Source organism: Thalassospira lucentensis, from assembly GCF_001613805.1.
Classification (GTDB): domain Bacteria; phylum Pseudomonadota; class Alphaproteobacteria; order Rhodospirillales; family Thalassospiraceae; genus Thalassospira; species Thalassospira lucentensis_A.
In genome coordinates this window covers 286,767-402,109 of record NZ_LPVY01000003.1, presented here as the reverse complement: position 1 = coordinate 402,109, position 115,343 = coordinate 286,767, and the positions used below count along the sequence as shown (strand labels likewise).

108 protein-coding genes and 1 tRNA gene (2 of these 109 cut by a window edge) are annotated in these 115,343 nt (G+C 53.8%); 53 read left to right on the top strand and 56 right to left on the bottom strand.

Annotated features, from left to right (window positions below):
- On the bottom strand, positions 1-259 hold the 5' end (the start) of the coding sequence (gene dusA, locus AUP42_RS04200) for a tRNA dihydrouridine(20/20a) synthase DusA (RefSeq protein WP_062949400.1). 740 nt of this gene lie to the left of the window's left edge; the window shows 259 of its 999 coding nt (coding positions 1-259); the start codon lies at positions 257-259; its stop codon lies off the left edge, out of view.
- A gap of 142 nt (positions 260-401) precedes the next feature.
- Between dusA and AUP42_RS04195 the strand changes: the two genes are divergently transcribed.
- Positions 402-755 carry an ArsC/Spx/MgsR family protein gene (locus tag AUP42_RS04195; RefSeq protein WP_062949398.1) on the top strand — a complete coding sequence of 118 codons (354 nt, stop codon included), beginning with the start codon at positions 402-404 and terminating at the stop codon, positions 753-755.
- Positions 756-778: 23 nt separating this feature from the next.
- On the top strand, positions 779-1,447 hold the full coding sequence (locus AUP42_RS04190; RefSeq protein WP_231858152.1) for an HAD family hydrolase: 669 nt from the start codon (positions 779-781) through the stop codon (positions 1,445-1,447).
- Positions 1,448-1,537: 90 nt separating this feature from the next.
- Here the strand turns inward: AUP42_RS04190 and ggt are convergent, their stop codons facing one another.
- The gene (ggt, locus tag AUP42_RS04185) at positions 1,538-3,313 is read right to left on the bottom strand and encodes a gamma-glutamyltransferase (protein ID WP_231858151.1); all 1,776 of its coding nucleotides are present in this window, start codon (positions 3,311-3,313) and stop codon (positions 1,538-1,540) included.
- A gap of 149 nt (positions 3,314-3,462) precedes the next feature.
- The gene (locus AUP42_RS04180; protein ID WP_062949159.1) at positions 3,463-4,299 is read right to left on the bottom strand and encodes an alpha/beta hydrolase; all 837 of its coding nucleotides are present in this window, start codon (positions 4,297-4,299) and stop codon (positions 3,463-3,465) included.
- Positions 4,300-4,567: 268 nt separating this feature from the next.
- Here AUP42_RS04180 and AUP42_RS04175 point away from each other — a divergent pair, with 268 nt between their 5' ends.
- Positions 4,568-5,248: a Crp/Fnr family transcriptional regulator gene (locus tag AUP42_RS04175; RefSeq protein WP_062949157.1), complete on the top strand. Its 681-nt coding sequence runs from the start codon at positions 4,568-4,570 to the stop codon at positions 5,246-5,248.
- 268 nt (positions 5,249-5,516) lie between these two features.
- Positions 5,517-5,894, top strand: coding sequence for a DUF423 domain-containing protein (locus AUP42_RS04170; RefSeq protein WP_062949392.1), 378 nt, complete (start codon positions 5,517-5,519; stop codon positions 5,892-5,894).
- Between the two features lie 98 nt (positions 5,895-5,992).
- On the opposite strand, the gene rpmG is transcribed toward AUP42_RS04170, so the two are convergent.
- The 3 genes from rpmG to AUP42_RS04155 form a co-directional block, all read right to left on the bottom strand.
- Entirely contained in the window at positions 5,993-6,160 is a 168-nt protein-coding gene (rpmG, locus tag AUP42_RS04165; protein WP_007089918.1) for a 50S ribosomal protein L33, read from the bottom strand.
- Positions 6,161-6,255: 95 nt separating this feature from the next.
- Positions 6,256-7,872, bottom strand: a complete 1,617-nt coding sequence (locus tag AUP42_RS04160; protein WP_231858150.1) for a S41 family peptidase — start codon at positions 7,870-7,872, stop codon at positions 6,256-6,258.
- Positions 7,873-7,946: 74 nt separating this feature from the next.
- Positions 7,947-8,384, bottom strand: a complete 438-nt coding sequence (locus tag AUP42_RS04155) for a DUF983 domain-containing protein (RefSeq protein ID WP_062949155.1) — start codon at positions 8,382-8,384, stop codon at positions 7,947-7,949.
- 137 nt (positions 8,385-8,521) lie between these two features.
- On the opposite strand from AUP42_RS04155, the gene AUP42_RS04150 reads away from it, so the two are divergent.
- On the top strand, positions 8,522-9,304 hold the full coding sequence (locus tag AUP42_RS04150) for an Hpt domain-containing protein (protein WP_062949153.1): 783 nt from the start codon (positions 8,522-8,524) through the stop codon (positions 9,302-9,304).
- A gap of 53 nt (positions 9,305-9,357) precedes the next feature.
- Here the strand turns inward: AUP42_RS04150 and rnr are convergent, their stop codons facing one another.
- The 7 genes from rnr to AUP42_RS04115 all read right to left on the bottom strand — a co-directional run bounded on the left by rnr (position 9,358) and on the right by AUP42_RS04115 (position 19,992).
- Positions 9,358-11,787, bottom strand: coding sequence for a ribonuclease R (rnr, locus tag AUP42_RS04145; RefSeq protein ID WP_082824662.1), 2,430 nt, complete (start codon positions 11,785-11,787; stop codon positions 9,358-9,360).
- Between the two features lie 48 nt (positions 11,788-11,835).
- The gene (topA, locus tag AUP42_RS04140; RefSeq protein WP_062949149.1) at positions 11,836-14,487 is read right to left on the bottom strand and encodes a type I DNA topoisomerase; all 2,652 of its coding nucleotides are present in this window, start codon (positions 14,485-14,487) and stop codon (positions 11,836-11,838) included.
- Between the two features lie 166 nt (positions 14,488-14,653).
- Complete coding sequence (dprA, locus tag AUP42_RS04135; protein WP_231858149.1) at positions 14,654-15,967, bottom strand: DNA-processing protein DprA; 1,314 nt, start codon at positions 15,965-15,967, stop codon at positions 14,654-14,656.
- Between the two features lie 17 nt (positions 15,968-15,984).
- Positions 15,985-16,632 carry a glycerol-3-phosphate 1-O-acyltransferase PlsY gene (gene plsY, locus AUP42_RS04130; RefSeq protein ID WP_170954087.1) on the bottom strand — a complete coding sequence of 216 codons (648 nt, stop codon included), beginning with the start codon at positions 16,630-16,632 and terminating at the stop codon, positions 15,985-15,987.
- A gap of 2 nt (positions 16,633-16,634) precedes the next feature.
- Positions 16,635-17,972, bottom strand: a complete 1,338-nt coding sequence (locus AUP42_RS04125) for a dihydroorotase (protein ID WP_156484563.1) — start codon at positions 17,970-17,972, stop codon at positions 16,635-16,637.
- A complete protein-coding gene (locus AUP42_RS04120) occupies positions 17,969-18,928 on the bottom strand; it encodes an aspartate carbamoyltransferase catalytic subunit (protein ID WP_097051432.1) in 960 nt (319 codons plus the stop codon). Before AUP42_RS04120 ends, AUP42_RS04125 begins: the two co-directional genes overlap by 4 nt.
- Positions 18,929-19,068: 140 nt before the next feature.
- The gene (locus tag AUP42_RS04115; protein WP_062949143.1) at positions 19,069-19,992 is read right to left on the bottom strand and encodes an AEC family transporter; all 924 of its coding nucleotides are present in this window, start codon (positions 19,990-19,992) and stop codon (positions 19,069-19,071) included.
- A 251-nt stretch (positions 19,993-20,243) separates the two neighbouring features.
- On the opposite strand from AUP42_RS04115, the gene AUP42_RS04110 reads away from it, so the two are divergent.
- A complete protein-coding gene (locus AUP42_RS04110; protein WP_062949142.1) occupies positions 20,244-21,071 on the top strand; it encodes a VOC family protein in 828 nt (275 codons plus the stop codon).
- A 57-nt stretch (positions 21,072-21,128) separates the two neighbouring features.
- Here AUP42_RS04110 and ruvX read toward each other — a convergent pair whose 3' ends face one another.
- Positions 21,129-21,656 carry a Holliday junction resolvase RuvX gene (ruvX, locus tag AUP42_RS04105; RefSeq protein WP_062949140.1) on the bottom strand — a complete coding sequence of 176 codons (528 nt, stop codon included), beginning with the start codon at positions 21,654-21,656 and terminating at the stop codon, positions 21,129-21,131.
- Positions 21,657-21,938: 282 nt separating this feature from the next.
- On the opposite strand from ruvX, the gene gatC reads away from it, so the two are divergent.
- From gatC to gatB, 3 genes are read left to right on the top strand one after another with little or no spacing between them, the layout of a single operon-like run.
- Complete coding sequence (gene gatC / locus AUP42_RS04100) at positions 21,939-22,229, top strand: Asp-tRNA(Asn)/Glu-tRNA(Gln) amidotransferase subunit GatC (RefSeq protein WP_007089905.1); 291 nt, start codon at positions 21,939-21,941, stop codon at positions 22,227-22,229.
- Complete coding sequence (gene gatA / locus AUP42_RS04095) at positions 22,229-23,707, top strand: Asp-tRNA(Asn)/Glu-tRNA(Gln) amidotransferase subunit GatA (protein ID WP_062949138.1); 1,479 nt, start codon at positions 22,229-22,231, stop codon at positions 23,705-23,707. The genes gatC and gatA overlap by 1 nt, the downstream gene beginning before the upstream one ends.
- A gap of 3 nt (positions 23,708-23,710) precedes the next feature.
- Entirely contained in the window at positions 23,711-25,165 is a 1,455-nt protein-coding gene (gene gatB / locus AUP42_RS04090; protein WP_062949136.1) for an Asp-tRNA(Asn)/Glu-tRNA(Gln) amidotransferase subunit GatB, read from the top strand.
- A gap of 175 nt (positions 25,166-25,340) precedes the next feature.
- Here the strand turns inward: gatB and AUP42_RS04085 are convergent, their stop codons facing one another.
- The gene (locus tag AUP42_RS04085; RefSeq protein ID WP_062949134.1) at positions 25,341-25,775 is read right to left on the bottom strand and encodes a helix-turn-helix domain-containing protein; all 435 of its coding nucleotides are present in this window, start codon (positions 25,773-25,775) and stop codon (positions 25,341-25,343) included.
- Between the two features lie 651 nt (positions 25,776-26,426).
- Between AUP42_RS04085 and AUP42_RS04080 the strand changes: the two genes are divergently transcribed.
- Positions 26,427-28,091, top strand: a complete 1,665-nt coding sequence (locus tag AUP42_RS04080) for a methyl-accepting chemotaxis protein (RefSeq protein WP_062949132.1) — start codon at positions 26,427-26,429, stop codon at positions 28,089-28,091.
- Positions 28,092-28,289: 198 nt separating this feature from the next.
- On the opposite strand, the gene AUP42_RS04075 is transcribed toward AUP42_RS04080, so the two are convergent.
- Complete coding sequence (locus AUP42_RS04075; protein ID WP_062949130.1) at positions 28,290-29,048, bottom strand: AraC family transcriptional regulator; 759 nt, start codon at positions 29,046-29,048, stop codon at positions 28,290-28,292.
- A 135-nt stretch (positions 29,049-29,183) separates the two neighbouring features.
- On the opposite strand from AUP42_RS04075, the gene AUP42_RS04070 reads away from it, so the two are divergent.
- Positions 29,184-30,389: an MFS transporter gene (locus AUP42_RS04070; RefSeq protein WP_062949128.1), complete on the top strand. Its 1,206-nt coding sequence runs from the start codon at positions 29,184-29,186 to the stop codon at positions 30,387-30,389.
- Positions 30,390-30,454: 65 nt separating this feature from the next.
- Here AUP42_RS04070 and AUP42_RS04065 read toward each other — a convergent pair whose 3' ends face one another.
- Positions 30,455-30,655: a heavy-metal-associated domain-containing protein gene (locus AUP42_RS04065; RefSeq protein ID WP_062949126.1), complete on the bottom strand. Its 201-nt coding sequence runs from the start codon at positions 30,653-30,655 to the stop codon at positions 30,455-30,457.
- A 70-nt stretch (positions 30,656-30,725) separates the two neighbouring features.
- The gene (locus AUP42_RS04060) at positions 30,726-31,406 is read right to left on the bottom strand and encodes a type 1 glutamine amidotransferase domain-containing protein (protein WP_062949124.1); all 681 of its coding nucleotides are present in this window, start codon (positions 31,404-31,406) and stop codon (positions 30,726-30,728) included.
- 110 nt (positions 31,407-31,516) lie between these two features.
- On the opposite strand from AUP42_RS04060, the gene AUP42_RS04055 reads away from it, so the two are divergent.
- Together AUP42_RS04055 and AUP42_RS04050 are read left to right on the top strand one after the other, a co-directional pair.
- A complete protein-coding gene (locus AUP42_RS04055; protein ID WP_062949122.1) occupies positions 31,517-32,428 on the top strand; it encodes a LysR family transcriptional regulator in 912 nt (303 codons plus the stop codon).
- A 78-nt stretch (positions 32,429-32,506) separates the two neighbouring features.
- Positions 32,507-33,085 carry a thymidine kinase gene (locus AUP42_RS04050; protein ID WP_007089895.1) on the top strand — a complete coding sequence of 193 codons (579 nt, stop codon included), beginning with the start codon at positions 32,507-32,509 and terminating at the stop codon, positions 33,083-33,085.
- Between the two features lie 60 nt (positions 33,086-33,145).
- Here AUP42_RS04050 and AUP42_RS04045 read toward each other — a convergent pair whose 3' ends face one another.
- Positions 33,146-33,772 carry a LysE/ArgO family amino acid transporter gene (locus AUP42_RS04045; RefSeq protein ID WP_062949120.1) on the bottom strand — a complete coding sequence of 209 codons (627 nt, stop codon included), beginning with the start codon at positions 33,770-33,772 and terminating at the stop codon, positions 33,146-33,148.
- Between the two features lie 321 nt (positions 33,773-34,093).
- On the opposite strand from AUP42_RS04045, the gene AUP42_RS04040 reads away from it, so the two are divergent.
- The 7 genes from AUP42_RS04040 (at position 34,094) to AUP42_RS04010 (ending at position 43,120) form a co-directional block, all read left to right on the top strand.
- Complete coding sequence (locus AUP42_RS04040) at positions 34,094-34,993, top strand: LysR family transcriptional regulator ArgP (protein ID WP_062949118.1); 900 nt, start codon at positions 34,094-34,096, stop codon at positions 34,991-34,993.
- 150 nt (positions 34,994-35,143) lie between these two features.
- Positions 35,144-36,430, top strand: a complete 1,287-nt coding sequence (locus AUP42_RS04035) for a paraquat-inducible protein A (protein ID WP_062949116.1) — start codon at positions 35,144-35,146, stop codon at positions 36,428-36,430.
- On the top strand, positions 36,427-38,112 hold the full coding sequence (locus AUP42_RS04030) for an intermembrane transport protein PqiB (protein WP_062949114.1): 1,686 nt from the start codon (positions 36,427-36,429) through the stop codon (positions 38,110-38,112). The genes AUP42_RS04035 and AUP42_RS04030 overlap by 4 nt, the downstream gene beginning before the upstream one ends.
- Before the next feature lie 14 nt (positions 38,113-38,126).
- Positions 38,127-38,729 carry a PqiC family protein gene (locus AUP42_RS04025; RefSeq protein WP_170954030.1) on the top strand — a complete coding sequence of 201 codons (603 nt, stop codon included), beginning with the start codon at positions 38,127-38,129 and terminating at the stop codon, positions 38,727-38,729.
- 279 nt (positions 38,730-39,008) lie between these two features.
- Complete coding sequence (locus AUP42_RS04020) at positions 39,009-40,697, top strand: hypothetical protein (RefSeq protein ID WP_062949110.1); 1,689 nt, start codon at positions 39,009-39,011, stop codon at positions 40,695-40,697.
- Positions 40,698-40,860: 163 nt separating this feature from the next.
- Entirely contained in the window at positions 40,861-41,892 is a 1,032-nt protein-coding gene (locus tag AUP42_RS04015; protein WP_062949108.1) for a GlxA family transcriptional regulator, read from the top strand.
- 52 nt (positions 41,893-41,944) lie between these two features.
- Positions 41,945-43,120 carry an MFS transporter gene (locus tag AUP42_RS04010; protein WP_062949106.1) on the top strand — a complete coding sequence of 392 codons (1,176 nt, stop codon included), beginning with the start codon at positions 41,945-41,947 and terminating at the stop codon, positions 43,118-43,120.
- Between the two features lie 143 nt (positions 43,121-43,263).
- Here the strand turns inward: AUP42_RS04010 and AUP42_RS04005 are convergent, their stop codons facing one another.
- Positions 43,264-43,485: a hypothetical protein gene (locus AUP42_RS04005; protein ID WP_062949104.1), complete on the bottom strand. Its 222-nt coding sequence runs from the start codon at positions 43,483-43,485 to the stop codon at positions 43,264-43,266.
- Between the two features lie 143 nt (positions 43,486-43,628).
- Between AUP42_RS04005 and AUP42_RS21340 the strand changes: the two genes are divergently transcribed.
- Both AUP42_RS21340 and AUP42_RS04000 read left to right on the top strand, forming a co-directional pair.
- Positions 43,629-43,772, top strand: a complete 144-nt coding sequence (locus AUP42_RS21340) for a hypothetical protein (protein WP_156484562.1) — start codon at positions 43,629-43,631, stop codon at positions 43,770-43,772.
- Positions 43,773-43,865, top strand: a tRNA-Ser gene (locus AUP42_RS04000).
- 101 nt (positions 43,866-43,966) lie between these two features.
- On the opposite strand, the gene AUP42_RS03995 is transcribed toward AUP42_RS04000, so the two are convergent.
- The gene (locus AUP42_RS03995; RefSeq protein ID WP_062949102.1) at positions 43,967-44,209 is read right to left on the bottom strand and encodes an Lrp/AsnC ligand binding domain-containing protein; all 243 of its coding nucleotides are present in this window, start codon (positions 44,207-44,209) and stop codon (positions 43,967-43,969) included.
- A 97-nt stretch (positions 44,210-44,306) separates the two neighbouring features.
- The gene (locus tag AUP42_RS03990) at positions 44,307-45,188 is read right to left on the bottom strand and encodes a MurR/RpiR family transcriptional regulator (RefSeq protein ID WP_062949100.1); all 882 of its coding nucleotides are present in this window, start codon (positions 45,186-45,188) and stop codon (positions 44,307-44,309) included.
- A 503-nt stretch (positions 45,189-45,691) separates the two neighbouring features.
- Here AUP42_RS03990 and AUP42_RS03985 point away from each other — a divergent pair.
- From AUP42_RS03985 to AUP42_RS03955, 7 genes are all read left to right on the top strand, one after another.
- Positions 45,692-46,201, top strand: a complete 510-nt coding sequence (locus AUP42_RS03985; protein WP_037987544.1) for a TRAP transporter small permease subunit — start codon at positions 45,692-45,694, stop codon at positions 46,199-46,201.
- Complete coding sequence (locus AUP42_RS03980) at positions 46,198-47,523, top strand: TRAP transporter large permease (RefSeq protein ID WP_062949098.1); 1,326 nt, start codon at positions 46,198-46,200, stop codon at positions 47,521-47,523. The genes AUP42_RS03985 and AUP42_RS03980 overlap by 4 nt, the downstream gene beginning before the upstream one ends.
- Before the next feature lie 167 nt (positions 47,524-47,690).
- The gene (locus AUP42_RS03975; RefSeq protein WP_062949096.1) at positions 47,691-48,743 is read left to right on the top strand and encodes a TRAP transporter substrate-binding protein; all 1,053 of its coding nucleotides are present in this window, start codon (positions 47,691-47,693) and stop codon (positions 48,741-48,743) included.
- 261 nt (positions 48,744-49,004) lie between these two features.
- Positions 49,005-50,372, top strand: a complete 1,368-nt coding sequence (locus tag AUP42_RS03970) for a glutamine synthetase family protein (RefSeq protein ID WP_062949094.1) — start codon at positions 49,005-49,007, stop codon at positions 50,370-50,372.
- An 84-nt stretch (positions 50,373-50,456) separates the two neighbouring features.
- Positions 50,457-51,848, top strand: coding sequence for an aldehyde dehydrogenase family protein (locus AUP42_RS03965; protein WP_062949092.1), 1,392 nt, complete (start codon positions 50,457-50,459; stop codon positions 51,846-51,848).
- Between the two features lie 29 nt (positions 51,849-51,877).
- Entirely contained in the window at positions 51,878-53,047 is a 1,170-nt protein-coding gene (locus AUP42_RS03960) for an iron-containing alcohol dehydrogenase (RefSeq protein ID WP_062949090.1), read from the top strand.
- Positions 53,048-53,093: 46 nt separating this feature from the next.
- Entirely contained in the window at positions 53,094-53,951 is an 858-nt protein-coding gene (locus AUP42_RS03955; protein ID WP_062949088.1) for a type 1 glutamine amidotransferase, read from the top strand.
- Here the strand turns inward: AUP42_RS03955 and AUP42_RS03950 are convergent.
- Together AUP42_RS03950 and AUP42_RS03945 are read right to left on the bottom strand one after the other, a co-directional pair.
- A complete protein-coding gene (locus AUP42_RS03950) occupies positions 53,948-54,898 on the bottom strand; it encodes a carbohydrate kinase family protein (RefSeq protein WP_062949086.1) in 951 nt (316 codons plus the stop codon). The two genes, AUP42_RS03955 and AUP42_RS03950, sit on opposite strands and share 4 nt — an antisense overlap.
- Before the next feature lie 146 nt (positions 54,899-55,044).
- Positions 55,045-56,640, bottom strand: coding sequence for a bifunctional metallophosphatase/5'-nucleotidase (locus tag AUP42_RS03945; RefSeq protein ID WP_062949084.1), 1,596 nt, complete (start codon positions 56,638-56,640; stop codon positions 55,045-55,047).
- Between the two features lie 597 nt (positions 56,641-57,237).
- Here AUP42_RS03945 and AUP42_RS03940 point away from each other — a divergent pair.
- Genes AUP42_RS03940 through deoA form a run of 8 tightly spaced genes read left to right on the top strand, consistent with a single transcriptional unit; the run spans position 57,238 to position 65,654 of the window.
- Positions 57,238-58,233: a BMP family lipoprotein gene (locus AUP42_RS03940; RefSeq protein WP_062949082.1), complete on the top strand. Its 996-nt coding sequence runs from the start codon at positions 57,238-57,240 to the stop codon at positions 58,231-58,233.
- Positions 58,234-58,282: 49 nt separating this feature from the next.
- On the top strand, positions 58,283-59,857 hold the full coding sequence (locus AUP42_RS03935) for an ABC transporter ATP-binding protein (protein WP_062949384.1): 1,575 nt from the start codon (positions 58,283-58,285) through the stop codon (positions 59,855-59,857).
- The gene (locus AUP42_RS03930; protein ID WP_062949080.1) at positions 59,854-60,972 is read left to right on the top strand and encodes an ABC transporter permease; all 1,119 of its coding nucleotides are present in this window, start codon (positions 59,854-59,856) and stop codon (positions 60,970-60,972) included. Before AUP42_RS03935 ends, AUP42_RS03930 begins: the two co-directional genes overlap by 4 nt.
- On the top strand, positions 60,972-61,943 hold the full coding sequence (locus AUP42_RS03925; protein ID WP_062949078.1) for an ABC transporter permease: 972 nt from the start codon (positions 60,972-60,974) through the stop codon (positions 61,941-61,943). Before AUP42_RS03930 ends, AUP42_RS03925 begins: the two co-directional genes overlap by 1 nt.
- A gap of 51 nt (positions 61,944-61,994) precedes the next feature.
- Positions 61,995-63,005: a BMP family lipoprotein gene (locus AUP42_RS03920; protein ID WP_082824661.1), complete on the top strand. Its 1,011-nt coding sequence runs from the start codon at positions 61,995-61,997 to the stop codon at positions 63,003-63,005.
- A gap of 27 nt (positions 63,006-63,032) precedes the next feature.
- The gene (gene cdd, locus AUP42_RS03915) at positions 63,033-63,452 is read left to right on the top strand and encodes a cytidine deaminase (RefSeq protein ID WP_062949076.1); all 420 of its coding nucleotides are present in this window, start codon (positions 63,033-63,035) and stop codon (positions 63,450-63,452) included.
- Complete coding sequence (locus AUP42_RS03910) at positions 63,449-64,255, top strand: purine-nucleoside phosphorylase (RefSeq protein ID WP_062949074.1); 807 nt, start codon at positions 63,449-63,451, stop codon at positions 64,253-64,255. Before cdd ends, AUP42_RS03910 begins: the two co-directional genes overlap by 4 nt.
- 58 nt (positions 64,256-64,313) lie before the next feature.
- Positions 64,314-65,654, top strand: a complete 1,341-nt coding sequence (gene deoA / locus AUP42_RS03905; protein WP_062949072.1) for a thymidine phosphorylase — start codon at positions 64,314-64,316, stop codon at positions 65,652-65,654.
- Between the two features lie 67 nt (positions 65,655-65,721).
- Here deoA and AUP42_RS03900 read toward each other — a convergent pair whose 3' ends face one another.
- The 6 genes from AUP42_RS03900 to AUP42_RS03875 are packed head-to-tail and all read right to left on the bottom strand — an operon-like array spanning position 65,722 to position 71,932.
- Positions 65,722-67,326, bottom strand: a complete 1,605-nt coding sequence (locus tag AUP42_RS03900; RefSeq protein ID WP_062949070.1) for a GMC family oxidoreductase — start codon at positions 67,324-67,326, stop codon at positions 65,722-65,724.
- A gap of 9 nt (positions 67,327-67,335) precedes the next feature.
- On the bottom strand, positions 67,336-68,319 hold the full coding sequence (locus tag AUP42_RS03895; RefSeq protein ID WP_062949068.1) for a branched-chain amino acid ABC transporter permease: 984 nt from the start codon (positions 68,317-68,319) through the stop codon (positions 67,336-67,338).
- A 1-nt stretch (position 68,320) separates the two neighbouring features.
- Entirely contained in the window at positions 68,321-69,202 is an 882-nt protein-coding gene (locus tag AUP42_RS03890) for a branched-chain amino acid ABC transporter permease (protein WP_197467395.1), read from the bottom strand.
- 10 nt (positions 69,203-69,212) lie between these two features.
- Positions 69,213-69,923, bottom strand: a complete 711-nt coding sequence (locus AUP42_RS03885; RefSeq protein ID WP_062949066.1) for an ABC transporter ATP-binding protein — start codon at positions 69,921-69,923, stop codon at positions 69,213-69,215.
- The gene (locus tag AUP42_RS03880) at positions 69,916-70,719 is read right to left on the bottom strand and encodes an ABC transporter ATP-binding protein (RefSeq protein ID WP_062949064.1); all 804 of its coding nucleotides are present in this window, start codon (positions 70,717-70,719) and stop codon (positions 69,916-69,918) included. The genes AUP42_RS03885 and AUP42_RS03880 overlap by 8 nt, the downstream gene beginning before the upstream one ends.
- Positions 70,720-70,723: 4 nt before the next feature.
- Entirely contained in the window at positions 70,724-71,932 is a 1,209-nt protein-coding gene (locus AUP42_RS03875) for an ABC transporter substrate-binding protein (protein WP_062949062.1), read from the bottom strand.
- Positions 71,933-72,232: 300 nt separating this feature from the next.
- Between AUP42_RS03875 and AUP42_RS03870 the strand changes: the two genes are divergently transcribed.
- Together AUP42_RS03870 and AUP42_RS03865 are read left to right on the top strand one after the other, a co-directional pair.
- Positions 72,233-73,147, top strand: coding sequence for a LysR family transcriptional regulator (locus AUP42_RS03870; RefSeq protein WP_062949060.1), 915 nt, complete (start codon positions 72,233-72,235; stop codon positions 73,145-73,147).
- Positions 73,148-73,278: 131 nt separating this feature from the next.
- Entirely contained in the window at positions 73,279-74,043 is a 765-nt protein-coding gene (locus AUP42_RS03865; RefSeq protein ID WP_062949058.1) for a DeoR/GlpR family DNA-binding transcription regulator, read from the top strand.
- Positions 74,044-74,060: 17 nt separating this feature from the next.
- Here AUP42_RS03865 and AUP42_RS03860 read toward each other — a convergent pair whose 3' ends face one another.
- The 6 genes from AUP42_RS03860 to AUP42_RS03835 form a co-directional block, all read right to left on the bottom strand.
- Positions 74,061-74,885, bottom strand: a complete 825-nt coding sequence (locus AUP42_RS03860; RefSeq protein WP_062949056.1) for an ABC transporter ATP-binding protein — start codon at positions 74,883-74,885, stop codon at positions 74,061-74,063.
- Between the two features lie 144 nt (positions 74,886-75,029).
- Positions 75,030-75,818 (bottom strand): amino acid ABC transporter ATP-binding protein, encoded by a 789-nt coding sequence (locus AUP42_RS03855; protein WP_062949054.1) that lies wholly within the window; start codon positions 75,816-75,818, stop codon positions 75,030-75,032.
- Positions 75,819-75,835: 17 nt separating this feature from the next.
- A complete protein-coding gene (locus tag AUP42_RS03850) occupies positions 75,836-76,939 on the bottom strand; it encodes an amino acid ABC transporter permease (RefSeq protein ID WP_062949052.1) in 1,104 nt (367 codons plus the stop codon).
- 1 nt (position 76,940) lies between these two features.
- Positions 76,941-78,137: an amino acid ABC transporter permease gene (locus AUP42_RS03845; protein ID WP_062949050.1), complete on the bottom strand. Its 1,197-nt coding sequence runs from the start codon at positions 78,135-78,137 to the stop codon at positions 76,941-76,943.
- Positions 78,138-78,253: 116 nt separating this feature from the next.
- Positions 78,254-79,273, bottom strand: coding sequence for an amino acid ABC transporter substrate-binding protein (locus AUP42_RS03840; RefSeq protein ID WP_082824660.1), 1,020 nt, complete (start codon positions 79,271-79,273; stop codon positions 78,254-78,256).
- Positions 79,274-79,807: 534 nt separating this feature from the next.
- Positions 79,808-81,760 carry an acetoacetate--CoA ligase gene (locus AUP42_RS03835; protein ID WP_062949048.1) on the bottom strand — a complete coding sequence of 651 codons (1,953 nt, stop codon included), beginning with the start codon at positions 81,758-81,760 and terminating at the stop codon, positions 79,808-79,810.
- 417 nt (positions 81,761-82,177) lie between these two features.
- Here AUP42_RS03835 and moaB point away from each other — a divergent pair, with 417 nt between their 5' ends.
- The 5 genes from moaB to AUP42_RS03810 all read left to right on the top strand — a co-directional run bounded on the left by moaB (position 82,178) and on the right by AUP42_RS03810 (position 86,671).
- Positions 82,178-82,708: a molybdenum cofactor biosynthesis protein B gene (moaB, locus tag AUP42_RS03830; protein ID WP_062949378.1), complete on the top strand. Its 531-nt coding sequence runs from the start codon at positions 82,178-82,180 to the stop codon at positions 82,706-82,708.
- A gap of 52 nt (positions 82,709-82,760) precedes the next feature.
- Complete coding sequence (locus tag AUP42_RS03825) at positions 82,761-83,531, top strand: sulfite exporter TauE/SafE family protein (RefSeq protein WP_062949046.1); 771 nt, start codon at positions 82,761-82,763, stop codon at positions 83,529-83,531.
- Positions 83,532-83,764: 233 nt separating this feature from the next.
- Positions 83,765-84,826, top strand: a complete 1,062-nt coding sequence (locus AUP42_RS21960) for a methyl-accepting chemotaxis protein (protein WP_062949044.1) — start codon at positions 83,765-83,767, stop codon at positions 84,824-84,826.
- Between the two features lie 205 nt (positions 84,827-85,031).
- Positions 85,032-85,838, top strand: coding sequence for a hypothetical protein (locus AUP42_RS03815; RefSeq protein WP_062949043.1), 807 nt, complete (start codon positions 85,032-85,034; stop codon positions 85,836-85,838).
- A 71-nt stretch (positions 85,839-85,909) separates the two neighbouring features.
- A complete protein-coding gene (locus AUP42_RS03810) occupies positions 85,910-86,671 on the top strand; it encodes an IclR family transcriptional regulator (RefSeq protein WP_062949041.1) in 762 nt (253 codons plus the stop codon).
- Between the two features lie 5 nt (positions 86,672-86,676).
- Here the strand turns inward: AUP42_RS03810 and AUP42_RS03805 are convergent, their stop codons facing one another.
- The 7 genes from AUP42_RS03805 to thrS all read right to left on the bottom strand — a co-directional run bounded on the left by AUP42_RS03805 (position 86,677) and on the right by thrS (position 94,129).
- The gene (locus AUP42_RS03805; RefSeq protein ID WP_062949039.1) at positions 86,677-88,164 is read right to left on the bottom strand and encodes a diguanylate cyclase; all 1,488 of its coding nucleotides are present in this window, start codon (positions 88,162-88,164) and stop codon (positions 86,677-86,679) included.
- A 119-nt stretch (positions 88,165-88,283) separates the two neighbouring features.
- Positions 88,284-88,928 carry a peptide-methionine (S)-S-oxide reductase MsrA gene (gene msrA, locus AUP42_RS03800; RefSeq protein ID WP_062949038.1) on the bottom strand — a complete coding sequence of 215 codons (645 nt, stop codon included), beginning with the start codon at positions 88,926-88,928 and terminating at the stop codon, positions 88,284-88,286.
- A 109-nt stretch (positions 88,929-89,037) separates the two neighbouring features.
- Complete coding sequence (locus tag AUP42_RS21830; protein WP_062949037.1) at positions 89,038-89,262, bottom strand: hypothetical protein; 225 nt, start codon at positions 89,260-89,262, stop codon at positions 89,038-89,040.
- Positions 89,263-89,475: 213 nt separating this feature from the next.
- Positions 89,476-90,897, bottom strand: a complete 1,422-nt coding sequence (locus AUP42_RS03790) for an SPOR domain-containing protein (RefSeq protein ID WP_082824659.1) — start codon at positions 90,895-90,897, stop codon at positions 89,476-89,478.
- A gap of 93 nt (positions 90,898-90,990) precedes the next feature.
- On the bottom strand, positions 90,991-91,377 hold the full coding sequence (locus tag AUP42_RS03785) for a hypothetical protein (RefSeq protein ID WP_231858148.1): 387 nt from the start codon (positions 91,375-91,377) through the stop codon (positions 90,991-90,993).
- 113 nt (positions 91,378-91,490) lie between these two features.
- The gene (locus tag AUP42_RS03780; RefSeq protein WP_062949031.1) at positions 91,491-91,952 is read right to left on the bottom strand and encodes a tetratricopeptide repeat protein; all 462 of its coding nucleotides are present in this window, start codon (positions 91,950-91,952) and stop codon (positions 91,491-91,493) included.
- Positions 91,953-92,191: 239 nt separating this feature from the next.
- Positions 92,192-94,129 (bottom strand): threonine--tRNA ligase, encoded by a 1,938-nt coding sequence (thrS, locus tag AUP42_RS03775; RefSeq protein WP_062949029.1) that lies wholly within the window; start codon positions 94,127-94,129, stop codon positions 92,192-92,194.
- A gap of 385 nt (positions 94,130-94,514) precedes the next feature.
- Here thrS and AUP42_RS03770 point away from each other — a divergent pair, with 385 nt between their 5' ends.
- Positions 94,515-95,702 (top strand): MFS transporter, encoded by a 1,188-nt coding sequence (locus AUP42_RS03770; protein WP_062949027.1) that lies wholly within the window; start codon positions 94,515-94,517, stop codon positions 95,700-95,702.
- A 50-nt stretch (positions 95,703-95,752) separates the two neighbouring features.
- Here the strand turns inward: AUP42_RS03770 and AUP42_RS03765 are convergent, their stop codons facing one another.
- On the bottom strand, positions 95,753-96,430 hold the full coding sequence (locus AUP42_RS03765; RefSeq protein WP_062949376.1) for a DUF599 domain-containing protein: 678 nt from the start codon (positions 96,428-96,430) through the stop codon (positions 95,753-95,755).
- Positions 96,431-96,646: 216 nt separating this feature from the next.
- On the opposite strand from AUP42_RS03765, the gene AUP42_RS03760 reads away from it, so the two are divergent.
- The 3 genes from AUP42_RS03760 (at position 96,647) to AUP42_RS03750 (ending at position 98,365) form a co-directional block, all read left to right on the top strand.
- Positions 96,647-97,132: a hypothetical protein gene (locus AUP42_RS03760; protein WP_062949025.1), complete on the top strand. Its 486-nt coding sequence runs from the start codon at positions 96,647-96,649 to the stop codon at positions 97,130-97,132.
- Positions 97,133-97,220: 88 nt separating this feature from the next.
- Positions 97,221-98,015 (top strand): peptidoglycan DD-metalloendopeptidase family protein, encoded by a 795-nt coding sequence (locus AUP42_RS03755; RefSeq protein ID WP_062949023.1) that lies wholly within the window; start codon positions 97,221-97,223, stop codon positions 98,013-98,015.
- Complete coding sequence (locus AUP42_RS03750; RefSeq protein ID WP_062949021.1) at positions 98,015-98,365, top strand: DUF1491 family protein; 351 nt, start codon at positions 98,015-98,017, stop codon at positions 98,363-98,365. The genes AUP42_RS03755 and AUP42_RS03750 overlap by 1 nt, the downstream gene beginning before the upstream one ends.
- A 79-nt stretch (positions 98,366-98,444) precedes the next feature.
- Here the strand turns inward: AUP42_RS03750 and AUP42_RS03745 are convergent, their stop codons facing one another.
- A complete protein-coding gene (locus AUP42_RS03745) occupies positions 98,445-98,765 on the bottom strand; it encodes a peptidylprolyl isomerase (protein ID WP_062949019.1) in 321 nt (106 codons plus the stop codon).
- A 197-nt stretch (positions 98,766-98,962) separates the two neighbouring features.
- On the opposite strand from AUP42_RS03745, the gene yaaA reads away from it, so the two are divergent.
- Complete coding sequence (gene yaaA / locus AUP42_RS03740; protein WP_062949017.1) at positions 98,963-99,736, top strand: peroxide stress protein YaaA; 774 nt, start codon at positions 98,963-98,965, stop codon at positions 99,734-99,736.
- A 21-nt stretch (positions 99,737-99,757) separates the two neighbouring features.
- Positions 99,758-100,822, top strand: a complete 1,065-nt coding sequence (locus AUP42_RS03735; protein ID WP_062949015.1) for a glycosyl transferase family protein — start codon at positions 99,758-99,760, stop codon at positions 100,820-100,822.
- 68 nt (positions 100,823-100,890) lie between these two features.
- Here the strand turns inward: AUP42_RS03735 and AUP42_RS03730 are convergent, their stop codons facing one another.
- From AUP42_RS03730 to AUP42_RS03695, 8 genes are all read right to left on the bottom strand, one after another.
- A complete protein-coding gene (locus AUP42_RS03730; RefSeq protein WP_062949013.1) occupies positions 100,891-101,433 on the bottom strand; it encodes a DUF924 family protein in 543 nt (180 codons plus the stop codon).
- A gap of 59 nt (positions 101,434-101,492) precedes the next feature.
- Positions 101,493-102,152 carry an energy-coupling factor ABC transporter ATP-binding protein gene (locus AUP42_RS03725; RefSeq protein ID WP_062949011.1) on the bottom strand — a complete coding sequence of 220 codons (660 nt, stop codon included), beginning with the start codon at positions 102,150-102,152 and terminating at the stop codon, positions 101,493-101,495.
- Entirely contained in the window at positions 102,134-102,910 is a 777-nt protein-coding gene (gene cbiQ, locus AUP42_RS03720; RefSeq protein ID WP_062949009.1) for a cobalt ECF transporter T component CbiQ, read from the bottom strand. Before cbiQ ends, AUP42_RS03725 begins: the two co-directional genes overlap by 19 nt.
- Positions 102,907-103,575: a hypothetical protein gene (locus AUP42_RS03715; protein WP_062949007.1), complete on the bottom strand. Its 669-nt coding sequence runs from the start codon at positions 103,573-103,575 to the stop codon at positions 102,907-102,909. The genes cbiQ and AUP42_RS03715 overlap by 4 nt, the downstream gene beginning before the upstream one ends.
- Positions 103,576-103,578: 3 nt before the next feature.
- Entirely contained in the window at positions 103,579-104,202 is a 624-nt protein-coding gene (cbiM, locus tag AUP42_RS03710; RefSeq protein WP_062949005.1) for a cobalt transporter CbiM, read from the bottom strand.
- Between the two features lie 208 nt (positions 104,203-104,410).
- Complete coding sequence (locus tag AUP42_RS03705; RefSeq protein WP_062949003.1) at positions 104,411-105,196, bottom strand: DUF4198 domain-containing protein; 786 nt, start codon at positions 105,194-105,196, stop codon at positions 104,411-104,413.
- 159 nt (positions 105,197-105,355) lie between these two features.
- The gene (gene secD / locus AUP42_RS03700) at positions 105,356-107,932 is read right to left on the bottom strand and encodes a protein translocase subunit SecD (RefSeq protein WP_062949001.1); all 2,577 of its coding nucleotides are present in this window, start codon (positions 107,930-107,932) and stop codon (positions 105,356-105,358) included.
- 115 nt (positions 107,933-108,047) lie between these two features.
- Positions 108,048-108,491 carry a hypothetical protein gene (locus tag AUP42_RS03695; protein ID WP_062948999.1) on the bottom strand — a complete coding sequence of 148 codons (444 nt, stop codon included), beginning with the start codon at positions 108,489-108,491 and terminating at the stop codon, positions 108,048-108,050.
- A 112-nt stretch (positions 108,492-108,603) separates the two neighbouring features.
- Between AUP42_RS03695 and AUP42_RS03690 the strand changes: the two genes are divergently transcribed.
- Both AUP42_RS03690 and AUP42_RS03685 read left to right on the top strand, forming a co-directional pair.
- A complete protein-coding gene (locus AUP42_RS03690) occupies positions 108,604-110,085 on the top strand; it encodes a right-handed parallel beta-helix repeat-containing protein (protein ID WP_062948997.1) in 1,482 nt (493 codons plus the stop codon).
- A gap of 142 nt (positions 110,086-110,227) precedes the next feature.
- Positions 110,228-110,665, top strand: a complete 438-nt coding sequence (locus tag AUP42_RS03685) for a MerR family transcriptional regulator (protein WP_062948995.1) — start codon at positions 110,228-110,230, stop codon at positions 110,663-110,665.
- A gap of 74 nt (positions 110,666-110,739) precedes the next feature.
- Here the strand turns inward: AUP42_RS03685 and AUP42_RS03680 are convergent, their stop codons facing one another.
- From AUP42_RS03680 to AUP42_RS03670, 3 genes are all read right to left on the bottom strand, one after another.
- Positions 110,740-113,430: a bifunctional acetate--CoA ligase family protein/GNAT family N-acetyltransferase gene (locus AUP42_RS03680; RefSeq protein WP_062948993.1), complete on the bottom strand. Its 2,691-nt coding sequence runs from the start codon at positions 113,428-113,430 to the stop codon at positions 110,740-110,742.
- Positions 113,431-113,644: 214 nt separating this feature from the next.
- A complete protein-coding gene (locus AUP42_RS03675; protein ID WP_156484561.1) occupies positions 113,645-113,947 on the bottom strand; it encodes a hypothetical protein in 303 nt (100 codons plus the stop codon).
- Between the two features lie 23 nt (positions 113,948-113,970).
- A complete protein-coding gene (locus AUP42_RS03670) occupies positions 113,971-114,786 on the bottom strand; it encodes a DUF899 domain-containing protein (protein WP_231858146.1) in 816 nt (271 codons plus the stop codon).
- 97 nt (positions 114,787-114,883) lie between these two features.
- Between AUP42_RS03670 and AUP42_RS03665 the strand changes: the two genes are divergently transcribed.
- Positions 114,884-115,343: the start of a helix-turn-helix domain-containing protein gene (locus tag AUP42_RS03665; RefSeq protein ID WP_231858145.1), read on the top strand. 779 nt of this gene lie beyond the right edge of the window; only the first 460 of its 1,239 coding nucleotides appear in the window; the start codon lies at positions 114,884-114,886; the stop codon falls past the right edge of the window.

Below are 115,343 nucleotides of genomic sequence, written 5' to 3'. Positions count from 1 at the left end.
CGTCATAGGCATAATCATTGGCAATCTCGCAGGCGCGCGCCAGATCATCGGGGTTGCTGCCGCCAAGCTGCAGGGCAACGGGATGTTCGACCACGTCATAACGCAAATGCCGGTCCGCGCCGCCATGGATGATGGCCCCTGTGGTGACCATTTCGGTATAAAGCAACGTATGACGACTGATCTGCCGCAAGAAATAGCGATCATGCCGATCCGTCCAATCCATCATCGGGGCGACGGAAATACGCCGATTGACAGTCATACCGAGTTGTTCCTGATCCTGCATATCTGATTGGGGTTGCCGTTTTCCGGGCGCGGTCTTTATATATGTTCCGGGATTTAGGGTCAAAACTCATTCGGCGATGCATGGCTGCATCGCGCATTGCGAAATACAGGAAGAATTCATGATCACCGTCTATGGCATCAAAAACTGCGACACAGTCAAAAAGTCCCTGAAATGGTTCGACGCCAAGGGATTTGAACACAAGTTCCATGATTTCCGCGTTGACGGAATTGATGCCAGAACCATCGAAGGCTGGCTTGCCGAAGTCGGCGGCAAGACCCTGATCAATAAACGCGGTCCAAGCTATCGCAATCTTTCCGATGACGACAAGGCAGTGCTTGAAAATGGCGATGCGGCTGCGGCCGAAATCCTTGCTGCCAATCCGACCGTGATCAAACGTCCGGTTGTCGATTTCGGTACAACCCGAACCGTGGCCTATGACGAAGGGCGCTGGTCCGAACTGGCCGGAGCATGAGCAGGGAAATGATGGATGCTATCGTGACGAAACCGGTTGTGCACGGCGTGATCTTTGATTGCGATGGTGTGCTGGTCGATACCGAAAATCTTGCCAACAGGGTCCTGACCGATCTGCTGTGCGAATATGGCTGTGACATGACCCCGGCGCAAAGTCACGAATTCTTTATCGGTGGTACGCTGGCGGCCGTTGCCCCCAAAATGGCAGAATCTTTTGGTGTTACGCTTCCTGACGGCTGGATTAAGGAATGTTATGCCAGAACCTTCAAATCATTTGAAAAAGACCTGAAGCCATACGCCGATCTTGGTGCGGTTCTTGACCTTCTGGACCGCAATGCCATCCCGATGGCGGTTGGTAGCAACGGTCCGCATGACAAGATGGATGTGTCACTTGGCAAGGTCGGATTGCTGGATCGTTTTCGCGGGCGGATCTGTTCGGCCCATGACGTTGCACATGCCAAACCCGCACCGGATGTTTATCTGCTGGCAGCCGAAAAAATCGGTGTCGATATTACCCAATGCGTTGTGATCGATGACAGCATCAGTGGTGTTCGTGCCGGTGTGGCTTCGGGGGCGACAACAATTGGTCTGGTTGACCTGACACCGGGTGACGCGCTTCGCGATGCGGGGGCGCATTACACCGCTGAAAACCATCTGGCTCTGCGCGATATGCTGGCAAGCTGGTTACGCTAATTACAGGTATCGGGCGGCACTGTGGTCAGGACCGCCCGTCTATTGTCCGGCAAGAAAAATTCTTACAATATGCGGTTGGTAAGGTTTTTCTTACTCTCCGATTACAATCCCTTCGCGCCGCGGGTCAGCGCCGCCGATTAATCCCTGATCGGTGATCTGAATAATATGCAGTCCCGAATTCAGATCCCTGATGCTGGTTTCATAACCAAGGGCTTCAAGGGCAGGGGCAAGCCTTTCGGCTGTTGTCCCGGATTCAATGTCATAAGTTCCGAACCGGTTGACCAGATGAGGCATGCTGACTGCACCCTGCGGGCTTTTTTTCCAGTCGATAAGCGCGATCAACGATTGCGCGACATAGCCGATAATCCGTGATCCACCGGGTGATCCGGTAACGATCACCGGTTTGCCGTCCTGCATCACAATCGTCGGTGCCATCGAAGATCTTGGCCGTTTGCCAGGTTCCAGCCGATTGGCAATCGGAACGCCGTCGCTGTGGGTGGCAAACGAGAAATCAGTCAGTTCGTTATTTAACATGAAGCCCCGAACCATCAGGCGTGACCCAAAGCCGTTTTCAATCGTGGTTGTCATCGACACCGCATTCCCCATCGCATCGACAATGGAAAAATGGCTGGTGCTGGGGAATTCGATTGCTTCATCATCGGCAAGCCGCATGGCATGGCTGAATGCGGGCATACCCGGTTCGACACTTTCCAGCGCCTGGTTGCTTTCCAGAAGTTTCGATCTTTGCGCCAGATATTCTTTATCCAGCAATCCGGTCAACGGCATCGGCACAAAATCGATGTCGGCCATGTAACGCCCACGGTCGGCAAATGCCAGTCGCGATGCATCGCCGATCAGGCGCCAGCTTTCCGGCGATTCCGCGCCAAGGGCCCCAATATCAAACGGCTCGATCAGGCCCAGAATCTGCCCGACGGTCAAAGCCCCGGACGATGGTGGTCCCATGCCACAGATTTCGTACCCGCGATAATCGCTGCAAACCGGATCGCGTTCCTTGACCGTGTAGTTGGCAAGGTCTTTCAACGATAGAACGCCAGGGTTCCAGCTTGCACCCTGAACCTTGGCCACAATGTCATTGGCGATGGGGCCAAAATAAAACCCGTCCGTACCATTTTGCGCCAAACTCTTAAGAGTATTGGCATATTCCGGGTTTTTCAGAAGGGCACCTTCTTCAAGAGGCTCTCCACTGGCATCAAAGAAATATCCCTTTGCCGTATCATCACGCGAAAGCTTTTCACGATCTTCGGCAATCAGTGCGGCAAGACGTTGCGAAACGTTAAAGCCGATTTCAGCGCGTTCAATGGCTGGGGAAAGCAATGTCGGCCATTCAAGCTGTCCCCATTTCTCATGGGCGGCTTTCAGCAATGCAGGTGTCCCCGGTGTCCCAACGGAACGGCCGCCGACAACGGCATCATAGAATTCCATCGGTTGGCCGTTTGTATCCTGAAACAGGGTCGGGGTTGCTGCCATCGGCGCGGTTTCACGACCGTCAATCGTTGTCAGCTTGCCACTGCGCGCATCGTAATAAACCAGAAACGCACCGCCACCCAGACCCGATGATTGCGGTTCGACCAGTCCCAGCATGGTTTGGACGGCGACCATGGCGTCAATTGCATTGCCGCCGCGTCGTAAAACATTGGCACCAGCCTCGACCGCCAGCGGGTTGGCGGCACTGACCATCCAGTTTTCCGATTGTATCGAACTGCGCAATCCGATCCGCATCGTTGAACTTTCCGGGGCGATGGCATCTGTTGCCTGCTGTGCCGTTGCCGGCAGGGCAAGAAGGGCCGTGATCCCGAATGTGACGATTGATGTTTTGAGCCGGAAGCATCCTGTCATACGTACCATGTCACCAACCTTTTTGTTGTGGCTTTGTAAGATCATGCTTCCAGAAATTGCAGAGATTGAAAAGAAAACAGTTCCTTAGCACTCAAAAAACAAAAGGCAGGATGCGCTAACATCCTGCCTCTAAACCTGTATTTCGTTTTTGCGATCAATCAGGCCGCAGACTTCTTTGTCGTATTGTCCTGTTTTTCGATCACGTGCTTTTCAAGCCATTCGACAATGCTGCTTGCGGCCTTTTCCCAATTCGCATCCAGCATCATCGCGTGTGCGATATTATAAAGCAGCACGCAATCCGCCCTAAGACGTCGGGCGGTGTGATTGACCACCTCGCTTTGAATGATTTCATCATTGCGTGCCCCAATTGCCAGCATCGGCGGCAGATCGGTTTGCGACAGAAACACCGGATTGCCCCCCATCATGTCCATAAGTGCCCGGTGACTTTCGGTTTCAAGCCGGCCGAAATAGATCATGCCTTCGTCTTCGGCAATATCGGGTGACAGCATGGCGCGTCCCAGCCGGTCACGCAGCAGCGTGTGGGGGCCGATCGCCTGAAGCCAGAACATCTGAAGATAAAGATCGGGCTGTGCCATTGCCATCATGGTATTACTGGCAAGAAGTCCCTCGGGCGGGACAGATGCCATCAGGACAGCGGCGGTTGCCTTGTGCTTTTCAAGATATTTCTGAATGATGTAGCCGCCCATCGAATGACCGATCAGGATCGGCTTCTGGCACAGCGTATCGACAACCGTTTCGAGGTCTTCGACATAATCGTCAATCGATGCCAGGCTGCGCAGCTCGCGCCCGCCGCTGCCACCATGGCCGCGCAGCGAAAATGAAATGGTTTCAAACCCCTGATCGGCAAACCAGGTCAGAAAATGTTCGTTCCAGCACCATGCGCCTGTAAATGCACCATGGACGAAAACGACCGGCGTTTTGCATTTGGGTTTGTCGCTTGGGCTGCGGCGAAAAATCTCCAATTCGGGACTCATGGCAGGCCTCCTGCATGCGAACTGTGTGGGGATCACTATAACGTAACATGAAAATCCGGACTTCGCATCCGCAGCATTCGTTTGGATGCTGTATAGTCATACAATTGTATTGTAAATTGCCTTGGGGACTTGGTCGCGGATGATTGTCAGTGTTGTCTGCTTTGCATATGATCTTTACGGGACAGCATTCAAAAGCAGTGCATGGTGTTAAGTCTGACCATCGCATTGACGCGAAAATGATAGCGAAAGCATAGAAAAGCTGGGGTAGATGGTAGAATTATCGGTGGTCGGTATTCTCGCGGGGCTTGATCAGGTCGCACTCGCAGATGTCGAGCGGCACATCAACCGGAAAACATTTTCGGCTGGGGCGCAGATTATTGAACCCGAATCCGACAGTTCGGATGTTTATCTGATTTTGTCGGGTAAGGTCCGAATTGTGAATTATTCTTTGTCCGGTCGCGAGATCACGCTGGAAGAAATCGGGGCAGGCGGTTGTGTCGGGCAACTTTCGGCAATAGATGGCGAGCCGCGTTCAGCCTGTGTCCTGGCTGTTACAAATACGGATGTCGCGATTGTAAGCCCCGCCAATTTCGAAAAAATCGTCAAAAACCATCCTTCTGTTGCCTGGAGTGTCATCAGGGAACTGGCAAGGATCGTCAGAACATCGACCCGACGCATTGTCGACGTCAGCACACTTGGTGCAAATGAACGGGTTGTTGCGGAAATCCTGCGTTGCTCGCAGATCGAGATCGCAGAAGACGGATCCGCGATGTTAAGTCCTGTGCCCGTCCATTCAGAAATTGCCAGCAGGGTCAGTACATCTCGCGAGACCGTTGCCCGTGTCATGGGAACGCTTGCCCGAAATGGTTTGATCGCCAAAGTCGAGCTGGGTCTGTATGTGCCCAATGTACAGCGTCTTGAAGAATTCCTCAGTGAATCGATCCATTAGATCAAAATTGAGGGCAAAGTGATGAATTATCGGCAGAAAATTGAAAATGTTTCACAAATTGTGACGAATGTCACAGAGCCGATTGATTATTCAGGATAGAAAAACAGGGTGACGGGCATTTAATTGGTCCGGCACATCTCCCCCAAGAGAGTTTACTGGCCGTACATTTTTGTACGGCCATTTTTTTTGTGTTTGATCATAGCGTGGTTGTCTGCGGGGCGATAAAGTGTCGCCAGTGCAAAGCATCATGAAATCGGAAAACAACTTCATGCGGTTATCTGTTGTTATGGCGGGGTTGAACGGGGCAATCGCGGTTGGGCTGGGTGCATTTGCATCCCACGGCATGGCGGGCGAGGAAATGAACCGTGCGCGCGAGCTTGTGGAAACCGGTGCGCATTATCAACTGGTGCATGCCGTGGGTTTGGCTGCCATCGCGGCTCTTGCCCATCAGGTGCCCGATGAACGGCTTCTGCGCTGGGCGGCTTATGCAATGCTGGCGGGCATTCTGTTCTTTTGCGGGGCGCTTTACGTCATCGCCTTTGCCGGGATCAGCACCTTTGGCATGATCGCCCCGATTGGTGGGCTGTCATTCATAAGCGGTTGGCTGATGCTGGCCGGGGCAGGGTGGAAACGGTTTTCCGCCTGACGCGATTTATTCGATCCAGTCAGGCAATAAAAAAAGACGCGACCCGAAGGGCACGTCTTTTTTTAATTCCGATAATCCAGTCAGCGTTAGCTGAAAGATTACTTCATTTTCGCTTCTTTGAACTCGACGTGCTTGCGCACGACCGGGTCGTACTTGCGAAACGAGAATTTCTCGGTGGTATTCCGCGGGTTCTTCTTAACGACATAGAAGTAACCGGTATCAGCGGTGCTTACCAACTTTACGAGGATCGAAGCGGGCTTCGCCATATCTCAGCTTCCTGTGTTCAGGTGTATCTCAGGCCGCGGAACATAAAGGTTATGCGCCGGGTGTCAAGCCATTTTGGCAAAAAAGAATGCCATTTTTATTGTGAGGCAAAGGTATCGGCAATTTCATTGATTGGTAATTGAGCCAGATCCTTGTAACCCGGAAGGTTTTTGATCAATTCAAGAGCGATATCAATGTCGTTTTCATCAATGCCCTGACGGGCCGGACACACATTTCGAAGGTCCTGTCGCGCTTTTTCATTCTGATAATCAAGCTTGCGCCATTTGGCCATGACGGCAACCATATCATTACGATGGGCAAGGGCAGATCTGATCTGGTCATTCGGCGCAATTCCGCCAGACGTCGTGCAGATCGACGGGAAAAGTCCAATGCGATCGAACGTATAACCCGACGGAGCTGTCATCTGCGACCAGGTAAAGGTCAGCGTGCCTTTATTCGACAGATCATTGATAGCCTGAACCGATCCCTTGCCAAAGCTTGTCGAACCGATCAGGACCGCCCTGTTGCGATCCTGAAGGGCCGCCGCCACCAGTTCGGCCGAGGACGCCGTCCTGCCATCAATCAGCACAACCAGCGGCGCCCCTCGGGTCAGGTCTTCGGGATTTGCCTTGAAGATATGCCGTGCAGCCATCACGCGTGACCGCGTATTGGCGATCGGGCCGCCTGCGATAAACAGATCGGCAACCTCGACCCCCTGCTGTAAAAGCCCGCCGCGATTACCGCGAAGGTCAAGGATTACGCCGCGCAAGCCGCCGGGGAAAAGGTCAGCCTTGAGGATTTCATCGCCAAGGGACTGTGCGGTCGCGCTGTTGAAGCTGGCAATTCGGGCAATCAGGACATTATCGCGAATTTCGGTAAATACGGTCCGGCTGATCACCCGTTCGCGCATGATTTCAATGGGGGTGATGACCTGGCTGTCGGCACCATTGATTTCGATTGTAACACGCGTGCCTTCCTCACCATGCAGAAGATCGCTGGCATAGGCCGCCGTTCGGTTATAAAGGTTGACCCCGTTCACAGAAATCAACTGGTCACCAATATCCAGTCCTGCCTTGGCCGCCGGGCTGTCTTCGTGCACCTTTTTGATCACTGGATAGCCATCGCCGCCAATCAGCCGCACACCAACCCCGATATAGCCATCGCGCCGTGTCCGTGCCGTTTCGGCCTGATTGGGCCCCTCATAACGGCTGTAACGGTCAAGGTTCTTGATCGATCCGCTGACCAGTGCCGATTGTACCGAAAGCGCATCCGCATGCCGCAAATCGGGCGAATAAACCCGGTAAATACCAACACCCTTAAGGGTCAGTTCGGTCCATAAAAGCGTGTCCTGTTCTTCGCTGTCGGCGTCGGGCAGGGCAAGGTTGCGAACAGTTTTGCCATTATAGCCAAGGATAATCTCGTCCGGCGTCATGCCGATACGGATATTCGGATCAATTGCCGAAAGTCCGTCCAGCGCATTGACAACAATCTGTTCGCGTCCCACAGGATCAATATAGCGTGTCGCCACCAGTTCGATCGCCTGCGACATCACATCGCGGGTTTGCTGATCATCATTTGAAATGATCGCGTCACCACGCTGGGTGGCACAGCCCGCCAGCAAAAGGCAAATACCAACCATTCCCGCAACGCGCATGATCGGGCGCGACGCCGGGCGGGAGAGAACAGGACCGATATCTCGTGTGGCTGATGCCAAAATGTGCTCAATCCGAAAGGAGATAGCTCAACGTAAAAGTCATTCTACTGCGAATGGCGCGCAGTCGACAATGACTATCCCTTGATCTTCATCGCCCATTGGGTGCCAAGCACCGCCCCCTTGATGAAGGGCAGGAAGGCAAGGCAGAGCAAGACGGTTGTTGGAAGCCAGACAGACAATTGCAGTGGGATTGATGGCTGCATGGATTGCTCCATCGAAAGCGCACCACCAACAACGATATGACCGACAATGAAAATCGTGAAATAGGGCGGGGCGTCATCACAGCGATATTCGCCGATCGGATGCGCGCAGCAATCACATTCATCGCGCAGTTTCAGGTACCCGCCAAAGGCAAAGCCATGTCCGCAATTGGGGCATTTGCGCCGAAATCCGCGGCTAAGACCGGTCAGCAGGCGCGATCCGCTGCTTTGTTCGCTATATTCTGGCTGCATGGTGGCATTCGTTCCTGTTTCTTGATCCAGCCCCTTGATCAGGCCGGAAAAAAGGGGCATTGAAACGGTTCGCTATCATCATGAAGTTGAAGTGATCGGGCAAGTGCTTTTCCGGCATGGCTGAAAACTGTGCTGAAAACCGTTATAATGACGATCCTTTGATACTGATGTCTTCAACCCGGTACAGGAGCGCCCAGATGGGGAATGCAGACGATATCGTCGCCCGACTGAAACAGGATTTCATTGAAGACACCCTTGAACGCACCGATCGTATTGAAACAACCATTGATCGTGTCGCCGGTGGCATGGACAAGGCCGATGTCGGTATTGCCGAACTAAGGCGCGAGGCGCACACTGTCAAAGGTCTTGCCGGTTCATTCGGTTTCCCGCTGGTTGGTGCGATTGCACACCGCATGGAAGACTATATTGCCGAACTGACCGAGATCGACGATCTCGAAGCCGCGTCGCTTGTCGATTTCACGACATGGATCCGCGAAATCATCGAAAGCGGTACCAATCCCCCGGCGGAGGAAGAAACCCGCATCCTCCGGTCACTTCCGACGCGAAGTGCCAAAAAGGATGAAGAAGGCGCGGCCGCAGACACACCGGCAGCGCACGATAAAGAAGTCCTGATCGTTACCGCAACCACGGTGCAGGCCCATTTCCTGCAACGTGAATTGCGTGAAAAAGGCTTCCGGACCATTACCGCACGCACCGCAGTCGAGGCGTTTCAAACCGTCGTTCAATCGCGCCCGGATGCAATCATCACTGCCGCGGTCCTTGATGGTTTGAGCGGTATCGAACTGATCCGTGCTCTTGCCGCTATGAAAACACTGAAAGGCAAGGCACTTGGCCTTTTGACCAGCTTCGATGCATCCCACCCTGATCTCGAAGGGCTGCCGTCAAATGTCGCGATCATTTCCAACCGGGGCAAGCAAACGGCGGAACATCTGGCGAAGTTCATCGAAACGCTGGACTGATTGATAAATCCGATACCAATGAAAAGGGCGACCATCGTGGTCGCCCTTTTTGTTTAACTATCGCGTTTGATCGTGTTTCGTGCGACCCGGCTTGATGCCACCAGCTTGCGCTGTTTTTTCGGTGTGGTTTTCTTCTTGCTCGCGGCCTTGGTACCAGGCTTGCCACCCGGTTTTCCACCGCGGGGACCACCACCAGATGCGCCGCTTTTATCCTTTGGATTGGCGCGAAATCCCGGTTTTGTCCCATGGCGATGGCTGCGGTCGCCTGGGCTGCCACGGCGTTTGCCGCGCCCGCGTGGCCGTTCGATCAGATCACGGTCGGTAATATCGGCATGTCCCGCCAGACGAAGCGCAAGCGACCCTGTTGCCGCGTCTGCCTCGGCAATGCGAACAACGACATCATCGCCCAGGCGGAATGTCTTGCCGCGATTTTGCCCGACCAGCGCATGACCGATGGCGTCATGCACATAATAATCATCGGGCAGGGTGGATATCGGGATCAAACCATCCGCGCCGGTCTCGTTGAGCGACACGAACAGGCCAAAATGCGTGACCCCCGAAACACGACCGGGGAATTCCGCACCGACCTTGTCGGCCATATAGGCCGCAACATAACGATCAACCGCATCGCGTTCGGCCATCGCCGCCCGGCGTTCGGTGCCGGAAATGTCTTCGCCGATCTGTTCGAACCGTTCGCCATCTTCGGGCGGCAATCCGCCTTCGCCAAGTTTCAGGCCCGCGATCAGGGCACGATGCACCAGAAGATCGGCATAACGCCGGATCGGGGATGTGAAATGGGCGTATTTCTTAAGCGCGAGACCAAAGTGCCCGATATTGTCCGGGCTATACATCGCCTGTGACTGGCTGCGCAGCACAACCGTATTGATCAGCTCTGCCTCGGGGGTGTCCTTGGCCTGTTCAAGGATGCGGTTGAAATCACGCGGGCGCAGGACCGCCCCCTTGTTTAGCTTGTAACCAGCACCCTCAAGGAATTCATAAAGCGCCTCAAGCTTCTCCTCGCTTGGGGCATCGTGAATACGATACATGCAGGGCTGCTTGATCCGTTCAAGTTCCTCGGCCGCACAGACATTGGCCGCGACCATGAATTCCTCGATCAGCTTGTGGCTGTCAAAGCGTGCCCGCGGGGCAATGGCAATAATCTGGCCCTTGTCATTCAGCTCGATCTTGCGTTCCGGAAGGTCAAGTTCCAGAACACCACGTCCTTTGCGCGCTTCAAGAAATGCTTCATATGCCCCGTAAAGCGGCTTGATAATGGTGTCAAGCAACGGGCCGGTGGTGTCGTCAGGATAACCATCCATCGCGCGCTGAACCTGATCATAGGTCAGGCGCGCTGCTGATCGCATCATCCCGCGACAGAATTTGTGCCGCAACTTGGTTCCATGCTTGTTCAGCCACATCTCGACGGCCATACAGCCGCGATCTTCGTGCGGAACCAGCGAACACCAGCCGTTGGACAGTTCAAACGGCAACATTGGCACAACCCGGTCCGGGAAATAGCAACTGTTGCCGCGTTTTACCGCTTCACGGTCGAGCGCGTCATGCGGGCGCACATACCAGGACACATCGGCAATCGCGACCATGATGTGCCAGCCGCCCTCGTTTTCTGGATCAGGATCGGGTTCGGCCCAGACGGCATCGTCAAAGTCGCGCGCATCGGCTCCGTCAATCGTCACCAGCGGAATGTCGCGCAGATCGGTGCGCTTGCCCATTGGCGTCGCCTTGGACTCACGCGCCTGCAATTCGACTTCCGGCGGGAATTCAAACGGAATACCGCGCGCATGGATCGATACCAGACTGATCGATTTCGGTTCGTTGATATTGCCAAGGACCTCGGTAATCCGGCCCTTGCGCAGGCCGAAATGCTTGCCCGGCAGAATTTCAGTCAGAACCAGTGCCCCGCCTTCAAGATCGGGATGATCATCCAGCGGTACGGCAATCTCGCCTGCATCCTTGCGGTCGGTGGGGACAACCCGGCCTTCGCGTTCATTGGGGCGGAAAATGCCCAGAACCCGTTGCGGGCCGCTGCCCAGAACCCGCATGATGCTGGCTTCATAGGTCTGCTTGCCGGTATAGCGCAGTTTGGCAAGGATCTTGTCGCCAATGCCCGGTGCGCTTGGTCCGCCGCGCCGGATCATTTTCACGTAAATTACCGGCGGTTCATAATCTTCTTTCCAGACATTGGGACGGGCAATCACTTCGCCTTCGTCATCAATGCCGGTGATTTCCAGTACCTCGACAGGCGGCAGGCGGTCGGGTTTGTCAAACCGTCTGCGACCCTTGACCACGTCGCCACCGATTTTCAGATCCTTCAGGATCTTTTTAAGCTCGATCTTTGCTGCACCCTTGATGTTAAAGGCGCGCGCAATTTCGCGCTTGCCCACCGGGGTGGGGCTCATATCGATGAATTCCATGATCTGTTCCCGTGTTGGGAACGGGGTTTTATTTTCTGTGTCGTTCGCCAACTTCGCGGCGTCCTTTCAGTTGTATCGTCAAGAAAAGGAAGGCGGCGATTAGTTCGCCGCCTCTTTCTTCGTTGTTTTCTTGGCTGCGGGTTTTTTTGCAGCGGTCTTTTTGGCGGCCGGTTTCTTCGCGGCCACCTTTTTTGTTGTTGTCTTTTTGGCGGCGGCTTTGGTTGCCTTGGCCGGTTTGCCGGATTTGGCTTCCTTTTCCTTCAGCGCCGCAATGGCCATTTCCAGCGTGACATCTTCCTTGTTGGTGTCACGCGGCAGGTTGGCATTGGTTTTCTTGTGTTTGACAAACGGTCCCCAACGGCCATCAGCCAGGAATATCGGCTCGCCGTCATCCGGATGTTTGCCGATTTCCTTGCCGGCCTTTTCGCGTTTGTCCGCAATAAGTGCAATCGCACGGTTTTCACCAACCGTCAGAACGTCATCCTCGGCCTTAAGCGATGCAAAGATGCTGCCGGCCTGAACATAGGGGCCAAACCGACCGACATTGGCCTTGATTTCCTCGCCGGTGTCGGGGAATACGCCGACCAGACGTGGCAATGTCAGCAATTCTTCCGCCTTGGTCAGATCGACAACCGATGGCTCCAGCCCTTTTGGAAGGGATGTCCGCTTCGGCTTGACCTTTTTGGGTTTGCCGTTCTTGCCTTCGACTTCCTCTTCTTCACCCAACTGCACATAAACACCATACGGGCCTTTGCGCAGGGTGATTTCCTTACCGGTTTCCTTATCGATGCCAAGCACCTTGGGCCCGGCATCAAGTTCGGAATCACCGCCATTTTCATTGGCAACCAGCGGACGGGTAAAGTTGCATTCCGGATAATTCGAACAGCCGAGGAACGCACCGAATTTACCGAGTTTGAGGCTCAGCGTGCCATCGGCACATTTCGGGCATTTATGCGGGTCTGTGCCGTCTTCGCGCGCCGGGAACAGGTAATTTTCAAGCATCACCTGAAGCGCATCAAGCACATCGGTGATCTTCAGTTCCTTGGCTTCGTCGACATTGCCCTTGAAGGCCGACCAGAACTGGTTCAGGACATCGCGCCAGGCAAGACTGCCGTTTGAAACGTCATCAAGCTGGTTTTCCAGATCGGCAGTAAAGTTGTACTGCACATAACGTTCAAAGAATTTCGACAGGAATGCCGTGACCAGACGGCCGCGATCCTGTGCGACAAAGCGGCGCTTGTCCAGCGTCACATAATCGCGATCCTGCAACACCGAAATGATCGACGCATAGGTCGACGGACGGCCAATGCCCAGCTCTTCCATCTTCTTGACCAGGCTTGCCTCGGTATAGCGGGGCGGGGGCTGGGTGAAATGCTGGTCGATACTGACTTTGCCAAGATCAGGCTTCTGGCCTTCTTTTAACGGCGGCAGACGGCGATCATTTTCGTCCTCGGTCTCGTCATCCTTGCCTTCCTGATACAGTTTCAGGAAACCGTCGAATTTGACGACCGAACCATTGGCACGCAGAACCACGTGATTGTCATTCGATGACAGATCAACCGCAACCTGATCGAATTTGGCGTCTTCCATCTGGCAGGCGACGGTACGTTTCCAGATCAGGGTATAAAGGTTCAACTGATCCTTATCAAGATGACGGGCAACCTGATCGGGACGACGGAACAGGTCGGTCGGACGGATGGCCTCGTGGGCTTCCTGTGCGTTCTTGGCCTTGTTGGCAAAGCTGCGTGCGCTTGGCGGCAGGTAATTTTCGCCGTAATCCTTTGAAATCAGGCGGCGTGCTGCGGCCAGTGCCTCGCCAGAAAGAACCACGGCGTCGGTACGCATATAGGTGATCAGACCAACCGTCTCGCCACCGATATCAACCCCTTCATAAAGGCGCTGCGCAAGTTGCATGGTGCGTTTTGCACCAAAACCAAGCTTGCGCGATGCTTCCTGTTGCAGGGTCGATGTGGTGAAAGGCGGCTGCGGACGGCGTTTGACGTCCTTGCGTTCGACCTTTGAAACCGTATAGCTGCGGCTTTCGACCTTTTCCTTGGCAATCGTTGCCGCACCCTCGTTGCCCAGTGCCAGCTTGTCCAGCTTCTCACCGTTCAGATGGGTTAGGCGCGCGGTGAAGTTGCCCTCAGGCACCTTGAAACCGGCTTCCAGCGACCAGTATTCGTCGGGGCGGAATGCTTCGATCTCGATCTCGCGTTCGCAGATCAGACGAAGGGCGACGGACTGCACGCGACCTGCAGACCGCGAACCGGGTAATTTGCGCCACAGGACAGGCGACAGGTTAAAGCCCACCAGATAATCAAGGGCACGGCGCGCCAGATAGGCATCGACCAGTTCCTGATTAAGCTCGCGCGGATTGGCAATCGCGTCCGTTACGGCCTTTTTGGTGATCTCGTGGAACACGACACGATGAACGTCGCGACCGCGCAAAAGCTTTTTCTGTTCCAGAACTTCCAGAATATGCCAAGAAATCGCTTCCCCTTCGCGATCCGGGTCAGTCGCGAGATAGATGGTGTCGGCATCGCGTGCGGCCGATGCGATCTCGCGGATCTGTTTTTCCGAACGGCCATCGGTTTCCCAGACCATCGAAAAATCATTGTCGGGATCAACCGATCCATCTTTCGACGGAAGATCGCGGATGTGACCAAAAGAGGCCAGCACCTTGTAATCGTCACCGAGATATTTATTGATCGTCTTGGCTTTGGCCGGGGATTCGACGATGACAAGATTCATTACGTTTTTCGTGTCCGGTTCTTGCGCCCTGGGGCGATAATGTATGTCGTGCTGCGAATGATCCGAATGTCCGACACTTATATATAGTGTGACCGTCTTTCAGATCAGATTGCGCAAATTGCGGCAAATCACAACAATATTGTCGCAGCACGGATGTCTGCGACACTCATTCGGCGATACGCGATACCCTATTTCCGGGGTGACGTTCAACCCTTCCTGCAAGCTCAAGCTCAATCAGCATGGTCGAAATCACATCGGCAGGCATGCCCGATGCCCGGATAAGCTGATCAATCAGTAGCGGGCTGGTCGACAATAGCTCGAGAACATCTTCTGTTCCGCGACCCTCATTTCGTGATCGGTCATTTACCCCGGTTTCTTCTTGGTTATCAACGCTTTCAGAGCTGTCATCAATGGTGCCGGTTCTGGCATCGCGTTCGATGGATTTGGTGATGTCGCTGAAATCATCTGACTGGCCGTTTACGATTGTCGCACGGCTGTCGATGGCAAAATGATGAATTCCTTCACGCAGATGGTTGTTTTGCAGCGAAACATGCAAGGCATCCAAAATCACGTCAACGGAGTCGCATAGGATCGCACCATCCCGGATCAGGCTGTTGGGACCTGCCGCGCGGGGATCGGTCGGACTGCCTGGAACTGCAAAAACATCGCGACCCTGTTCACCGGCAAAACGCGCGGTGATCAGCGATCCCGAATTGCGCCCGGCCTCGACCACGACGATGCCGTGCGAAAGTCCGGAAATGATCCGGTTGCGCCTTGGAAAATGCCGTGCCTGCGGATTTAATCCCGGCGGCATTTCCGAAATCACACAGCCATTTTCACAAAGCTTGCGATACAGATCGGCATGTTCCTGCGGATAAACCACATCAACACCGCCGCCCAGAACCGCAACGGTGCCACCAACAGTATTGGCGACCTGCAGGCAGGCATCGTGAACCGCGCCATCAATCCCGCGCGCCATACCCGATGCCACGACATATCCAGCCTCGCACAGGGCGGCTGATAAACGCCGGGCAAACCCGCATCCATTGGCCGATGCATTACGGGCTCCGACGATCCCGATGGTTGGTCTGGTTAAAAGTTCAACGCGTCCGAGTGCATAAAAATAGGGTGGGGCATCCTCGATCGCGGCCAGCATCGCCGGATATTCAGGATCGCCGATAATTACCGGCTTGGCATCGCAGGCCCGCGCCTGATCAATTTCGGCAATCGTGTCTTCACGCGTCGCCAGAACAATCTGCCGCTTGCCACCGGTGCGTGCGATAATATCGGGCAGGGCGTCAATTGCGTTGCGTGCTGATCCGAACCGCTCGATCAGCTTGCGGAAGGTGACCGGTCCGACATTGGCACTGCGCGCCAGTCGCATGCGTGCGAGGCGTTCGGATTGCGCTAATCGTATGGGTTGTTGTGTGTCTGAAACCATAACGCCCGGATTGTGATCATCCGGGCGTTGTTTCGTCAAGCTATTCGAATTGCGGCCTATTCTTCGCTGGCAGCCGCGGCTTCTTTTTTCTTCTGGCCGATTTTGGGTTCTTCGCCTTTGATCAGGCGGCGGATATTGCTGTGATGAGCACCCCAGACAATCACGGCAAGGAAGATCGCAAGCCATCCGGCACCGGGATCATTGGCGATCAGGAAGGCCGCAATCGGGGCGGCGATCATCGCGATAAGCGCCGAAAGCGACGAAATGCGGAAAATCAGCGCCATCACAAGCCACGTCGCTGCCGCGACAAGCCCCATGATCCAGTTTACCGCGACAAGGGTGCCAAGGGTGGTGGCAACACCTTTACCGCCCTTGAAACGCAGCCAGACGGGGAACATATGCCCGATAACCGCGGCGCCACCGGCAAAAATGCCGGCTTCTGCACTGACGAAGTGGGTAAAAAGCAGGGCTGCCGCTGCACCTTTACCGACATCACCGACAAGGGTCAGGAACGCCAGAAACTTGTTCCCGGTACGCAGCACGTTGGTCGCACCGATATTGCCTGATCCGATCTTGCGGATATCGCCAAGTCCGGCCATCCGCGTCAGAACAAGGCCAAACGGGATCGAGCCCAGCAGATATCCGCAAACAGTTGCAATCTGGAGCGACATCAGGGTTGCCTTGTAAGTGGCATCAAGTTCCATATTCACGCGCCTTCCGCGACAGAGGGATCGGCAAAGACCTCGCGACCATCAATGATGGTGCGAAGGACACGGCCTTGGGTCAGGCGACCGTCAAATGGCGAGTTTTTCGATTTTGACTCGAACTGATAGGGATCAATCTTCCATGGGCGATCCGGATCAAATAGCACCAGATCGGCAGCCGTCCCGATTTCAAGCGTACCGGCACCTTTGATGCGCACCAGTCCCGCCGGAGCCGTCGTCAGCTTGGTAATCACGTCAAGCATCGACATATGCCCGTTGTGATAAAGCTCAAGCGTGATCGGCAGAAGAGTTTCAAAGCCAACGCCACCGGCGGCGGCCTGTGCAAAAGGCAGGCGTTTGGAGTCAACATCCTGCGGATTATGGTCGGATGCGATGGCATCAATCGTGCCATCGGCAAGGCCCGCCACAATCGCCTGACGGTCATCCTCGGATCGAAGCGGTGGCGATAGCTTGGCAAAGGTTCGGTAATCCGAAACCGCATTTTCGTTAAGTGCAAAATAGAACGGCGCGGTATCGCACGTGACCTTAAGGCCACGTTTCTTGGCCTTGCGGACCACCTCGACCGATTCTCCTGTCGAAATATGGGCAAAATGCAAACGTCCGCCCGTCATTTCAACCAGCCGCAAATCGCGCTCTATCTGCATGACTTCGGCAAGGGGGGACACACCGCTAAGGCCAAGACGGGTGGCAAGTTCGCCGCTATTCATTGCCGCACCCTTGGAAAGTTCCGGCTCCTCGGGATGCTGGACGATCATACCGTCAAAGAAGGTTGAATAGGATAATGCCTGCCGCAGCAACCGGGCGCTGGCGATGGTTTTCACGCCATCACAAAACGCGACGGCACCGGCCTGATGCAAAAGGCCCATCTCGGTGATTTCGCCACCTTCGATGCCCTTTGATACTGCGCCATAGGCAAAAACCTTGGCCAGGCCAACCTTGCGGGCGCGACGCGCAATAAACTCGACCCCTGCAACATCGTCAATCACCGGATCGGTGTTGGGCAGGGCGATGATCGTGGTGATCCCACCCGCTGCCGCCGAACGACCGGCGGTTTCAATGGTTTCCTGATGTTCGAACCCCGGATCGCGCAATTGCGCGCGCATATCGACAAGTCCGGGCGCAAGGCATGCACCCGCGGCATCGATGATCTCGCAATCCCTGGGCAGATTGTCGCGCGTGACCTTTGCGCCGCAATCAATGATCTTGCTGTTTTCAATCAGGATGCCGCCCGTGCTGTCGGTTTGTGCGGCCGGGTCAAGCAGGCGGGCATTGATGATGGCCTTGCGGCCCGTGCCCTTTACACGAATGGCTGGGGTCATGCCTGGCCTCCGAGCTGTCTGTGGTTCTGGACCAGCAATTCAAGGGCGGCCATGCGCACCGCAACCCCCATTTCAACCTGTTCGCGGATGACGGATCGTTCGACGTCGTCGGCGACTTCACTGTCGATCTCGACGCCGCGGTTCATCGGGCCGGGATGCATGATCAGCGCATCGGGCTTGGCATTGGCAAGCTTCGCGCGATCAAGGCCGTGGAAATGGAAATATTCGCGGACGGACGGGATAAAGCTTCCTTCCATGCGTTCCAGCTGAAGGCGCAGCATCATGACGATGTCGCAATCCTTGAGGCCTTCTTCCATATCATGGAAAATCTCGACCCCCATCCGGTCGATCTTGGACGGGATCAGGGTCGGTGGGGCAACAAGCCGCACCCGCGATCCCATGGTATTAAGCAGTAGTATGTTCGAACGGGCGACGCGCGAATGCGCGATATCGCCGCAGATCGCAACGTTAAGCCGATGCAGGCGGCCCTTGTGACGGCGAATGGTCAGCGCATCAAGCAATGCCTGTGTCGGGTGCTCGTGTCGGCCATCCCCGGCATTGAGAACTGCGCAATTGACCTTCTCGCTCAGCAGCTTGACCGCGCCGCTGTCGCCATGGCGGACCACAAGTGCATCCGGGTTCATCGCATTGAGCGTCATCGCGGTATCAATCAGGGTTTCACCCTTTTTGACCGAACTGGTGCCGACCGTCATGTTGATCACCATCGCACCAAGCCGCTTGGCGGCCAGCTCAAACGATGTCAGCGTTCGGGTCGAGTTTTCATAGAACAGATTGACGACCGTGGCCCCGGCAAGAATGTTGCTGGTCTTGTCTGCTGTGCGGTTCTTTTCCGCATAATGCTGGGCACGATCAAGAATAAGGGTGATTTCCCCCGGGGTAAGACCTTCGATACCGAGGAGGTGAGGGTGCGGATAGTGATCCGCCGCTGGTCCCATGACACTCATGGCGTTGCACATATTCCTTAAATGGTATGGGCAGAATTTCGCGCGGAGCATACCCAATTGCCCCTGTCACGGAAAGTTAAAATATTGCCCCAAAAAGCTGACCGGATGGTCAGCATTTCATCTGGTTTACATCAGACTACATGCAGCAAAACCGCAAGGATCGGTATGGTGATAATCGCGAAAAGCGTGTGAACCGTAATGATGCTGGCCATCATCGGTGCGTCACCGCCCATCAGGCGGGCCAGTACAAACGCACTGGCCGAACAGGGGAGCCCTGCATAAAGCACAACTGCCGCCAGTTCCACCGGCGGCAGGCCGAGCAAAAGACAAAGCCCCGCTGCAATCGCCGGGCTGATCACAAGCTTGCCAAACGTTGAAAACCCGACCGGCCCCCCGGCGCGTCGTGCCGCCGAAAGGTCAAGCCCCGCACCAACCGCCAGAAGCCCGATTGGCAATGCCGCACGCCCCAGAACTTCCAGAAACGGCCCGATCACTGGCGGCAGGCCAAATCCCGTCATATTGATCGCGATGCCCAAAACACACGCCATCAGCAATGGATTGCGCAGAACATCGCGCAAAAGCGACACCGCACCGGGCGTGCGTTCATTATCCCCCCAATGCGCGCAGGCCAGAACCGAGAGCACATTGACCGTCGGCACGACCAAGGCAACGCAAAGGGCGGTCACCGTCAATCCGGCTTCGCCCAGAAGGGCGGCGGCAACCGCAAGCCCGATATAGGTATTGGGTCGGATCGCTCCCTGAAACAGCGATGAAAAGGCCGGGTTGCTGACTTTCAGAACCGGTTTGGTGATCAGGATAAGAACGGTGCAGATGAAAACCGTGCCCAGCATCGCAGTCGCAATCCCCGCCAGCGGCAGGCTGCCCAGATCGGCCTGCGCAGTATTGGAAAACAGCAATGCCGGGAATGTCACATAATAGGTCAGCTTTTCCGCCCCAGGCCAGAACGCATCAGGCAGGAATTTGCGTTGCCGCAGGATGAAACCAAGCACGATCAGGGCAAAGGTCGGGATCAGGGCGGACAGGATGGCTAACATGGGGCGCTTTCGAAAATATCTTGCGGCACGATGGGCCGGTTATTAATCGGTTGTTATGTGATTTGCTGTGATGGTTTGCATTGCGACGATCCTGTCTGACATCGTATCGACAAGACTGTTTGTTTCATTGCATGTCCATCCTGTGATAATGAGCATGGGTCAGATAATGCGTGCAACGCACTGATTTATCAATTGAAAGAAATTCCTGCGCTGTTAGCACTGCAAACAGGAATGCAATCAGGGGAATGCCCATGAGCCGCTCAATCGATCATCTGGTTTTATGTGTCAATGATCTTGATGCGGCCTGTGATGCCTATCGCAAGCTGGGCTTTACTGCCACCCCGCGCGCCAATCATCCGTTTGGCACCGGCAACGCCCTGATCCAGCTTGATGGCATGTATATCGAATTGCTTGCCGTGATCGAGCCGGAAAAAATCGCCGAAACCGATCTCGCAGCACCGTTTTCCTTCCCGATTTATAATCGCGATTATCTGCGTCAGCGTGAAGGCATGTCGATGCTGGCGCTGCAATCACGCGATGCGGAAAAAGACCGGGAGGCTTTCATTGCTGCCGGTGCCGCCGTTCCGCGTGTCTTCAAGTTCGAACGCGAAGCCACCCGCCCGGATGGTTCTCTGACCGATGTGGCATTCTCGCTTGCCTTTGCCAATCACCCGTTGCTGCGTCACGCCGTAACATTCGTTTGCCAGCATCGCCACCCGCCGCAGAATTTCTATTATCCGGAATATCAGACGCATGCGAACGGGGCCTATGCGATTGGCAAGGTGTTCCTGATGCATTGGGCGGCCGACGCGGTATCGGATTTTGTCGCCGAAATAGGCACCGACAAGATTGTCGAAGCCCTTCACAGCGATGAAATGGTCACCCGTTTTGGCATTGATGATCCGCTTTTCCCGACCGACGGATTTGCCGGGTACGAAATCATCGTTGACCGGATTGATGCCATCGCCGAGGCCGCCCAATCCATGGGGGCAATTCATAAGAAGGGGCGACTGATCCTGCCGCCATCCAAATTCTTCGGGACCCTGATTGTCTTCAAGGCCAAAGAAAAAGCCGCCTGACATATCAGACGGCCTTATCGGAAATCTTGAAATGGCCCGGTTTGATCGGGCGAAAAATCAGGCGTCTTCGTCGCCGATTTCGTCCTCATCGTCATCGTCCGGATTTTCATACGGATCGGTGTGAAGATTAAGGTTATCAAGCGCACCCTGGAGGATATAGGCCGCAGCCGTTTTATCGACAACTTCCGCACGGCGTTTGCGGGTCATGTCGACATCCTCGATCAGGATGCGTTCAACCGCGTTGGTCGAAAGACGTTCATCCCAAAGCAGGATCGGCAGATCGATATAATTCTGCATTTCGTCGACAAAGGCATAAACCCGGTGGCAGGCCTTGCCGATCGTGCCGTCAAGCTCACGCGGAAAACCGATGATGATACCACCGACATTCTGTTTGGTGATGATCGCCGAAAGTTCGGCAATATCCCGCGTGAATTTCTTGCGCGAAATCAGCGAATAGGGGGACGCGATCTGTAGCCCGACATCCGAAAGGGCCACGCCAATGGTCTTGGTGCCGAGATCCAGCCCCAAAACGCGTGCTGCCGGTGTCAAAAACCGCAGCAATTCCTGTGTGTCATTGCAAATCATGGCGCCCTTATAGGTGCGTTGCCCGAAAAACGCCAGCGCATTTCAACCGGCGAAACGCAATACTGACATGCCTGAAACGTCGGTGAAAGCATGGCTTTGCCCCCGATGTCCGCCATGATCAGGTGGCAACTTTCCCAGCTGTTGGAAAAGTTGCCGAAATTGGCTGTCTCCGGCCCTTGCGGCGGGGGCAGCGGGGTGCTAGTTTCCGCGCTGTAATTTCAAGTTCCGGCAGGCTGGCTGCTTGCCGGGTGTTTTGTCATTCCTTAAGAGAGACTTTCATCCATGTCGTCTTTGGATAAGGAAACAGTTCGCAGGATCGCCTTTCTGTCGCGTATCAACGTGTCCGAAGAAGGGCTTGGCGAACTGGCGGGAGATTTGACCCGTATCCTCGATTTCGTCGAGGAACTGCAAGAAGTTGATGTCGAGGGTTGTGATCCCCTGACGTCGGTTGCCGATCTGACCCTGCCGATGCGCAAGGACGAAGTCACCGATGGCAATATCCAGCAAAAAGTGCTGTCAAACGCACCGATGACCGATGCTGGCTGTTTTGTTGTGCCGAAGGTGGTTGAATAATGACTGATCTGACAAATCTGACGCTTGCCGAGGCCCGCGACGGGCTGGCAAAGGGTGATTACACATCGGTCGAACTGACCGAAGCCCACATCAAATCGATGGAAGTGCACCGTAATCTGAACGCTTACATCACCGAAACCCCGGACAAGGCCATCGACATGGCCAAGGCTTCGGATGCCAAGCGCGCCAAGGGTGACGCGGGTAAAATGGAAGGCCTGCCGATTGCGATCAAGGATCTGTTCTGCACCGAAGGTGTCCAGACGACTGCGGCCTCGCACATCCTCGAAGGTTTCAAACCGGAATATGAATCCACCGTCACCACCAACCTGTTTAATAACGGCGCGGTGATGCTGGGCAAGGCCAACCTTGATGAATTTGCCATGGGGTCGTCCAATACGTCGTCCTATTATGGCAATGTCATCAACCCGTGGAAGGGTAAGGATGGCAAGGATCTGGTTCCGGGGGGCTCTTCTGGTGGTTCGGCGGCGGCTGTTGCCGCAGGCATGGCGCTGGCGGCGACCGGTACCGATACCGGTGGCTCGATCCGTCAACCGGCATCCTATTGCGGTATTGTAGGCCTGAAGCCGACCTATGGCCGTTGCTCGCGCTGGGGCATTGTTGCCTTTGCTAGCTCGCTTGATCAGGCAGGTCCGATGACCAAAACCGTTCGCGACGCTGCGATCATGCTGGGCGCAATGGCCGGTCACGATGCCAAGGACAGCACATCCGCCCCGGTTGCGGTTCCTGATTTCGAAGCCGCCCTGACGGGTGACATTCGCGGCATGAAAATCGGTATTCCGAAAGAATACCTCGTCGATAACATGCCCGAAGAAATCAACAGGCTGTGGGATAACGGTATTGCGATGCTGCGCGATGCGGGTGCCGAAGTGGTCGATGTGACCCTGCCGCACACCAAATACGCGCTTGGCACCTATTATATCGTCGCCCCGGCCGAGGCATCCTCGAACCTTGCGCGTTATGACGGCCTGCGTTACGGCCAGCGCGTCATGGATGAAGGTGACAGCCTGGACGACATGTATATGAAGTCCCGTGCGGCTGGTTTCGGCAAGGAAGTCCAGCGCCGCATCATGATCGGCACCTATGTGCTGTCGGCTGGCTACTATGACGCTTACTACAACAAGGCGCTTAAAGTCCGTCGTCGCATTTACGAGGATTTCGCAACCGCATTCGGCACCGTTGATGCCATTCTGGCACCGACTGCACCGTCGGCGGCCTTTGCGATTGGCGAAAACGAAGACGATCCGGTCAAAATGTATCTGAACGATGTCTTTACCGTCCCGGCAAGCCTTGCGGGTCTTCCGGGCTTGTCGCTGCCGACCGGCCTGTCTGCCGATGGTCTGCCGCTTGGTCTGCAGCTGATTGGTAAACCGTTTGACGAAGAAACCGTTCTGCGTGTCGGTGGCGTGCTTGAAACTGCCGCCAACTTTACCGCGAAACCGGCCGGGCAGGAGGGCTGATCCATGACCTATATCATCGAAGGTTCAACCGGCCCTTGGGAAATCGTTGTCGGTCTGGAAGTTCACTGTCAGGTGGTTTCCAAATCCAAACTGTTTTCCGGTGCATCGACCACATTCGGTAACGAACCGAACACCAATGTCAGCCTTGTTGACGCGGCCATGCCTGGCATGTTGCCGGTCATCAACGAGGAATGCGTGCGGCAGGCCGTAAAGACCGGCCTTGGCCTTAAAGCCAGGATCAATCTTGAAAGCGTCTTTGCGCGCAAGAACTACTTCTATGCCGATCTGCCGCAGGGCTATCAGATTTCGCAGTTCGACAAACCGATCGTCGGCGAGGGGACCATTATCCTCGATATGCCTGATGGCTCGACCAAATCGGTTGGCATTGAACGCCTGCATCTTGAACAGGATGCCGGTAAATCGATGCACGATCAGGATCCGAAATATTCGCATATCGATTTGAACCGTTCGGGCGTTGCCCTGATGGAAATCGTGTCCAAGCCTGATATCCGCACTCCGGAAGAAGCTGGTGCATACCTGACCAAGCTGCGCGCAATCGTGCGTTACCTTGGCACGTGTGATGGCAACATGAACGAAGGTTCGATGCGCTGTGATGCCAACGTTTCGGTCCGTCGTCCGGGCGCTGAATTCGGCACGCGTTGCGAAATCAAGAACGTCAACTCCATCCGTTATGTGATGCAGGCGATCGAGATCGAAGCAAAACGTCAGGTCGAAGTCATCGAAGCCGGTGGCGAAATCGTTCAGGAAACCCGTCTTTACGATCCGCGTCTGGGTGAAACCCGTTCGATGCGATCCAAGGAAATGGCACATGATTACCGCTATTTCCCGGATCCGGATCTGCTGCCGCTGGTATTCGATCAGGCATTCGTTTCCGAAATCGAAAAGACCCTGCCGGAACTACCGGACGAGAAAAAAGCCCGCTTCATGCGTGAAAACGGCCTGTCGGCTTATGATGCTGGCGTTCTCGTTGCCGATCAGGAAAAGGCCGCCTATTACGAAGCCGTTGCCAAGGGCCGTGATGGCAAACTTGCCGCGAACTGGGTGATCACCAACCTGTTTGGTGCGCTCAACAAGCTGGAAGTTCCCGTCACCGAAAGCCCGGTCACGGCCGAAAATCTCGGCAAGCTTCTGGACCTGATTTCGGATGACACCATTTCGGGCCGTATCGCCAAGGACGTCTTTGAAATCATGATCGAAACCGGCAATGACCCGGAAAAGATCGTCGAAGAAAAAGGTCTGAAGCAGATCACCGATACCGGTGCGATTGAAACCGCGATTGACGAAGTCATTGCGGCCAACCCGGACAAGGTTCAGGAAATCCGCGACGGCAAGGACCGCATGCTGGGCTGGTTCGTTGGCCAAGTCATGAAATCCACGGGCGGCAAAGCCAACCCGGGCATGGTCAACCAGATGCTCCGCGACAAAATCCTCGGCTGATTTCAATCATCAGACGATGTGCAAAAGCCGCCCGTTTCGATCTGAAACGGGCGGCTTTTTGTTGGGTTCTATGTGTCGCTAATCATCTTCAAAGTTAATGAGCCAAATGCTGCCTGAAGATTTCATAAAACATATTTTTTTAGAATTGGGAGGCGTCGGAACTTTTGTCTTTAAATCACAAATTTGCTGCCTGTAAGAGTAGGCTCAGGTTTCTTGGAGATGGCTCAATACCCCGCTCCCTTTCTGCTTGCAGCATTTCATAGCTTAGAACAATAACGCGAGCCGCCTCCGATATGTCCCATGTCCTATTGTTTTGTGAGCGATAGGATTCAATTTCCTCGAGAATCATGCGTAGTAAATCAGCGTCAATCACGCGCGCTTGATCCTGCACTTCGCTTCTCAGCATGCTGCCTCTTCCTGTCAGCAACCAGCTTGCGTCTATGCCATTATCAACCAGTACAGCCAAAGATGATGCTTTTGGTTCATTTTTGTCCAGCTCGTAACGTTCCCACGATTTGCGTGTAAGTCCGGCAAGGTCTGCTGCTTCCGATGCACTAAGCCCTATATGCTTTCTCGCCTCTCTTATTCGCCCACTAAGGTTGGTTATCATAACTGCTGTTCCTGTATGGAATTGGAGTGTGAAGAATCAAAAAAACATAAACCTTTGGTTTATTTAGATTCTCAAAATTGATACTTTTGGGGTTTTGGTTTAAAAAAATACCATTAAAGGTATTTTTTCTTGATTTTGGTTCATTAATGTACCATTACTTCTCTGTCTTTGATGGTGTGTGCAGAGTGAACTTCAGTGCCAAACTGAAATGATCGCCTGTATCCGTGCATAAGCGATGTTTTGCCCGGGCGATGTTTGGCATTCGCGATCTATCTGCGCTTGACTGTTAACTTTCCGACTGGGGTGTTGGTTAATCTCAAGCAAAGTGTGAGACGTGATTTACGCAGCTTGGCGAAGTGCTCAGGATGATCGTCGCACAGTGTTTATTTCCTGTAAGCATTCTGAACCCTTAGAAAACCTTCGTGATGACTTGAGGCAATTTCGCATATTTCATCTCAAGTTGCGTGCTGGCAGGTCATGTTCATTCAAAGCCATTGATTGCATGGGACAATTTTGCTCAGAGCGAAACAGTTTCCTCTGATTGCTGCGTGAAATGAATTCATTCTTTTGTATCAAGGCTCCCTCTAGATGTGTGGTTCTTTTTTGGGAGGATAATACTAAAGGATAGTTATTGGGGTGTGGGGTAGTAATATGGGGCTTCTAAAGCGAATTAAAATTGCCATCAAAGTTGCTGGCGGTTTTGGCGTGATGTTGGTTTTGATGATCACGGTGTCGGCGATCTGCGTTATTGCATTGATGGATGCAGACAGTAATTTCAACGAGTATCGGCAGATTGCACTGCAATCAAACCAAGCTTCACGTGTTCAGGCCAATATGCTTGAAGCTCGTGTCTCGGTTTTGAGTTTTCAGATGAAGCAGTCTCCTGAAGTTCTTGAAAACGCAAATCAAAGACTAGAAACAACCAAAAAGCTTAACGTCGAATTTTTGTCTCTTGTTAAAGATCCTGACTACCTTGAAAGTGCGAAAGCTGTGGATCAGGATATTGCGGCGTATGCTGCGGCGGTTCGCGCTTTAAGTGCAACCAAGGATCCTGCGGAACAACAACATATCGCTGAATCAATCCTGAACGTTCTGGGGCCAAAGGTTGCAAGCGACATCGAAGAACTCAAACTGTCCTTCAAAGCCAAACAGGATGATATTGGTCCGAAAGCAAAAGCAGAAAACGCTTTTGCCATTTCGCTTGCCACAATCATTTCTGCAATTGCTGTTGTGGTCGGTTTGGCCGCAGCGTGGCTAATCGGTGTTGGTATTTCACGACCGATTGTTACGATCACAAACTCGATGCGAGTTCTCGCAGGTGGTGACAAAACCATCGATATTCCAGGGCAGGATCACAAGGATGAAATCGGTGACATGGCAAAGGCTGTCTTGGTATTTAAAGAAAACATGATCAAGGCAGAGGAACTGGCCGCCCAGGAAGTAGAAGCTCAAAAGCAGCGCGAAGCCCGCGCCAGATTGATCGAAAAGCTAACTGGTGATTTTGAAGATGATGTATCGATCGTTCTGAAAACGGTTGCGGATGCTGCGAGTGAAATGCAGCATACAGCGACATCAATGACGGCGACTGCGGAAGAAACCAGTCGTCAGTCAACGGTGGTTGCCGCGGCGGCCGAGCAGGCATCTAATAACGTTCAAACGGTTGCCAGTGCCTCCGAAGAATTGAGTGCATCGATCTCTGAAATCAGTCATCAGGTTACCCAGTCGTCCCGTGTGGCCGATAAGGCTGTTGCGGAAGCGCAAAGTACGAATGCACAAGTCCGAGGGCTTGCAGAAGCGGCCCAGAAAATTGGTGATGTTGTTGGTTTGATCAGTGATATTGCAGCTCAGACCAATCTTTTGGCACTGAATGCCACGATTGAAGCGGCCCGCGCAGGCGAAGCCGGCAAAGGTTTTGCCGTCGTTGCCGCGGAGGTCAAAAACCTTGCCAACGCCACGTCCAAGGCCACCGAAGAAATCACCAGTCAGATTTCTGCCATCCAGAGCGAAACAGAAGGTGCTGTTGTCGCCATTGATTCCATCGGAACAACCATCACCGAAATCAGCGAAATCGCATCGGCAATTGCCAGTGCGGTTGAGCAGCAAGGTGCCGCAACCGATGAAATCAATCGAAATGTCCAGGAAGCATCAGCTGGAACCGGCGAGGTAACGGTCAATATTCACGGCGTCAACGAAGCAGCGGCATCAACCGGTGCTGCGGCCGAGCAAGTGCTATCTGCCTCAAACAATATGTCTCAGCAAGCTGAAATACTCCTTCAGAAAGTCGAGACTTTCTTGTCGGCGGTAAAGGCAGCTTAAGCTGTCTGCGGCATTTCGCCAAAGTTCAGACCCAGATATGGCTGATGAGCGCTAAACGAACTTCTATCAGCCTTATTTTTCAATGGTTAAGCTCGATTAATTTATGGGCTTAACCATTTTCTATGCGTATTGGCTTGTTGTCTGGTGAATTAATCCAGATGTTCTAGGTTTTTGTAAGCTCACAGGTCAAATATCTTCCTAAGTGTCTGTGGTCCTGTAATCGCGCGGTGATGCACCAAGAATGCGTTTGAACATATTGCTGAACGCGGCGGGATTGTCATAGCCAAGGTCCATCGCAATCGTTGTCACGGCTTCGCCGGCGGCCAGTCTTGGCAGGGCGGCAAGGATGCAGGCCTGTTGACGCCATTCGACAAAGCTTGATCCGGTTTCCTTGCGAAACTGCCGGGTAAAGCTTCGGCGGCTCATACCCAGATGATGGCACCAGTCATCAATGGTTTCATGCGGGGTCGGGGAGGCCAGAAACGCCCGACATTTTTCCCGTAATCCCGCCTGTTCTGGCAACGGAAGCGACAGCGGAAGGACCGGCAACCGTTTGATTTCATGTTCAATCAGCGCCATCAATGCACCATCACGGCCCGCCATGTTATATTCCGGCGGGACGGTAACCGCTTCGATCAGCAAATGGCGCATCAGCGATGAAATGCCGACCACCTTGCATTGGTTGTCTGTATCCCCAAGCCGGTCCGGGCGCAGATAAAGCGACCGCATTTTGACATCGCCAAACAGGCGGACTTCGTGGATCACCCCGGCGGGAATCAGCATGCCGCGCTGTGGCGGCATCATCCATGCGCCTTGCGGGGTTGATGCCATCAAAACCCCGGTCATGCCATACAGCAACTGATCGCGATCATGGCGGTGTGCGGCAATCACGTGACCGTCGGGATAATCCGTACCCAATGCGATAACCGGTCTTGGAACTTCGCGAAATGATGACATTGATGCCTGTCTGCGATGATTGGCCCAGTCTGGTAATAAATTGACCCTAACGCGGTAGTGGGCCGTTTTGCAATTTTTATAATGACGATCAACGCACCAAGGCGTGCGTTTAATGTCATTTCAACGAGGTCAACGATGAACGAAGCCGTTCTTAACCGTCCGCAGGTGGCCCGAACCGTTTTGCCGGTTCTGGGCGCGGCCAGTTTCTGTCATTTGCTGAACGATATGATCCAGTCGCTATTTGTCGCGGCTTATCCGGTGTTCAGGGGCGGCTTTGATCTATCGTTTGCGCAGCTTGGCCTCTTGACTCTGACCTATCAGGTGACGGCATCACTGTTGCAACCCTTTATCGGTCATTTCACCGACCGTCGACCGCAACCTTATTCCCTGCCGTTTGGTATGGGGATGTCGATGGCGGGGCTTCTGGTGCTGTCCTCGGCAACCAGTTATGGAATACTGATTATGGGCAGTGCGATGCTCGGCGTGGGATCATCGATCTTTCACCCGGAATCCTCGCGTCTGGCGCGTCTGGCATCGGGCGGGGCGCATGGCTTTGCGCAGTCGCTGTTTCAGGTGGGCGGCAATGTCGGTTCAGCCATCGGGCCGTTGCTGGTGGTCGCCGTGGTTTTGCCGCACGGACAGGGCAGTCTGGCATGGTTTGCCTTTGCTGCATTGGCCGGTGCTGTGATCCTGACGCTGCTCGGGCGCTGGTATAAACGCAACGGCCATGCCGTGCGCCGCCCGCGTGTTGTTCATCTGGCGGCAAATCTTCCGGCCCGACGCCAGGTGATTGTCGGCTTGTCGGTTCTGTTCTGTCTGATGCTGTCGAAATGGTTCTATCTTGCCAGTTTCACCAGCTATTACGTGTTTTACCTCATGGAAAAATTCCCGCTGTCAGAAGGCGACGCCCAGATTTATCTGTTCATTTTCCTGGCCTCGGTCGCGGTGGGGACGCTGATCGGTGGATCGGTTGGCGACCGGATTGGCCGCAAAAAGGTGATTTGGGGATCGATCCTTGGGGCACTGCCCTTTGCGCTGATCCTGCCCTATGTCGGGTTGGGGGCAACTGTGATGCTCTCGATTGCCATCGGTCTTATCCTGTCATCGGCCTTTTCGGCGATTGTGGTCTATGCGCAGGAACTTGTGCCGGGGCGCATTGGCATGATTTCCGGTCTGTTCTTTGGCCTTGCCTTCGGACTTGGCGGGATTGGCGCGGCCATTCTTGGCGTGATGGCCGATCATTTTGGGCTGGGGCCGGTCTATCAGCTTTGCGCGTGGTTACCAGCCATCGGCTTCCTTGCGATTTTCCTGCCCGATATCGAACACGTCCCTGACGCCTGAATGCCGCATGCCGGAACAAAAAAGGCCGCCCATCGGGGCGGCCTTTTCATTGGTGTGATGTGCGATCAGGCCAGTTCACGGGCTGGGTAACCGGCATCGTCAATGGCGGCGATCAGGGCTGCGACATCGGTATTGCCGGTCACGGTTACTTCGCCCTTGGCCAGGTCGATATCGGCTTTTTCAACGCCCGAAACGCCTTCGACGACTTTGGTAACAGTTGCGGCGCAATGGCCGCAGCTCATTTCATCGACTTTCAGTTTCAGCATTCCGGTGGCTCCGTTCGTTTGGATTCGATGATCCGACTATGGGGCTTCCAGTCGCTGGAAGGTCAAGCGATTATTTACCCAGCAATCTGACAACTGCGTCGGCGGCCGCGTCACTAGATGCCGGGTTCTGGCCGGTCACCAGTTTGCCATCGACAACTGCATGGGACGCCCACATATCACCGCGTTCATAAAGACCGCCCTGTTTGGTGAATTCATCCTCGATAAGAAGCGGCACGACTTTTTCAAGGCCGACGGCCTTTTCCTCGTCATTGGTGAAACCGGTGACTTTTTTGCCCGACACCAGCGGCTTGCCGTCTTTGGTTTTGGCATTAACGAACGCAGCCGGGCCGTGGCAGACGGCGGCAACCGGTTTGTCCTGTGCGACAAATGCCTCGATCAGGGCGATGGATTTGGCGTCAATCGCCAGATCCCAAAGCGGCCCGTGACCGCCGGGATAAAACAGCGCGTCGTAATCATCGGCTTTCAGGCCATCAAGTTTCACGGTGTTGGCGAATGCCTTCTGGGCATCGGCATCACCTTCAAACCGTTTGGTCGCTTCGGTCAGGGCATCGGGAACCTGGCTATTGGGATCAAGCGGCGGCTGACCACCCTTGGGGGATGCCAGCGTGATATCGGCACCGGCATCGCGGAACCGGAAATAGGGGGCGGCAAGTTCTTCCAGCCAGATACCGGTTTTGTGGCCGGTATCGCCCATTTTGTCGTGGGACGTCACAATCATCAGAATACGCATCGTTTTGGTCCTCGATATGTGAATAGGATTTGCACCAAGGATAGGATGCTGATCTAATTTGCGAAAGGTCGAAGAATTGGACAGATTGTCAAATTAAATGAGCGTATGAAATGTCGGCACTGGATGAAGTTCGGGCAATGATAATTTTCGCCCGTGTGGTCGAGGATGGCGGGTTTTCTGCCGCGGCGCGCAAGATGGGGCTGAGCCGTGCTGCGGTATCCCATCAGATCCGGCAGCTTGAAGCCAAACTTGGCGTGCCGCTGCTTCGGCGCAGCACGCGTAATTTCAGCCTGACCGATGCCGGAACGCGTTATTACGACAGTTGCCGGACGATTGCGCTGGAGGCCGAGGCCGCCCGCAAGCGGGTCGAAGTCCTGCGTGACGAGCCGGTCGGCAAGATATCGATCACCTCATCGGTGCATCTGGGCACACTTCGGATCGTGCCGATCCTTGACCGGTTTCGCCAGACCTATCCGGGGGTGGCGATTGATGTTCATCTGTCTGACGAGGTTGTCGATCTGATCGGGCGCGGGATTGATATCGGCATCCGGTCCGGGCCGCTCAAAAGCTCGGACCTTAAAAGTTTCAAGCTCTATCAGACCCACCGTATCATTGCGGCGTCGGCGGGATATGTTGCGCGGGCTGGACTGCCCGGAACCCCCGAACAGCTCGCCGATCATGACTGGGTGATGTATAGCCGGGTTCCTGAAACGCTGCGTCTGACCTGCGATGATCAGGAAAAATCCATTCGGGTCTCGGGCAGTGTCCGGGTTGATAATGCAACCGCCCGCCTGCAATTCCTGCGCGGCGGGCACGGGCTTGCGGTTGTGCCGTTTTGCGATATTGCCGATGAAATTGCGCGTGGTGATCTGGTGCATGTGTTGCCGAACTGCAAACTGCCCGATCTTGAAGTTTTTGCAGTTTTTCCGGCCGGTGTGACGCGCAGTGCCAAAATTCAGTCGCTGCTTGATTTTATGCGGCGCGAACTGCGCGACATCGATATGGGCCGCAATGGCGGATAACCGGTTTTGGCTGCTGTTGTCATATTGATCAATCCTGATTGATCGGCTATTCCCCAATAACGCTCTTCAGGGGGAACCATGGCCAAGCTGTTCTTTTATTATTCGTCGATGAATGCGGGCAAGTCGACGACACTTCTGCAATCAAGCTTCAACTATCAGGAACGCGGCATGCAGACGCTTCTGCTAACCGTGGCGTTTGATGATCGTTTTGGTGTTGGCAAGATCGCATCGCGCATTGGCCTTGAAGCCCCGGCCGTCTTGTTTGACGGCAATACCGACCTGTGCGCCCTGATCGGGGAAAAGCTTGATGAAGGCCGGATTGATTGCGTGCTGGTGGACGAGGCGCAGTTTCTGACCAAGGATCAGGTCTGGCAGCTTTCCGATGTCGCCGACAAGCTTGGCGTACCGGTGCTGTGCTATGGCATCCGTACCGATTTTCAGGGGCAGCTTTTTGAAGGTTCTAAATGGCTTCTGGCCTGGGCCGACAAACTAAGCGAGCTTAAGACAATCTGCCATTGCGGACGCAAGGCCGGGATGGTTCTGCGCGTTGATGAAAACGGCAATACCGTGCGCGAGGGAGCCCAGGTCGAAATCGGCGGCAATGATCGATATGTCTCCGTCTGCCGTCAGCATTTCAAGGAAGCGATGGGCAAATAAGCCGCCCGAATCTCTATTCTTCACAAAAAATGTTTAATCACGTCGATTATTCATTTTCACTCAGGAATAAATCAGGGGCGCGATTTCCGGTGCGATCAGCTTGTAAGCCACCAGCCACATCACCGCACAGGTTACGCCATCAATGATTTTCCAGGTGATTGGCCGTGCGACATAGGGCGCCAGCCACGCCGCGCCAAGGGCGATGGCAAAGAACCAGACAAAGCTCGCACTCATCGCGCCAAGCGCAAAGGTCAACCGTTCCTCGGCGGGGAACTGCCCGCCAATCCCGCCCAGCATGACAACGGTATCAAGATAGACATGCGGGTTCAAAAGGGTTACGGCCAGTGTGGTCGATAGAACCGCCTTCCAGCCCGCCTGCCTGACATCGCTTTCTGACAGGGTTTCGGTTTCAAATACGCGTCTTAGCGCGCCAAACCCGTACCAGATCAGAAAGGCCGCACCGCCCCATGCCGCGGCTTTGGTCAGGATCGGGTAGGTGGCAACCAGCGTTCCCAGACCGGCAACCCCGGCCGCAATCAGCACGGCATCGCACAACGCACAGACAAATGCCACCATCACCGGATGGTTTCGGCGCAATCCTTGTCCCAGTACAAAGGCGTTCTGTGCTCCAATCGCAATGATCAACCCGCCGCCAAGGCCAAATCCGGTCGCAAAGGTCAGAAGCATTTTTCATCCCGCAAAATCGTTGTCGATGCGGCAGGGATAGCAGCTTTGATAAATAAAAAAATAGAATTATCATGATATAGTATTAGGAAATTTTATGTTCTAGGTGGGCAGGGCAGCGTATGACCAGCCCCGGTATCATTTGGTTCGCAAGCTGTTTAAGCAGCAGGGGAGCATGGTTGTGTGGAAGGGTGATGCAGCTCTGATGAGGCGATCCATCCTTGGTGGCAGGCGAGGCTGATTCGTGTCCGTGATGCATTATTGGTGGCGGGTGATCCATTGATGAATATGTGTGTGGCTGGTGGATGAAGTTGGGATAATAAAATGATCGATTACAAGCTGTTGCAGGCCAGTGCCGAGGTGATCCGGCATGGCAGTTTTGAGAAGGCGGCGCGTGATCTTGGCCTGACGCAGTCGGCGATATCCCAGCGGGTCAAGTTGCTGGAAGACCGGTTGGGGCAGCCATTGATCGTCCGGTCCAAACCGATTGCCGCGACCGACGCGGGCAAGCGGCTGTTGCAGCATTATCAGCGGGTCAGCCTGCTTGAGCAGGAATTATATGATGAACTGCCAAAGCTGCATTCTGCCAGCCGTTTCGGCCAGATCGCGATTGCGGTGAATGCCGACAGTCTGGCGACATGGTTTGTCAAAGTTCCCAAAAGGTTATTTCACGAGCTTGACCTGCTGGTGCATCTGACGGTCGATGACGAGGCCCTTAATCACGAGGCGCTTCAGGCTGGCACCGTGCTGGGCGCGGTCAGTTTACGGCCCGATCCGATACAGGGATGCCGGGTGCGGCCATTGGGGGCGATGCGCTATATCATGGTGGTAGCGCCGGAATTCCGGGACCGGTATTTTGCCAATGGGGTGACGGCGGATGTGTTGCGATCCTGTCCGGCGGTGAATTTTTCGCGCCATGACGAATTGCAAAACCAGTTCTTAAACAGGTATTTCGGATTGGTGCCGGGGGAATTTCCGGCCCATACGGTGCCAAGTTCGCAAGGTTTCGTTACCGTGGCCGAGCAGGGTATCGCCTATGCCGTGGTTGAGGAGCATCAGGCGGCGGAAGGTTTACAGAGCGGACGGTTGGTGCAGCCATGCCCGCATGTAATCGAACGGCCGCTTTATTGGCATCACTGGAATATGCAAAGCGGATTGCTGTCGCAGGTCAATGAGATCGTTCTGGGTGAAGCGCGCCATTATTTGCCCCAAATCGGGAACTAAAGGGTTGGGATCGCGTTTATTTTCGGTTTTCGCCATATGGCATAAGGACGATCCGATTTGCCAATCAGATTTGACAGGGGATGAATTCTGCCGCTTACTCACATGACTTCCAGACTGTGCGCTAACGCCTTATGGAAACAGGAAGGTTGAATGTCGCATCGCCTTGTTGCCTGTGAACATTGCGATTACCTGCATGTTGAAGACGACATCCCACCGGGCTTTGTGGCGCGGTGCGTGCGCTGCGGGTCGCCCTTGTATCAGGCGCAGAAGGGCACTGTGGAACGGCCGCTGGCCTTCGCCATTACCGCACTTGTCCTGTTTCTGATTGCCAATTCATTTCCGATCCTGACCTTTGCCATGGAAGGGCGCACCGAAAGCAACACACTGCTAAGCGGAGTTGTGACCTTCTGGCAGGAAGGTTTTCCGTTCCTGGCCTTTATGGTGGCGTTAACGTCGATTGCAGCCCCCCTGATGCTGATCGGGGCATATATCTATGTTTTGATGCCGCTTTATTTCGGCTTTGTCGTGCCGGGCCTGCGGGCGGTCTGGCGGGTTTTGGCGGTGATCCGGCCCTGGTCGATGCTGGATGTGTTCCTGATCGGGCTTCTGGTCGCGCTGACCAAGCTGACGGATTTTGCCGATGTCATCGCCGGGCCTGCCTTTTATGCGGTTTGTCTGCTGATCCCGGCGACATTGCTGATGAGTACGACGCTGGATCCGAGGACCATCTGGCGGCGACTGGCGCCGGAAAATTTGCGTTATGCGACGCTTGAGGATCTGGAAGAGCTGCGTGCCAATGCCGGGCAGACAAAGGCAACTGGCTGGATGACCTGCGAAACATGCGCGTTTGTCGTAACCGATAGTGCTGCACGGGAAACCGGCGGGAAATGTCCACGATGCGGGACGCATCTGCATCATCGCAAGGCAGGAGGCCTGTCGCGGGCGTGGGCGCTTCTGGTGGCGGCGATGGTGCTTTATATCCCGGCCAATATTTTCCCGATCATGACGATCACATATTTGGGACGCGCAGAATCCGATACCATCCTGTCGGGGGTGGCGGTTTTGATGCAATCGGGTGAATGGCCGATTGCGATTGTTGTTTTTACGGCCAGCATCGTGGTGCCGATCCTGAAAATCGTGCTGTTGGGGTGGGTTTATGTTGCAACAGGGTTGGGATTGAGCGGGCCGCTTCGGCAGCGGACGCTGGTCTACCGGATCACGGAACTGATCGGCCGATGGTCGATGGTTGATGTGTTCATGGTTTCGATACTGGCAGCACTTGTGAAATTGGGTAACATTGCAACCGTTGCACCGGGATTTGGTGCTGTGGCCTTCTGTGCCGTGGTTATTTTGACCATGCTGTCGGCAATGGCGTTTGATCCACGGCTGATCTGGGATCGGGCGGGAATGCAAAAGGAACAGGGGATGTCATCATGACGGACGACACCAGCCGGAATGCCGATCAGGGGCAGCCGGGCAGGCCCGAGGTGAAAAAGGCATTTCAGAACCTGCCGGTTATCTGGATCGTGCCGATTGTCGCGTTGATCATTGGCGGCTGGCTGTTATGGCGCGAAGCGTCGGCCAAGGGCCCGGAAATCACCGTAACATTTGAATCGGCCGAAGGACTGACAGCGGGCAAAACCGCGGTGCGGTATCGTGACGTCGATGTCGGACAGGTGACCGAAATCAATTTGAGCAAGGATTTTGATCATGTCGTGCTGACCCTGCGCATGACTTCGGAGTTCGAGCCCTATCTGACTGAGAACACCAAATTCTGGGTGGTGCGCCCGCGTGTTTCTGCACAGGGTATTTCCGGCCTGCAAACCATCGTTTCAGGCGCCTATATCGAGGTTGTACCCGATAAATCGGGGAAGGAAGCGCGCGAATTTACCGGATCGGAAGAACCGGAATATGTGCCCGATGGTACGGATGGAACACGCTTTATCCTGATGGCGGAGGAGCTCGGTTCGGTCGCGTCGGGAACCCCGGTTCTGCTGCGCGGGGTCGAGGTTGGCGAGGTCCTTGATACCAACCTGGATTCCGCCGCCGAAAAGGTGTCTATCCCGATCTATATTCGCAAGCCGTTTGATGCATTGGTCAAGCGCGATACGCGGTTCTGGAATTCAAGCGGCATCAGCCTTGATCTGAATGCGGAAGGTTTTTCGGTGCGTGCACAATCGGTGCGCTCAGTGTTGGCTGGCGGGATCAATTTCTATACGCCGGAAGAAAGCCTTAATTCCGAAACAGCGAAATCCGATACGGTATTCAGGCTTAATGATAATCGCAAACAGGCGGAAATTCTGGCACATGGCATCACCCAGAAATACATGCTGTATTTCGATTCATCCGTTCGCGGACTGACGCCGGGGGCGCCGGTGGAGTTCAATGGCATCCGTGTGGGTACGGTCAACAGCGTCAATCTGGAATATGTTGTGCCGAGCCAGTCATTCCGGGTGCCGGTCGAAGTCACGCTGGAACCGGAACGGGTACAGATGGTTGGTGGGCAGAATCCCGAAAATACCGACTATGCGCAGATCATGGATATTCTGGTCGAGCGCGGCTTGCGGGCGCGACTGAAAACCGGAAGCTTTATTACCGGTCAACTGTTTGTCGATCTTGGCATGTATCCGGTGACACCTGCCCGGTATCTGGGTGACGGGCAGGCGAGAATTCCCGAACTGCCGACATTGCCGCAGAAAATAGACGAGATCAGCAATTCGTTGTCCTCGCTGCTTGAAAAGGTCGAGACATTCCCGATAGAGGAAATCGGTATCCGCCTGCTGGGAACTGTCGAGGGAATGGAGAATATCGTTACATCACCGGCAATCATCGAAGGAATGGATAGCCTGAAACAGGCTGCTGCCGGGGTGAACCAGCTTGTGACGAACCTTGATACCAGCGTATTGCCGGCAACCCAGAAAGCACTGGAAACCGCGCAGGTTGCGCTTGGCGGGGTGCGTGATGTGACCTCGCCCAGTTCGCCGGTCCGCTATAATTTCGAGGAAACCATGAAGGAATTGTCGGCAGCAGCCCGGTCGTTGCGTGATCTTGCCGAATTCCTTGAACAAAATCCGAATGCCCTGATCCTGGGCAAACCGGGCCGCCGGGAGGAAGAATGATGCAGGAATTGCAGATGAAACCGAAAGCAATGGCAAAAATTCGCAATCGTGTGATGGCGGGAATGTTTGTAGCATCGCTGGGAGTTCTGGCAGCATGCAGCACACCGGTTCAGGAACGTTATTTCCTGTTGTCCCCGGATGATGTTTCTGCGCCGTCGGGGGCGGCCAGAACGGCGGTGGTCGGCGTTGGTCCTATCACTATCCCAAGTCATCTGGATCGCAGCCAGATCGTAACACGCAGCAGCGATAACCGGTTGGTGATCAATCAGTTTGATCGCTGGGCCGAGCCGCTGGATGAAAACATTCAGCGTGTCCTGGTGGAAAATCTGGATCATCGACTGAGCCCGCAACGGATCGAGACATTCCCGTGGAATTCACGTGACGGGGTTGTCTGGCAGATCGTGGTGGATCTTGGGCAGTTTGAGCGCCAACCGGACGGTTCCGTGCAGATGGCGGCACGCTGGAAAATCGTCAATTTCAATTCCGGCGAAGTTGCCGTGTCCGAACGGTTTACTGACACCGTGGTTCCGAAAGACACAACCACCGAGGCAACCGTTGCTGCCATGAGTGATCTTTTGGCGCGACTGAGCGATTCCATTGCCCGGTCTTATCGCTGAAATTTGCCGAAAGGATAGGTTTGGTATAGCCGGCCATACCAAGGTATGTGTATTTTCGGTTGTATGATTGTTTTTTGATGTATTCAGAATGGTAGCTGTTTTGCTGGAATACCACGATTTCCGATAACATTTGAAAAGTTCGAATTCGCCCTATTGTTTTCAGAAACAGAATTGCCTTATAAAGAAGTATAAATATAAAAATGATGGGACACGCGCCTGACTGAGTAAGGGCATGCAAATGCCGCCCCCATACAGGAAGTTAGGGAGCCAGTGCGCGTTATGTCGGATACGACCTTTGAAGTAAGGGTTCAGCGTGGGGAACGCTGGATCATTCATTCGACCTTTGATGTCGAAAAAGAGGCGGTTAACGAGGCTGAAAAGCTTTTAAAGACCAAGGTCTCCGCCGTTAGGGTTGTTCGTGATTGGGAACGCGCCGACGGTCGACATATCGAAAAAGTTCTTCTGGAAAAGCAGGGTGCAGGCGAAGACGACGACAAGGATGTTCGTGTCTCGGCGATTGAGGATGCACCGCTTTGTGATTCCGATAACGACCTTTTGCAGTCGGAAAGCCGTGCGACGATCAATCGTCTGCTACGCAAATATTTCGAACAGGAAATCCTGACCCCTTGCGAGGTAATGTATAATTACCAGAATCTGCGCAAGTTGATGTTTCATGATACATTGATGCCGACTGCTGTCGACAAGGTGGCCGGCATTCATGCCAAGGCGACCGATGGCGACCATATCGAGGCCATGAACAAGCTGCATGGCGCGATCGAGCAGTTGGCCGCGCGTGCGCGCGAGGTCGAAAAGGTCGACCTTCCGGCATTTGAAGATGCCACCATTTCCGAAGTCCGTGATGAAATTCGCCGTCTGAATCTTGCGGAGGATACCGACTTTCTGACCATGGTTGCGCTGACGCGGGTGTTGTCGTCAAGCCGAAACTGGGTTGGCAAGCTTGACCTGGCGTTGAAGGTTAAGGGTGACGAGAAAGATGAGGCCGCGCGCAAGCTGCTTGACGATGTTATTGCCGACATTCTGGGATCGCCAGTGGCGTTGAAAGAATTGCTTGGCAGTTCGCGCAGCTTTGGCGATGCCGTAATCCTGCATATCGATCTGGCGTTGGGGCGGGCGCGTGGCAATCGCGGTTCAGCCGATGATATTCTTGAATTGCTGAACCCGCTGTTTGGTTCGGGCTTGCTGGCGACATCGCAGGAAGCCCTGTTTGATTATATTGTTCGCGAGTTGCGTAGTGCGAACAGTCTGACCCGCCATGAAAGCGATCCTGATCCGCTGGTCGGTATTCTGGACCGGTTGGTGAGCGAGAAGGGCGTTGTTTACGGGGCGCCGATGGTATCGGCCCTGGCCGAGCGCGGCGCGCGTCTTCGCAATGTTGGTGGTCCGCGTGCCATGATTGACGGGGTGGCGGAAATCAACGGTCGCATGGGGCCGAATTGCCGCAAGATGGCCTGGCTGCTGGCAGTTATGAATTCCGGGATTGTCGAAGATTTCGGGGACGAAGTTTTCGATATGCTGATGGATACGGTCAAGGATATGCGGGCATTGCGCGCATTTTGCGACAGTGATGCCAAACCACGTGACAAGATGGCGACGGTCACCGTGATGAATGATGCGCTTCAGGCATCGAAACTTTCCGACGAACAGAAACAGCGCATTGGCGACAAGCTTGACGAGGGGCTGGCGGATTATCTGGTGCGTGAAAAAGTGATTGAGCGGATCGACAATCCGTCGCTTCATCTGCGCAAGCGTGCCTATATGCTGGTGCAATTCTGTTCGAGTGGTGTTCTGATTGAGGGGAAATCGGCATCCATGGCCCGAAAAAGGGTCGTCGGCTATCTGAAACAGCCGAATTTTACCGACAAGCTTGTTGATGACATCAAGGATATGACGGCCAAGGAAGGCACGATACGTGATTTCTATGCCCTTTTGCAGCGAAGCGGTTTTTAGGGCGGCCGATCCAGAGTTTGGTGGGGAGACGCAGTAAAGCTGCGAAGAGGCACACCCCGCGAAGATTGTGGCAACAGATGTTGTGGCAAGATTCGTGGGGTGTTTGTCATTGTTGCCAACAGTAACCTGAGGCATGCTGTATTCCTGATGAACGGGGATTGCCATGCCTGACAGCACAACCAGCACGAAAACCGTCGCCTGCCTTGCCTTTGACGATGTCATGAGCCTTGACGTTGTCGGGCCGTTGCAGGTTTTTGCCTCAGCCAATGCCGAACTGGAACGGCAGGGGCGCGAACGGGCCTATGAGTTGCTGGTGATTGCCGATGCCGCCGGGCCGGTGCAGACATCAGGCGGGTTCAGGCTTTATGCCGATCTGGATTGGCGGGACCTTGATCTGGATGAAACCGATACTGTCCTGATTGCTGGTGGCGATGGTGTGAACCGGTTGCGCCAGCGCCAGGATATTCTGGAATGGTTGGCGCGGGCAGAATGCCACGTCGAGCGACTTGGCTCGGTTTGTTCCGGTGCGTTGATCCTGGCCGAGGCAGGGCTTCTGGACAACAGGATGGCCACCACGCATTGGTCACGCTGCGACGAGATGCGCGCGCATTTCCCGAAGGTCAATGTGATCGAGGATCGACTGCATAGCTATGACGCGACCGGTATGGACGGTGATCCGCATATCTTTACATCCGCCGGAGTAACGGCGGGCATTGATCTGGCGCTGGCATTGGTCGAAGCCGATCACGGGCGTGCCATTGCCCTTGCCGTGGCGCGGCGGCTGGTGATGTTTTTGAAACGGCCAGGCGGGCAGGCGCAGTTTTCGGCCTATCTGACGCCTGCCATCGGGGCGACCGCGCAGCTCGCCGGGCTGCTGGAATGGATGCCGGGCCACTTGGACGGTGATTTGTCGCTGGAAGTTCTGGCAAATCGTGCGGGGATGTCGGCCCGGACATTTTCGCGGGTATTCACCCGCGATCTTGGCATGACACCGGCACGTTATGTTGAACGGGTCCGGATTGAAGCCGCACGTGCCCTTTTGCAGGATGATGCGATGACCGTGACGCGCGCAGCGCGGCTGTGCGGCTTTGGTCATCCGGAAACCCTGCGCCGGGCCTTTCAACGCCATCTGTCGGTCAGTCCGCAGGAATATGCCGACCGTTTCGGACGAAGGCCGATGGCCGTTCCGGTGTAGGCGAACGGCGAAGATATTTTCGTAATCATCTGTTTTTATTGGAGTTGGCGACATGCTGTTACTGACCAATGGATCGGTGCGTCTGCTGTTTATTGCCCAGGCGCTTTATTGGTCCTGCTCGCTGATCGGGATCACCCTTACATCCCTGATCGGGATTGATCTGGCCCCTGTGCCGGAGCTGGCGACCCTGCCGCTGGCGTTATTGTTGCTGGGCAACCTTGCCTGTGTGCATCCGCTGGCGATGATCATGCAGCGTTATGGCAGGCGGACCGGATTGTTTCTGGGCGCGGTCAGCGGCGTGCTTGGCGGTGCCGTGGTGGCGGGTGGTGTTTATCAGGCAGAGTTCAGTCTGGTGTGTCTCGGTACATTGCTGATTGGTGGCTATCAGGCATCGGCGATGTATTACCGTTATGCCGCACTAGAAGCGGTGCGTGACGATCAGAAGGGCCGGGCGGCTGCGCTTGTGGTGGGCGGCGGCGTTCTTGCGGCCCTGATTGCGCCGGAAATTGCCAGTCATACCCGCAATATGGTCGCGATCCCCTTTACCGGATCGTATCTGGCACTCGCCGGGCTGGCGGCATTGGCGGCGTTGATCATGTTGATGTTGCGGGATGGCGGGGTTCCGGCAAAAACCAAGACGGGCGGGGCGGTTATGCTGGAACTTCTGAAACGGCCAAGGCTGCGCGGGGCGATTGCAGTCAGTGCCGCAGGGCATGGCATCATGATCCTTGTTATGACGGCAACACCGCTTGCGATGAAGTTTTGCGGGTTTGATGTTGATACGGCGGCGAATGTGATTCGCTGGCACATTATCGGTATGTTTTTACCGGCCTTTGTCGCCGGTCCGATGATTGACCGGTTTGGTGCGCGTTTGATGGCGATGGTTGGCGCGATCGCACTCGTGTTCAGTGTCGCCTTTGCTGTATCGGGGATCAGTTTTTCGGCATTCCTGATCAGTTCGTTCCTGCTGGGGATTGGCTGGAATCTGATGCTGCTGGCGGGGACGACGCTTTTGGGCGAGGGGCATGACGCATCGGAACGCGGCCATGCGCAAAGCCTGATGGAACTTGGCAACAGCATCACCGGGACGGTGGCATCGCTGGTGGCAGGTGCGCTGATTGCCGGGGCGGGATGGAACATCATTAATTTCGGTGTTTTGCCTGTACTGGTGATGGCGATGATCCTGATGTGGCTTGGCGGGCGGCTGGCGGTGACGCAGCGGGCATAAGCCAGATAAAGAAACCGCCGGTCCATGGACCGGCGGTTCGAGTTGCAGGGCGAACGGGGAGTTTCGCCCCGGCGCGATCTCGTTTCGCGTGGTATGGCGGGCGGGATGAACCGGCCGCGATCCGGGCAATAAAAAACCGGCCATCAGGCCGGTTGGGCATTTAATGTCGGGCTGTTGGCCGCGACGAATTCCTTGATCTTCTGCAGAACAAATTCGCGTGATGAATTTTCACGGGTGCGAAACAGGACTTCGCGATCGTGAATTACAAGGCCAAGATAGACCGGATTGTTGTGGCCTTCCTTGCTGAGTTTCAGGGCGCGAAGGGTATGACCAAGGTCATCCGTGCTCTGATAAACGGTACGCATGATGCTTTAACCTGCTTTCTGTCTCGAACGGGCTCAAACGGGAAAAAGAAGCTTACATTGTTCTTATGACAGCCAAGTTTTTCGCTGCGATGACAGCAATATGATGGTTTGGAGACTCTTTTGGTCCTCAACCGGAAAAGGCAATGGCAAAGCCCTTCAAAAAGCTGGTGGTTTCATTCAACGGATTTGATAAAAGAAAACGGGCAGGACGCCTGTTTCCGGCATTGACATGGGCTGATGCGATGTTTAAGAAAGGCGTCGTTCCGCACGGAACACCAAAGAGATAAGGGCAAGTGGCCGAGTGGCTGAAGGCGCTCCCCTGCTAAGGGAGTATGGGGTCAAAAGCCCCATCGAGGGTTCGAATCCCTCCTTGTCCGCCATTGATCAAGGCACCCGAACAGGGTGCCTTTTTCTTTTGCCAAAACCAATAAAACAAAAAACGCGATGAGCCATGTCATCGCGTTTTTGCATTTTCGGTAAATCAGGTGAAGGCGTTAAAGGTAATGATGGTCTGGGTGTCCTTGATATGGGGCAGCAGATGGATTTTTTCGTTCACATAGCGCCCGATATCCTGACCGTCCTCGATATAGACCTTTACCAGCAGCTCGAACGGACCCGAGATCGAATAGACTTCCGATACACCTTCGATTTCCTCGACCAGTGAGGTGGCAACGTCATAGGCTTTGCCCAGATCGCATTTCACGAAAATGAAGAAGGGATGCATCGGTGCGGCTCCGGTATTTGGTGATAAAAATTATGCCCCAAGCTATCGCGGTGCGGCGGTGGTTTCAATCATTACTGCGGCGAATGTACGCGGCGTCTTAAGATTGAGACGGGCGACGCAGAATTTCCAGATGCTTGATGCGCGCACGCACCTGCTCGGGGTTATGTTGACCAACCCCTTCAAGCAGGGTTTCAAGCATTACCATGCTGGCAGCAGAGCTATCCCATGTCGTGCCGGTTTCGATACGGACCGGAAAGACATGCCGGGCGAATTGCGCAATCGGGCTGAGCCACTGGTCCGTGAAAAGAATGATTTTGGCATCCTGCCGTGCGGCGGCTTCGGCAAAGGCAATGACATCAGCCTGATAACGTCGGACATCAAAAACCAGCAGAACATCGCGTTTGCCGATATCCAGAAGGTCTTCGGCCCATTTGGCACTTTGGCCCGAGACGCGCCGAACATGGCTTCGCATGGTGCGCAGATGTTCATAGGCATAAACCGCAAGGGCGGATGTAAACCGCCCGCCCAGCAGATAAACCGATCCCTTGCAATCACCGATCAGTTCAATGGCACTTTGCAGTTCGGCCGGGTTGATGTTGGCAAGGCTTGTGCGAATGTTGCTAATGGTTGCTTCGGTCATTTCATGAAGCAATTCACCCATCGGATGACCGGAATGATTGCGCGAGCGTGGCAGGCTGCTTCGGGTCAAAGGTGATTGCAGGCGAGCTTCGAGTTCACCGCGCAGGCGCGCCTGCATATCGGGATAGCTGTCAAAGCCGATCTTGCTGGCAAAGCGCAGCACCGTCGGGGCGGAAACGCCACACCTTTCGGCAAAGGTTGCCACCGTTTCAAGGCCGGCCATCGGATAGTTGCCAAGCAGCGCCTGGGCCAGTTTGCGTTCCGACGCGGTCAGTGTATCGGCTTTTTGCGTGATCTGTTCGGCGACTGTCGGTTTCGTTGCCTGCTGCTTCGCATCCAAAGGCGATATTTCCCCGGTTATGCCATTCGCACGGAATGGCCAAACACCCGCAAATTGCGCTTATGCATTGTTCGGGCGCGGTTTACCTTGTCTGACCTACAAATACAATGATTGTAACGAATTTTACAATATTTGATATTCTTGTCATCAAAATTGAAATCATGTAACGTTCATTACAGAAGGGATAAAACCCGTACCGCGAAAAGCGGTGCAACAATTCAACGACTTGGCAAGAGTCGGTCGCCTGGGAGGCGGTTCATCACACGGTACGGCCTTGTAAAAGGTGGTGCAGACAAGGGGGATGCAATATGGGTTGTCAGGGCTGCGAATATTTCCATCCAGATTTGGTGTCGATGTTGAACCTGCCGGGTTTTTCCGGGCGGTAAGGCATTTCAGATCACCGTTCGTGTCCTTCGGATGCGAACGGGTGGGATCGTATTTGCAGATGGCAGACCAACCGCTGTTGCGACCGATAAAACAGGGAGATGTTGGGGTGGCGTTAGATGCCTGAATTTATCAAGACCTACGTCAGATGGGTCGATTGTGTGAACCGCATCATCGGCCGGTTTGCGATGTATCTGATTTTTGCGATGCTTGCGGTGCTTTTGTATTCCGCCGCGACCAAGCTGATGGAATTTCCGGCCCTTTGGACACTGGAAACGGCTCAGTTCCTGATGGTGTCCTATTTCCTGCTGGGCGGGGGATATTCCATGCAGCTGGACTCGCACGTTCGGATGGATTTGCTGTATGGCGCATTGTCGCCGCGCAAACAGGCCGGGCTTGATGCGATCACGATCCTGTTTCTGATCTTTTATCTGGCATTTCTGCTGTATGGCGGCGTGTCATCGACCGCCTATGCGTTCGAGTATGGCGAAACCAGCTATTCCGCGTGGTCACCGCCGATGTCGCCGATCAAGGCGATCATGACATTTGGCGTGTTCATGATGCTGCTGCAGGCAATTGCAACCTTCTTTAAAGATGTGGCAGCCGCCCGCGGGGAGAGCCTTTCATGAGTTACGAGATGATCGCTCTTCTGATGTTTTCCACGATGATGCTGATGCTTCTGACCGGGAAACGGGTTTTTGGTGCCATCGGTTTTGTTGCCGTTGTTTTTGCTCTTGGTATGTGGGGGGATGGCGGTTCTGAAATGGCGTTCAGTGCCGCGATGAAGCTGATGAAGTGGTATCCGCTTCTGACGTTGCCGCTGTTTGTCTATATGGGTTACATGCTTTCGGAATCCGGTCTGGCCGATGATCTTTACCGGATGTTCCATGTCTGGATGGGGCCGGTGCGCGGTGGTCTTGCTATCGGGACGATTGTTTTGATGGTGGCGGTTTCGGCCATGAACGGGCTGAGCGTAGCGGGCATGGCAATCGGTGCCAGCATTGCGTTGCCGGAGCTTTTGCGGCGTGGCTATGACAAGGTCATGGTGACCGGCGTGATCCAGGCGGGCAGTTCGCTTGGCATTCTGGTGCCGCCAAGTGTGGTTCTGGTGCTGTATGGCATGATCGCGCGTCAGCCGGTCGGGCAGCTTTGGCTGGCGGGGGTGTTCCCCGGGTTGCTGATGGCGGGCATGTTCATCATTTATATCGCCATTCGCTGCTGGCTGCAGCCCAGCATGGGCCCGGCCTTGAGCAAGGACGAACGCGCGGAAATCACATGGGGCGAGAAGGTCGGCCTGCTGAAAGCCGGGATCGTTCCGCTGTTCATCTTCTTCTCGATGACCGGTCTGTTCCTGATGGGGATTACATCGCTTGTTGAAAGTTCAGCCGTGGGGGCGCTTGCCGCGACCATTGCCGCCTTGTTCAAGCGCCGCCTGACCCGCGTTGTCATGGAAGAAACCCTGCGCAAAACGCTTTCGATCAGCTGCATGTTCATGTGGATCATTCTGGCGGCCCTTGCCTTTGGTGCCGTTTTTGACGGCCTGGGTGCGGTCCGGGCGATTGAAAGCTTCTTTGTCGATCAGATGGGCCTTGGCCCGTGGCAGATACTGATCATGATGCAGATTTCCTTCATCCTGATGGGCATGTTCCTTGATGACACCGCAATGCTGGTGATCGTCGCACCGCTTTATGTGCCGCTGGTTGGTGCACTTGGTTTCGATCTGGTCTGGTATGGCGTGCTTTATACCATCACCTGTCAGATCGCCTATATGACACCGCCGTTTGGTTACAACCTGTTCCTGATGCGAGCCATGGCCCCGCCAGAGGTGACGTTAAAGGACATCTATAAATCCATCACACCGTTTGTGATCATCATGGCGATGGCGCTTGGCATCGTGATGGCGTTCCCGCAGATCGCGCTGTGGCTGCCGGAATGGCATTACGCGCGGTAAGCAAATGAACCCGATACCGGCGGGGTCGCAAGGCCCCGCCGTTCAAAACAAAATCAATTCAGGGGAGGTTCAAATTTCCAACAAGAGGAGGCGCTGCCAGACCCGTAAGGCGGGCAGGGCAGCTAATTAATGCGTTAACGAACTTCATCGATCAGGGAGATGATACAATGACGACGAGACGCGACTTTATGAAGAAAGCCGGTGTTGCAACCGCAGCAGCCGGTACCACGGCGTTTGCCGCACCTTATGTCAAGGCGCAGAACGCCAAGATCACCTGGCGTTTGCAGACCTATGCCGGTCCGGCGCTGGGCGAACATGTGATCAAACCGGCGATTGATGCCTTTAACAAGGTCGCCAATGGCGAAATGGAAATCGAACTTTACTATGCCGATCAGCTGGTTCCGACCGGCGAGTTGTTCCGTGCCATGCAGCGCGGCACTATTGATGCGGTTCAGTCCGATGATGACTCGATTGCGGCTCCGGTGGATATTTCGGTCTTTGGCGGCTATTTCCCGTTCGCGACCCGTTACAGCCTTGACGTTCCGGTCCTGTTTGAAGAATACGGCCTGAACGAAATCTGGGACGAAGCATATAGCGAAGTCGAAGGTGTCAAATGGCTTTCGGCCGGTTCGTGGGACCCGTGCCATTTTGCAACGGTTGATCCGATCAACAGTCTGGAAGACCTTAAAGGCAAGCGTGTCTTTACCTTCCCGACGGCTGGTAAATTCCTGTCGCGCTTTGGCGTTGTTCCGGTCACCCTGCCGTGGGAAGACATCGAGGTTGCCGTTCAGACCGGCGAACTTGACGGGATTGCATGGTCGGGCATCACCGAGGATTACACGGTCGGTTGGGCCGATGTGACCAACTATTTCCTGACCAACAACATTTCTGGTGCATGGTGTGGCTCGTTCTTCGCCAATGAAGAACGCTGGAACGAACTTCCGGAACATCTGAAAGTTCTGTTCAAGCTGTGCATGGACAGCTCGCACTATTATCGCCAGCATTGGTACTGGGGTGGTGAAGCCAAACTTCGTACCCAAGGCACGAAGATGAAGCTGACCTCGATCCCGGATGCGGAATGGGCGACGGTTGAAGCCGAAGCACATAAATTCTGGGACGAGATTGCACAGACCAGCCCGCGTTGCGCGAAGGTCGTGGATATCTTCAAGCAGTATGCTGCGGTGATGGAAAAAGCCGGCAAGCCGTATCGTTACAGCTAAGCCCGTCGGGAACGGTCAATTTTGATTGGGCAGGGCAGCAGATGTTTCATTGGGCACCTGCTGCCCTGTAAACCGGTATTCTTTTGTATTTATGCGAGTTTTGTCCATGTAACAAATAATACAAAATGGCAAAATATTTGTTTAAATGTTCAATGTTGTAATTTACATTACAGACCAAGACGTCACAAGACGCGAAATATAAACGGGCAGGAACCGGTCAATCCGACACAATAACAAAGCCCAAATCACAGGAGGCCGCCGATGCAGGCGAAGGATGTCAAAACCGCCGATGACGCACGAAAACTGATCAAGGAACGAGACATCAAATTCGTCAAAATCGGTATTTTCGACGTCGACGGAATCATGCGCGGCAAATACATGCATCGCGACAAATTCTTGTCGGCACTCGATTCCGGTTTTGCCTTTTGTGATGTGGTTCTGGGCTGGGATTCAAATGACCAGCTTTATGACAAGTCCGAGTTTACTGGCTGGCACACGGCATATCCGGATGCACCGGTGCGCGTGATCCCGGAAAGTTGCCGCGAATTGCCGATGGAGGACGATACAGTCCTGTTCCTTGGTGAGTTCGACGGACGGGCGGAAACGGTTTGCCCGCGTGGCACATTGCGCCGTGTTCTCGAAAAAGCCGATAGCATGGGGTATGACGTTTCGGCCGCCTGCGAATTCGAGTTTTTTCTGTTCGAGGAAGATCCGCATTCTGTGCGCGAGAAGAATTATCGCAATCTTAAGAACATCACGCCGGGCTTTTACGGTTATTCGATGCTGCGTAATTCCGTGCATTCGGAATTCTATCATGACCTGCTTGAACTGGGCGAAAGCATGGATTTCCCGATCGAGGGACTTCATACCGAAACTGGCCCGGGTGTGCTTGAAGCCGCCATCGGTCATGACGATGCATTAAGGGCGGCCGACAAAGCCGCATTGTTCAAGACCTTTACCAAGGTTCTGGCCCAGCGTGCTGGATGGATGGCGACCTTTATGGCGAAATGGTCGCCCGATTGGCCGGGGCAGTCGGGGCATATGCATGTTTCGATAAAGGGCAAGGATGGCCGGGCGGCATTTTATGACGCCAATAAACCGCACAACATGTCCGATGAAATGCGCTGGTTCCTTGGCGGGCAGCAGAAACTTATGCCGGAACTGCTGTCGATGGTGGCCTGTACGGTAAACAGTTATTCGCGACTGATCCCGGGTTTCTGGGCACCGACGACGGCAACATGGGGAGTTGAAAACCGGACCACGGCGCTTCGCGTCATTCCGGGGAGTGCGAAGTCGCAACGCATTGAATATCGCATTGCTGCGGCGGATATTAACCCCTATATCGCGCTTTCGGCTGCCATCGGCTCGGGGCTTTGGGGCATTGAAAACAAGGTGGAGCCGGGCGAAATGGTCGTTGGCAACGCCTATGCGCAGGAATTCCCCGAAGATACGACATTGCCCGCGACCCTTTACGAGGCAGCCGGACGTTTGCGCAAATCCGAGGCGGCAAAATCACTGTTTGGCGAAGAATTTGTGACCCATTACGCCCAATCGCGGGAATGGGAAGAACGCGAATTCCGCAAGGCGATTACCGACTGGGAAATGCAGCGTTACTTCGAAATCATTTGATCTGTTGCACGCGGCGACGCATCGTCGCTTCGCGCCCGATCACATATCTTAGCGCCCTAACTCATTCTCCAATTGTGAGGCATTATGTCCGAGAGTTTACGCACCATCTCGCCCGTTGATGGATCCGTTTATGTCGAGCGTCCGCTTGCCAGTGCTGCCGAGATCAACAAGGCACTTGATGTTGCCCGCGCCGCACAGGCCGAATGGCGAACTGTGTCGGTCGCAACTCGTCAGGAAGTTCTGCGCAAGGCGGTTGCCGCCTTTGTCGCGAAAAAGGATGAAATCGCGACTGAAATCAGCTGGCAGATGGGCCGCCCGATTTCGCAGGCTGGTGGTGAGGTCAACGGTTTCAAGGAACGTGCAGATTACATGATCGATATCGCCCCAGAGGCGATTGGCGATTACAATCCGGGCGAGAAGGCCGGTTTTAACCGTTTCATCCGCCGTGAACCATTGGGCGTTGTTGCGATCATCGCACCGTGGAACTTCCCGTATCTGACGGCCGTGAATGGCGTTGTTCCGGCCCTTATGGCAGGGAATGCGGTGGTGCTGAAACATTCGCACCAGACCCCACTTTGCGCGGAACGCTTTGCCGAGGCCTTTGAAGTCGCCGGTCTGCCCAAGGGATTGTTCCAATATCTGCATCTGAGCCATGCGGATGCGGAAAAACTGATGGGCGATATCCGTGTTGATTTCGTCAATTTCACCGGTTCGGTTCCAGGCGGTCACGCGGTCCAGAAAGCGGTGGGTGGTAAGTTCATCGCGACAGGTATGGAGCTTGGCGGCAAGGACCCGGCCTATCTGCGTTCGGACGTCAATATCGATCATGCGGTGGAAAACGTCATTGATGGTGCGTTCTTTAACAGCGGGCAGTCGTGCTGCGGGATTGAACGTATTTACGCCCATGAAAGCGTATTTGATGCTTTTGTCGAAAAGGCAGCCGACCTTGTGTCGCAATACCGCCTTGGCAGTCCGGTTGATACGGAAACCAACCTTGGCCCTATGGTGCGGGCGTCATCGGCGGCCTTTGTGCGTGGCCAGATTGCCGATGCCATCCGCGACGGGGCAAAGGCATTGATCGATCCGTCGAAATTTGCTGCCAACAAGGAAGGCACCCCGTATCTGGCGCCGCAGGTTTTGATCAATGTCGATCATTCGATGCGCGTCATGAGCGAGGAAAGCTTTGGCCCGGTGGTCGGCGTCATGAAGGTGACGTCCGACGAGGAAGCCATTGCCCTGATGAATGACAGTGAATTCGGCCTGACGGCATCGGTCTGGACGGCGGATGAGGATGCCGCCCTTTCGATTGGTGATCGGCTTCAGACCGGAACGGTTTTCATGAACCGTGCAGATTACCTTGATCCGGCACTGGCCTGGACGGGGGTGAAAAATTCGGGACGTGGATGCACGCTTTCGAAACTGGGTTACGAATCACTGACCCGGCCGAAAAGCTTCCACCTGCGGACCAAGATTTAACGTCGCGTTTGCGCGCAAAGGATACAGAGATGACCAAGAAGATTGTTGGAAACTGGAACTTCCCGACCTCCGTGCGTTTTGGTCCGGGCCGTATTTCAGAACTGGCAGATGCCTGCAAGGCAACCGGCATGAAGAAGCCGTTGTTGATCACCGACGAGGGGCTCAAAGACCTGCCGATGGTGCGCGATGCGATTGCCGCAAACGAAGCCGCAGGACTTCCGACAGGGCTGTTTGCTGGTGTGAAAGGCAATCCGACAGGCAAAAACGTTGAAGACGGTCTGGCGGTCTACCGTGCAGGCGGTCATGACGGTGTGATTGCCTTTGGTGGCGGTTCGGGCCTTGATGCGGCCAAGGCAGTTGCCTTGATGGCGGGGCAGACCCGTCCGATGTGGGATTTCGAAGATATCGGTGACTGGTGGACCCGTGCCGATCCGGCCGGTATCGCGCCGATTGTTGCCGTTCCGACTACATCGGGGACTGGTTCCGAAGTCGGTCGTGCCAGCGTGATCACCAAGGAAGATACGCACGAAAAGAAAATCATCTTCCATCCGAAGATGTTACCAGCCATCGTGATTTCCGATCCGGAACTGACCATTGGCCTGCCGCCGCATGTGACGGCCGCGACCGGTGTCGATGCGTTTGTGCATTGTTTCGAAGCCCATTGTGCGCCGGGTTATCATCCGATGGCGGATGGTGTGGCCCTTGAAGGTATGCGTTTGATTGCTGATGCCCTGCCGCGTGCCTATGACGATGGCAAGGATATCGAGGCGCGCGCTGATATGCTTTCGGCAGCGTCGATGGGGGCAACAGCCTTCCAGAAGGGACTTGGCGGTGTTCATGCACTGGCCCATCCGATCGGGGCGATTTTTGATACCCACCATGGCCTGACCAACGCAATCCTTCTGCCGTATATCATGCGTGCCAACCGCCGCGCGATTGAAGGCAATTGTGAAACGATTTGTCGTTTGCTGGGCCTTGCCGCACCGGGCTTTGATACCCTGTTTGAATGGATTCTGGCGTTCCGTACCCGTCTTGGCATCGTCAATACGCTGGCGGAAATCGGTGTTGACGTAAACCGTGCCGAAGAAGTCGCGACCAAAGCCAAGGGTGATCCGTCCGATGGAGGCAACCCGATTGAACTTTCGGTGGCTGATTATGCCGAAATCTTCCGTCGGGCCTGTGTCGGCGAACTTGGCTAAGTTCAAGAAACGATAACCAGAACAATAACGGGATCAGGGTGTTATCATGGAAAACGTCAGAAAAATCCTGATTGTCGATGGCAATCGCCACGAAGTGAATGAATTGAACCGTTCACTGGGGGGATCGCCATCGGGCGAGGGATATGAAACGGCCCTGCGACGCCTTGATCCTGAACTTGATGTTACGATTGTCCGGCCTGCAGATGATGGGCCGGACTGTCTTCCCGACGGTGTGAAGCTTGGCGATTTTGACGGCATCGCTTGGACCGGTTCGGCGCTTAATGCCTATATCGATGAAGATGCCGTTTTAAACCAATTACCATTGGCCAGGGCGACGGTTGAATCCGGTGTGCCGGTATTTGGCAGTTGCTGGGGCATGCAGATTGTTGCCCGTGCGTTTGGCGGCGAAGTGCGTGCATCGCCCAATGGACGCGAGATCGGCGTGGGCCGCATGATCCGCCTGAATCGGGCAGGGGTTGCGCATCCGATGTATCGCGGGAAATCGATTTGTTTTTCGGCACTGACGGTGCATATGGACGAAGTATCGGTTCCGCCAAAGGGGGCGGTAATCCTTGCGGGGAACGAACACAGCCATATTCAGGCATTGGTGATGGAATATGACGGTCTGAAATTCTGGGGCGTGCAATACCATCCCGAATATACGCTGGCTGAACTTGCCGCGATTTTCCGGCGGTATGGGCAACGGTTGATTGATGCTGGATTGTTTGCCGATCAGGGCGCGCTTGAGACAATGGCGGCCAACTGGATGACATTGCATGAGAACCCGGGCCGACGCGATCTGGCATGGCAATATGGCATTGATAATGATGCGTTGCGCTATGAACGCCGATTGATCGAACTGGGCAACTGGCTGAAATATTCAGTCGGTAAAATTCGCAGTTAGATCGTTTCTTTGTAGGCGTTTAACGCGCGTTCCTGAACCGTTTTGCTATCAAGGTTCCAGACTGTTGTGCCGTGGGTTTCCGCCGTCAGACTTGCCATGGCAAGGCCGGTGCCAATCGCGGCGTCAAAGCTGGTTTCCGGTTTGCTGAAAGCCGACAGAAAGCCTGAATAAAACGCATCACCGGCACCATTGACGTCAACAACCTTGGTGGGCAGGGGGCGCCAGAACGCAATTTCACGGTCATCGGCGGATATGACACCCTTGGCACCCAGTGTGACGACAATATGGGGAATACCATGGTCACGCAGGGATTTGATCGCGTTTACCGCGTCATCGATGTCGTTGATTTCAATACCTGACAGGACTTTTGCTTCAGCGCGGTTGGCAATCAGGACATCAAGTTTGTCCAGAAGCGGCTTGAAACGGGCCGATTTTGACGGGGATACGGTCGCGGCACAAAAACGCGATGTACCTTTCTGGTTAGCCAGCCAGGTCAGCGTTTCGGTCGGCAGATTGGCATCGACCAGCCACCAGGGCCAGTTTTGAATATTTGCCAGTTGATCAGCCAGAAGGTCGCATGTCAGGCGGTCATAGACTTCGGCATCCATCAGGCCAAGGGCCAGTTCACCGGTTTCGTCAAGAATGGCAGTGTAACCCGCGGTATGGCCGCCGGGGATTTTGCGGATTTGCCGTGTATCGATACCGATTTCCGATAAGGAGCGGATGATCTGATCGCCGTCGCCATCGTCGCCGACCGCACCCAGCATGCCGACATTACATCCCTGCAACCGCAGGTGAACCGCGATATTGCGACTGACACCACCCGGTTTGCGATGCAGGGTCCGCACAGGGTTTGACGCCGCAGGCACGAATGTTTCCGTGCATTGCAGTGTTCGGTCAAAATGGGCTGCACCAAGGCAAAGGATATTGCTGGCCGGGTTGATCAAGATGATGCTCTGTTTCTTATTGAATGGGTCGTTGGCGACAGGTGCGAAGTCATAAGCCGCAGGGCCAACGCAACGCAAGCAAAACAAGAAGGGCAGCGCACGGGATCATTGTGCGCTGCCCTTTGGTCAAACCCGTTGGTTCGGGCTTATTTAATCATGATGCGGTCACTGGTTGCCGGGGTCATCGGCGAATTCATGCCGATATATTCCGCAACAGCCTGTTCAAGGTTCGGACCGAAATCATAGACATCAGTTGCGTTGTCGCGGAACAAGGCATAGCCATCCCCGCCATTGCGCATGAAGTCGTTCGATACAACGCCATATGTTTTGGCCGGATCAATCGGGGCGAAAGTACCGCCTTCATTGACCATGACGTTGGATACGCGCGCCCCGACCGGCGCGTTAAGATCCAGATCGAATTTCAGGCCGGAAACCTGCGGGAACTGGCCCTTGCCCTCGGATACCATCGACACGCCATGTTCAAGCGATGCAATGACATCGGCACCTGACAGTTTGAAGGTTGCCAGGGCGTTCTGGAACGGCAGAACCGTAAGAACTTCGCCCATTGTTACGGTGCCTTCGTCAATGCTGGCGCGGACACCGCCGCCATTCTGGATGGCGATCTGGTAACCTTCGCCAGCTTTCCAAAGCATCGCATCGGCAATCAGCGAGCCCATGGAGCATTCCATTGCGCGACAGGTTTCGCGCGATCCATCGGCCGCTATGGTAAAGCTGCCGACTTCGATGGTACGGACGGCATCGACCGAACCGCTAACTTCGGCGATTTTTGCCAGAACGTCATCGGCCGGTTTGATATTGCTATCAAGGGTGATCGGTTCCCCCGACCATGCCTTTGCCACTCCGTCATCATCAAAGGTGACTTCGAGTGCGCCGAGATAGCGGCTATAGGCATAGGCCTGAACGACCAGAACGGGTTTGCCATCCGGTGCGGTTTCGACAACCGGGTAGGGATAGTTGGCCTTTTCATTGGTGTTCGAGAAGAGCTGGTTATCGTGACCGCCCACGATGACATCGATGCCGCTGACGGTTTTGGCCAGTTCAAAATCCTTGTAGGAGCCGGAATGACTCATGACGATGATTTTATTGATGCCTTTAAGGCGCAGACGGGCAACCGAATAGCGCAGCGCCATTTCGGAATCGGTGATGCTGACATGGTCGCCCGGGCTCGAGATATCAGGGGTTTCCTCGGTGGTGATGCCGATCAGGCCGATTTTCTCGCCCCCGACTTCGACGATGGTGTCGGGCTTGATGAACCCTTCAAGGCCGGAACCGCCAAGCGGCTTGACGTTGGCCGATAGGACCGGAATTTTGCTGGCCTTGATGAAGGCGGCAAGAACTTCGGGGCCGTCGTCAAATTCATGGTTGCCGATGGTCATGGCATCGTAACCCGCCATTGCCATCAGTTCGGCGGTCAGCTTGCCCTTGTAGGTCGAATAATAAAGCGATCCCTGGAACTGATCGCCGCCGTCCAGAACAAGGACATTGCCGCCCATGGCACGATTCTCGCGAATGGCGGTTGCCAAACGGGCATAACCGCCAAAGCATTTGCCTTCTGTTTCGTCTTCGGCGCTGCAACTGTTATTGTATTTGGTAACCGATTCAACACGATCATGAACGTCGTTGGTATGCAGGATGCGCAGATCATAATCCGCAAGTGCCGAACCGGCACCGAAAGTCAGCATCGTGCAGGCCGAAAGAAGCCCCGCAATTTTCCGTTTCATTTTTTATCTCCGAACAAGCCGTTGCACCGGGATCCCTCGACCCGGTGTGGCATGAAAAGTCAAATCCCTGAACGCACGTGACCCTAGCATTAAAATTCTTTTGGGGGTACGTCCGGTTGATGACGTGACGGTTAAATTGTCGATCCGCATCAGGGCGATGGAGGACACATTTTCATTGCAATGCAGAATCGGACGCCTTTGTTTTCGGGCCAACAGGCAGGATTACAGAAATAGCGTGAGTCGCGATTATGAAATTCTTTGAGAAATAGTATCGGCAGCGATTGAAATGTCAGCGTTTTCTAATGCGTGAAAAACTAAGGGAAACCCCGCAGATAGACGGTAAAAAGGTAAGCTGGGGTAGAATGAATTCTGACCGAATGGACAGGTTTTGTGCCTATGGTCCGTGCTCTGCTATTTACAGAGTACTGTATTTTGTAGTTACCATAGGCGTTCTGCAGCAGAGACGCACAAAAGCATACCGGCATCCGGGGCAAAAAGCGGCGCTGCTGCATGAAACACTTTTTCGATGAGGGAGTCCTGCCGGTTAAGGGCACTGGCGGGATATAAAAGAGAATCAAGCAATAGAAGGGCATCGGAATGAAAAAGCTTCTGACCACCATGGTCGCGGCTGTTGCATGCTATGCAGGTGTAGCGAGCGCAGCAGAAATCAAACCGGCAGTCGTTTACGATCTGGGCGGCCGTTTTGACCGTTCGTTTAACCAGGGCGCATATAACGGTGCCGAGAAATACAAGGCCGACACCGGGACCGAGTATCGCGATTTCGAAATCCAGAACGATTCGCAGCGCGAACAGGCCATGCGCAACTTCGCACGCCGCGGCATGAACCCGATTGTTGCAATCGGCTTCTCGCAGGCATCAGCCCTTGAGAAAGTTGCAACCGAATTCCCTGATATCAAGTTCACGATCGTTGACATGGTTGTTGACCTGCCGAACGTTCAGTCGGTGGTATTCAAGGAACATGAAGGTTCGTTCCTGGTTGGTGTTTTGGCAGCAATGGCATCAAAAACCGGCAAGGTCGGCTTCATCGGTGGCATGGATATTCCGCTGATCCGCAAATTTGCCTGTGGTTATGCGCAGGGTGTTAAACACGCCAATGCCGATGCCGAAGTCTTCCAGAATATGACCGGCACCACCGGTGCGGCATGGAATGACCCGGTTAAAGGTGGCGAACTTGCAAAATCGCAATTCGACCGTGGGGCGGACGTTGTCTATCACGCGGCTGGCGGCACCGGCGTTGGTGTTCTGCAGGCGGCGGCGGATGCCGGCAAGCTTGGCATCGGTGTTGACTCAAACCAGAATGCCCTGCATCCGGGTTCGGTTCTGACCTCGATGCTCAAGCGTGTTGACGTTGCTGTTTACGAAGCGTTCGACGCTGCTGCCAACGACACATGGGAACCGGGCGTAACCGTTCTTGGCCTTGCAGAAGGCGGCGTTGACTGGGCGCTTGACGAGAACAACGAGAAACTCATCACCGACGACATGAAAGCGGCTGTTGCCAAGGCCAAGGAAGAAATCATTTCCGGCAACCTTGAAGTCCATGATTACATGAGCGACAGCGCCTGCCCGATGTAAGGCAGGACGAACAAACCGGGGATTTGTAGTGTCGGATACGATGCATCAAATGCACGGCGCCGGGGAGACCGGTGCCGTGCAACCCGCTATTGAACTGCGCGGTATAGACAAGCGGTTCGGGGCGGTACACGCGAATAAATCAATCGATCTGAAAGTTGAAAAGGGTACGATTCACGGCATCGTCGGGGAAAACGGTGCTGGCAAATCGACCCTGATGAGTATCCTGTACGGCTTTTATCAGGCGGACGGGGGCACCATCCATGTCGATGGCAAACTTTGCGACATCAAGGGATCCGAAGATGCCATTGCGGTCGGGATCGGCATGGTTCATCAGCATTTCATGCTGGTTGAACCGTTCACGGTTCTTGAAAACGTTATTCTGGGTGTCGAGGGCGGAGCAATCCTGCGCGAGGGCGTAGACAAGGCCCGCGAGGAGCTTAAACGTCTGGAGCGTGAATATTCGCTCGACGTTAATCCCGATGCCATTGTTGGTGACCTGTCTGTTGGTTTGCAGCAGCGCGTTGAAATTCTGAAGGCCCTTTATCGCGGGGCCGAAATCCTTATTCTGGATGAACCGACGGGCGTTTTGACCCCGCAGGAAGCGGATCATCTGTTCCGCATTCTGGAAACCCTGAAGCAGCAGGGCAAGACGGTTGTTCTGATCACGCATAAACTGCGTGAAATCATGGCGGCAACGGATAATGTTTCCGTGATGCGCCAGGGTGAAATGGTGGCCCATCGCAAAACGGCTGAAACCAGCCCCGAAGAACTTTCCGAACTGATGGTCGGCCGCAAGGTGCTTTTGCGCCTTGAAAAGGGTGAGGCCGCACCGGCGGCGACGGTTCTTGAGGTCGATAATCTGTGCGTTGAAACATCGCAGGGTGTGCGCAAGGTCAAGAATGCCAGCTTTACGGTTCGTGCTGGTGAAATCGTCGGCATTGCCGGGGTTTCCGGCAACGGGCAGAGCGAACTTCTTGAAGCGCTTGGCGGGATACGTGCTGTAAGCGAGGGACAGGTCCTGTTGAACGGGCAGGATGTGACACCCGGTCGCGGTGTTGATGCCGCCGAACTGCGTAAACGCGGTGTGGCCCATGTGCCTGAGGATCGCCATCGCATGGCGATGGTGACGTCATTTTCGGCCAAGGAAGCCGCTATTCTCGGTTATGAAGATGATGCAGCCTATCAGAAAGGCATGTTCCTGAACTGGCATGCGATTTCCGGTGCGACCGAACATATGATGTCGGAATTCGACGTGCGACCAAATGATCCTGATTTGAAAGCGGCCAATTTTTCCGGCGGCAACCAGCAGAAGCTGGTTCTGGCGCGTGAAATCATGCGTGATCCGGAACTTCTTCTGGTTGGTCAGCCGACGCGTGGTGTCGATATCGGCGCCATCGAATTCATTCACAAACGTATTGTTGCGATGCGCGATGCCGGCAAGGCCGTCCTGCTGGTATCCGTCGAACTGGACGAAATCATGTCTCTTGCCGACCGCATACTGGTGATGTGTGATGGTTCCATCATCGGTGAAGTTTCTGCTGCCGAAGCAAATGAACGGGTTCTTGGCCTGATGATGGCCGGGGTTGACCCCCATGAAGCCAAAGCCGCGGAGGGCCACGCATGAGTGATACCGTTCAACTGCCGCGCTGGATTGATGTTGGTGCGTTGCCGCTGCTCAACCTTCTGCTGGCACTGGTCGTTTCGGGGCTTGTTGTTCTGGCGATCGGTGAAAGCCCGACACAAGTTGTTGAAATTCTGCTTTATGGTGCGTTCGGCTATGAAGAGGCGTGGGGTTATACGCTTTATTACACCACCAACTTCATCTTTACCGGTCTGGCCTTTGCCGTGGCATTCCATTGCGGGCTGTTCAATATCGGTGCCGAAGGGCAGGCCTATGTCGGTGGTCTTGGCGTTATTCTGGCCGCCCTTTACCTTGATTTTCTGCCATTCCCGATAATGCTGATTGTTGCCATTCTGGCGGCGGCAATTTTCGGTGCGGCCTGGGCCTATATCCCGGCATATCTGCAGGCGCGTCGCGGGTCGCATGTCGTGATCACCACGATCATGTTCAACTTCATTGCATCGTCACTGATGGTTTATTTGCTGGTCAATGTTCTGCGGCCTCAGGGATCAATGACCCCGGAAAGCGAACAGATCGCCGAACATCTGCGTTTGCCGTTCATTCATGATATCGCCGCAGGCCTTGGTCTGGAAATGGCAAGCAGTCCGCTGAACCTCTCATTTGTGTACGCGCTTGTCTGCAGTGTTCTGGTGTGGCTGTTCATCTGGCATACAAGATGGGGTTATGCGATCCGCACCGTGGGTGCCAATGCGGTTGCCGCGACCTATGCCGGGATCGAGCCGGGGCGTTACATTATCATGGCTATGATGATTTCAGGCGCGCTTTCGGCCTTCATGGCGCTTAACGAAGTGATGGGTGTTCAGCACCGATTGCTGATCGACTTTACCGCCGGTTACGGCTTTGTAGGAATTGCAGTTGCCCTGATGGGACGCAATCACCCGTTTGGTATATTCCTGGCGGCATTGCTGTTTGGAATGCTGTATCAGGGCGGGGCGGAGCTCAGCTTTGAAATCCCAACGATTTCGAACGATATGGTCGTGGTTATTCAGGGGCTTGTGATCCTGTTTACCGGTGCGATGGAACATATGTTTCGTCCGCGTGTGACCCGGATTTATACAGCGTGGCATTTGCGCCGCCGTGCGCAGGAGGCAGTATAATGGATAATTTTGAACTGGTTATCCTGCTTCTGGATGCGACACTTCGGACATCGACCCCGCTTATTCTTGCCGCACTGGCCGGGATGTTTTCGGAGCGGTCCGGCACGATCAACCTGGCACTTGAAGGCATGATGCTGGGCGGGGCGTTTTCGGCTGCTGCCGTGGCTTATTATGTCGGAAATCCGTGGGTCGGGTTGCTGGCGGCAATCGGAACCACGATCTGCCTTTCGCTGCTGCATGGTTTTGCCTGCATCACGCATAAAGGCAATCAGGTTGTATCAGGCATGGCGATCAATATCCTGATGTCGGGCCTGACGGCACTTGTCGGGATTGCGCTGTTTGCGCAAGGCGGCAAGACGCCGTCGCTTGATCATGAATCGCGGTTCCAACCGATTACCCTGCCCGGTGCGGATGCCGTTGCCGATGTCCCGGTACTTGGATCAATTTATTCGGAATTGCTGAGCGGTCATAACATTCTTGTTTATGTCGCGTTCCTTGCAGTTCCGGCAGCGTGGTGGGTGATGTATCGCACCCGTTTCGGTTTGCGTCTGCGTGCGGTTGGTGAAAATCCGGGGGCGGTTGATACCGCCGGTATCGGAGTTGTCGCCATGCGTTATCGTGCGGTGATGTGCAGTGGTATTCTTGTCGGCATGTCGGGGGCGTATCTTTCGACCGCGCAGGGTGCGTCCTTCCTTCAGGATATGACAGCGGGCAAGGGCTACATCGCGCTCGCAGCCATGGTATTTGGCAAATGGCGACCTTTCCCGGCATTGTTTGCGTGCTTGCTGTTTGGTTTTCTTGATGCCGCGGCAACCCGCATGCAGGGTGTTATCCTGCCGGGGATCGGCGAGGTGCCGGTGCAACTGGTGCAGGCACTACCCTATGTTTTGACGGTGATCCTGTTGGCGGGCTTTATTGGCCGCGCCATTCCGCCCAAATCGCTTGGTCGTCCGTATGTGAAGGAACGCTGATCGCGCTGCGGTCAGCTTCCCGATCCGGCATATCTGGCAAACGAGGCTGTGATGAATTGCAAACAGGTCTTTTCCATCATTGCCGTTCTGGCTGTTGCGCTGCCTGCCACGGTTTTTGCCGTGCAGGCCGCCGAAATTACGCCAGCAGTTGTTTATTCAACCGGTGGCAAGTTTGACGGTTCGTTCAATCAGTCGGCTTTCGAAGGGGCGGAGCGTTTCAAACAGGAAACCGGCATTGATTATCGCGAGTTCGAATTGCGTAATGACACGCAAAGCGAACAGGCGATCCGGAATTTTGCCCGCGAGGGACGGGACCCGATTGTTGTGATCGGGTTTCAGCAGGCGACGTCGCTTGCCAAAGTTGCGCCGGAATTTCCCGATACCCGTTTTGCCATTGTCGATATGGTTGTTGATCAACCTAATGTGCAGTCGGTTGTGTTTCGCGAACATGAAGGCACGTATCTTGTCGGGATGCTTGCGGCCATGGCATCGAAATCGGGAACGATTGGTGTTGTTGGCGGCATGGATATTCCGTTGATCCGTCGAATGACCTGTGGCTATGCCCTGGGTGCGTTGCAGGCGGTTTCGGGCATCAAGGTACTGGAAAACATGACGGGAACCACCGGTGCTGCGTGGAATGATCCGGCCCGTGGTGCCGAACTGGCGACCACACAGATCGGTCTTGGCGCGGATGTTGTCTTGCAACTGGCCGGTGGTACGGGAATTGGTGTTTTGCAGGCGACTGCGGATGCCGGAAAGCTTGGAATTGGATCGGATGCAAACCAGAATGGGTTGCATCCGAGTTCGGTTCTGACATCGATGGTCAAACATGTCGATGTTGCGGTGTTCGAGGCTTTCAAGGCGGCGCGCAATGGGGACTGGAAGCCGGGTATTCGCAGTCTTGGACTTGCCGAAGGTGGGATCGACTGGGCGCTTGACGATTTTAACAGGGACCTGATCACGTCTGCGATGAAGGATGCGGCCGATGCGGCGCGCAACGACATCATCAACGGCAGGATTATTGTTCACGACTATATGCAGGACGGAACCTGCCCGCGATAAGCGGCAGGAAAAACAGGATCAAGACACATGACATCGCAAACTGTAACCGACGCCCCGCGCGATTTGATTGATGCGGCACTTGCCGCGCGTGACAGGGCATATGCGCCATATTCGAAATTCCACGTTGGCGCAGCCCTTCGTACGGAACGCGGACAGATCATTGCCGGATGCAATGTTGAAAATGCGGCCTATCCCGAAGGTGTGTGTGCCGAAGCCGGGGCAATTTCGGCAATGGTTCTGTCGGGTGAAACCAAGTTTGACGAAATCGTCGTTGTCGGGCTTGGCAATGTTGCCTGTACGCCTTGTGGTGGGTGTCGCCAGAAAATCCGGGAATTCACCGGATCGGATGCGACGATTTATATCATCAATGATGCTGGCAAAACGCTTTTGACCCTGACGCGTGAAGAACTTATTCCCCATTCCTTCGGGCCGGAGAATTTGAAATGAGTAACGTCAAAGCCGCATTGGACATCATTGCCGCCAAGGCACCGGGCTTTAAGGCCGAGGTTGCACTTGTTCTTGGCAGTGGGCTGGGGGGCGTTATTGACGCCGTCAGTGATGCGATCAGGATTTCCTATGCCGACCTGCCGGGCTTTCCCAAGCCGACGGTGGTGGGCCATGGGGGGCAGTTGGTACTTGGCCGGATTGGCGGTGTATCGGTTGCCGTCATGCAGGGTCGGGCGCACTATTATGAACATGGCCGTTCGGATTTGATGAACGAGCCGCTTGATACATTGCGTGAATTGGGGGCAGACCGACTTATCCTGACCAATGCGGCGGGCTCGCTAATCTCCGAGGCATCACCGGGGAACCTGATGCTGATTACGGATCATATCAGCCTGTTCGGGCCCAATCCGTTGATCGGATATCATGGTGATGATCGCTTTGTCGGGATGGATGTGCCTTATGACCCGGAAATCGGATCGGGGTTGAAAAATACTGCGGCAGAGCTTGGCATTGACCTGTTTGAAGGGACTTATTGCTGGTGCACCGGGCCAAGTTTTGAAACACCGGCCGAAATTCGTGCGCTTAAGGTTCTGGGGGTGGATGCGGTGGGCATGTCGACCGTACCGGAAAACATTCTTGCCCGCCGTCTGGGATTCCGGGTTGCAGCAGTTTCAAACATCACCAATCTGGCCGCTGGCATGAGCCCGACCGCTCTTAGTCATGAACAGACACTTGAAATGGCGAAAGAAGGATCTTCCAATTTAATCAAGATCCTGCTGCGTTATTTTTCAAGTGATGCATGAGCCTGTTTCAAACGAGTTTGAAAACGTAATTTAATAATAAGCGCGCAGGAGACAGCATATGCTGCCGCAGGAAATCATTCGCCGTAAACGTGAAGGCGAAGTTCTGACAGACGCCGAAATCGCCTTTTTCGTAAAGGGCATTGCCGATGAAAGCATCAGCGAGGGGCAGGTTGCAGCCCTTGCCATGGCGGTTTTCTTTAACGGCATGACCATGGATGAGCGCGCGGCGCTGACGCGCAATATGCGTGATTCTGGGACCGTACTTGATTGGAAGGCGCTTGGCCTTGACGGGCCGATTGTCGACAAGCATTCTACTGGTGGGGTTGGCGACAAGGTCAGCCTGATGCTGGGGCCGATTGTTGGTGCGTGCGGTGCTTTTGTTCCGATGATTTCGGGGCGTGGCCTTGGTCATACAGGCGGAACGCTGGACAAATTTGATTCCATCCCGGGCTATCGTACCGCACCGACCTTGGATGAATTTGCCAAGGTCACGCGCGAAGTCGGCTGCGCCATCATCGGACAGACCGCCGATCTTGCCCCTGCGGACAAGCGCTTTTATGGTATTCGCGACGTCACCGCGACGGTTGAAAGCATTCCGTTGATCACGGCATCGATCCTGTCGAAAAAGCTGGCGGCGGGACTCGATGCGCTGGTGATGGATGTCAAATTCGGATCGGGTGCCTTCATGAATGAATATGATCGTGCGCGCGAACTGGCCGAAAGCATCACCGAAGTCGCAACCCGCAATGGTGTGCCGACAACGGCCCTTTTGACCGATATGGAACAGGTTCTGGGCGATACGGTCGGCAACGCGCTTGAAATGCATGAAGCGGTTGATTTCCTGACCGGCAAGCATCAGGAACAGCGTGTTTATGATGTCACGATGGCGTTGGCAGCCGAAATGCTGTCGCTGACCGGTGTTGCCAGTGATGTTGCCGATGGTTTGCAAAAAGCCAGTGACGCCCTGACATCGGGCAAGGCAGCCGAAGTATTTGGCAAAATGGTATCGGCCCTTGGCGGTCCAGCCGATTTTATCGAAAACACATCGGCCCATCTTGAAGTAGCTCCGATGATTAAGTCCGTCAGCGCGGCGAAGACCGGGCGGGTTGTATCGATGGATGCCCGCAAGGTTGGTCTGGCGCTGGTTGCGTTGAAAGGTGGCCGGACGCGTGCCGATCAGAAGATCGACTTTGCTGTCGGCTTTACCGATTTCATCAAGGTCGGGCAGGCCGTTTCGGCCGATACGCCGCTTTGTATCGCTCATATCCGTGATCAGGCACAGCTTGACGAGGCGACGGCGCTGTTGCGCGAGGCAATCGTAATTGGCGATGGCGAGGTCGCCAGAACCGGTTCTGCCGCGGCAGTGCGCGAACGGATAGTTGCCCGCACCAATGGGTGATCACACAACTGAGAATGCAAAAGGCCGGGTAGGGTGACTGCCCGGCCTTTTTGTCTGGTTTTTGTGGCTAGTTGCGTACGCTTGCCATAATCATGGCCGCGGCTTTCTCCGCGATCATGATGGTTGGTGAATTGGTATTGCCCGATGTGATGGTGGGCATGATCGAGGCATCAGCAATCCGAAGCCCGTCAAGCCCACGCAGCCGTAATTGTGGATCAACCACCGATGCCGGGTCCGCGCCCATGCGGCATGTACCGACGGGGTGGAAAATTGTCGTGCCGATATTGCCTGCGGCTTTGATCAGATCATCCTCTGTCTCGTATGACGGGCCGGGTTTGAATTCTTCGGGCCTGTAGGCGGCAAGGGCGGGCTGATTGGCGATTTTGCGGGTCAGCCGGATTGAGTCCGCAGCAACCTTTTTGTCGGCATCCGCACTCAGATAATTGGGGGCGATGGCCGGTTGATTGCGGAAATCGGGTGATTTCAAATGTATGCTGCCGCGACTTTGCGGACGCAGGTTACAGACACTTGCCGTAAAGGCTGGGAAAGGATGGACGGGATCGCCGAACTTTTCAAGCGATAGCGGCTGCACGTGATATTGCAGGTTTGGTGTTTCGAATGATGCATCCGATTTGGTGAAGATGCCAAGTTGGCTTGGGGCCATCGACATCGGTCCTGATTGATTGAACAGGTATTCCAGCGCGATCCCGGCCTTGCCGACAAGGCTGCTGGCCTGTTCGTTCAGGGTGCGGATGCCTCTGACCTTGAATGCGCAGCGCAATTGAAGGTGATCTTGCAGGTTTTCACCGACCTGCGTGCTTTCATGGATAGTCTGGATGCCATGTTTTTGCAGGACATCGCCCCGACCGATGCCGGATAGTTCCAGAATATGGGGCGAGCCGATGGCACCGGCCGACAGAATGATTTCACGACGTGCCGAGACGGTTTCAATCACGCCATTGCGGTCATATTCAACACCGGTGACGCGACCGTTTTCAATGATTAGACGCCGAACCTGCGCATGTGTTCGCAGTTCCAGGTTTTTTCGCGACAGGGCAGGCTTCAGAAATGCCTTTGAAGTGTTCCAGCGAATGCCGCGTTTCTGGTTGACCGCGAAATAGCCTGAACCCTCGTTATTGCCGCGGTTGAAGTCCGGGACCTTCGGGATGCCGGCCTGTTCGGCGGCGTCCTGAAACGCATCAAGGATTTCCCAGCGCACGCGCGCCTGTTCAACTCGCCATTCGCCGCCTGATCCGTGCATGTCATCGGAGCCAAGATAGTAATCTTCGGATTTTTTGAAATGCGGCAGCACGTCGTCCCAGCCCCAACCGTCACATCCCGATTGACGCCATTGGTCATAATCAGCGGCCTGACCTCGCATATAAATCATGCCGTTGATCGACGAACATCCGCCCAGAACCCTGCCGCGCGGATATCCCAATGATCGGCCGTTCAGGCCTTCTTCGGCCTCGGTTTTAAAGCACCAATCGACATTTGGATTGCCGATGCAATAAAGATAGCCGACCGGAATATGGATCCATGGATTGGTATCTTTGCCACCGGCCTCCAGCAGAAGGACGGTGGCATTTTCGATTTCGGACAGCCGGTTTGCAAGAGTACAGCCAGCCGATCCTGCGCCGACGATGATATAGTCGAATTGTTGCGTGGTCATGCTGCTTCCCTAGTTTCTGGACCGAAGGCCCAGCTTGTCAGCGAGGCGTGACGCGTTGAACTCGCCGACAATGCCACGGCGGAACACCAGCACACAGACAATGAAGATAAGGCCGGTCAGCACCGTTACCGGGAAGCCGGTGGTTGACAGATAGTTCTGCACGGTCACGACAAAAGCCGCACCGAAGATCGGGCCGAAGATCGTTCCGATCCCGCCAAGCAGGGTCATCAGGATGACTTCGCCTGACATTTGCCATGCCACATCGGTAAGGGTGGCAAACTGGAACACCAGTGCCTTGAGACCGCCGGCGAGACCGGCCAAAGCCGCCGACATGACAAAGGCGGCAAGCTTGTACAGATTGACCGAGTAGCCCAGTGAAATTGCCCGGTTTTCATTTTCCCGAATGGATCGCAGGATCATGCCAAACGGAGAGTGCACAATCCTCCAGACCATGAACACCCCAATCACGAAGACTGCCAGAACAAAGAAATACATATTTAATGGCTGGTTCAGATCGATAAGGCCAAGCAGATGCCCGCGCGGTACACCTTGCAAGCCATCTTCACCTTTGGTGAATTCCGATTGCAGGCAGAAGAAAAAGAACATCTGTGACAGGGCGAGTGTAATCATCGCAAAATAGATGCCCTGGCGCCGGATGGCGAAAAATCCGATGATCAGCCCCATGAAGGCGGCACCCACAACGCCAAAAAGGATACCGGCTTCGGGAGCGAAGCCCCATTCTTTAACTGCATGAGCAGTGAAATAGGCCGCCCCGCCGAAAAAGGCTGCGTGGCCGAACGACAGCAAGCCCGTGAATCCCAAAAGCAGATTGAAGGCACTGGCGAACAGGGCAAAACACAGGACCTTCATCAGGAAAACCGGATAAAGGACGAAGGGCGCAATCACAAGGCCGATGATCAATACAGCGAGCAAGGCAAGCTGTATCCGGTATGCCGATTGGCGGGGTTCCGATGTCATTGTTATTTCTGTCATATCACGCATCCCGACCAAACAGACCCGCAGGCCGGACCAAAAGAACGATAGCCATGATTACGAAAATCACGATATTTGACGCTTCGGGATAAAAGACCTTGGTCAACCCTTCGAGGATGCCAAGCATATAGCCTGTGACAATCGCCCCCATAATCGATCCCATCCCGCCGACAACCACGATGGCGAACACCACAATGATCAGGTTCGATCCCATCAGCGGGCTGACCTGATAAATCGGTGCGGCCATGATCCCGGCCAGTGCAGCCAGACCGGCACCAAGCCCATATGTCAGCGTCAGGAGGAACGGTACATTGATGCCAAATGACTGGACCAGTGTCGGATTTTCGGTTGCGGCACGAAGATAGGCGCCAAGTTTGGTCTTTTCGATCAAAAGCCACGTGCCGATACAGACAATCAGCGATGCAACGACTACCCAGCCGCGATAAATCGGCAAATACATAAAGCCAAGATTAACCCCGCCGGAAAGCAGGGCGGGGGTGGCATAGGGTTGACCGGAAGTACCGTAAAAATACCGGAATCCACCTTCGATCACCAGAGCAAGGCCAAAGGTGAACAGAAGCCCGTACAGATGGTCCAAATTATAAAGGCGACGCAAGGCAAAGCGTTCGATTACAATGCCGGTAATGCCGACAATGACCGGTGCTACCAGCAATGCCAGCCAGTAATTTACCCCGATCCATGACAGCAGCAGGAAACCGACAAAGGCTCCCATCATGTATTGGGCGCCATGTGCGAAGTTGATCACGCGAAGAAGGCCGAAAATGATCGCCAGACCCAGGCTAAGCATTGCGTAGAAGGATCCGTTGATCAGACCGATCAGAAGTTGGCCGAGAAACGCCTGGATCGGAATTCCAAATATCATAGTCACGGCGCTATACCCCCAGAACTTCGTGCAAGGTGTCCATTCTGGCGGGCAGTTCCGCCACGTCGAAACCTTCTGTCACCACGCCGTGATCCATGATGTAGAACCTGTCGGCAATTTTGCTGGCAAACCGGAAATTCTGTTCAACAAGAAGAATGGTCATGCCTCGCTGTTTCAGGGTCTGCAGAACCTCGCCGATACGCTGGACGATGACCGGAGCAAGGCCTTCGGTCGGTTCGTCTAGCAATAACATCTTGACCCCGGTACGCAGCATGCGAGCCATGGCAAGCATCTGCTGCTCGCCTCCGGACAATTTGGTTCCCTGACTGTTGCGTCGTTCCAAAAGGTTGGGAAACAGATCATAAATTTCATCGATGGACATGCCGTTCGGCGAGACGACAGGCGGTAGCGTGAGGTTTTCCTCGACGCTGAGGGTTGCGAAAATCCCGCGTTCTTCGGGAACAAACCCGATGCCGGCACGTGCTGTGTGATGCAGCGGCCGGTTCATAAGGTCCTTGCCGTCAAATTCGATTGTGCCGGTGCGTTTGCGCAAAATGCCCATGATTGAGCGCAAAGTCGTGGTCTTACCCATGCCGTTACGGCCAAGGATGGTAACCGTTTCACCTTCGCAAACCTCAAGGTTCACACCATGCAGGATATGGCTTTCATCGTACCAGGCATTCAGGCCCTGTACTGAAAGAAGTGGTTTTCTGTCAGTCATGATCCGTTCCCATATAGGCGACCTTGACGCGTTCATCGTTGCTGACGGTGGCGTAATCGCCCTCCGCCAGAATTTCGCCGCGTTGCAGAACGGTGATGTGATCGCACAGATCGGCGACAACATTGAGGTTATGTTCAACCATCAGGACCGCGCGGGTTTTGGCAACTTCGCGAATCAGTTCAGCAACCATACCGACATCTTCGCCCCCCATGCCCGCCATCGGTTCGTCCAGCAACAGAACTTTGGGGTCGAGTGCCAGTGTCGTCGCGATTTCCAGCACACGTTTGCGGCCGTAGGAAAGATCAGCAGCCTGACTGTCATATTCATTCTGAAGACCGACAGATTCCAGAAGTTCCATTGCGCGATCATTCAGAACGTCAAGTTTACCAAGCGGCTGCCAGAACTGGATCGCCAGATTGCCCGGACGTTGCAACGCGACGCGAATATTTTCCATAACCGTCAGGTGCGGAAAAATTGCGGAAATCTGGAATGATCGTACCAGGCCCATACGTGCCACGCGGGCAGGTGCTGTTTTGGTAATATCATGATCCAGCAGGGTGATCTTCCCGCTGGTCGGTTGCAGGAATTTGGTCAGAAGATTGAAAACGGTGGTTTTGCCTGCGCCATTCGGGCCGATCAGCGCATGCACTTTGGCGTGATGAACGTCAAGATTGACGTTATTGACCGCGGTGAACCCGCCAAAATCGCGACGAAGGTCACGGGCGGTAAGGACCACCCGTGCCTTTGTCTCGTTTTGATGGTTACCCGGATTCGTGTGAGTTCCGGTCGCTGTCATGTTCTTAGTTCGATGCCAATGAGCAGCCGCTTTTCGCCGGATCGATGAAAGCTTTGTCGCCGGGGACGGTATCAAGAACGTTGTAGTAATCCCAGTCACCGGTCATCTGGTCAGGAGCTTTGACTTCCATCAGGTACATGTCATAGATCATGCGGCCATTTGCACCGACTTTGCCGTTTTTGGCAAAAACGTCATTAACCGGCATTTCATGCAGAGCTTTCGCGACGGCTTCGGTTTCATCCGTCCCGGTTTCCTTTACCGCTTTGAGGTACTGCAGGACGGCAGAATAGGTGCCAGCCTGGATCATGTTGGGCATACGCCCGGTGCGATCAAAGAAACGTTTGCCGAATTCGCGGGTTTCATCGTTGCGATCCCAATAGAACCCTTCGGTCAGTGACAGCCCTTGTGCGGCTTCTGCGCCCAAACCATGGACTTCAGCAAGGGTAAAGAGCAGTGCTGCAAGACGCTGGCCACTCTGAACGATGCCGAATTCCGAAGCCTGTTTGATGGCATTGGCGGTATCGAGACCGGCGTTGGCAAGGCCAATGACTTTTGCGCCGGATGCCTGCGCCTGCAACAGGAACGAGGAATAGTCAGTTGTTGCCAAAGGATGTCGAACCGCACCGACTACCGAGCCACCGTTTTCCTTGACGAAGTTGCCGGTTTGCTCTTCCAGCGAATAACCGAAAGCATAGTCAGCCGTCAGGAAAAACCAGCTATCACCGCCGTTATTCACCAATGCACCGCCGGTGCCGACTGCCAGTGCATGGGTATCATACGCCCAGTGGAAGCCATAGGGCGAACATTGTTCACCGGTCAGGGCCGTGGTGGCCGCACCGGTTACGATATCGATCTTTTTCTTTTCCTTGGAAATGCCCTGTACGGCCAGAGCGACCGATGAGGTTGTCAGTTCCATGATCGTATCGACCTGATCCTGATCATACCACTGACGCGCAATGTTGGCGGCAACATCGGGTTTGTTCTGATGGTCGGCGGTAATGACTTCGATCTTCTTGTCAAGAACGGTGCCGCCAAAATCCTCAACAGCCATTTTTGCGGCTTCAAAGGACCAGGTGCCGCCAAAATCGGCATAGACACCGGATTGATCGTTCAGGATACCAATTTTGACAACATCATCGGAGATTTCGGCATGTGCGGGCAATGCTACAGCGGCAGCCATTATCGCAACAGATGCAATTGCAATCTTCTTCATCTAGGTTCCTCCCTGATGGAACTATGTTTTCCAGTATGCCTGTTGGCAAACCAGACGACTCTTCCGGGCCGAATGATGTTCAACCATTGTTACAGACCGGATGATTGGGATGTGCCTTGATTGCACAATTTTGTTATTTTAATCGGCCTTGTGATTTATCCGATTAAGTATCTGAAAAAGAACGATTCATTTCTGATTCTATTCTTGTGTTCAGGACCATGACTTACGCTAACATTGACCAAAACCCGGTCAAATATATAATTTTGGACAATGCATGTACAAAAATGAACAGGAATGTGGATGCGCCAGTTCCCTTGGGATGATTTACAGTATTTCCTTGCCGTCGCTCAGGAAGGCAAGCTTTCCTCTGCGGCACGGCGATTGAGAACCAGCCATGTGACGGTTGCACGACGGATTGAGAGGCTTGAACAGGGGATCGGGGCAAAATTGTTTCAGCGCAGTCCGACAGGTTATACATTGACGCCGATGGGGCAAAGGCTGATGGAGCCAGCTCAGGCAATGGCGCTTGAAGCGGACAAAATGCTTAGTGTGGTCGGGGATGGTGCATTACCGTTAACCGGGGTGATCCGGCTAAGTGTTCCTGAAGGTTATGGCAATTTTTTCATCGCAGAAAAGCTGCCTCATTTTGCCAGTCAATATCCGAACCTGACCATCGAGATGGTCAATATCCAGCAGATCGTTTCGTTATCGCGGCGCGAGGCGGATGTCTCGGTTTCGCTCAGTACGCCAAAGGCCGGTTCCTATCACTTCGAGAAAATTTCCAGTTACATTCTTTATGTCTATGCATCGCGAGATTATCTTGCCCGCAACCGGGCTATCAAACAGCGCGAGGACCTCGCGGGGCACCCGTTCATCGGTTATATCGAGGACATGATTTTTACCCCGGAACTCAACTATCTGGGTGAAATTATTCCGGGGTTGAGACCGTCTTATCAGACATCCAGTGTTTTTGCGCAGCTTAAAGCCTGCCGTGCGGGTTATGGGCTGTGTGTGTTGCCGTATTATATGGGGGCAATGTTTGACGATTTGGTTGCCGTGATGCCCCGGATTATTCCAATTCATCGCGATTACTGGCTTGTTTGTCATAATGACATGATAGATGCAGCACGTATCCGACCGTTGATCGAATTCATTCGTCGGGAAACTAATACGGCGCGCGAATGGTTTAACGGATTTCCCAAGCAATTTGTCTGAGCATTGAATGACAGGAAATGCAATTGGTGATGTTGTATGACAAGGCTTGCATCTTGTTGTCATTAGCGTCATTTTGATCGATAACGAAAATTAACAATCAAAGACGAAAATTCAGGGCGGAAGGAAGCAATATGGGCAAGCTTGATCGGCGGCGTCGTGAAATACTGGAACTGGTCGCGGCCAACAGTTTCATGACGATTGATACATTGGCCGATCATTTTGCCGTTACCCCTCAGACCATTCGACGCGATATCAATGAAATGGCCGAAGAAGGCCTTGTTGCGCGTTATCATGGCGGGGCGGCCAGCCTTTCGACCACAGAAAACACAGCCTATACAGACCGTCAGGTTCTTAACCTTGGCAGCAAGCGCGAAATCGCCAAGCTGGTGGCACAGCATATTCCCGAAGGGGCGTCGATCTTCATCAATATCGGGACGACGAATGAAGAAGTCGCGCGTGCATTATCGTCCCACAAGAGCCTGAAAATCATTACCAACAACCTGCATGTCGCGCAGATTTGTGCCGCCAATCCGGGGTTTGAGGTGATCATCGCAGGTGGTGTTGTTCGCCAGCGCGATTTTGGCGTGATCGGTGAGGCGACCATCGACTTTATCAACCAGTTCAAAGTGGATTACGCGATTGTCGGGATTTCGGGCGTTGACGAAGACGGCAGCCTGATGGATTTCGATTATCGTGAAGTCCGGGTGGCGCGTGCGATTATTTCCAATGCGCGCCAGACATTCCTGTGTACCGATGCATCGAAATTCGGGCGGCGTGCGATGGTTCGGCTGGGGCATCTGTCGGAAATTGATGCTCTGTTTACCGACCGTCATCCCGGTCCGGTTTGGGCAGATGTCATCCGTGAAGCAGATGTGTCGGTTTATACCGCCAACTGATTGGCAAGAATGGGTGATCAGGCGACCATATGGTCGCCGCGCTTGCCCATGCGCATGGTGATCGGGCCTTGTGACGAGCCATTGAGCATCTGGGTCAGATGTTCATTATGGGCGTCATCTATATCGTTCGTCGGACCCGACCAATAAACTTTGCCCGCATGCATCATCACCAGATTTGCGTATCGCGTGCGTGCGATATGCATGTCATTGGTGATGGTGATAACGGTGGTGCCACGCTGGGTTGCGATCTTGCTGATCATAAGTTCGATATGGTTCGACAGAACCGGATCAAGACCCGCCGTCGGATTATCAAGCAGCAGGATTTCTGGATCGGTTGAAATGGCGCGTGCAATGCCAACACGTTTCTGCATGCCGCCAGACAAATCACCAGGAGATAGAAAGGCACTGTCTTCGGACAGGCCGACATGGCCAAGCAATTCGATGGCATGGTCTTTCGCGGCCTTGCGTGTCAGTGTCCGGCGCTCGATCTGACGGAAACAGATATTTTCCCAAACCTTCATGCTGTCAAACAGGGCGTTCTGCTGAAACAGCATACCGATCTGTTCTGCCCATTGTTTGCGGGCCGGGGAGCTGGTCTGGCTGACATCATCGCCACCCAGCATGATTTTGCCGCCATCCGCGCCGTGAAGGCCGACGATGCATTTCATCAACACGCTTTTGCCCGCAGCCGACGGTCCGATGACCGCCATGGTTTCCCCCTTGCCAAGCGACAGGCTGACATCATCAAGTGCGGTGCTGGGGCCGAACTTTTTGGTCAGGGACTGGACAGTGATGAAGTCCAATGTCGTGTCAGTGGATGCAGGTGCGGAAGGCGTGGTCATGAAGATGTTTATCCATTGCTGTTTGCCCGCCGATCTTCGGCATTTGACGGGCAGGGGGCAAGTCCGAAATTTACAAAAAAGAAAACGGCCCCGTTTGGGGCCGTTTCCGGTACGTCATAAGCGGAAATCCGCAATGCGTTTTGATTAATGCGACAGGATCTGGCTGAGGAACAGCTTGGTCCGTTCGCTTTTGGGGTTCGCAAAGAATTCCTGCGGACCTGCCATTTCAACGATTTCACCAGCATCCATGAACACGACGCGGTCGGCGACCTCTTTGGCGAAGCCCATTTCGTGGGTGACGCAAAGCATGGTCATACCTTCCTTGGCGAGTTCGACCATAACGTCTAGCACTTCCTTGACCATTTCCGGGTCGAGCGCCGAGGTCGGTTCATCGAACAGCATGATTTTCGGTTGCATGCAGAGCGAGCGGGCAATTGCCACACGTTGTTGCTGACCACCGGAAAGCTGGCCCGGGAATTTGTGGGCCTGTTCGGCGATCCGAACGCGCTGCAGATAATGCATCGCCAGATCGATGGCTTCTTTCTTGGGCATCTTGCGAACCCAGATTGGTGCCAGCGTCAGGTTTTCCAGCACGGTCATGTGCGGGAAAAGGTTAAAGTGCTGGAACACCATGCAGACTTCGCGGCGAACGGCTTCAATGTTTTTAACATCGTCGCCAAGCAGAATGCCATCGACGGTGATTTCACCGCTCTGATAGGTCTCAAGACGGTTGAGCGTACGGATCAGGGTCGATTTGCCTGAGCCGGACGGACCGCAGATAACGATACGCTCGCCCTTGCGGACATGCAGATCGATATCCTTGAGAACATGGAAGTTGCCATACCATTTGTTGGCTTTGCTGACGGTAATCACTTCCTCGTTCGACGGAGGAGGGACAACGCCATTGGTGGTTTGTGCTTCTGTAGCTGTCATTGTTTTTTCCTCTCTCCTTACCGCTGCTCGCCCTTGCGGAGCTCTTTTTCAAGATAGGCCGAATATTTGGCCATAGAGAAACAGATCAGGAAGAAAATTGCCGAGGCGAAGGCATAACCCTCGACGTAGTATTTCGTCCATGCCGGGTCGCTGCGCAGTGCCAGCTTGACGGTGCCAAGGAAGTCGAACAGACCGATGATGACCACCAGCGTTGTATCCTTAAGCATCGAAATGAAGCTGTTGACGGTTGGCGGGATCACCAGACGCAAAGCCTGCGGCAGGATGATCAGACGCATGGACTGCCAATAGGACAGGCCAAGGCTGTCGCCGGCTTCAAACTGGCCACGCGGAACAGCCTGCAGACCGCCACGGAACACTTCGGCAAGATAGGCCGCAGTGAACAGGATGATACCGATCTGCGCACGCAACAGCTTGTCGATGGTCACACCGTCCGGAAGGAACAGGGGAAACATCACTGATGCCATGAACAGAACCGTAATCAGCGGTACGCCACGGATCACCTCGATATAGACAACCGAGATCGTCTTGATCGCCGGCATTGTTGACTGACGGCCCAACGCCAGAAGCAAACCCAGAGGGAAGGCAAAAATGATGCCGATCGCCGACAGTATCAGGGTCAGCGGAAGACCACCCCAATAGCTGTTCTGGACATAGGTCAGACCAAGCACGCCACCCCACATCAGGATGGCAATGATCGGAACCCCGATCACCCACATCGGGATGATCGCCTTGCGGAGGGACGGATATTTAACCCCGCCAAGGCTAAAGCAGATGATGCCCATCAGGACGATCATCGCAAGAAGGGGGCGCCATTGTTCATCGTACGGGTAGGTTCCGAACAGAATGAGGCGCAAGTTGGCGTTAACGAAGCCCCAACACGCACCGGTGACTTCGGCACAGCCTTCAATCGTCGGTTCGAGCGTGGCATTGACGATTGCCCAGTTCACGAGTGGCGGAATAAGCCAAACCAGAAAGGCAATCGAGCCCAGTGTCAGGAGGGTGTTGAACCAGCCGTCAAACAGGTTCTTTTTTGACCATGCAACGGCACGGGCAGAAAAAGTACCTGTGGGAAGCGGAGGTAATTTTGCGTTATCTGCCATCTTACCTCTCCACCAGTGCCATTTTCTTGTTGAACCAGTTCATAAAGAGCGAGGTCAACAAGGACAGACCAAGATAGATCGACATAAAGATCGAAATTGCTTCGATCGCCTGACCGGTCTGGTTCATGGTCGTGTTTGATACCGACACCAGATCCGGATAACCGACAGCGACGGCAAGCGAGCTGTTTTTGGTCAGGTTCAGATACTGGTTGGTCAGTGGCGGAATGGCGACGCGCATGGATTGCGGCAGGATCACCTTGCGAAGGGCAACCGAACGTTTAATGCCAAGGCTGTCGGCTGCTTCCCACTGGCCATGCGGGACGGCCTGAATACCGGAACGTACGACTTCGGCAACATAGGTTGATGTGTAAACCGTGAGGCCAATCAGAACCGCAAGGAATTCCGGCGAGATATTATAACCGCCACGAATGTTGAAGCCTTTGAGTTCAGGCATATCCATATCCGTCGGTGCACCACCGATCAGATAGGCGATAAAGACCAGGCCGACAAAAATACCCGTTCCAACAAGGAATATCGGGAATGGTTGGCCAGTTTCATCCTGGCGCTTTTTTGCCCATTTCTTGATGAAGAAGATCGCAACGACAGCGATGATCGCAGCAATCCCCATCAGTGTATAGGCGTTGTCGGCAACTGGAACCGGCATATACATGCCGCGCGATGTCAAAAGGACACCGGGCAGTGGTTCGAAGGCGTCGCGCGGATGCGGGAACGCGTTCGGAATAACTGCATACCAGAAGAAAAGCTGCAACAGGACCGGGATGTTACGGAAAGTTTCCACGTAAACAGTTGCCAGTTTTCGAACGATCCAGTTCGACGACAGGCGTGCGATCCCGAAAATTGTACCGATAATGGTACACAGAATAATTCCGAGCAAAGACACCTTTACGGTGTTCAGGAGGCCAACCAACAGTGCCGTTGCATAACTGCTTTGTGCACTGTACTGGACCATGCTTTCACTGATTTCGAACGAAGCTTCGAGATCAAGGAAGCCATAACCGGTTGAGATGTTTTGTCGTTCCAGGTTTACCAGCGTATTGGAAACCAGATACCAGCCCGCCAAACAGACAAGTCCGATCGCAATGATTTGGTATAGTATTGCGCGAACGTTCTCGTCATTCAGGTAATCGACGACGGTCTTGGAACGAACACCCCCCGGGGCATTTTGAGTCTTACTCATCTGACCCTCAGGTGTAGATTGTATCCAATATATATGTGCCTTAACGAAAAGCTCCGCCCATGCGTTCAGGCAGTGGGGCGGAGCTTCGTTAGGTGCTTTTCAGCCTACGCTAAATATTAGCGAACCGGCCAAGCATATTGCAGACCACCATCGGTCCAGAGAGCGTTCAGGCCGCGCTCGACACCCAGTTTCGCGGTAACGTTTTTCTCATAGCTTTCGCCATAGTTACCGACCTGCTTGATGATGCGGTATGCCCACTCTTCGTCAAGACCAAGAGCTTCGCCCATGCCCGGGGAGACACCCAGAAGACGCTGGATACCCGGATTGGTGCTGCTCTTCATTTCGTCGACATTCGCGCTGGTGACGCCGTATTCTTCGGCTTCAATCATGGCTGCAAGAGCCCAGCGACCGATGTCTGCCCACTGTTCGTCACCCTGTGCAACAGCCGGACCAAGCGGTTCTTTGGAAATGATTTCCGGAAGAATCACATAGTCGTCCGGGTTCGGTGCCATGGTGGTACGGATCGAGGCAAGGCCCGATGCGTCAGTGGTGTAAACGTCGCAACGACCAGAGAAGAAGGCAGCAGTTGCTTCGTTGATGTTTTCGATAACGACCGGCTCGAAGCTCATGCCTTTGGCACGGAAGTAATCGGCCAGGTTGAGTTCGGTGGTGGTGCCCGGTTCGACGCAAACGGTTGCGCCGTCAAGTTCCGTCGCGCTGGATACGCCCAGAGCTTTCGGAATCAGGAAGCCCTGACCATCATAGTAGTTGATACCAAGGAAGGTCAGACCAAGCTTGACGTCGCGCGTCAGGGTCGCCGTGGTGTTACGCGAAAGGATGTCGATTTCGCCGGACTGAAGCGCGGTGAAACGCTGTGCAGCGGTCAACGGGGTGTACTGAACCTTGTTGGCGTCGCCCAGAAGTGCAGCAGCAATGCCACGGCAAACGTCAACGTCGATACCTTCCCATTTACCTTCGGCATTGGCAGCGGAGAAACCCGGAAGACCGGTGTTCACGCCACACTGAACGAAACCTTTAGCCTTGATGCCGTCAAGTACAGCGCCCGCCTGGGCATTGTTCGCGGCGATGGCGGCAACAGACATTGCGCCAGCGGCCAGGATCGTTTTGATTTTCATTAGATGAGCTCCCTCATTAGCAAAGCATTCTTTATGGCTTTGGTAACTTTTATGCCACCCTGGATATGCCAGAGCAGCATATCCTACTGTCCTGTTTTTTTATCGGACCTCCAAATTAAGAAATTTTCGGCTGCTATGTGTCAAGTCTGAAAAATTTCACGCTGGGGGCTTGTTCATCAGATTCGCGTGATTTCCATGCTTTGGTACTGGGCTGGTAAACATTGTTTGAGCGACTACACCCTTCGTCGGTTCCCAAAAGTCGCCATATTTCAAAAGGTTAAAAACCTGTTCGAATGGTCAGGTTCCAAAAACAAACAAATCTCAAAATTTTTTTGTTGCCAGCAATTAAATGAGCAATTTTTGAACAAAGTTAACTGTTGCTCAAAAAATAAACTCTGTTGCGACGCGGAATCGACTTCTGATGTCGGCCTGGCCCTGATCATGACACGTTGCAGTTCTGATTAATCTTTCGCAAAAATGAAAACCCCGTCGCGCACACGACGGGGTTTTGCTGTGTCATTCCGGAGGTTTCTGCTAGCTGCGCAGTTCCGGCAAATTGGAGAAAAGTTCAAGAGCAGTGGGGTTTGCAAGCGCTTCCTGGTTCTTTACTGGGCGGCCATGAACAACATCGCGCACGGCCAGCTCTGTGATTTTTCCCGACTTGGTGCGCGGGATGTCTGCCACTGCAATGATCTTTGCCGGGACATGCCGCGGGGTGCAGTTGTTCCTGATCTGTTTGCGTATACGGTGGATCAGAAGTTCGTCGAGCTGATATTTTTCGCGCAGCACAACGAAAAGAACGACCCGGACATCGTTATCCCATTCCTGGCCGATGACGATGGATTCTTGAATTTCGGGCAGCTTTTCGACCTGACGGTAAATTTCGGCGGTGCCGATACGAACACCACCGGGGTTCAGCGTTGCATCGGATCTGCCATAGATAACCATACCGCCATCGTCATCAAGTTCGACATAATCGCCGTGACACCAGATGTTATCGAAGCGATTGAAGTAGGCATCTTTGTAACGTGAACCATCAGGATCGTTCCAGAAGCCAATCGGCATGGACGGGAAGGGGGCGGTACAGACCAGTTCGCCCTTTTCGTTCCGGATTGATTTGCCGTCATCGTCAAAAACATCAACAGCAAGGCCCAGGGCGCGGGTCTGGATGATACCGCGCTTCACCGGTAAGACCGGACAGGCAAGGACGAAACATCCGAGAATATCTGTGCCCCCCGAGATCGATGCCAGATGGATGTCCGGCTTTATGTCGCGATAGACATAATCGAAGCTTTCAGGTGCCAATGGCGACCCGGTCGATGTCATGGCGCGCACGGTCGACAGATTATGGGTTTCGCGCGGTTTGAGCTCGGCCTTGGCCAATGCATCTATATATTTGGCCGATGTCCCGAAAAGGGTCATGCCTTCGGCGTCCGCATAGTCAAACAGGATATTGCCACTGGGGTAGAAGGGCGATCCATCATAAAGCAGCAATGTCGCACCGGCTGCGAGGCCGCCCATCAACCAATTCCACATCATCCAGCCGCATGTGGTGAAATAGAATACCCGATCACCTGGAACCACATCGCAGTGCAGGACATGTTCAGACACCTGTTTCAGGAGGGTGCCGCCTGCGCCATGCACGATGCATTTCGGCTTGCCGGTCGTACCGGAAGAAAACATTACATAAAGCGGATGATTGAATTCGACCTGTTCAAATGCGATTTTTTCCGCTCTGAAAGGGGCTAGGAAATCATCACAGGAAATGCCGCCACGAATGCCGGTCGTGTTGGTGCCGTCAAAGGCATATTTGACAATCACAACCTTCTGGATCGACGGGATGCGGTCAATTACATCGCGGACCTTTTCGCGAATGTCGTGGCTTTTGCCGTTATAGTGGTAGCCATCGACCGTAATCATGAGTTTGGGTTCGATCTGGCCAAACCTGTCAACGACGCCCTGAACACCGAAATCGGGGGAGGCCGATGACCATGTCGCTCCGATTGCCGCCGTACCGAGCATGGCGATAACGGTTTCGATCATATTGGGCATGTATCCGCAGACGCGGTCGCCTTTGGTAATCCCTTCGGCGCGCAGTGCCTGCGAGAATTTCGATACCGCAATATTCAGATCGCACCACGAAATCCGGGTTTTGACCTTGTCTTCGCCCCAGAACACAAGCGCGTCGGTATGGTCATCGCGCACCAGCAGGTTTTCGGCAAAGTTCAGACGTGCATCGGGGAAGAACTTGGCGCCGGGCATTTTGTCGCCATCGACAAGTACCGTGTCGCCCCAGCTTTCGGCTTTCAGGCCTGCATAATCGATAATTGCAGGCCAGAAATCTTCCTTGCGAGTAACAGACCAGTCATAGAGCGCGTGGAAGCTATCCAGTTTCAAGCTGTGCTTTTCGTTCACCCAGTTGCGAAAACGGGTAACGTTGGCGTTTTCAACGCGGGTCGGACTGGGCTGCCAAAGCAAATCGCTCATGATGGATCCTTTGTTTCCTGCCTGTTTTATTGCAACTACCGACTATTTTTCAGTGTGAAATCGGTATCTCCCTACCACTTTTTTACGGGGAATTATGTTGCACGGCAAGAAAAGTCATGGGGCAGGTGACGCGAAGCATGAATAATCTTGCAGCCTATCCTGCTCTTGTGTGCCGAGATGGCCATATAGTTTATTGAAAATAATGGTTATTTTTTGATTGTTTCTTGTTTTCGAGAAGGTGCATGGCGCCGTCAAATTTCGTGAAATATGGTAATTAAATAACTGAGAAATCCGAAATTTTGTTCGATTGTGATGCGATCGGATGGCGTTGTGCGATGCGGTATCCTGAAACGGCTTGCGCTTGTCGATATGCTGATTACTCTGTCGCCAATGATGCCACCATCCGGAGTTATTGCGATGTCCAGAATCGACGAAAGCCGCGCTTTTGTGCCTGTAAATATTGCCGTTCTGACGGTGAGCGATACCAGAACGCTGGAAAACGATACATCCGGCCAAATCCTTGTCGATCGGATCAAGGCCAAGGGGCACAAGGTTGCTGCGCGTACTATTGTGAAGGACGACTTTGATGTGATCGTCGCACAGTTCAGGCAATGGTGTGATGATCCGGAAATTGACGTAATCATCAGTACAGGCGGCACTGGCGTTACCGGGCGCGATATAACGACAGAGGCGCATCAGAAGGTTTATGACAAGGAAATACCGGGATTTGGCGAACTGTTTCGCTGGCTTTCTTATGCCAAGATCGGTACGTCAACGGTTCAGTCGCGGGCTACCGCCGGGGTTTCGGGCGGGACATACATGTTTGCGCTGCCGGGGTCAAACGGAGCCTGCAAGGATGCGTGGGATGATATTCTATTCTATCAGCTCGATATTCGTCATCGCCCGTGCAATTTCGTCGAACTGATGCCGCGTTTGACCGAAAAGTAATTCGTTGGTCTGACCGGTGTCAGACACGATCAGCTTTCCTTAGGACGATTTCATGGAAATTATCACCGATCCTTTCTTTTACCTTGTCGGCATCCCGGCTGTGTTGATTGCCGGTGTGTCAAAAAGCGGGTTTGGTGGCGGGCTTGGTGTGATGGCGGTGCCCCTGATGGCATTGGCACTGTCGCCACAGGCTGCGGCGGCGATCATGTTGCCGATATTGTGCCTGATGGATGTTGCGAATGTCTGGGCCTACCGGAAGAACTGGGATCGCCGCAATATGATGATCCTGATTCCGGCCGCACTCCTTGGTATTTTGATCGGCACATTATCGTTCAGTTATCTGAATGAATATGCCGTGAAGTTGATCATTGCCCTGATTGCCATCGGATTTACGCTTGATCACTGGTTTCGCGGAAAGAAACGTGGTGATGAATCCAGACCTGCCAATTGGGCAAAGGGATCATTCTGGGGGACCATTGCTGGTTTTACCAGCTTTGTCGCGCATGCTGGTGGCCCGCCGGTCTCTGTTTTCCTGTTACCTCAGCGAATGGACAAGACGGTTTTTGTCGGCACGACCGTCATGTTCTTTATCGTTGTCAATTACGTGAAGCTGATCCCGTACTGGTATCTCGGGCAATTTGGTGGTGCCAATCTTGGCACCGCGCTGGTTCTTGTACCTGTGGCGCTGTTCGGAACCTGGCTTGGGCTTTGGGCGCACGATAAGGTGAATGCAAAGCTGTTTTATCGGGTGTGTTATACATTACTGTTTGTGACCGGTCTGAAGCTGTTGTTTGATGCCGTATTGCATTTCGCGAGTGTTTGATCTGTTGTTCCGGGCGTGATTTTATCAAAAGTTGATTTTAGGGGCGGGAATTATCCCGTCCTTTTTCGTTTGGCTTGGTCTGACCGACAAATGATAGCAATCCTTTTATGTAAGCATTTTTTCATTAACCAATTGCGCATGAATTGCATATAAATTGCACGCATAAGAATGATGCGTAAAAAAAAAGCATCAGCACAGGGTGAAACCGAATTTCACAAGTGGAGCTTGCAGGAATGCCCGAACGAATTTTGCAGGTGGCAACAGACATGTCGCAGCTTGCCAATGAGAAGATTACGGAAATCAAAGGAGTAACCCGGGCGACACGAACGCTGGCGCTGAATGCGCTGATCGAAGCTGCCCGTGCGGGGGAAGTCGGGCGTGGATTTGGCGTTGTGGCCAACGAGGTAAAAGAAATTTCGCAGCGGGTTACCGTAATCACCGAAGAGCTTGAGCAGATGTTCGACAGGCTGGCACTTGATCTTGAGCGTACTGCTCAGACGGCACGCGGTGACCGGTTTTCGGATCTGTCGCGATATATTGTTGAGCTTATGGATCGTAATTTGTACGAGCGATCCTGCGATGTTCGTTGGTGGGCAACCGACGCTGCTGTTGTCGATGTCTGCGAGAATTCCGGAAATGCGGATGTCGGTGTGCAGACATCACAGCGTCTGGGAATAATCCTGGATTCTTATACTGTTTATCTTGATTTGTGGGTTGCTGATTGTAACGGCCGCATCATCGCCAATGGTCGTCCTGATAAATATCGCCTTGTCGGGACGGATATAAGTCAAATGCCTTGGTTTCGCGATGCCATGCGGTGCCGGGACGGCGGTGAATATGCGGTTGCAGATATCGCACGTAATGAATTGCTGGATAACGCTGCTACGGCGACCTATGCCACCGCCGTAAGACGAGGCGGCCAAGCCAAAGGCGAGGTTGTCGGTGTTATGGGTGTGTTCTTCGATTGGGAAAATCAGGCTCCGATGGTTGTCGGAGCATTGAATTTCAATGATGAAGAGCGCGCACGCACGCGTGTGATGCTTATTGATTCAAAAAATCGCATCATTGCGGCCTCGGATGGTCAGGGTGTCTTGTCTGAACAGATGAAGCTGGAGGTCAAAGACCCAAAGCGCGGCTCTTATCTTTTGGCGGATGGGGCGCTTGTCGCCTATGCGTTGACGCCGGGTTATGAAACCTATCAGGGGCTCGGTTGGCGCGGGGTGATTGTCCAGCAATCACGAAATAGATCAAAGGCCGCAGATAAACCGGCACCGAAACTTGCTGTGGCATCCTAGCAGATTATTGATATCGTGCCGGTCGGCAAAAACAGAACAAAAGCGGGCACCTTCGGGGCCCGCTTTTTCGTTGCCTATTTGCTTGACTGTTTGGCCTCCTGAAATTGGTTCAGGCTTGCGCCGTCACGAAAAAGGAGATAGCGGTAAAATATAATATTACGACAATTCATCGATGAATTGTTAAAATAAGATTTGGGAGGTTCCTGTGACGTTACTGTTTGCCAAGCTTGCAGTATCCATTTCTGTTGTGCTGGGATTATCGATCCTTGCGGAACGGGCAGGTCCGCGTGCCGCAGGCGTCCTCTCAGGTTATCCACTTGGAACGGCGATCTTGCTGTATTTCATCGGCCTGGAACAGGGAATTGCCTTTGCATCGGAAAGTGCGGTTTATGCCCTGCCTGGATTGATTGCGACACTCGCCTTCCTTTACGCGTATTATATGACCTCTCGGTTACTGGTCGACCGGAGGCTGATTGTTCAGTTGCCGATAAGCTCGTTTGCGGCCTTCGGCGCATTCATGTTCGTATCCTGGATTTGTCAGCAGATTGCGTTTACCCGTCTTTCCGGGGCGGTTACCTTGCTGGTTGCGATGGTGCTGGCCCTGATACTATTTCGCGGCATAGAGAATGTCCGGATTCTTAACCGGGTCCGGCTGACAAGGCGTGTGGTTTTATTCCGTGCTATTCTGGCATCGCTGATTGTTCTTGGTATCAGTGGCATAGCCGCCTGGATCGGTCCCAAATGGGCCGGGCTGTTTTCCGGTTTCCCTGTAACACTTTATCCGATGATGCTGATCCTGCATGTGTCTTATGGCACCGGTCCCCTTCATACCGTAATCCGCAACTTTCCAAGGGGAATGGGGGCGCTTTGGATTTATATTCTGGCGGTGACGGTGACCTATCCGCTTTGGGGGATCAATATCGGGACGCTCCTGTCTTTCGCCGTTGCGACGATCTATCTAATCGCATATTCCACTTTGGTCTGGATGCGTGAAAAGTCCGTGCGCGCATGACGCCAATCCCATAACATTACGATATATCAGTTCCCAAGGCATCAAAGCCTTCGACCGGAAGGATGATCTGCATGCAGCAGGTTCAGTCATTGGTAAGGGCGATCAGCATTCTGAACACACTTGCAGACAGCGAGTATGGAATGACTTTGACCGAAATCGCTCATCAGGTGCATTTGCCGCCTTCAACCGTCCATCGTTTGCTGACAACGATGCAGCACGAACGCTATGTGACTTTTGACGGAGAACGAACACTCTGGTCAATCGGGGTGCAGGCATTCAGCGTTGGCAATGCATTTACCAAAAACCGCAATCTTAGCCAGATTGCGCGTCCCTATATGCGGGCGTTGATGGAAGACAGCGGAGAAACGGTTAATCTTGCCGTCGCCGATGGCGGGGAAGTCATTTTCCTGTCGCAGGTCGAGTGTCGCAAGATGATGCGTGCATTGGTCACTCCGGGACGGCGCGCACTTATGCATTGTTCGGGGGTTGGCAAGGCGTTGTTGGCGTTCTTGCCGGAAGAGGAAGTGACTGCTGTCATTACGCAGCACGGCTTGCCGAAAATCACCGAACGCACCCTGATCAGCGAAGATACCTTGAAAACCGATCTGGATAGATCAAGGCAGCGTGGATATGCGCTTGATGATGAAGAGCATGCCGTCGGTTTGCGGTGTGTTGCCGGTGTCGTGCGCGATGAAACCGGATTGCCAATTGCAGCGCTCTCCCTTTCCGGACCCGCCGCGCGCATCCCGAATGACCGGATAGAGCAGTTCGGCCTGAAAGTGCGTCGGGTTTGTGCCGATCTCAGCCGCGAATATGGCGGCAAGCCGGTATGACGCGATCAGGTGTGTGATGTGACTGGTGCGGCAAATCTGAATTGGTCTTTGCCGCTTTTTTTCGCTTGATACATTGCCTTGTCGGCAACAGAAATCATGTCATCGAAATTGTCGGCATGATCGGGGTAAAGGGCAATTCCGATTGATGCCGATGCTTTGTATGTCTGTTTCTGGCTTGAAATGTTGATCGGTGAGCTTGTCAGTGATTGCAAAACTTTGCGTGCAACGATTTCAGCATCTTCGAGTGTTTCCGTACCGGGAAGAATAACCGTGAATTCGTCGCCACCAATCCGGGCGACGGTATCGACTTCGCGTAAGCTGTGACGAAGCCTTTGTGCCACCTCCACCAGAACTTTGTCCCCGATGACGTGACCGTGCATATCATTTAGCTGTTTGAAACCATCCAGATCTACATACATTAGCGCGAAACGCTCCTTGCGGCGTTTCGCGAGCTTGATGGCATATTCAAGCCGGTCGACAAACAGATACCGGTTTGGAAGGTCGGTCAGGGCATCGTGTGTGGCCTGATAGCGCACAAGGTCTTCGGCAATCTTGCGTTCGGATATATCGCGAAAACTGGTCAGGCGCAGTTTGACGCCATCAATCACAACATTGCGCCCGTTGATTTCGCAGGGAAAAAGCGTTCCGTCTTTACGCATGGCTGTCGCCTCGTAAGGTTTATCGTACCCGGATTGAATGTTGTCGATAACCATTTGCAGGCTGCTTTCGGCGATAATGTCCACTGCGCTCATCAGCAGTAACTCGTCACGCGAGTGGCCAAACATTCGTTCGGCCGCAATATTGGCATCAACGCACTTGCCGGCATCATGCAAAAACAAACCTTCACTCGACAGATTGGCCATCTGTTCAAGGCGTTGCTCGCTTTCGGTCCGTAGCGTGCGTTCCCGAACCAGTTCGGTAATGTCCCAGGCAATGCATTCGATCATGCTGTCGGGTGTATGAGGTGGCATGGTTCGGCACTGAATGCGAAGCCAGCGTCTCTGTTCGGCAACGGTAAATACCGCAATTTCGGCTTCGACAATTTGCCCGTCTGTAAGTAGTGCGCGTTCACGCAGATCAGCCAAGTCCTTGTTGGCAGATAGAACATCCTGAATACGGTGGTGTGAACTTCCAGCTTTTTCGTCAATGCCCAGCCATTTCAGTCCAAGATCTGATGCAAATTCGATCTTGCCTTGCGGGGTAATGCCAAATACCAGGCCGGGCAGGTGGGCGTACAGATTATCGCGCATTGCCCGGTAACGGGACCAAAGCCAAGTGATTGCGACAATGATAAATATGCCGCCACCCATCAGGATGATCTCACCCAACAAGGTCAGTGAAGCATTGTAACCGGGTTCCAGTTCGAGAAAATAAGGAGCAAAGACTCCCAGCCAAAGTCCGAGTGCAACCCAGAACAGAAGCAGAGCGACCAGATAGCGGCTATGGGGCCGAATATGTTTGATCTTCCCGGGTATAGCTTTTCCCCCTGACATCAGGGAAAGCTTATACCTTCAAGAAAAGAACTCAACAAGACACACGTTTTGTCAGAATTTGTCAGGCTTTTCATCATTCTGTGACGGTTTTTGCACAGGCTGCTGTAATGTTTGCGGGTTCACATTCCAGGGCAGGACACGCCAGTTCCACCCAGGCCACAATAGCCGTCCGGGTTTTTGTGCAGATATTGCTGATGAAAATCTTCGGCGTAGAAGAAGGTCGGCGCAGTCTGAATTTCGGTTGTGATTGCATCGCGACCTGCGGCCCTGAGAGCATTCAGGTATTGAGTGCGGGATTCTTCAGCACCCATCTTCTGCTTGTCATTCAGGGTGTAAATTACTGACCGGTACTGGGTGCCGATGTCATTACCCTGACGCATGCCTTGGGTCGGGTCGTGGTTCTCCCAGAACAGACGCAGTAGTGTCTGATACGAGATAACAGCCGGATCATAGACCACCAGAACAACTTCCGCATGACCGGTCATGCCGCTGCAAACCTCGCGATAGGTAGGGTTTTCAGTGTAACCGCCAGCATAACCTGCGGCTGTGGTATAGACGCCGTCCTGTTTCCAGAAAAGGCGTTCGGCCCCCCAGAAGCAGCCCATACCAAATACAGCCGTTTCAAGATTATCGGGAAACGGACCGGTCATCGGATTACCTGTAACCACATGACGGTCAGCTACCTGCAATTTCTCGGCGCGGCCGGGCAGTGCTGTTTCGGCCGACGGGATTGTGATTTTTTCAGGGGAGGTCGAAGAAAACATGTCAAAACCTGACTTGTGTTGATGGGCTGACCTGCAATTTAACCCAGATCGTCACTTTGGCAATCGCCTTCACGGTAAATTGTCTTTGAACATTCTTTTGGCGGCAGCTTTAACGGGCGCGATAATCGTGTTTACCAACGCCATCAGCGCCGGATACCGCCAATTTGAGACGCTCGAGACATTTGAAATCGACCATGTTAATGATCGGCGGCGGGATCAACCTGTTCATCGGATGTGTGTTTCTGCCATTGCCCCCGCCATTTTTTGGAATGGTTTTCATCGCAATCGGCATACCGATGCTGGCTGCGGGATCAAAGCGTACCAGACGTTTCATTCAATACCTGCGATGGCGATATTACCGACATAACAGCAAGATCGAGGCGATTATCGCACGACTGCCGGCTTTTCTTCGTCGACACGGTCGTAAGACGCGACCCGAAGCTCTTCACCGGCATCGTTCATTCGGTCAATGGTCGGATAAGTCGTCAAGTATCGGTACATCTCCCGGAAACAAGTCCGGGTCGTAAGCGAACCGTTCAGGCAGGGATCAGGGTGTCATGTGCCGGATAAGGCAATCAATCCCCGCCCGTTTCAGGCCGTTGCAGGCAGACTGTGCCTCGGACTGGCTGGCATATTGACCGGTCATCAGACGGAAAAACAGCCCTTGACCCTCAATCGCAATGCTTTGCACCTCGTGGCTTGCCCCCTGAAGAGTACCGTCGCCCATGGTTTCAAATTTCAGCCAGCGTGACTCTGCCATTTCGCGGGACCGATACGCTGCCAACTGCACTGTATAGTAAGAATTCAGTACCGGGGCAGGTTGCATTGGTTCCGCTTTGGGGGCAGAGGATGGCGGGACTGATTTTGTGTCGGGTTCTGGTTCTGGTTCTGGTTGCATTGTCGCTGGTGTACTACTGGTTGCGGCTGTTGACGTCGCATCCACCATCGGAACTTCGATCAGATTATTATTGGTGGCAGCTGCTTCGTCGGCGAGCTCCAGCGAGCCACTTTCAACCGGGCGCGTTGTCGACAGCAGCGCCTTGTTTGACGCGCTTGGGGTAACTGCATCCCCCTTGATGATGCCCGGTGTCGTTGCTGAAGCCGTTGTGACGGTTGTGGTTGTCCCCCTGGAGGCCGCCATTGAAGCAGATGGGGCAGCTATTTGTTTGGCAGAGCGATCAACAGATGTGAGGCGTGCGGTATTACTACTCACATCCATTCGCATCTCAGGGAGAGCTGTTGTCGAATCTTCAGGCTGTACATTGACGGCAATGGTATTTTTGTAGAAGTCACGATTTCTTTGCACCGTCGGTGGGTCGGGAAGTTCTGGCCCGGGCGCAACAATCGCCGAGGCGACGACCGTGTCAATCTCGCGTGATCGGGCAAGAGCCGGATTGGCGGCGTCCATTGCCTTGATGCGCTTTTGTGCAAGACTTGTGATCGTGCCGCTCAGCATGATGCCGTTACCGCAATTGATCGCGATTGAGGCATTCGGGTCAGCCGCCGTCAGCCAGAGATAAAGACGACGTGCCTTCGCGTGCTTCCCTTCTAGATCAAGTGCCATTGCATGGCGGAGATCGTCTGCCGGTTTGCCCTGAAGTGCTATCGGATCTTCTGTGTTGTCAACCTGAGGCAGGAGAGATGCTGTGTCTTTAGAAGAGCCGTCAAAGAACAGTCCGCAGGCCGCACTGTCAATCCCGGCTGTCATTGCGGTTTCTGACGGACGGTTGGTATCGCTTATCTTGATCTGGTTTGATGCGTCATCATCACCAAATAACGACATCATATCGTCTGACGAGCATCCGGAAAGCAGGGGGGTAAATAGGGCTATCGTCAGGCAGCCATATTTCCAGCGTGACAAGATGACAGACTTGGCGCTTTTATTGATCAATTGATTGGCACCTGATTTCCCTTTGAGCCCCCGGAGGTCCAATGCATGGACGTCACCAATTTTGCAATCGGGCGGCATACTGTCAAGCAGTCAGCGAAAACAGATAATCGATTTAGCTCCGCGTTTGGCAGGGTATCTTTTTTAGACAGGATTGACTGTGTAATCAGGATATCAGCGGTTCATTAATGGAACGATAATCCCGGCAAGGAGAACCAGAACCGTAATTGCAAGGACGATATTGACGATGCCCTTACTAAACTGGCTGGCAACGTCGTGGCTGACGCCGGAGTTTTTTGAACGTGATTTTGCCGTTCCGCCATTACCTGTACCACTTTCCTGACGGGTAAGGATTTTCACGACCTGCTTCTTATCGCGCTTTGTAGCGTCGTCATATTTGCTTTCGACGACGCGGACTTCGGTATTGTTGTTGTTGGTTAATGCATTTTTTGCGGAATTGATTGCGCTTTGATAATCCGAAAGCGTTTCCAAATCCATTTGCTGCCCGGTGCTGCGCACGACAACAACAGTATAGCTTTTCCGCATCACAGCATCAGGCATGGCCAAGTCCAATTCCATGTATTACCCACAAGAGGGGTAATACATGGCGACAAACATGCCTGTTGCAAAGCTATCCTAACGAATAGTTTTGGGAGGTCTTTCGTGGTGCAAACCTATTGCGGGATTTTGGCAGCCAGTTCTTTGTATTCTTCGCAATCCATGCCGCAGACTTTTTCCAACCGGGCGAGGTTTTCGCGCGCCATATCCGGTTTCCCGGTTTGGAGGAACAATTCACCTTGATATTCCAAGGCGCCTTTATGTTCGGGATCAATCATCAATGCGCGTTCGTAATTCTGGGCAGCACTTTCAAAGTCACCAGACTTGCGCTGACTATAGGCAAGATAGTTCAGCACATTGGCGTCCTTTGGATCTTCTTTGAGCATCGCTTCAAGGCTTTCGATCGCCGTGTCATATTTTCCGGCATCAATCATTTCGACGATTGTGGACAGATCGGGAGTGTCACTGCCCCAACTGCTGCCGCTGCCCATTGCCAAGGCAGCGGAGGATACGGTGCCCAATGCAAACGTCATCGCCAGCGATGCAACAAAATGACGGATTTTACCTTTGGAATTCATTGTCGCTACCTTTTTCAAGAAAACACATGCATCAGATACGTTGGGGACGCGGTTTCAGTTTCGGATTTAGCATAACTTTGCATTAAGTGCAGTCACGAGTTGGTGAAAGCGTTAAATCGGTAAATACTGAAATATATGAAGACCCGGGGAGTGTCGGTGAAATCTGTGGTTTCGGGAAACAAAAAAAAGGCCCGCAGTAAACATTGCGGGCCTTTGCTGTTTTAGCGTCGATCAGTCAATCAGAAGTCGGCCTCAATCATGCGATCACGGATTTCGGTTGCCATGGCTTCAGCCAGTTCGTCGATCCCCATGGTTTTCTGATGCTGGAAACCAAGGCGACGGACCGATGCTGTTTTTTCCTCTGCCTCGCGTTTGCCAAGGGCGAGGATCAGTGGGATTTTCGCATGGCTGTGTTCGCGAACCTTGTAGCTGATCTTTTCGTTGCGAAGGTCAAGTTCAACGTTCAAGCCTTTGGCTTGAAGTGTTTTTTTCACTTCTTCCGCGTAGCTATCTGCTTCGTTGGTGATCGAGCAGATCACCGCATGAACAGGCGACAGCCAAAGCGGCAGGCGACCGGCATAGTTTTCGATCAGAATGCCGATGAAGCGTTCAAGCGAGCCAAGGATCGCACGGTGCAGCATGACCGGACGATGCTTTTCACCGTCTTCACCCATATAGGACGCATCAAGACGTTCCGGCAGGACGAAGTCGGCCTGAAGAGTTCCACACTGCCAGTCACGGCCAATCGCATCACGCAGAACGAACTCAAGCTTCGGCCCGTAAAACGCGCCTTCACCCGGGTTGATTTCAAGCGTCAGACCGGCTTCTTCAGCAGCTTCGCGAAGGGCTGTTTCGGCCTTGTCCCAGATTTCATCGGAACCGGCACGGACTTCCGGGCGGTCCGAGAATTTGACGAGGATGTCGGTAAAACCGAAATCCTTGTAAACCGATTTCAGAAGGTCACAGAAAATCTTGGTTTCCGAGACAATCTGGTCTTCGGTACAGAAGATATGCGCATCATCCTGAATGAACTGGCGCACTCGCATAATACCATGCAGGCCGCCGGATGGCTCGTTACGATGGCAACAGCCGAACTCCGCCATACGCAGCGGCAGGTCACGATAGGATTTACTGCCCATACGGAAAATCTGCACGTGGCACGGGCAGTTCATCGGCTTGAGAGCCAGAACCTTTTCGGGGTCGTCTTCATCCGGGGTCGTGGTGAACATGTTCTCGCGGAACTTTTCCCAGTGGCCGGATTTTTCCCAAAGGATACGGTCGACAAGCTGCGGCGTGCGGACTTCCTGATAGCCTTCGGCATCAAGACGTTTACGGATATAGGTTTCGACCTTGCGATACAGTTTCAGGCCTTTGTCGTGCCAGAAAACCGAACCTTGGGCTTCTTCCTGCATGTGGAAGAGGTCCATTTCGCGACCAAGGCGACGATGGTCACGCTTTTCGGCTTCTTCAAGCATGTGTAGGTAGGCATCAAGGTCTTCCTGCGTTTCCCAGCAGGTGCCATAGATACGCTGCAGCATCTCGTTATCCGAGTTGCCACGCCAATAAGCACCTGCAACCTTCATCAGTTTGAAAGCCTTGCCGATCTTGCCGGTCGACGGGGCATGCGGGCCACGGCACAGGTCAATGAAATTGCCCTGACGATAGCAGGTGATCGTTTCGGTTTCCGGCAGATCTCGGATGATCTCGGCTTTGTAGTCTTCACCCTTTTCGAGGAAGAACTTGATAGCCTCGTTACGATCCCATACTTCGCGTTCGATTTTCTCGTTACGCTCGACGATCTTGTGCATCTGCTTTTCGATCTTGATCAGATCGTCCGGCGTAAAGGGCGTCTTGCGGGCGAAGTCGTAATAGAAACCGTTTTCGATGGATGGGCCAATTGTGACCTGCGTGTCAGGGTACAATTCCTGAACCGCTTCGGCCATGACATGGGCGCAGTCATGCCGGATCAGCGGCAGAACTTCCTTGTGCCCCTTGGTCACGATTTCGATGGCGGCATCAGTGTCGATTTCGCGCAACAGGTCGCGCAATTCGCCGTTAACGATGATGGCAAAGGATTTCTTTGCCAGCGAGGGACTGATGCTTTTGGCAACATCGAAACCCGATACAGGACCGTCAAATTCGCGTACGGCGCCGTCCGGAAGGGTGAGGGCAATCATGTCTGGCTCAACTCTGCTTTATCTGCGGGCATAAATGTCATGTGCGCATTTTTCAAACCCGCATGTTTACGCGGGCTTTAGGCACAAGAAAAGGAATTTCAGGATGAGGTCAAGTTCGCTCTTTGAAAAAAGCGACTGGGGAAGCAGCACAAAAAGCCGCGACGCCAAAAAGACGTGCAGTGATTGTGCATTCCATCAATTTCTTGTCGGCCATGCCGTGCATTGATGCTATTCCGTTAATTGAGAAGCCAATATAGCATCAAAAAAGAGCAGGGCAAGCCGTAACCCGGTTAAGATTTTACAGTAGTTCCTTGTTCTTGTACTTTGCCAAAATACCAGATTGAAACGGCGCCACCACGCCAAAGCCTCGTAAGGTAAGCCCCGCATGTCCAGCCCCGAAGTACGTCGAAACATTCTGTTTTTAAGTTTATGCGTTGCGTTGTCAGCAAGTGCTATGTCGCTGCTGTTTACCGTTGCCGCCGTGATCGGTTATTCGCTGGCGCCGGACAAGTCACTGTCAACATTGCCGGTTGCCTTCACCATGATCGCGATGATGGTAACGACCGCCCCGTCCGCGTTGATGATGAACCGGTTCGGTCGGCGGGTTGGGTTTTGGATCGGATCGGTGATCGGGATGCTGGGTGCTGTTTCCGGCATGGGGACGGTTTATTTTGGCAGTTTCTGGCTTTTGTGTGTGGCTTGTGCCTGTATCGGGTCTGCCAATGCCATCGCCATGCAATATCGTTTCGCGGCCGCCGAAGCGGCGCCGCCAGAGTTCCGTTCGCGGGCAATTTCACTGACCATGCTGGGCGGGCTTGCCGCCGCTTTTGTCGGACCAAATCTGGCAAGTTTTGCCCGCAATTGGTTCGAAACGGTTCCGTTCCTGGGGACTTTCGTGGCTCTGATCGGTTTGCAATTTCTGCTGGTTATTGCAATTGGCCAGTTGCGCTTGCCGGATATGCGCGGCACTAAGCATGATGAACCTGCGCGTCCGCTTAAAATGGTGATAGGACAACCCGCGGTGATAATAGCAATGATTGCGGGAGCGCTTGGCTATGCGGTCATGAGCTTTGTTATGACAGCAACACCGCTTGCGATCCTTGATTGCAATTACGAATTTGGCGATGCCGCGTTCATCATTCAGTGGCATGTGGTGGGCATGTATGCGCCGGGCTTCTTTACCGGCAACCTGATCCGCCGTTTTGGCGCTCTTACCATCATTCAGGTCGGTGCCGTGCTCAATCTGATCTGTCTGGCATTCGGTCTGGCAGGCGAGGATCTGATCGGCAACTTCTGGCCTTCTCTTGTGCTGCTTGGGGTCGGATGGAACTTTATGTTTGTCGGTGCCACGACGTTCCTTACGGAAAACTATCGTCCGGCCGAGCAGGCCCGCGTGCAGGCGATCAACGAATTTGTCGTGTTCGGGACAGTCGCGGTTGCGTCATTGTCCGCCGGTTCGATTTATGCTGGGGCCGGTTGGGCAACCTTGCTGTATTCCGCGGCACTGCCGGTTGGATTGGTGATGCTGGTTCTTGCCGGTTATGCATTGCGTTACCGTCGCCAGCACGCCTGATGATAAGAGGACTGTAAACAAAAAGGCCGCTTGATGCGGCCTTTTTCGTTTCAGTGATGCCCTGCGAGAATATCAAGCGCATGGGATCGGAATTCGCGATTGTAAAGAACCAGCGTGACCCATGCGGCGCCAATGATGAAGGCGACTGGGTGATAGAACCAGGCAAGCGCTGATAGTGCGAAGAAATAGGCACGAATGCCACGATTGAAGTTATGGGCCGACATCATGCTCATGCGCGATGCCCGGGCGGCGGCCTTTGCCGCATCCGGTGCGCTCGGGTCCGGGGCTGCACCAATCAGGATCGAACAATAGTTCGACAGGCGAAACGCCCAGGTGAATTTGAAGAAGGCGTAGATAAAGATCAGAACCAGCAGAACGACCTTGCATTCCCAGACTGCCGCCGTGGTTTCAACGGCAAAGGGCAGGGCGGATACCGTTTGGATTGCCTTTTCGGTGTAGCCAAGAAGTGCGATCAGACCAATCAGCACCAGAATGGTGGTCGAGGAAAAAAAGCTGATACCGGTGATCAGGTTGCCCGCGATGGAGGTATCGACCATACGCAGATTGCGTTGAAGCATCTGTTCCATCCAGCGATGGCGATTGCGCGCCATATGGGCCGAAATCGAATTGCGTCGTCGCGAACTTGCATCGGCGAATATGGTATAGCCCACCCACCAGATGAATGCCCAGCTGACAGCGGCGATGTCGAGTAACGTAAATTCGGGCATAATGTGATCCGTCTTTGAAATCGTTTCGGCCATAAAACACATTGATTGGCGATGCCATCCTACTGAGGATACATGATTGTTCGCAATCGGCTTTAATGTTTCCTGTATCCATTCCGATCTGTGATCCACGCATGTCTGATCCCTGATGACCCGGTGCGGGTTGTGTTTTTCACCGATACAGAGTATGAGCGGCGCAAATTTTCACTGGAGAGCGACATGAGCGACCTCGAAAACGATCTTGGCGAAGACATAGACTTCGAAGAATTCGAAGCGCATACCGAACAGCTTCTGGCCGAAGGCCGTAACAAGGACGATCTGTTCGAATTTATCGGCTTCCTGAACATCAACGAAGTCGGCACGCATATGATCGCGGCCGAGATGGTTCTAGACGAAGATGCCATCGACCAGATGAGCAAGACGCTTCGCAAGCTTGATGTGGATCTGGGCCCGCTTGGCGAACTGACCGGCGGCCTTAAAGGCGGCGAAGATGTCAAACGTGCGCTGGCGGCTCTGTTCCTTGAACTGGTCGAGCTTTGCGAACTTGACGAAGACGATGAAGATGCCGGCGAACTTTCGGAAGAAGCGCTGGTGCTTTTGAACTTCGTTAAACGCTTCAATCCGCAGATGCGTCGCCTGACGGTGGCGCTGACCGACACCGATGATGACGATGTCGCGTGCGAGTACGAAGTCACCAACTGGTAAGTCTTGGTGCTTGCCCTTGTGGCGAAATATCATGTAGGCAAAGGCAGGATGTTTTCATCCTGCCTTTTTCTTTGCCGGAGCCACCGCTGTGACCATAACCACCATAGACGGCGCATCTGCGCGGTTTCAATCCTATATCGATCGCCACGCAAACGGGCAGGAACCGAAGGAAGATGCGCCGCGTCTTCGGCAGTGGATCATTGACCATCAGGCCGATTTTGCCGCGATCATGGATTGCGATCTGAAAAGCTGTCCGAAAATCGTCTATGACTTTTCACGTAACGGGGATGTCGTGATTGGCGGCACCAGCGATCCGGCCCGGCAGACCGAAATCATGTGGCGGCAGATGGCCGATGCCAATGCGCCGGTCGGTATCGGGCGTTATCGCGAAGACCGGATATGCTATCAATCGGAACAGTTCAAAAATGATGGCGAGGCCCGTAGCCAGCATCTGGGGATTGATCTGTTCGCCCCGGCGGGAACGCCTGTCTATGTCCCGCTTGATGGCGTCGTGCACAGCTTTAATGACAACAATCTTCACCTTGATTACGGACCGACCATCATCCTTGAACACAACCCGGAACCGGGTGTGACTTTTTACACGTTGTATGGTCACCTCAGCCGTGAGTCGCTTGACGGATTGTATGTCGGCCAGCCGGTCGAAAAAGACCATCTTCTGTGCACCTTTGGTGATTTCCCGATCAATGGTGACTGGATCCCGCATCTGCATTTCCAGATCATTTTCGATATGCTGGACAAAAAGGGCGATTATTTCGGGGCGGCCAAGCCATCGGAGTGGGACATTTGGGAAAGTATCTGTCCCAATGCCAACCTGATCCTGCAAATACCGGAAAATGTGACCGCAAACCGGAGTGGCCAGTAATGCAGCCGCGACTTAAGGCTGGTATCTGGGTGCGCGGGCAGATTGCCATCTGCCAGTCAAAGCTGATTACGGCGATGGTCGCGCACAAGGGCAATGAAGATGCCGGTGCGGTTCTGCTGAAGCTCAATCGTTTTGCCGCTGGATGCTATGTCTATTCGCGTGTCACGACACTTGATGGCGATATGGGCTGGATGCAGGTAGCTGGCGGACCGGATGGCGGGCGCGAAACAGAATTTGCTTGTGACGAATACTGGCGCAAGCAGGTGAAATTTGATCGCGATGTCTGGGTGCTTGAGGTGGAGGATCACAAGGGCGAATACGAACTTGATGCGCCGTTGGTTGATTTCTGATGGACCAAAGTTCGTAAGTACAAAATCAAAAAGGGCCCGCAAAGAATTGCAGGCCCTTTATTTTTCCAGCGAACGCTAATCAGGCGGTACGCTGCAGCAGGTGGTAACCAAAATCGGTTTCAACCACGTCGGACGTGGTGCCGACTTCCATGTTGAAGGCAGCCGCATCAAATTCCGGAACCATCATGCCGCGGCCAAAGAAGCCAAGATCGCCGCCCTGCTGACCAGACGGGCAGTCAGAGTTTGTTTTGGCGACTTCAGCGAAGTCGGCACCATTGGCAATCTGGTCTTTGAGTGCGTTGATTTCGGTAAGCGCTTCTTCCTTGGTGCGGGTTGCACTGGAACGTGCCGAACCGGCATACATCAGAAGAATGTGCGATGCGCGAACTTGTTCACTCATAACTCGTCCTTTCTTCCGCGGGCGGCTTGCACACCGCGGATTTTCTGCAAGATTAGAAGTTTATGGAGAAGGCAAAGGGTCCAAACCGATGTGCAGGCGTATATTCACGTGTACATGGGCTTGGGCCCTAGACTTTCTCCATGCCTTGTGGCTTGTTACGACAAAATGATCAGAGATGAAAGAGAAGAGGCGTTTTAATGCTTGCTGTTGTTTCTCCGGCAAAGAAACTTGATTTCGAAACCGATGCACCTGAAATGGTCGTTTCAGAACCGCAATTTCTCGACGACACCGAAGAACTTGTTGAAGTTGCGCGTAAAAAAAGTCGCAGCGACCTGATGAAGCTGATGGGCATCAGCGAAAATCTAGCTGATCTGAACTATCAGCGGTTTGCGCATTTTTCACGTCCTTTTGATCGCACGAACGCCAAACCGGCAATTTACGCGTTCCGTGGCGACACCTATATCGGGCTTGATGCCGATACGATGAATCAAAAAGACATCGACTGGGCTGAAAACCATTTCCGGATGCTTTCGGGCCTTTACGGGCTTTTAAAGCCGCGTGATTTGATGCAGCCCTACCGTCTTGAAATGGGAACGCGGCTTTCGAACCCGCGCGGCAAGGATCTTTATGCCTTCTGGGGGGACAAGATTGCCAAACAGGTCAATGCGATCACCGCTGATCACAAGAACCGCAGCCTGATCAATCTGGCGTCGCATGAATATTTCAAGTCGGTGAAAAAGGATGTGCTTGACGGTCCGGTGATCACGCCGGTCTTCAAAGAGGTCAAAGCCGGTGTTGGCAAGGTCATTGGCTTCTCGGCCAAACGTGCACGTGGCACGATGGCGCGCTACATGATCGACAATCGTTTGGAAAAGCCCGAAGACCTCAAATCGTTCGATGTGGACGGTTATCGCTATCAAAAAGACCAGTCGAATGATAACGAGTGGGTCTTTACACGCGAACATGACTGACAACAGAACAGGTGCGATCGTATGACCGACGATCATCTCGAGCAGCTTGAAGATGACAATCATCTGCCGGAATCTCATCCGTTTTCCGGATATCTGCGGACCTTTTTCCGCGGGCCGGGGCGTTCACGCAGCCTGACGCGTGAAGAGGCATTTGACGCCTTTTCAATGATCCTGCGTGACGAGGTTGAGCCGATCCAGTTGGGCGCGTTTCTTTTGATGCTGCGTTATCGGGCGGAAACGCCCGATGAACTGGCTGGCATGATCGAAGCCGTGCGCAAGGCTGCCCGTCTTGAACTTGATGACGAAAGCCTGGTTCCGGAAAAATGCCATCCTATGCTGGATTGGCCATCCTATGCGGCAGGGCGTTCGCGTGGCTTGCCGTGGTTCGTGCTGTCGGCGATGTTGCTGTCGCGCAATGGCATACCGGTTCTTATGCATGGTTATAACTCGCATCTGACCAACGGCGTCGGGACTGAGGCCGCAGTCAAGGCCCTGAAGTTGCCGTTGGCAATGTCTGCAGATGAAGCACGTTCGGATATCGCATCCAAGGGCTTTGCCTATTTGCCGTTGCGCCATATTCACCCGAAACTTCAGGAATTGATTGGTTTGCGACCGTTGCTGGGCCTTCGCAGTCCGGTCAATACTCTGCTGCGTCTGCTTAATCCGTTGCAGGCGCGTGCAGCATTTCTTGGCGTATTCCATCCGGCGTTTCTTGATGTCCACCGGGAAACCGGCAAGCTTCTGGAATTGCCGCGTATTGGTGTAATCAAGGGCGGTGGCGGCGAGGCGGAACGTACACCGTTTAAGCATGTTGATCTGCGTATGCTTGATAATGGCGAGCTCAGCGATGTTCGCTGGCCCGCTCTTCTATCGCGGACCGAAAAGGACGACGAAGATAACAGCCCGGTGACCTTGCAGCATTTTCTGGCCGTCTGGCGCGGCGAGGTCGAAGACAGTGCTGCGATTGCGCGCATCAAAGGCAGTGCAGCAATGGGCGCGTTCCTAGCCGGTAAAGCCGACTACATGGACGAGGCTGAGGCATTGGTCGAAGGCTGGTGGGAGAAGCGCGATCGCAAGATCGGCTAACAGTGACGGCCTGCACGTGAAATTCAAAACACAAAAGGGGATGGTCAACGCCATCCCCTTTTTGATGTTCAGAACGAAGAATTCGGTTCCTTCAGGAACGCTGTTTCTTCGGGAGTGGATTCCCGGCCAAGGATTGCATTGCGATGGGGGTAACGCCCAAAACGATCAATGATCTGTTTGTGCCTGATTTCATAGTCGTGGTTGTTTTCCAGGCCCGGCTGATCAAACAGCTTTAGTGCAACTTCGTGGATCGCTTCTGATTCCGAATGCATATAAGGCATATAGAGAAAGCATTTTTCGGCGGGTTTGGTCAATTTCGCGTCAAACCCTTGGGCAACGGCTTCCTGGGCCAGAACAAGTGCCATCGTATCGCAGGCAAACGCATCGGGTTTGTCGCGATAGATATTGCGTGAAAACTGATCCAGAATGATGATTTCTGCCAGTCGACCATGTGCGTTTTTTCGCCAACCATATAGCTCCCCGGCTGCCGCGGCAGCATGAAAATCGGCAAAGCGTTCAGTGATATGACGATCAAGCGTGATATCTTTTTCAAACCATTGTTTGGGTTCTAGTTCCTTGAACCAGAAAACAAGGATGGATTCAGGTTTCATGAGGGCTTCCCGTTTTTTGATGTTGGCGCAGCATAGGCGAGCATGCAGGCGCCAGCAAGTCAGGCTTGGGATATGACGCCGTCCTGAAGGCGGACTGAACGCGTCGCGACCTGATCAAGAAACAGCCGATCATGTGAAATGATCAGCATTGCCTGCGGCAGGGAACGCAGAATTTCGATCAGACGTTTTTCGACATCGGCATCAAGCCCGTTGGTTGGTTCGTCAAGCAGCAGAATTTCGGGCGACATCGCTAGCACGGTCGCAAGCGCCACCAGTCGCTTTTCGCCACCGGAAAGCTGATAGGTGATCCGATTTTCAAATCCATCCAGCCCCAGATCCGATAGGGTTTGCTGGGCAATTTCTCGCGCATCTTCGCGTGATTGACCAAGGTTGAGCGGGCCAAACATCACGTCTTCAATAACAGTCGGGCAGAAAAGCTGATCATCAGAATCCTGAAACAGCAATCCGACCCGACCACGAATGGCGCGGAATTCGGCTTCTGTTTCGCATCTTGACCCAAGAATGGCGATCTCGCCGTTCTCCACCGGGACCAAACCCATCAAACAATGCAACAGGCTGCTTTTACCAGCGCCATTGGTGCCTAGCAGTGCCAGTCTTTCCCCAGTGCGCAGAGACAGGTTGACCCCATTCAACACCTTGCGCCCGGTGGGAAAGGTGAAATGCAGGTTTTTGGCAGTGATCAGATCAGCGCCGGACATGCGACCTCCAGCCCGATCAAAGTACCGATGAGAATAATGGTCGCCGCCGCAAACAGATAATCCTGCGGGCTTAACCGGGGCAAGGAGCCGAAATGCATATGACCGTGATACGCACGACATTTCATCGCCCAAAGAATGCGTTCCGAACGATCATGGCCGCGTACCAGCAGCATCCCCAGCAAATATCCAAAACTGCGCCAGCTATGGCGATTGTTGCGCGCGACAAAGGCGCGTGCCCGCATGGCAAGACGCAGGCGCATATATTCCCGCCGCAAAAGATCGATATAGCGAACGGTAAACATGAAAAGCGTCACCAGCTTTGCCGGTACGTAAATCCCCTGCAACCCCCGCCCCAGAAGGATTGCATCCATTCCGCCCACCAGTGCAATCACAACAAGGATCGCGGCATTTGCCTTAAGCGCGATCAGCACGGCCTGAAACAGCCCCTGATAACTGGCGTCAAAATCCCAAAGGGTGAACATCACCTGACCGGGAACGGTAAAGGGCAACATGATCAGCATCACAAGGATAAAGCCATCCATGGCCAAAACCATTTTAAGCGTTCTGGACCAGTCCGGTTTGGCAAAGCCGGTAATGATGGCAGCTACCAGAACCAGCATTACCAATGGTTGCCAGCTTGAAAAACTGATAGCGGTTACGATCAGCGCGAGAGCTGCCAGTACACGAAACCGTGGATCAATCCGCAACAGAGCCGAACTGGATCGTGACGGCACAAGGACATTTGTCTCTCCGATCATGGGTTTTTATTTTGCTGACGGGGGCGTGATTTTACGGCCTGAAACCAAGCAAAGACCCCGAATATTCCGACGATGACACCGATGCCACCCAGAAGGTCGGAAAATCGGACCTTGTCCTCATAGGCAACCAACTGCTCGCGCAAGGGCCGGACATGGCGGGATACAGCAGCGTCAATCAGGCTGTCCAACTCGTCCCGTGAAAGGGTGACCATCGCGTCAGAAGTGGCCGTGGCAATGGTTGTCGATGAGGGGTGTGTTTTTCTGCTTTGGAAAGATGACGCCGTGTCAATCTGGCTGACATCAATATTGATGTCTTCGCTACCTGACGGCAATTGAGCGGAAAGCTCATCACCATTGATTTTGAAGCTGGCGATATGGCCATCACCGGAATTGGCTTCGATGACATAATCCTGCCGATGACTGACGCGAAGTTTGAATTCGCCCTGATCACCTGTCTTTCCGGCGAAGACAACGCGGCCTGTATTATCGAGAAGTTGGATTTCTGCATCTTGCGGCCGGGCGCCACCCCCGAAATAGGCATAGCCGTCGATGACGTCACCGTTTCCCATCGCAAAAACGTGCAGGCTGTGTGCCCGTGCATTGACGCATGTGAACAGCGTGCCGATCAGAACAGCAATTGTATATAAAGCGGGAAATCGGGGCATCTATCAGGCAACGCTTCGAAGCGAACCGGCGGGTGCCAGCATGACTGGACGGACTTTCTTGACGAGATGAACGGCTGCCGCGGTGAGGATACCTTCAACCACCATAACCGGGATGTGGCTCATGACGACAAGCTTTGCCGTCGGAACAAATTCCTGTCCGCTGGCGGCAAGTGACAGGCCGACCATCATGCTTGAAAGGGCAATGGCACCGGACCCGGCAACAAAACCCGCCAGCAGCACCGATTTTCCTTCGGCACGTGCCAGAAACGGTGAAACCAGCCACCACATCAAAACGGCGGGCAGGGCTATATTGACTGTATTGACACCCAGAACCGTAATGCCGCCGAAACCAAAGAAAACTGCCTGCAACAACAGTCCGATGAATATCGCCGGGAAAACGGACCAGCCCAGCATCAAGCCAGCCAAACCATTGACAATCAGATGCGCACTGCTTGGCCCGACGGGAACATGGATCAGGGAGGCAACGAAGAAGACGGCACTCATCATCGCCACGCGGGGCATCGCATCAATATCGATTTTGCGAAGCCCGTAGCTGATGCCGGCAACAGCCAAAACCGCACCAGTGACAACGACTTCACTCGATAGGGCTCCGTCGACGATGTGCATGGTCAAATCCCTGTAAAGCGCATTTGCAATCCATCAGCTTGCAGGCAGGTGTGCAAACGGATGGAACGGCGCATTGATTTTATTGCGGTGGGGCATACAGGCGGTAAAACCTGCCTGAAAAGCGTAGCGATTTCGCTGTCGCGAAGTCAAGCAGGTTTCATATTTTTTATAAATAAGTATGACGATGCTGTGCGTCTGGTCGGGAGCATCAGTCCATCGCGTCGGTTTTGACCCAGATGACACCGCCGCGTTCGACCGGAACCTGATCATTCGATCCGGGGGCGGCCATCGTGCCATCTTCGATCAGGGCAGCAAACGCCCACCAACCGTCACGTGGCATGGCATAGGTGAAAACACCATTGCCATCGGCCTTGATGACCTGTGTTGAAAAACTGTCGTTCGGCAGCGTGATGCTGCCATCATTGGCATATTCAACCTCGACCTCGGCAAATGGTACCGGTTCGCCGTTATGACGGACGATCCCGCTAAACACATTTCCGGTCCAGATGCCATAGGGGCGGGCCAGGGGCTCTATCTCCACCGGGAAGCCGACCATCTGATCCCATTCTTCGCCCGCACCAAACGCATCAATGATCGTTTTGGTGTACTGGATGATGTATTTGCCCTCGGATGGTTCGAAATAGGGAACCGGTTCGACGTAAAGGGCATATCCGCCCGGACGATCAATGCTGATTGTTGCGTCAAACGCTGCTTTGCCATCGACCGTCTTTGCCACCAGACTGTCGCCAAGATCGGTTTTATTGCCGTTGGTCTGGATGCCAAATTGAACCGGGCGGGCCATTTCCATAGCCGGGCCATTGGTCATTGGGTGGGTAAAGGTCAGATCGACGTCAACATCGCGCCCGGTTTCCTGTGTCACCACATTGGTTGACGGGATCATCTTCTGGAAGTGGGCCTGAGCACCATGTTGTGCACTGATCAGCAACCCAAATGAGAAACCCATGGTCGTGATAAACCGAAAAGGAAACGACATCTTTCTGTCCTGTGATGCTGAAATGATGCCGTAGCCTATGGCGACCGATTTGTCGGGTCAATCCATTGAAATGAAATATTTCATAAAATATTTAAAAACGTATGATTTTCGGGATGTATCGAAACCGGCGATGAAGGCCGGTTTCGATATCGCCAGAGACTATTGTTGGCTGGTAGATGCCTCGACCATTGGCTCGTTATTGGTTTCCGATGCCAATCCCACATGCTTCTGGCGCTGTTTCTGCCGCCATGTGTCAAGGAACAGCAGGATTGGTGCCGCGATATAGATCGACGACGTTGTGGCGATCACAACACCAAACACCATCGGAACGGCAAAGCTTTCAACGGCAGACCCGCCCCAGAATGCCATAGGCACCATCGCAAACAGGGTTGTAAGCGATGTGAATAGGCAGCGCGCAAGTGACTGATTGATCGACATGTCGATGATTTCACGCATCGGCATTTTTCGATAAAGTCGCAGGTTTTCACGCATCCGGTCATAGACCACCACTTTGTCATTGACCGAATAGCCGATCAGGGTCAGCAGGGCGGCAATGGCGGTCAGATTAAAGTCGAGTCCCATAATCGCGAAAAAGCCGATTGTTTTGGTCACATCAAGGACCAATGTAACAATCGCGCCAACGGCAAACGGCCATTCGAACCGCCACCAGATATAGCCCAGCATTGCGAGGCTTGCGAAGATGACGGCACTGACACCGGATTGAGCGAGTTCACCGCTGACTTTGGGGCCAACGACTTCGGTGCGTTCAAAATCCGCTGCCGGATCAACGGATTGAACTGCTTTCTTGACGGTTTCGACGGCTGCGGTTTGTGCCTGTTCGCCGCCCGGCTGACGTTCAACCCGGATCAGGATATGGCCATCCTTGCCGATATCCTGAAGGCTGACATCGCCAAGCCCTAATGTTGAAAGTCCCTGTCGCAAGGTTCCAAGGTCAAGGGGACTGCTGCCGTCATCCAGATTGCCTCCTGCAACTTCGATCTGAATACCGCCCTTGAAATCAACGCCGTAATCAAGACCGGGTTTGAAGAACAACCCGATTGAAATGGCTGACAGCAAAAGCGACATACCGATGCCAAGAAAACGTGCCCGCATGAAGGAAATGCTGGTTTTTTCGGGCATGAAACGCCAAAGCGGTTCAATAACGAGCTTTTTCATCCGTGTGCGCCAGACGATTTCGGTCATGATGACCCGAACAACGGCAACCGCGGTAAACATGGAAATCAGAATGCCAAGACCCATCGTAATGGCAAAGCCGCGCACCGGGCCTGATCCGAACTCAAACAAAAGAGCAGTGGCGATAAGGGTTGTGATGTTTGAATCCACAATCGTGGCATAGGCACGCTTAAACCCGGAATCGAGCGCTATGAAGGCAGAAAGCCCTCGTTTGGTCTCCTCACGGATACGTTCGTTGATCAGAACGTTGGCATCCACGGCTAGCCCGATCCCCAGAACAATCCCGGCAATACCGGGAAGGGTAAGTGTCGCACCCATAAGACCAAGGGCACCGAATGTCAGCATGACGTTCAGACCCAATGCCAGATTGGCAATAAGACCCCAGCGGCCATAAAGGAAAAACATCAATCCGGTTACCAGAGCCAACCCGATCAATCCGGTATAAAGGCCCATTTCGATTGCATCGGCTCCAAGGTCAGGGCCCACAGTTCGTTCTTCGATTACGGTCATTGGGGCGGGAAGGGAGCCCGCACGCAATAGGGCTGACAGTGTCGTCGTTTCGCCGACCGTAAAGCTGCCGCTGATCTGGCCTGAGCCACCGGTTATTGCCTCCCGGATAACCGGCGCACTCAGGACTTCGTTATCAAGAACAATGGCAAAGGGTTTTCCGACATTGGCACGTGTGATATCGGCGAACTTTGCCGCACCGGCCGTATCAAACCGGAAATTGACAACCGGCTGATGGCTTTGCGGATCAAAACCGGCATGTGCATCTGTAAGATGATCGCCCGAAAGGGCCGGAGTACGATGCAGGTGATAGCTTTGGCCGTCCTTGTCTTTCAATGTAAGGATACTACTGTCGCGCCTGTCTGTTCCGTTACGGTCGGCCAACATATAGAAGCCAAGCTTTGCCGTGCTTCCCAGAAGTTTTCTGACCTGAGACGGGTCCTGAATGCCCGGTAACTGCACCAGGACACGATCACTGCCAATCCGTTGGATAGTGGGTTCGGACACACCGATCTGATCGATCCGGCCTCTAATGATCTCTAGGCTTTGCTGGGCGCTGGCGTCAACCCGATTGCGAATGCCTTGTTCGCTAAGTGCTATATAAATGCTGTTATCGCGCGGTGTTGTAATGACAAATTCCGCTGTCGATCCGTGTCGCGGTGTATCAACTTGCGCATTGGTAAGGTCTTTTAGGGCATCAAGGGCAGCGTCGTGATCCTTGGCGTCAGGCAGGGTTACAATCACCTGATCTTTGCTGATCTGAATGTTATCAGTCGCAATATGGGCCTTGCGGAGGGCCGTTGTCACATCGTCACGCGCGATTTCAAGCCGTTCGGCAATCATTGCTGCGGTATCGATTTCCAGAACAAGGTGCGATCCGCCTTTGAGGTCAAGCCCAAGGGCAACCTGTCGGGTGGGTAAAAAGGCTGGCCAGTTGGCAAGCTGGGCCGGATTGAAAAGGTTAGGCAGGGCTGTCAGGAATCCTGTCAGAAGGACAAGGGCATAGACAACCACACGCCATCTTGATGTACGCATGAAAAATTAACTCCGCACAGCATTCGAGCCGGGCCAGTTTGATGCCCGGCGGTGCTGTCACCTGATATTTCTGGAAACACGGCGCTGATCTGGCCGCAGTTTTAATTAACGGAAATCAGGCCCGAAAGGGCGGAGCACGCGGAGAAACCGGAAGAGTTTCTGCGCCATGTGTCGTGATCGTACCCGCCACAAAGATTAGGATCGCCCATTGCGCGGCGGCATGCGGTGTGACCGACGGCACAACTGCGGCATCATCGGGGAGGGTTGGCTGATGGGACGGTACATCGTCCGGGGTCTGGCGATTGCCTGCGATGGCACGATCTGGTGCCACCGGAAGGACTGCTTGCGACGGACCGCTATCGTGATTGACGGTGTTAAACGGATAGGGGAAAGTCACCCCATCGGAAAGCGGCTTGGCGGTGATTGAGGTTCCACCACCAAACAGAACAAGCGCGCAAGCGATCAGGCAAAATGAAACATGGCGCAACAGACCCGGTAGGGACTGGTTGCGCTCGGAATGATCTGTTGCCTCTGCGGCTTGGCTGACTGGTTGCGGCATGATGATCCGGCACGCGATGAAACAGCGCCAGATATGGCGTGACGACCAAAAAAAACAAGCCCGATAATAAAAATCTTATCGGGGAGTCCGGGGTAAACAAGAGGAATACGGAATGCTCAGGATGGTTTATGTCACGCCGGATGGCGGGCGTCATTGGGTGGATTCTGCCTGGCGGGAAACCGCGACACTTCATAATGCGGTTGCCAATTGTGCGCCTGGTGATCTGATCCGTTTGATGCCGGGAAACTATTTCCTGCCCGAGCCAGTCGATATTCCGATCAGCGGGCTTGAAGATCAGCCAATCATCATTCGCGGTGAATATGGTGCGACACTGGACGGTCGTCGCCCGCCCGATCCGGAAGTCTCGGCAACCGATCCTGAATGTGCCAGATATGCGGCGTTTCGCATCATCGGAAAGCGCCATATCCGCCTTGATAATATCCGTATCGAACGCGCATGGCCCAGTGCCGTTTATATCCGCGACAGCAACGATCTGACATTCAAAAACATGCAAATCCGTGGTGGAACATATGCCTTTTATGCAACGGGCGAGCATGCATCACGCATCACCATCGAAAATTGCGACTGGATTCAGGATGACGTGATCTGGCGTTACCTTCACTGGGCGATGATCCATGATGGTGAAATCACGCCGGGCAAGGAAGCCCCATATCGATATCTTAACGGTGCATTCTTTGGTGCGGATGACATTGCGGGCGATATTCTGATCCGTGGGAATGATATTCGACATTGCTATAACGCCATTCGAATGGATGTATCCGCGGCTAATATGCAAAAGCCTATCGGCAGTTTTAATCGCAATGTCCGGATAATCAATAACCGGTTCAGTTTTGTGCGCGATAACCCGGTCGAACCCGAAGCAACTGCTGTTGGCTGGTGGGTGGCCTATAACCAGTTCTATAACTGCCACAAACTGTTTTCGCAGGATAATCTGGCTGGCGGGTATTGGTATTATTTTGGCAATCGCGGCTGGTTCGACAGCCGCCCGGGGCCGGAAGGTGACGAAAATAATGGTGGTGCCGTTTTCAAATTCGGCAAAGCAAGCCACGCGCAGCCAAACCTGCCATTTGAATGCTTCCACAACAGCTTCTTCCTACGCCAGAAATACGTCAAAAAGGGCGCGACCAGAATGTGGCAGAACCGTCGCAATGCCATAGGTTATGCCGATCCGGTGACATTGCCGATCAATCTGATGTCAGTAGATCAGACATTGTTTGGTCCGACCGATGAACTTGATCTTGGAGAAGATCGCAGCGTGATGTTTTCCGGCGATTTATGCAATCATGCGACCTATCCGGCGATATTCGATGCTTGGCCCGGCGTGCTTTATAATCCGCGCCCGGCTCTCGGGCCGATATTCAAGGCGGGCATTTGCGGTGATCTGGAACTGGTTTCAGGCCATGCCGAAGGATATGACGATGCACTTGAAGTTCCAATGCCAGACGGCACTGTCTGGAAATCCGATCCCAAAAGCTGGCCAGGGGCATTAACTGGTAAAAGGCTGGTTACCGGGCCAGACTACGTGCCGGTTGATTTGGCATATGTCCGAGCCAGGATCGACGAAAACAATTAAAACGCAGGGGATTAGGTTATCTGGCGACGTTGTCGTAATATTGGGTATGGCTTGCAGCGAGGTGACGTAAGCGTAAATATATTGACTTGTAAGTCCCGTTGTTGCGATGCTGCGTTATTGCATTCATTCAATAAGAAAAAACATGAACGATAAGCTGTACAGCATTACCGAGCTTGCCGAAGAGTTCGACATCACGCCACGTGCCATCCGGTTTTATGAAACCAAAAGCCTGCTGTCGCCACAGCGGGCGGGTGCCACGCGCGTATACAATTACCGGGATCGTGCGCGCCTTATGCTGGTGCTACGTGGCAAGCGCCTTGGTTTCTCGCTTGAAGACATCAAGGAATATATTGATCTATACGACGCCGAACGGTCGGGTGCCGATCAGCTGGCGCATCTGATGCTGGTTGGGCGTCGTCGCATTTCCGAACTGGAACAGCAGCTTGAAGACGTTCAGACAACCTTGGGCGAACTTCGTAAAATTGAAAGCGAAGCTGCCGATGCGTTGCGCGAAAAGGGGATCGACCCGGAAAAGGCATTGGCAAATATCAAAGCCAAACTGATGCCTGAAACCGTGTGACTTGCTGACACTATCGAATTAGACAAAAGCCCGGCCAATATGACCGGGCTTTTTCATGATGGATCAAGCCGATATTAGGCAACGTCGCGTTGCAAGGGCAAGGTGACCTCGAATACTTCCTCGTCGGCAAGATATTTGCGCGAGAATCCCAGTTTTTCACAAAGCGTCAGCATCCGGCGGTTATCTGGTAAAACCTGTCCTATAAAGGTCTCTGTTCCTTTCTGGCGGCAATATTCGATCATCTTTTCCATCAGCAGACGGCCAAGGCCACGACCCTTGATGTCCGAGCGCACCATAATCGCATATTCGGCATGTTCATTATTGGGATCGATCACGACCTGAACAATACCGTGGATTTCGCCTTCTTCTAGACCATTTGGCACGATGGCAAGGAAGGCCATGTCTCGGTCGTAATCAAGCTGTGTCTGGCGGGCCATTTCCGAATGCGGCAATTCACGAACGGATCCAAAGAACCGGAAATGGATATCTTCGGGTGTCAGTTTCGACATGAATTCATAGTGCTTCGGTTCGTCCTCGGGTTTGATTGGGCGCAGCAGATATTTCGTTCCGTCATCCAGGATCAGTTCCTGTTTCAGATGACGCGGATAGGGATGGATCGCCAGACGCTGGTCATCGCTAACCACTTTCGGGGTTACCTTGATGCGGGCATCCAGCGCAATCACGCCGGTCTGATCAATCAGAAGCGGGTTCATGTCGAGTTCAAGGACTTCGCCAAGATGCACGACCAACTGCGACAACCGCACCAGCGTGACGTAAAGCTGTTCGAGGTTGACCGGCGGTACATCGCGATAACCGCGCAGCAGATTATAGATGCGCGTACCTTCAACAAGTTCGCGTGCCAGCTTCATGTTCAATGGCGGCAAGGCCATGGCCCGGTCTCGGACCACTTCGACCTCGACCCCGCCATGACCAAACAGGATCACCGGGCCAAAAATCGGATCGGTGGTCATGCCAACGATCAATTCACGCGCACCTGCACGCTTGATCATTTCCTGAACGGTAAAGCCACGCACCCGGGCGTTCGGGAATTTCTGTTTGACGGTCCGCAGCATCTTGTTGCCGGCAGCGCGCAGTTCCTCGTCACTGTCGATATTCAGAACCACACCGCCAACGTCGGATTTGTGGCTGATATCATCCGACAGGATTTTAAGTGCAACCGGATAGCCGATGGCATCCGCCGTTTCGACGGCGTCATCAACTGATTCTGCGGCTACGGTTTTGACCGTATTGATGCCATAGCATTCCAGAACGGCTTTTGCTTCCGGCTCGGTCAGCATATCGCGACCCGAATGGATGGCCGTATGGATGATCTGGCGTGCCTTGTCCGTTTCCGGCGTAAAGTCCTGCGGAACTGATGGTGGTGTTTCCATCAGGACTTCCTGCAATTTGCGGTAATTCACCATATGCTGGAAGGCCGCGACCGCGTTTTCTGGTGTACGATAGGTCGGAATCCCGGCGGCATAAAACAGGTTACGGGCCTTGGCGACCGTTGCCTCGCCAACCCAGTTTGTCAGGATGTTCTTGCGGCTGTCCTTGATGGCATTAATTACGCCTTGGGCAACTTCAACCGGGTCTGTGATGGCGGTCGGCGCATGCATGACCAGAAGGCTGTCGATATTGGGATCTTTCAGAACCGCATCAATCGACTTTGCATATCTTTCGCCCGGGGCATCCCCGATAATATCGACGGGGTTCGCATGTGACCAGGTTGACGGCAAAACACTGCTAAGCGCATCAATGGTGCTGTCTTCGAGTTTGGCCAGTTGGCCGTGCCGTTCAATCAGAGCATCAACTGCCAGAACGCCAATGCCACCCCCATTGGTAATAATGCCAAGCTTATCGCCCCGGAACGGACGCATGCGAGAAAGTGTTTCGGCGGCCGAAAACATTTCCGTGACCGTGTAAACGCGCAGAACACCGGCACGTTTGATAGCTGCATCAAACACGTCATCGGCACCCGCCAGCGCGCCGGTATGTGAAGCAGCAGCGGCGGCACCTTCGGCAAAGCGGCCCGACTTGATACACAGGATCGGTTTGTTGCGCGATGCGGCGCGGGCGGCGGAAATAAAGCCGCGACGTTCCTGAATGGATTCGATATACAGCATGATAGCGCGTGTGTTGGGATCGGAACCCAGATAATCGATCACATCACCGAAATCGACATCGTCGCATTCACCAAGCGATATAAAGTGTGAAAAACCGATGCCGCGTGCCGCCGCCCAGTCGAGAACTGCGGTACAAAGTGCCCCGGACTGCGACACAAACGCGATTTTGCCACTGCCGATGCTTTGATGGCTGAAACTGGCGTTAAGCCCGATACCCGGCACCATCAGGCCAAGGCAGTTCGGACCAAGCAGGCGCATCTTGTTGCGCGCGGCAATCTCAAGCATTGCCTGTTTGATGCTGCGGGTTTCGTCATGCTTCTCGGCGCCAAGGCCTGCCGTCAGGACAATGGCTGCCATGCATCCCTTGGCAGAAAGACATTCCATGGTCGGAATAACGGCCTTGGGTGGGACGCAGATCACGGCAAGTTCGGGGACGACCGGCAGGCTTTCAACATCAGGGTAGGCCAGAACACCGCCAATCGACTGGCTGCGCGGATTAACCGGCATGATCGGGCCGTCAAACCCGCCTGCGAGCAGATTGCGCATGATCACCTGACCCACGGAATGGGGCCGGTTCGATGCGCCAATGACTGCGACGGACTTGGGTTTGAAAAGATGGTCGAGATTAATGGTACTCATCACCGAATTCCCGCTTTGCCTTTGGCTGCGCGTCCTGTTGACAGGACGGCAGCCCGGATAAAATTGGTTTGGCATCAAACCACCCGGCGGATGGCATGTGTGCACGTGCGAGATCGTATTACGGTGACAAGTATATTGATTTGTTATGAGTCAATAAAGCACTGATGACCCAAAGATTTTACAGGAGTGTCACATCTTGTTCGTATCGAAATGATCAGGTGTTTTTCGACCGATGCTGCGTGCCATCGGATAGGGCGTTCAGCCACGGTGGCAGGTGAAAAAAGCTCATGAGCAGATACATTACAAACATGTCGTTAAAGTACGATCTATCGTCTGTTGTCAGGCAAATTATATTCGTGCTGCCTGCTTCAGATATGCCGGTGACAAGCGCCATGAGCGCAAATGCCGGGGATGCGGCAAATTGAAGCAACCGAGCTATCCGGAGGATGGCGGTATATCCACCATCCTTCGAGGCCATGCCGCCAATATATCTGCCTTGGCGATGCTCTTTGCCCATTTTGTATCTCTTGCCTGATGGGCCTAGTGGCATGCGGTTTTCTTGACGCTGTCAAACAGGCCTTCGACCGAACCGGTTTCAGTTTCGGTTTTCATTGCTGCCATTTCATACAGGTCATGGTGCCGCACCCATTCCATTTTGTTCGGGACATCTTTTTCGTCCCGCCCCTTGGGCATAAGATCAAGCAATCTGTATGTGCCCATCATGGCGTCGACCCCGCGGCCATAGGTCGAATAGGTATGAAAAACCTCGCCCCGATCGTTTTTGATGAAGGCACTCAGCCCCGGCCATTCTTCGAAGGCATATGGCCATTTGCCATAGTTGTAGTGAATTTCACCTTTGGCTGTTTCTTCCGGGGTGAAGCTGACATGGAAATCATAGTTAAAGTCACTTTCATGCGAGGAAATCCAGTTGAATTTCCAGCCCATGCGTGCGCGAAACCGTTCAATATTTGCAAGCGGCGCACGTGAAACGGCGGTGAAAGTGACATCGCGCTGCGCCATATGGACCGTTATACCGTCCATATGATCCGCCATGAACGAACAGCTCGGGCAGCCTTGTTCCCAATCGGGTCCGAACATGAAATGCTGGACAAGTAGCTGGCTGCGACCGTCAAACAGATCAGTAAGAGAACGTTTTCCATCAAGCGTATCGAACACGTAGTTTTTATCGATACGGACATATGGCAGTTCGCGACGTGCTTCAGCGATCTCGTCGCCAAGACGGGTCAGTTCCTTCTCGCGGACGAGAAGTGCCTTGCGTTCGGAAAGCCATTCATTGCGGCTGACGATACGCAGGTTTTCCGTGTTAGGTTTGGAAATCATTTTGGCATTCGTCATTTCTGTTTTCCTATCTTTCGGTTGACGATAGGCAAAGGTTAGGCGAAGGGACGTTCAACCGGGGAGTAACAAACGTGACGCAATTTGGGATGCCTGAATGGCCATAATGGATTCCCTGATCACAGCTGCCGCACGAGCCTTGTCAGCCGGTGATCCGCTTGGCGCGTTAAAATGCGTCGGTCTGCGGGATGATCCGCCGGCACTGGCACTGCGCGGTATTGCCTTGGCCCAGTTGGAGGATTTCGATCGTGCCAGGGCACTTCTGAAACGGGCCGCACGCGGTTTTGGTGCATTGGAACCTGTGGCACGTGCGCGTTGCGTTGTTGCCGAAGCTGAAATTGCACTGGTGTCTCGTGATCTGGCATGGGCCGAAAAGGCCCTTGATAGCGCCCGCCGGATACTTGAACAGCGTGGTGATCATGTGAATGCCGCGCATGCAAGGCAGCTTGAAATCAGGCATGTTTTACTGACAGGACAGCTTGAACAGGCCGAACAAATGCTCAGCGAAATCAATCCAGACATTTTGCCCCCGATTTTGCAGATTTCTCATGAAATGA

Bases quoted from the DNA above. Each gene is read 5' to 3' on its own strand.
- AUP42_RS04195 (WP_062949398.1), top strand. From the start codon at position 402: ATGATCACCGTCTATGGCATCAAAAACTGCGACACAGTCAAAAAGTCC.
- ggt (WP_231858151.1), bottom strand. From the start codon at position 3,313: ATGGTACGTATGACAGGATGCTTCCGGCTCAAAACATCAATCGTCACA.
- AUP42_RS04180 (WP_062949159.1), bottom strand. From the start codon at position 4,299: ATGAGTCCCGAATTGGAGATTTTTCGCCGCAGCCCAAGCGACAAACCC.
- AUP42_RS04175 (WP_062949157.1), top strand. From the start codon at position 4,568: ATGGTAGAATTATCGGTGGTCGGTATTCTCGCGGGGCTTGATCAGGTC.
- AUP42_RS04170 (WP_062949392.1), top strand. From the start codon at position 5,517: ATGCGGTTATCTGTTGTTATGGCGGGGTTGAACGGGGCAATCGCGGTT.
- rpmG (WP_007089918.1), bottom strand. From the start codon at position 6,160: ATGGCGAAGCCCGCTTCGATCCTCGTAAAGTTGGTAAGCACCGCTGAT.
- AUP42_RS04155 (WP_062949155.1), bottom strand. From the start codon at position 8,384: ATGCCCCTTTTTTCCGGCCTGATCAAGGGGCTGGATCAAGAAACAGGA.
- AUP42_RS04150 (WP_062949153.1), top strand. From the start codon at position 8,522: ATGGGGAATGCAGACGATATCGTCGCCCGACTGAAACAGGATTTCATT.
- topA (WP_062949149.1), bottom strand. From the start codon at position 14,487: ATGAATCTTGTCATCGTCGAATCCCCGGCCAAAGCCAAGACGATCAAT.
- plsY (WP_170954087.1), bottom strand. From the start codon at position 16,632: ATGGAACTTGATGCCACTTACAAGGCAACCCTGATGTCGCTCCAGATT.
- AUP42_RS04125 (WP_156484563.1), bottom strand. From the start codon at position 17,972: ATGACCCCAGCCATTCGTGTAAAGGGCACGGGCCGCAAGGCCATCATC.
- AUP42_RS04120 (WP_097051432.1), bottom strand. From the start codon at position 18,928: ATGGGACCAGCGGCGGATCACTATCCGCACCCTCACCTCCTCGGTATC.
- AUP42_RS04115 (WP_062949143.1), bottom strand. From the start codon at position 19,992: ATGTTAGCCATCCTGTCCGCCCTGATCCCGACCTTTGCCCTGATCGTG.
- AUP42_RS04110 (WP_062949142.1), top strand. From the start codon at position 20,244: ATGAGCCGCTCAATCGATCATCTGGTTTTATGTGTCAATGATCTTGAT.
- ruvX (WP_062949140.1), bottom strand. From the start codon at position 21,656: ATGATTTGCAATGACACACAGGAATTGCTGCGGTTTTTGACACCGGCA.
- gatC (WP_007089905.1), top strand. From the start codon at position 21,939: ATGTCGTCTTTGGATAAGGAAACAGTTCGCAGGATCGCCTTTCTGTCG.
- gatA (WP_062949138.1), top strand. From the start codon at position 22,229: ATGACTGATCTGACAAATCTGACGCTTGCCGAGGCCCGCGACGGGCTG.
- gatB (WP_062949136.1), top strand. From the start codon at position 23,711: ATGACCTATATCATCGAAGGTTCAACCGGCCCTTGGGAAATCGTTGTC.
- AUP42_RS04085 (WP_062949134.1), bottom strand. From the start codon at position 25,775: ATGATAACCAACCTTAGTGGGCGAATAAGAGAGGCGAGAAAGCATATA.
- AUP42_RS04080 (WP_062949132.1), top strand. From the start codon at position 26,427: ATGGGGCTTCTAAAGCGAATTAAAATTGCCATCAAAGTTGCTGGCGGT.
- AUP42_RS04075 (WP_062949130.1), bottom strand. From the start codon at position 29,048: ATGTCATCATTTCGCGAAGTTCCAAGACCGGTTATCGCATTGGGTACG.
- AUP42_RS04070 (WP_062949128.1), top strand. From the start codon at position 29,184: ATGAACGAAGCCGTTCTTAACCGTCCGCAGGTGGCCCGAACCGTTTTG.
- AUP42_RS04065 (WP_062949126.1), bottom strand. From the start codon at position 30,655: ATGCTGAAACTGAAAGTCGATGAAATGAGCTGCGGCCATTGCGCCGCA.
- AUP42_RS04060 (WP_062949124.1), bottom strand. From the start codon at position 31,406: ATGCGTATTCTGATGATTGTGACGTCCCACGACAAAATGGGCGATACC.
- AUP42_RS04055 (WP_062949122.1), top strand. From the start codon at position 31,517: ATGTCGGCACTGGATGAAGTTCGGGCAATGATAATTTTCGCCCGTGTG.
- AUP42_RS04050 (WP_007089895.1), top strand. From the start codon at position 32,507: ATGGCCAAGCTGTTCTTTTATTATTCGTCGATGAATGCGGGCAAGTCG.
- AUP42_RS04045 (WP_062949120.1), bottom strand. From the start codon at position 33,772: ATGCTTCTGACCTTTGCGACCGGATTTGGCCTTGGCGGCGGGTTGATC.
- AUP42_RS04040 (WP_062949118.1), top strand. From the start codon at position 34,094: ATGATCGATTACAAGCTGTTGCAGGCCAGTGCCGAGGTGATCCGGCAT.
- AUP42_RS04035 (WP_062949116.1), top strand. From the start codon at position 35,144: ATGTCGCATCGCCTTGTTGCCTGTGAACATTGCGATTACCTGCATGTT.
- AUP42_RS04030 (WP_062949114.1), top strand. From the start codon at position 36,427: ATGACGGACGACACCAGCCGGAATGCCGATCAGGGGCAGCCGGGCAGG.
- AUP42_RS04025 (WP_170954030.1), top strand. From the start codon at position 38,127: ATGAAACCGAAAGCAATGGCAAAAATTCGCAATCGTGTGATGGCGGGA.
- AUP42_RS04020 (WP_062949110.1), top strand. From the start codon at position 39,009: ATGTCGGATACGACCTTTGAAGTAAGGGTTCAGCGTGGGGAACGCTGG.
- AUP42_RS04015 (WP_062949108.1), top strand. From the start codon at position 40,861: ATGCCTGACAGCACAACCAGCACGAAAACCGTCGCCTGCCTTGCCTTT.
- AUP42_RS04010 (WP_062949106.1), top strand. From the start codon at position 41,945: ATGCTGTTACTGACCAATGGATCGGTGCGTCTGCTGTTTATTGCCCAG.
- AUP42_RS04005 (WP_062949104.1), bottom strand. From the start codon at position 43,485: ATGCGTACCGTTTATCAGAGCACGGATGACCTTGGTCATACCCTTCGC.
- AUP42_RS21340 (WP_156484562.1), top strand. From the start codon at position 43,629: ATGGCAAAGCCCTTCAAAAAGCTGGTGGTTTCATTCAACGGATTTGAT.
- AUP42_RS03995 (WP_062949102.1), bottom strand. From the start codon at position 44,209: ATGCATCCCTTCTTCATTTTCGTGAAATGCGATCTGGGCAAAGCCTAT.
- AUP42_RS03985 (WP_037987544.1), top strand. From the start codon at position 45,692: ATGCCTGAATTTATCAAGACCTACGTCAGATGGGTCGATTGTGTGAAC.
- AUP42_RS03980 (WP_062949098.1), top strand. From the start codon at position 46,198: ATGAGTTACGAGATGATCGCTCTTCTGATGTTTTCCACGATGATGCTG.
- AUP42_RS03975 (WP_062949096.1), top strand. From the start codon at position 47,691: ATGACGACGAGACGCGACTTTATGAAGAAAGCCGGTGTTGCAACCGCA.
- AUP42_RS03970 (WP_062949094.1), top strand. From the start codon at position 49,005: ATGCAGGCGAAGGATGTCAAAACCGCCGATGACGCACGAAAACTGATC.
- AUP42_RS03965 (WP_062949092.1), top strand. From the start codon at position 50,457: ATGTCCGAGAGTTTACGCACCATCTCGCCCGTTGATGGATCCGTTTAT.
- AUP42_RS03960 (WP_062949090.1), top strand. From the start codon at position 51,878: ATGACCAAGAAGATTGTTGGAAACTGGAACTTCCCGACCTCCGTGCGT.
- AUP42_RS03955 (WP_062949088.1), top strand. From the start codon at position 53,094: ATGGAAAACGTCAGAAAAATCCTGATTGTCGATGGCAATCGCCACGAA.
- AUP42_RS03945 (WP_062949084.1), bottom strand. From the start codon at position 56,640: ATGAAACGGAAAATTGCGGGGCTTCTTTCGGCCTGCACGATGCTGACT.
- AUP42_RS03940 (WP_062949082.1), top strand. From the start codon at position 57,238: ATGAAAAAGCTTCTGACCACCATGGTCGCGGCTGTTGCATGCTATGCA.
- AUP42_RS03935 (WP_062949384.1), top strand. From the start codon at position 58,283: ATGCACGGCGCCGGGGAGACCGGTGCCGTGCAACCCGCTATTGAACTG.
- AUP42_RS03930 (WP_062949080.1), top strand. From the start codon at position 59,854: ATGAGTGATACCGTTCAACTGCCGCGCTGGATTGATGTTGGTGCGTTG.
- AUP42_RS03925 (WP_062949078.1), top strand. From the start codon at position 60,972: ATGGATAATTTTGAACTGGTTATCCTGCTTCTGGATGCGACACTTCGG.
- AUP42_RS03920 (WP_082824661.1), top strand. From the start codon at position 61,995: ATGAATTGCAAACAGGTCTTTTCCATCATTGCCGTTCTGGCTGTTGCG.
- cdd (WP_062949076.1), top strand. From the start codon at position 63,033: ATGACATCGCAAACTGTAACCGACGCCCCGCGCGATTTGATTGATGCG.
- AUP42_RS03910 (WP_062949074.1), top strand. From the start codon at position 63,449: ATGAGTAACGTCAAAGCCGCATTGGACATCATTGCCGCCAAGGCACCG.
- deoA (WP_062949072.1), top strand. From the start codon at position 64,314: ATGCTGCCGCAGGAAATCATTCGCCGTAAACGTGAAGGCGAAGTTCTG.
- AUP42_RS03900 (WP_062949070.1), bottom strand. From the start codon at position 67,326: ATGACCACGCAACAATTCGACTATATCATCGTCGGCGCAGGATCGGCT.
- AUP42_RS03895 (WP_062949068.1), bottom strand. From the start codon at position 68,319: ATGACAGAAATAACAATGACATCGGAACCCCGCCAATCGGCATACCGG.
- AUP42_RS03890 (WP_197467395.1), bottom strand. From the start codon at position 69,202: ATGATATTTGGAATTCCGATCCAGGCGTTTCTCGGCCAACTTCTGATC.
- AUP42_RS03885 (WP_062949066.1), bottom strand. From the start codon at position 69,923: ATGACTGACAGAAAACCACTTCTTTCAGTACAGGGCCTGAATGCCTGG.
- AUP42_RS03880 (WP_062949064.1), bottom strand. From the start codon at position 70,719: ATGACAGCGACCGGAACTCACACGAATCCGGGTAACCATCAAAACGAG.
- AUP42_RS03875 (WP_062949062.1), bottom strand. From the start codon at position 71,932: ATGAAGAAGATTGCAATTGCATCTGTTGCGATAATGGCTGCCGCTGTA.
- AUP42_RS03870 (WP_062949060.1), top strand. From the start codon at position 72,233: ATGCGCCAGTTCCCTTGGGATGATTTACAGTATTTCCTTGCCGTCGCT.
- AUP42_RS03865 (WP_062949058.1), top strand. From the start codon at position 73,279: ATGGGCAAGCTTGATCGGCGGCGTCGTGAAATACTGGAACTGGTCGCG.
- AUP42_RS03860 (WP_062949056.1), bottom strand. From the start codon at position 74,885: ATGACCACGCCTTCCGCACCTGCATCCACTGACACGACATTGGACTTC.
- AUP42_RS03855 (WP_062949054.1), bottom strand. From the start codon at position 75,818: ATGACAGCTACAGAAGCACAAACCACCAATGGCGTTGTCCCTCCTCCG.
- AUP42_RS03850 (WP_062949052.1), bottom strand. From the start codon at position 76,939: ATGGCAGATAACGCAAAATTACCTCCGCTTCCCACAGGTACTTTTTCT.
- AUP42_RS03845 (WP_062949050.1), bottom strand. From the start codon at position 78,137: ATGAGTAAGACTCAAAATGCCCCGGGGGGTGTTCGTTCCAAGACCGTC.
- AUP42_RS03840 (WP_082824660.1), bottom strand. From the start codon at position 79,273: ATGAAAATCAAAACGATCCTGGCCGCTGGCGCAATGTCTGTTGCCGCC.
- AUP42_RS03835 (WP_062949048.1), bottom strand. From the start codon at position 81,760: ATGAGCGATTTGCTTTGGCAGCCCAGTCCGACCCGCGTTGAAAACGCC.
- moaB (WP_062949378.1), top strand. From the start codon at position 82,178: ATGTCCAGAATCGACGAAAGCCGCGCTTTTGTGCCTGTAAATATTGCC.
- AUP42_RS03825 (WP_062949046.1), top strand. From the start codon at position 82,761: ATGGAAATTATCACCGATCCTTTCTTTTACCTTGTCGGCATCCCGGCT.
- AUP42_RS21960 (WP_062949044.1), top strand. From the start codon at position 83,765: ATGCCCGAACGAATTTTGCAGGTGGCAACAGACATGTCGCAGCTTGCC.
- AUP42_RS03810 (WP_062949041.1), top strand. From the start codon at position 85,910: ATGCAGCAGGTTCAGTCATTGGTAAGGGCGATCAGCATTCTGAACACA.
- AUP42_RS03805 (WP_062949039.1), bottom strand. From the start codon at position 88,164: ATGTCAGGGGGAAAAGCTATACCCGGGAAGATCAAACATATTCGGCCC.
- msrA (WP_062949038.1), bottom strand. From the start codon at position 88,928: ATGTTTTCTTCGACCTCCCCTGAAAAAATCACAATCCCGTCGGCCGAA.
- AUP42_RS21830 (WP_062949037.1), bottom strand. From the start codon at position 89,262: ATGAAACGTCTGGTACGCTTTGATCCCGCAGCCAGCATCGGTATGCCG.
- AUP42_RS03790 (WP_082824659.1), bottom strand. From the start codon at position 90,897: ATGCCGCCCGATTGCAAAATTGGTGACGTCCATGCATTGGACCTCCGG.
- AUP42_RS03785 (WP_231858148.1), bottom strand. From the start codon at position 91,377: ATGCCTGATGCTGTGATGCGGAAAAGCTATACTGTTGTTGTCGTGCGC.
- AUP42_RS03780 (WP_062949031.1), bottom strand. From the start codon at position 91,952: ATGAATTCCAAAGGTAAAATCCGTCATTTTGTTGCATCGCTGGCGATG.
- thrS (WP_062949029.1), bottom strand. From the start codon at position 94,129: ATGATTGCCCTCACCCTTCCGGACGGCGCCGTACGCGAATTTGACGGT.
- AUP42_RS03770 (WP_062949027.1), top strand. From the start codon at position 94,515: ATGTCCAGCCCCGAAGTACGTCGAAACATTCTGTTTTTAAGTTTATGC.
- AUP42_RS03765 (WP_062949376.1), bottom strand. From the start codon at position 96,430: ATGCCCGAATTTACGTTACTCGACATCGCCGCTGTCAGCTGGGCATTC.
- AUP42_RS03760 (WP_062949025.1), top strand. From the start codon at position 96,647: ATGAGCGACCTCGAAAACGATCTTGGCGAAGACATAGACTTCGAAGAA.
- AUP42_RS03750 (WP_062949021.1), top strand. From the start codon at position 98,015: ATGCAGCCGCGACTTAAGGCTGGTATCTGGGTGCGCGGGCAGATTGCC.
- AUP42_RS03745 (WP_062949019.1), bottom strand. From the start codon at position 98,765: ATGAGTGAACAAGTTCGCGCATCGCACATTCTTCTGATGTATGCCGGT.
- yaaA (WP_062949017.1), top strand. From the start codon at position 98,963: ATGCTTGCTGTTGTTTCTCCGGCAAAGAAACTTGATTTCGAAACCGAT.
- AUP42_RS03735 (WP_062949015.1), top strand. From the start codon at position 99,758: ATGACCGACGATCATCTCGAGCAGCTTGAAGATGACAATCATCTGCCG.
- AUP42_RS03730 (WP_062949013.1), bottom strand. From the start codon at position 101,433: ATGAAACCTGAATCCATCCTTGTTTTCTGGTTCAAGGAACTAGAACCC.
- AUP42_RS03725 (WP_062949011.1), bottom strand. From the start codon at position 102,152: ATGTCCGGCGCTGATCTGATCACTGCCAAAAACCTGCATTTCACCTTT.
- cbiQ (WP_062949009.1), bottom strand. From the start codon at position 102,910: ATGATCGGAGAGACAAATGTCCTTGTGCCGTCACGATCCAGTTCGGCT.
- AUP42_RS03715 (WP_062949007.1), bottom strand. From the start codon at position 103,575: ATGCCCCGATTTCCCGCTTTATATACAATTGCTGTTCTGATCGGCACG.
- cbiM (WP_062949005.1), bottom strand. From the start codon at position 104,202: ATGCACATCGTCGACGGAGCCCTATCGAGTGAAGTCGTTGTCACTGGT.
- AUP42_RS03705 (WP_062949003.1), bottom strand. From the start codon at position 105,196: ATGTCGTTTCCTTTTCGGTTTATCACGACCATGGGTTTCTCATTTGGG.
- secD (WP_062949001.1), bottom strand. From the start codon at position 107,932: ATGCGTACATCAAGATGGCGTGTGGTTGTCTATGCCCTTGTCCTTCTG.
- AUP42_RS03695 (WP_062948999.1), bottom strand. From the start codon at position 108,491: ATGCCGCAACCAGTCAGCCAAGCCGCAGAGGCAACAGATCATTCCGAG.
- AUP42_RS03690 (WP_062948997.1), top strand. From the start codon at position 108,604: ATGCTCAGGATGGTTTATGTCACGCCGGATGGCGGGCGTCATTGGGTG.
- AUP42_RS03685 (WP_062948995.1), top strand. From the start codon at position 110,228: ATGAACGATAAGCTGTACAGCATTACCGAGCTTGCCGAAGAGTTCGAC.
- AUP42_RS03680 (WP_062948993.1), bottom strand. From the start codon at position 113,430: ATGAGTACCATTAATCTCGACCATCTTTTCAAACCCAAGTCCGTCGCA.
- AUP42_RS03675 (WP_156484561.1), bottom strand. From the start codon at position 113,947: ATGGGCAAAGAGCATCGCCAAGGCAGATATATTGGCGGCATGGCCTCG.
- AUP42_RS03670 (WP_231858146.1), bottom strand. From the start codon at position 114,786: ATGACGAATGCCAAAATGATTTCCAAACCTAACACGGAAAACCTGCGT.